121 protein-coding genes (1 of these 121 only partly in view) are annotated in these 115,343 nt (G+C 32.7%); 78 read left to right on the top strand and 43 right to left on the bottom strand.

The genetic code is table 11. The annotated features are described in order from the left end of the window. Positions 1 to 213: 213 nt before the first annotated feature. Together H526_RS28660 and H526_RS0108270 are read left to right on the top strand one after the other, a co-directional pair. Positions 214 to 912, top strand: a complete 699-nt coding sequence (locus H526_RS28660) for a peptidoglycan-binding domain-containing protein (protein WP_051336058.1) — start codon at positions 214 to 216, stop codon at positions 910 to 912. 119 nt (positions 913 to 1,031) lie between these two features. Then, on the top strand, positions 1,032 to 2,384 hold the full coding sequence (locus H526_RS0108270) for a UDP-N-acetylmuramate--L-alanine ligase (RefSeq protein ID WP_027392571.1): 1,353 nt from the start codon (positions 1,032 to 1,034) through the stop codon (positions 2,382 to 2,384). A 1-nt stretch (position 2,385) separates the two neighbouring features. Here H526_RS0108270 and H526_RS0108265 read toward each other — a convergent pair whose 3' ends face one another. From H526_RS0108265 to H526_RS0108255, 3 genes are all read right to left on the bottom strand, one after another. Further along, entirely contained in the window at positions 2,386 to 2,985 is a 600-nt protein-coding gene (locus tag H526_RS0108265) for an FMN-binding negative transcriptional regulator (RefSeq protein WP_027392570.1), read from the bottom strand. Positions 2,986 to 2,988: 3 nt separating this feature from the next. Beyond that, positions 2,989 to 3,432, bottom strand: a complete 444-nt coding sequence (locus tag H526_RS0108260; protein ID WP_027392569.1) for a DUF1569 domain-containing protein — start codon at positions 3,430 to 3,432, stop codon at positions 2,989 to 2,991. A 125-nt stretch (positions 3,433 to 3,557) separates the two neighbouring features. Next, positions 3,558 to 4,004 carry a hypothetical protein gene (locus tag H526_RS0108255; RefSeq protein ID WP_027392568.1) on the bottom strand — a complete coding sequence of 149 codons (447 nt, stop codon included), beginning with the start codon at positions 4,002 to 4,004 and terminating at the stop codon, positions 3,558 to 3,560. Positions 4,005 to 4,232: 228 nt separating this feature from the next. On the opposite strand from H526_RS0108255, the gene radC reads away from it, so the two are divergent. From radC to H526_RS28655, 6 genes are read left to right on the top strand one after another with little or no spacing between them, the layout of a single operon-like run. Beyond that, entirely contained in the window at positions 4,233 to 4,931 is a 699-nt protein-coding gene (gene radC / locus H526_RS0108250) for a RadC family protein (RefSeq protein WP_027392567.1), read from the top strand. 8 nt (positions 4,932 to 4,939) lie between these two features. Continuing rightward, positions 4,940 to 6,250 carry a polysaccharide deacetylase family protein gene (locus H526_RS0108245; protein WP_027392566.1) on the top strand — a complete coding sequence of 437 codons (1,311 nt, stop codon included), beginning with the start codon at positions 4,940 to 4,942 and terminating at the stop codon, positions 6,248 to 6,250. After that, entirely contained in the window at positions 6,231 to 6,920 is a 690-nt protein-coding gene (locus tag H526_RS0108240; protein WP_027392565.1) for a YjjG family noncanonical pyrimidine nucleotidase, read from the top strand. The genes H526_RS0108245 and H526_RS0108240 overlap by 20 nt, the downstream gene beginning before the upstream one ends. 47 nt (positions 6,921 to 6,967) lie before the next feature. After that, positions 6,968 to 7,558 carry a hypothetical protein gene (locus tag H526_RS0108235; RefSeq protein ID WP_027392564.1) on the top strand — a complete coding sequence of 197 codons (591 nt, stop codon included), beginning with the start codon at positions 6,968 to 6,970 and terminating at the stop codon, positions 7,556 to 7,558. Further along, positions 7,555 to 8,955 (top strand): DUF5723 family protein, encoded by a 1,401-nt coding sequence (locus tag H526_RS0108230; RefSeq protein WP_027392563.1) that lies wholly within the window; start codon positions 7,555 to 7,557, stop codon positions 8,953 to 8,955. The genes H526_RS0108235 and H526_RS0108230 overlap by 4 nt, the downstream gene beginning before the upstream one ends. Continuing rightward, positions 8,955 to 9,809 (top strand): hypothetical protein, encoded by an 855-nt coding sequence (locus tag H526_RS28655; protein WP_051336057.1) that lies wholly within the window; start codon positions 8,955 to 8,957, stop codon positions 9,807 to 9,809. Before H526_RS0108230 ends, H526_RS28655 begins: the two co-directional genes overlap by 1 nt. A 2-nt stretch (positions 9,810 to 9,811) precedes the next feature. Here the strand turns inward: H526_RS28655 and H526_RS0108220 are convergent, their stop codons facing one another. Next, complete coding sequence (locus H526_RS0108220; protein ID WP_027392562.1) at positions 9,812 to 11,089, bottom strand: replication-associated recombination protein A; 1,278 nt, start codon at positions 11,087 to 11,089, stop codon at positions 9,812 to 9,814. Positions 11,090 to 11,230: 141 nt separating this feature from the next. Between H526_RS0108220 and H526_RS0108215 the strand changes: the two genes are divergently transcribed. Next, the gene (locus H526_RS0108215; protein ID WP_027392561.1) at positions 11,231 to 11,971 is read left to right on the top strand and encodes a rhomboid family intramembrane serine protease; all 741 of its coding nucleotides are present in this window, start codon (positions 11,231 to 11,233) and stop codon (positions 11,969 to 11,971) included. A gap of 16 nt (positions 11,972 to 11,987) precedes the next feature. Here the strand turns inward: H526_RS0108215 and rlmB are convergent, their stop codons facing one another. The 5 genes from rlmB to H526_RS0108190 form a co-directional block, all read right to left on the bottom strand. Continuing rightward, complete coding sequence (gene rlmB / locus H526_RS0108210) at positions 11,988 to 12,722, bottom strand: 23S rRNA (guanosine(2251)-2'-O)-methyltransferase RlmB (protein ID WP_027392560.1); 735 nt, start codon at positions 12,720 to 12,722, stop codon at positions 11,988 to 11,990. A gap of 89 nt (positions 12,723 to 12,811) precedes the next feature. Next, a complete protein-coding gene (locus H526_RS0108205; RefSeq protein ID WP_027392559.1) occupies positions 12,812 to 13,813 on the bottom strand; it encodes a hypothetical protein in 1,002 nt (333 codons plus the stop codon). A 12-nt stretch (positions 13,814 to 13,825) separates the two neighbouring features. Continuing rightward, a complete protein-coding gene (locus H526_RS0108200; RefSeq protein ID WP_027392558.1) occupies positions 13,826 to 15,523 on the bottom strand; it encodes a SusD/RagB family nutrient-binding outer membrane lipoprotein in 1,698 nt (565 codons plus the stop codon). Between the two features lie 25 nt (positions 15,524 to 15,548). After that, entirely contained in the window at positions 15,549 to 18,752 is a 3,204-nt protein-coding gene (locus tag H526_RS0108195) for a SusC/RagA family TonB-linked outer membrane protein (RefSeq protein ID WP_027392557.1), read from the bottom strand. 433 nt (positions 18,753 to 19,185) lie between these two features. Beyond that, positions 19,186 to 20,880, bottom strand: coding sequence for a ShlB/FhaC/HecB family hemolysin secretion/activation protein (locus tag H526_RS0108190; protein WP_051336056.1), 1,695 nt, complete (start codon positions 20,878 to 20,880; stop codon positions 19,186 to 19,188). A 183-nt stretch (positions 20,881 to 21,063) separates the two neighbouring features. Between H526_RS0108190 and rpsL the strand changes: the two genes are divergently transcribed. The 38 genes from rpsL to H526_RS0108005 all read left to right on the top strand — a co-directional run bounded on the left by rpsL (position 21,064) and on the right by H526_RS0108005 (position 45,109). Beyond that, positions 21,064 to 21,438: a 30S ribosomal protein S12 gene (gene rpsL / locus H526_RS0108185; RefSeq protein WP_024770883.1), complete on the top strand. Its 375-nt coding sequence runs from the start codon at positions 21,064 to 21,066 to the stop codon at positions 21,436 to 21,438. Positions 21,439 to 21,461: 23 nt separating this feature from the next. Further along, the gene (gene rpsG, locus H526_RS0108180) at positions 21,462 to 21,938 is read left to right on the top strand and encodes a 30S ribosomal protein S7 (RefSeq protein ID WP_027392555.1); all 477 of its coding nucleotides are present in this window, start codon (positions 21,462 to 21,464) and stop codon (positions 21,936 to 21,938) included. A gap of 12 nt (positions 21,939 to 21,950) precedes the next feature. Further along, positions 21,951 to 24,077 (top strand): elongation factor G, encoded by a 2,127-nt coding sequence (fusA, locus tag H526_RS0108175; RefSeq protein ID WP_027392554.1) that lies wholly within the window; start codon positions 21,951 to 21,953, stop codon positions 24,075 to 24,077. 10 nt (positions 24,078 to 24,087) lie between these two features. Next, on the top strand, positions 24,088 to 24,393 hold the full coding sequence (gene rpsJ / locus H526_RS0108170) for a 30S ribosomal protein S10 (RefSeq protein ID WP_010181931.1): 306 nt from the start codon (positions 24,088 to 24,090) through the stop codon (positions 24,391 to 24,393). Between the two features lie 149 nt (positions 24,394 to 24,542). Then, positions 24,543 to 25,160, top strand: coding sequence for a 50S ribosomal protein L3 (rplC, locus tag H526_RS0108165; RefSeq protein ID WP_027392553.1), 618 nt, complete (start codon positions 24,543 to 24,545; stop codon positions 25,158 to 25,160). After that, positions 25,160 to 25,789 (top strand): 50S ribosomal protein L4, encoded by a 630-nt coding sequence (gene rplD / locus H526_RS0108160; protein WP_027392552.1) that lies wholly within the window; start codon positions 25,160 to 25,162, stop codon positions 25,787 to 25,789. Before rplC ends, rplD begins: the two co-directional genes overlap by 1 nt. A 5-nt stretch (positions 25,790 to 25,794) precedes the next feature. Further along, a complete protein-coding gene (gene rplW / locus H526_RS0108155) occupies positions 25,795 to 26,085 on the top strand; it encodes a 50S ribosomal protein L23 (protein WP_027392551.1) in 291 nt (96 codons plus the stop codon). A 9-nt stretch (positions 26,086 to 26,094) separates the two neighbouring features. Continuing rightward, positions 26,095 to 26,919: a 50S ribosomal protein L2 gene (gene rplB / locus H526_RS0108150; RefSeq protein WP_027392550.1), complete on the top strand. Its 825-nt coding sequence runs from the start codon at positions 26,095 to 26,097 to the stop codon at positions 26,917 to 26,919. 6 nt (positions 26,920 to 26,925) lie between these two features. Continuing rightward, positions 26,926 to 27,204: a 30S ribosomal protein S19 gene (gene rpsS / locus H526_RS0108145; protein WP_027392549.1), complete on the top strand. Its 279-nt coding sequence runs from the start codon at positions 26,926 to 26,928 to the stop codon at positions 27,202 to 27,204. Positions 27,205 to 27,212: 8 nt separating this feature from the next. Continuing rightward, a complete protein-coding gene (gene rplV / locus H526_RS0108140) occupies positions 27,213 to 27,620 on the top strand; it encodes a 50S ribosomal protein L22 (RefSeq protein ID WP_027392548.1) in 408 nt (135 codons plus the stop codon). 10 nt (positions 27,621 to 27,630) lie between these two features. After that, the gene (rpsC, locus tag H526_RS0108135) at positions 27,631 to 28,359 is read left to right on the top strand and encodes a 30S ribosomal protein S3 (protein ID WP_027392547.1); all 729 of its coding nucleotides are present in this window, start codon (positions 27,631 to 27,633) and stop codon (positions 28,357 to 28,359) included. 20 nt (positions 28,360 to 28,379) lie between these two features. Next, entirely contained in the window at positions 28,380 to 28,799 is a 420-nt protein-coding gene (gene rplP, locus H526_RS0108130; RefSeq protein ID WP_027392546.1) for a 50S ribosomal protein L16, read from the top strand. 15 nt (positions 28,800 to 28,814) lie between these two features. Then, positions 28,815 to 29,009: a 50S ribosomal protein L29 gene (gene rpmC / locus H526_RS0108125; protein ID WP_027392545.1), complete on the top strand. Its 195-nt coding sequence runs from the start codon at positions 28,815 to 28,817 to the stop codon at positions 29,007 to 29,009. A gap of 12 nt (positions 29,010 to 29,021) precedes the next feature. Beyond that, complete coding sequence (gene rpsQ, locus H526_RS0108120; RefSeq protein ID WP_027392544.1) at positions 29,022 to 29,279, top strand: 30S ribosomal protein S17; 258 nt, start codon at positions 29,022 to 29,024, stop codon at positions 29,277 to 29,279. A 2-nt stretch (positions 29,280 to 29,281) separates the two neighbouring features. Beyond that, entirely contained in the window at positions 29,282 to 29,650 is a 369-nt protein-coding gene (rplN, locus tag H526_RS0108115; RefSeq protein ID WP_027392543.1) for a 50S ribosomal protein L14, read from the top strand. Positions 29,651 to 29,663: 13 nt separating this feature from the next. Then, positions 29,664 to 29,975 carry a 50S ribosomal protein L24 gene (rplX, locus tag H526_RS0108110; RefSeq protein ID WP_027392542.1) on the top strand — a complete coding sequence of 104 codons (312 nt, stop codon included), beginning with the start codon at positions 29,664 to 29,666 and terminating at the stop codon, positions 29,973 to 29,975. A gap of 2 nt (positions 29,976 to 29,977) precedes the next feature. Continuing rightward, complete coding sequence (gene rplE / locus H526_RS0108105) at positions 29,978 to 30,529, top strand: 50S ribosomal protein L5 (RefSeq protein ID WP_027392541.1); 552 nt, start codon at positions 29,978 to 29,980, stop codon at positions 30,527 to 30,529. 2 nt (positions 30,530 to 30,531) lie between these two features. Continuing rightward, on the top strand, positions 30,532 to 30,801 hold the full coding sequence (gene rpsN / locus H526_RS0108100) for a 30S ribosomal protein S14 (RefSeq protein ID WP_010181917.1): 270 nt from the start codon (positions 30,532 to 30,534) through the stop codon (positions 30,799 to 30,801). Positions 30,802 to 30,869: 68 nt separating this feature from the next. Then, positions 30,870 to 31,268: a 30S ribosomal protein S8 gene (gene rpsH / locus H526_RS0108095; RefSeq protein ID WP_027392540.1), complete on the top strand. Its 399-nt coding sequence runs from the start codon at positions 30,870 to 30,872 to the stop codon at positions 31,266 to 31,268. A gap of 20 nt (positions 31,269 to 31,288) precedes the next feature. Next, complete coding sequence (rplF, locus tag H526_RS0108090) at positions 31,289 to 31,831, top strand: 50S ribosomal protein L6 (protein WP_027392539.1); 543 nt, start codon at positions 31,289 to 31,291, stop codon at positions 31,829 to 31,831. 10 nt (positions 31,832 to 31,841) lie between these two features. Continuing rightward, the gene (gene rplR / locus H526_RS0108085; RefSeq protein ID WP_027392538.1) at positions 31,842 to 32,198 is read left to right on the top strand and encodes a 50S ribosomal protein L18; all 357 of its coding nucleotides are present in this window, start codon (positions 31,842 to 31,844) and stop codon (positions 32,196 to 32,198) included. A 6-nt stretch (positions 32,199 to 32,204) separates the two neighbouring features. Next, entirely contained in the window at positions 32,205 to 32,729 is a 525-nt protein-coding gene (gene rpsE / locus H526_RS0108080; protein ID WP_027392537.1) for a 30S ribosomal protein S5, read from the top strand. 11 nt (positions 32,730 to 32,740) lie between these two features. After that, positions 32,741 to 32,920: a 50S ribosomal protein L30 gene (rpmD, locus tag H526_RS0108075; RefSeq protein ID WP_027392536.1), complete on the top strand. Its 180-nt coding sequence runs from the start codon at positions 32,741 to 32,743 to the stop codon at positions 32,918 to 32,920. A 9-nt stretch (positions 32,921 to 32,929) separates the two neighbouring features. Further along, positions 32,930 to 33,382 (top strand): 50S ribosomal protein L15, encoded by a 453-nt coding sequence (gene rplO / locus H526_RS0108070; RefSeq protein ID WP_027392535.1) that lies wholly within the window; start codon positions 32,930 to 32,932, stop codon positions 33,380 to 33,382. 10 nt (positions 33,383 to 33,392) lie between these two features. Continuing rightward, positions 33,393 to 34,733 (top strand): preprotein translocase subunit SecY, encoded by a 1,341-nt coding sequence (gene secY, locus H526_RS0108065; protein ID WP_027392534.1) that lies wholly within the window; start codon positions 33,393 to 33,395, stop codon positions 34,731 to 34,733. A 1-nt stretch (position 34,734) separates the two neighbouring features. Further along, positions 34,735 to 34,950: a translation initiation factor IF-1 gene (gene infA / locus H526_RS0108060; protein ID WP_010181908.1), complete on the top strand. Its 216-nt coding sequence runs from the start codon at positions 34,735 to 34,737 to the stop codon at positions 34,948 to 34,950. Positions 34,951 to 35,067: 117 nt separating this feature from the next. Then, on the top strand, positions 35,068 to 35,184 hold the full coding sequence (gene ykgO, locus H526_RS28650) for a type B 50S ribosomal protein L36 (RefSeq protein ID WP_013621733.1): 117 nt from the start codon (positions 35,068 to 35,070) through the stop codon (positions 35,182 to 35,184). Between the two features lie 2 nt (positions 35,185 to 35,186). Next, complete coding sequence (gene rpsM, locus H526_RS0108055; RefSeq protein WP_027392533.1) at positions 35,187 to 35,561, top strand: 30S ribosomal protein S13; 375 nt, start codon at positions 35,187 to 35,189, stop codon at positions 35,559 to 35,561. An 8-nt stretch (positions 35,562 to 35,569) separates the two neighbouring features. Beyond that, positions 35,570 to 35,953: a 30S ribosomal protein S11 gene (rpsK, locus tag H526_RS0108050; protein ID WP_027392532.1), complete on the top strand. Its 384-nt coding sequence runs from the start codon at positions 35,570 to 35,572 to the stop codon at positions 35,951 to 35,953. 136 nt (positions 35,954 to 36,089) lie between these two features. Beyond that, on the top strand, positions 36,090 to 36,695 hold the full coding sequence (rpsD, locus tag H526_RS0108045; RefSeq protein ID WP_027392531.1) for a 30S ribosomal protein S4: 606 nt from the start codon (positions 36,090 to 36,092) through the stop codon (positions 36,693 to 36,695). A 23-nt stretch (positions 36,696 to 36,718) separates the two neighbouring features. Beyond that, positions 36,719 to 37,711, top strand: coding sequence for a DNA-directed RNA polymerase subunit alpha (locus H526_RS0108040; RefSeq protein WP_027392530.1), 993 nt, complete (start codon positions 36,719 to 36,721; stop codon positions 37,709 to 37,711). 63 nt (positions 37,712 to 37,774) lie between these two features. After that, positions 37,775 to 38,242: a 50S ribosomal protein L17 gene (gene rplQ / locus H526_RS0108035; RefSeq protein ID WP_027392529.1), complete on the top strand. Its 468-nt coding sequence runs from the start codon at positions 37,775 to 37,777 to the stop codon at positions 38,240 to 38,242. A 125-nt stretch (positions 38,243 to 38,367) separates the two neighbouring features. Next, positions 38,368 to 39,483, top strand: coding sequence for a glutamine-hydrolyzing carbamoyl-phosphate synthase small subunit (gene carA, locus H526_RS0108030; protein WP_027392528.1), 1,116 nt, complete (start codon positions 38,368 to 38,370; stop codon positions 39,481 to 39,483). A 184-nt stretch (positions 39,484 to 39,667) separates the two neighbouring features. Beyond that, on the top strand, positions 39,668 to 40,960 hold the full coding sequence (eno, locus tag H526_RS0108025; protein ID WP_027392527.1) for a phosphopyruvate hydratase: 1,293 nt from the start codon (positions 39,668 to 39,670) through the stop codon (positions 40,958 to 40,960). Between the two features lie 280 nt (positions 40,961 to 41,240). After that, entirely contained in the window at positions 41,241 to 42,527 is a 1,287-nt protein-coding gene (locus H526_RS0108020; RefSeq protein WP_027392526.1) for a citrate synthase, read from the top strand. Between the two features lie 218 nt (positions 42,528 to 42,745). After that, positions 42,746 to 43,660 (top strand): dimethylarginine dimethylaminohydrolase family protein, encoded by a 915-nt coding sequence (locus H526_RS0108015; RefSeq protein WP_035084912.1) that lies wholly within the window; start codon positions 42,746 to 42,748, stop codon positions 43,658 to 43,660. A 3-nt stretch (positions 43,661 to 43,663) separates the two neighbouring features. Then, on the top strand, positions 43,664 to 44,596 hold the full coding sequence (ctlX, locus tag H526_RS0108010) for a citrulline utilization hydrolase CtlX (RefSeq protein WP_027392524.1): 933 nt from the start codon (positions 43,664 to 43,666) through the stop codon (positions 44,594 to 44,596). 102 nt (positions 44,597 to 44,698) lie between these two features. Beyond that, positions 44,699 to 45,109, top strand: coding sequence for an RrF2 family transcriptional regulator (locus tag H526_RS0108005; protein WP_027392523.1), 411 nt, complete (start codon positions 44,699 to 44,701; stop codon positions 45,107 to 45,109). Between the two features lie 4 nt (positions 45,110 to 45,113). Here H526_RS0108005 and H526_RS32605 read toward each other — a convergent pair whose 3' ends face one another. The 3 genes from H526_RS32605 to H526_RS0107990 form a co-directional block, all read right to left on the bottom strand. Further along, a complete protein-coding gene (locus H526_RS32605) occupies positions 45,114 to 45,641 on the bottom strand; it encodes a chromophore lyase CpcT/CpeT (protein ID WP_425387468.1) in 528 nt (175 codons plus the stop codon). 164 nt (positions 45,642 to 45,805) lie between these two features. Next, positions 45,806 to 47,248, bottom strand: a complete 1,443-nt coding sequence (locus H526_RS0107995; protein WP_027392522.1) for an SDR family oxidoreductase — start codon at positions 47,246 to 47,248, stop codon at positions 45,806 to 45,808. 97 nt (positions 47,249 to 47,345) lie between these two features. After that, entirely contained in the window at positions 47,346 to 47,777 is a 432-nt protein-coding gene (locus H526_RS0107990) for a hypothetical protein (protein ID WP_027392521.1), read from the bottom strand. A 107-nt stretch (positions 47,778 to 47,884) separates the two neighbouring features. On the opposite strand from H526_RS0107990, the gene argS reads away from it, so the two are divergent. Next, entirely contained in the window at positions 47,885 to 49,663 is a 1,779-nt protein-coding gene (argS, locus tag H526_RS0107985) for an arginine--tRNA ligase (protein WP_027392520.1), read from the top strand. Positions 49,664 to 49,668: 5 nt separating this feature from the next. Here the strand turns inward: argS and H526_RS0107980 are convergent, their stop codons facing one another. Beyond that, a complete protein-coding gene (locus tag H526_RS0107980; RefSeq protein WP_027392519.1) occupies positions 49,669 to 51,657 on the bottom strand; it encodes a tetratricopeptide repeat-containing sensor histidine kinase in 1,989 nt (662 codons plus the stop codon). A 152-nt stretch (positions 51,658 to 51,809) separates the two neighbouring features. Between H526_RS0107980 and H526_RS0107975 the strand changes: the two genes are divergently transcribed. After that, entirely contained in the window at positions 51,810 to 52,280 is a 471-nt protein-coding gene (locus tag H526_RS0107975; protein WP_027392518.1) for a GNAT family N-acetyltransferase, read from the top strand. On the opposite strand, the gene H526_RS0107970 is transcribed toward H526_RS0107975, so the two are convergent. The 3 genes from H526_RS0107970 to H526_RS0107960 all read right to left on the bottom strand — a co-directional run bounded on the left by H526_RS0107970 (position 52,277) and on the right by H526_RS0107960 (position 56,253). Further along, positions 52,277 to 54,736 (bottom strand): TonB-dependent receptor plug domain-containing protein, encoded by a 2,460-nt coding sequence (locus tag H526_RS0107970; RefSeq protein WP_051336055.1) that lies wholly within the window; start codon positions 54,734 to 54,736, stop codon positions 52,277 to 52,279. The two genes, H526_RS0107975 and H526_RS0107970, sit on opposite strands and share 4 nt — an antisense overlap. Positions 54,737 to 54,768: 32 nt before the next feature. Then, complete coding sequence (locus H526_RS0107965; RefSeq protein ID WP_027392516.1) at positions 54,769 to 55,671, bottom strand: FecR family protein; 903 nt, start codon at positions 55,669 to 55,671, stop codon at positions 54,769 to 54,771. Positions 55,672 to 55,737: 66 nt separating this feature from the next. Continuing rightward, positions 55,738 to 56,253, bottom strand: a complete 516-nt coding sequence (locus H526_RS0107960) for an RNA polymerase sigma factor (protein ID WP_027392515.1) — start codon at positions 56,251 to 56,253, stop codon at positions 55,738 to 55,740. 79 nt (positions 56,254 to 56,332) lie between these two features. Between H526_RS0107960 and H526_RS0107955 the strand changes: the two genes are divergently transcribed. The 5 genes from H526_RS0107955 to H526_RS0107935 all read left to right on the top strand — a co-directional run bounded on the left by H526_RS0107955 (position 56,333) and on the right by H526_RS0107935 (position 62,947). Then, on the top strand, positions 56,333 to 57,022 hold the full coding sequence (locus H526_RS0107955) for a hypothetical protein (protein WP_027392514.1): 690 nt from the start codon (positions 56,333 to 56,335) through the stop codon (positions 57,020 to 57,022). A 135-nt stretch (positions 57,023 to 57,157) separates the two neighbouring features. Further along, the gene (locus H526_RS0107950; RefSeq protein ID WP_027392513.1) at positions 57,158 to 58,528 is read left to right on the top strand and encodes a fasciclin domain-containing protein; all 1,371 of its coding nucleotides are present in this window, start codon (positions 57,158 to 57,160) and stop codon (positions 58,526 to 58,528) included. Between the two features lie 167 nt (positions 58,529 to 58,695). Continuing rightward, entirely contained in the window at positions 58,696 to 60,483 is a 1,788-nt protein-coding gene (locus tag H526_RS28645) for a fasciclin domain-containing protein (RefSeq protein WP_051336054.1), read from the top strand. A gap of 214 nt (positions 60,484 to 60,697) precedes the next feature. Further along, positions 60,698 to 62,026, top strand: coding sequence for a signal recognition particle protein (gene ffh / locus H526_RS0107940; RefSeq protein WP_027392512.1), 1,329 nt, complete (start codon positions 60,698 to 60,700; stop codon positions 62,024 to 62,026). A 36-nt stretch (positions 62,027 to 62,062) separates the two neighbouring features. Beyond that, positions 62,063 to 62,947 carry a bifunctional 5,10-methylenetetrahydrofolate dehydrogenase/5,10-methenyltetrahydrofolate cyclohydrolase gene (locus H526_RS0107935; RefSeq protein WP_027392511.1) on the top strand — a complete coding sequence of 295 codons (885 nt, stop codon included), beginning with the start codon at positions 62,063 to 62,065 and terminating at the stop codon, positions 62,945 to 62,947. Positions 62,948 to 63,249: 302 nt separating this feature from the next. On the opposite strand, the gene H526_RS30725 is transcribed toward H526_RS0107935, so the two are convergent. From H526_RS30725 to rho, 3 genes are all read right to left on the bottom strand, one after another. Beyond that, on the bottom strand, positions 63,250 to 64,410 hold the full coding sequence (locus H526_RS30725; RefSeq protein WP_147404189.1) for an SH3 domain-containing protein: 1,161 nt from the start codon (positions 64,408 to 64,410) through the stop codon (positions 63,250 to 63,252). An 892-nt stretch (positions 64,411 to 65,302) separates the two neighbouring features. Then, the gene (msrA, locus tag H526_RS0107925; protein ID WP_027392510.1) at positions 65,303 to 65,974 is read right to left on the bottom strand and encodes a peptide-methionine (S)-S-oxide reductase MsrA; all 672 of its coding nucleotides are present in this window, start codon (positions 65,972 to 65,974) and stop codon (positions 65,303 to 65,305) included. Positions 65,975 to 66,142: 168 nt separating this feature from the next. Next, on the bottom strand, positions 66,143 to 67,816 hold the full coding sequence (gene rho / locus H526_RS0107920; protein WP_027392509.1) for a transcription termination factor Rho: 1,674 nt from the start codon (positions 67,814 to 67,816) through the stop codon (positions 66,143 to 66,145). A gap of 200 nt (positions 67,817 to 68,016) precedes the next feature. Between rho and H526_RS0107915 the strand changes: the two genes are divergently transcribed. Next, positions 68,017 to 68,427, top strand: coding sequence for a DUF4293 domain-containing protein (locus H526_RS0107915; RefSeq protein WP_027392508.1), 411 nt, complete (start codon positions 68,017 to 68,019; stop codon positions 68,425 to 68,427). 57 nt (positions 68,428 to 68,484) lie between these two features. On the opposite strand, the gene H526_RS0107910 is transcribed toward H526_RS0107915, so the two are convergent. Next, positions 68,485 to 68,979 carry a metallophosphoesterase family protein gene (locus H526_RS0107910; RefSeq protein WP_027392507.1) on the bottom strand — a complete coding sequence of 165 codons (495 nt, stop codon included), beginning with the start codon at positions 68,977 to 68,979 and terminating at the stop codon, positions 68,485 to 68,487. A 118-nt stretch (positions 68,980 to 69,097) separates the two neighbouring features. Between H526_RS0107910 and truA the strand changes: the two genes are divergently transcribed. Together truA and H526_RS0107900 are read left to right on the top strand one after the other, a co-directional pair. Continuing rightward, on the top strand, positions 69,098 to 69,847 hold the full coding sequence (gene truA / locus H526_RS0107905; protein WP_027392506.1) for a tRNA pseudouridine(38-40) synthase TruA: 750 nt from the start codon (positions 69,098 to 69,100) through the stop codon (positions 69,845 to 69,847). Further along, positions 69,847 to 71,613, top strand: coding sequence for an ABC transporter ATP-binding protein (locus tag H526_RS0107900; protein ID WP_027392505.1), 1,767 nt, complete (start codon positions 69,847 to 69,849; stop codon positions 71,611 to 71,613). Before truA ends, H526_RS0107900 begins: the two co-directional genes overlap by 1 nt. Here the strand turns inward: H526_RS0107900 and H526_RS0107895 are convergent. The 4 genes from H526_RS0107895 to folP all read right to left on the bottom strand — a co-directional run bounded on the left by H526_RS0107895 (position 71,610) and on the right by folP (position 74,898). Beyond that, on the bottom strand, positions 71,610 to 72,386 hold the full coding sequence (locus H526_RS0107895) for a DUF3667 domain-containing protein (protein WP_027392504.1): 777 nt from the start codon (positions 72,384 to 72,386) through the stop codon (positions 71,610 to 71,612). The two genes, H526_RS0107900 and H526_RS0107895, sit on opposite strands and share 4 nt — an antisense overlap. Positions 72,387 to 72,417: 31 nt before the next feature. After that, positions 72,418 to 73,212: a DUF3667 domain-containing protein gene (locus tag H526_RS28630; protein ID WP_051336052.1), complete on the bottom strand. Its 795-nt coding sequence runs from the start codon at positions 73,210 to 73,212 to the stop codon at positions 72,418 to 72,420. Next, the gene (locus H526_RS0107885) at positions 73,212 to 73,988 is read right to left on the bottom strand and encodes a diadenylate cyclase (RefSeq protein ID WP_027392503.1); all 777 of its coding nucleotides are present in this window, start codon (positions 73,986 to 73,988) and stop codon (positions 73,212 to 73,214) included. Before H526_RS0107885 ends, H526_RS28630 begins: the two co-directional genes overlap by 1 nt. Positions 73,989 to 74,067: 79 nt before the next feature. Then, entirely contained in the window at positions 74,068 to 74,898 is an 831-nt protein-coding gene (folP, locus tag H526_RS0107880) for a dihydropteroate synthase (protein ID WP_027392502.1), read from the bottom strand. An 83-nt stretch (positions 74,899 to 74,981) separates the two neighbouring features. Between folP and H526_RS0107875 the strand changes: the two genes are divergently transcribed. The 8 genes from H526_RS0107875 to H526_RS0107840 all read left to right on the top strand — a co-directional run bounded on the left by H526_RS0107875 (position 74,982) and on the right by H526_RS0107840 (position 83,195). After that, entirely contained in the window at positions 74,982 to 75,524 is a 543-nt protein-coding gene (locus H526_RS0107875) for a DUF1599 domain-containing protein (RefSeq protein ID WP_027392501.1), read from the top strand. Between the two features lie 87 nt (positions 75,525 to 75,611). Continuing rightward, positions 75,612 to 77,351 carry a BT_3928 family protein gene (locus H526_RS0107870; protein ID WP_245591192.1) on the top strand — a complete coding sequence of 580 codons (1,740 nt, stop codon included), beginning with the start codon at positions 75,612 to 75,614 and terminating at the stop codon, positions 77,349 to 77,351. 2 nt (positions 77,352 to 77,353) lie between these two features. Then, entirely contained in the window at positions 77,354 to 78,424 is a 1,071-nt protein-coding gene (locus H526_RS0107865) for an ABC transporter permease (protein ID WP_027392499.1), read from the top strand. Between the two features lie 54 nt (positions 78,425 to 78,478). Continuing rightward, positions 78,479 to 79,231 carry a triose-phosphate isomerase gene (gene tpiA, locus H526_RS0107860; RefSeq protein WP_027392498.1) on the top strand — a complete coding sequence of 251 codons (753 nt, stop codon included), beginning with the start codon at positions 78,479 to 78,481 and terminating at the stop codon, positions 79,229 to 79,231. Between the two features lie 94 nt (positions 79,232 to 79,325). Further along, positions 79,326 to 80,165, top strand: a complete 840-nt coding sequence (gene prmA / locus H526_RS0107855; RefSeq protein ID WP_027392497.1) for a 50S ribosomal protein L11 methyltransferase — start codon at positions 79,326 to 79,328, stop codon at positions 80,163 to 80,165. Between the two features lie 57 nt (positions 80,166 to 80,222). Beyond that, entirely contained in the window at positions 80,223 to 80,498 is a 276-nt protein-coding gene (locus H526_RS0107850; protein ID WP_027392496.1) for an ATP-dependent Clp protease adaptor ClpS, read from the top strand. A gap of 609 nt (positions 80,499 to 81,107) precedes the next feature. Then, entirely contained in the window at positions 81,108 to 81,953 is an 846-nt protein-coding gene (locus H526_RS0107845) for a M57 family metalloprotease (RefSeq protein ID WP_027392495.1), read from the top strand. Positions 81,954 to 82,322: 369 nt separating this feature from the next. After that, positions 82,323 to 83,195, top strand: coding sequence for a M57 family metalloprotease (locus H526_RS0107840; protein ID WP_027392494.1), 873 nt, complete (start codon positions 82,323 to 82,325; stop codon positions 83,193 to 83,195). Between the two features lie 80 nt (positions 83,196 to 83,275). Here the strand turns inward: H526_RS0107840 and H526_RS0107835 are convergent, their stop codons facing one another. From H526_RS0107835 to H526_RS0107825, 3 genes are all read right to left on the bottom strand, one after another. Next, complete coding sequence (locus tag H526_RS0107835; RefSeq protein WP_162144482.1) at positions 83,276 to 85,759, bottom strand: TonB-dependent receptor; 2,484 nt, start codon at positions 85,757 to 85,759, stop codon at positions 83,276 to 83,278. Positions 85,760 to 85,870: 111 nt separating this feature from the next. Continuing rightward, complete coding sequence (locus H526_RS28625) at positions 85,871 to 86,782, bottom strand: FecR family protein (protein ID WP_051336050.1); 912 nt, start codon at positions 86,780 to 86,782, stop codon at positions 85,871 to 85,873. A 71-nt stretch (positions 86,783 to 86,853) separates the two neighbouring features. After that, complete coding sequence (locus H526_RS0107825; RefSeq protein ID WP_027392492.1) at positions 86,854 to 87,363, bottom strand: RNA polymerase sigma factor; 510 nt, start codon at positions 87,361 to 87,363, stop codon at positions 86,854 to 86,856. A gap of 269 nt (positions 87,364 to 87,632) precedes the next feature. On the opposite strand from H526_RS0107825, the gene H526_RS0107820 reads away from it, so the two are divergent. Continuing rightward, positions 87,633 to 91,004: a T9SS type A sorting domain-containing protein gene (locus H526_RS0107820; protein WP_027392491.1), complete on the top strand. Its 3,372-nt coding sequence runs from the start codon at positions 87,633 to 87,635 to the stop codon at positions 91,002 to 91,004. A gap of 118 nt (positions 91,005 to 91,122) precedes the next feature. Here H526_RS0107820 and H526_RS0107815 read toward each other — a convergent pair whose 3' ends face one another. Beyond that, complete coding sequence (locus tag H526_RS0107815; RefSeq protein ID WP_027392490.1) at positions 91,123 to 91,737, bottom strand: molybdopterin-dependent oxidoreductase; 615 nt, start codon at positions 91,735 to 91,737, stop codon at positions 91,123 to 91,125. A gap of 878 nt (positions 91,738 to 92,615) precedes the next feature. On the opposite strand from H526_RS0107815, the gene H526_RS0107810 reads away from it, so the two are divergent. The 11 genes from H526_RS0107810 (at position 92,616) to dps (ending at position 102,038) form a co-directional block, all read left to right on the top strand. Next, on the top strand, positions 92,616 to 93,854 hold the full coding sequence (locus H526_RS0107810; RefSeq protein ID WP_162144481.1) for a tyrosine-type recombinase/integrase: 1,239 nt from the start codon (positions 92,616 to 92,618) through the stop codon (positions 93,852 to 93,854). A gap of 5 nt (positions 93,855 to 93,859) precedes the next feature. Then, complete coding sequence (locus tag H526_RS30720; RefSeq protein ID WP_027392488.1) at positions 93,860 to 94,753, top strand: hypothetical protein; 894 nt, start codon at positions 93,860 to 93,862, stop codon at positions 94,751 to 94,753. A gap of 95 nt (positions 94,754 to 94,848) precedes the next feature. Further along, the gene (locus H526_RS0107800) at positions 94,849 to 95,187 is read left to right on the top strand and encodes a helix-turn-helix domain-containing protein (protein WP_027392487.1); all 339 of its coding nucleotides are present in this window, start codon (positions 94,849 to 94,851) and stop codon (positions 95,185 to 95,187) included. Further along, positions 95,184 to 96,143, top strand: a complete 960-nt coding sequence (locus H526_RS30715) for a BT4734/BF3469 family protein (protein WP_051336049.1) — start codon at positions 95,184 to 95,186, stop codon at positions 96,141 to 96,143. Before H526_RS0107800 ends, H526_RS30715 begins: the two co-directional genes overlap by 4 nt. Further along, entirely contained in the window at positions 96,124 to 97,893 is a 1,770-nt protein-coding gene (locus H526_RS0107790) for a DUF3987 domain-containing protein (protein ID WP_035084906.1), read from the top strand. Before H526_RS30715 ends, H526_RS0107790 begins: the two co-directional genes overlap by 20 nt. Positions 97,894 to 98,616: 723 nt before the next feature. Then, on the top strand, positions 98,617 to 99,441 hold the full coding sequence (locus H526_RS0107780) for a mechanosensitive ion channel family protein (protein ID WP_051336048.1): 825 nt from the start codon (positions 98,617 to 98,619) through the stop codon (positions 99,439 to 99,441). A 90-nt stretch (positions 99,442 to 99,531) separates the two neighbouring features. Then, positions 99,532 to 99,816 (top strand): hypothetical protein, encoded by a 285-nt coding sequence (locus tag H526_RS0107775; RefSeq protein WP_027392482.1) that lies wholly within the window; start codon positions 99,532 to 99,534, stop codon positions 99,814 to 99,816. A 74-nt stretch (positions 99,817 to 99,890) separates the two neighbouring features. Continuing rightward, complete coding sequence (locus H526_RS0107770; protein WP_027392481.1) at positions 99,891 to 100,286, top strand: hypothetical protein; 396 nt, start codon at positions 99,891 to 99,893, stop codon at positions 100,284 to 100,286. A 167-nt stretch (positions 100,287 to 100,453) separates the two neighbouring features. Then, complete coding sequence (locus H526_RS0107765) at positions 100,454 to 100,882, top strand: Hsp20/alpha crystallin family protein (RefSeq protein WP_027392480.1); 429 nt, start codon at positions 100,454 to 100,456, stop codon at positions 100,880 to 100,882. A gap of 165 nt (positions 100,883 to 101,047) precedes the next feature. Further along, positions 101,048 to 101,533 carry a hypothetical protein gene (locus H526_RS0107760; RefSeq protein WP_035084903.1) on the top strand — a complete coding sequence of 162 codons (486 nt, stop codon included), beginning with the start codon at positions 101,048 to 101,050 and terminating at the stop codon, positions 101,531 to 101,533. 31 nt (positions 101,534 to 101,564) lie between these two features. Continuing rightward, complete coding sequence (gene dps / locus H526_RS0107755; protein WP_027392478.1) at positions 101,565 to 102,038, top strand: DNA starvation/stationary phase protection protein Dps; 474 nt, start codon at positions 101,565 to 101,567, stop codon at positions 102,036 to 102,038. 41 nt (positions 102,039 to 102,079) lie between these two features. Here the strand turns inward: dps and H526_RS0107750 are convergent, their stop codons facing one another. Next, on the bottom strand, positions 102,080 to 102,955 hold the full coding sequence (locus tag H526_RS0107750; protein WP_027392477.1) for a mechanosensitive ion channel family protein: 876 nt from the start codon (positions 102,953 to 102,955) through the stop codon (positions 102,080 to 102,082). A 61-nt stretch (positions 102,956 to 103,016) separates the two neighbouring features. On the opposite strand from H526_RS0107750, the gene corA reads away from it, so the two are divergent. Further along, complete coding sequence (corA, locus tag H526_RS0107745) at positions 103,017 to 104,105, top strand: magnesium/cobalt transporter CorA (protein WP_155839639.1); 1,089 nt, start codon at positions 103,017 to 103,019, stop codon at positions 104,103 to 104,105. A 55-nt stretch (positions 104,106 to 104,160) separates the two neighbouring features. On the opposite strand, the gene H526_RS0107740 is transcribed toward corA, so the two are convergent. The 14 genes from H526_RS0107740 to H526_RS0107675 all read right to left on the bottom strand — a co-directional run. Further along, complete coding sequence (locus H526_RS0107740; protein WP_027392475.1) at positions 104,161 to 105,303, bottom strand: saccharopine dehydrogenase family protein; 1,143 nt, start codon at positions 105,301 to 105,303, stop codon at positions 104,161 to 104,163. Between the two features lie 56 nt (positions 105,304 to 105,359). After that, entirely contained in the window at positions 105,360 to 105,959 is a 600-nt protein-coding gene (locus tag H526_RS0107735; RefSeq protein ID WP_027392474.1) for a DUF6134 family protein, read from the bottom strand. Between the two features lie 86 nt (positions 105,960 to 106,045). After that, positions 106,046 to 106,438: a TerB family tellurite resistance protein gene (locus tag H526_RS0107730; protein WP_027392473.1), complete on the bottom strand. Its 393-nt coding sequence runs from the start codon at positions 106,436 to 106,438 to the stop codon at positions 106,046 to 106,048. A 12-nt stretch (positions 106,439 to 106,450) separates the two neighbouring features. Next, positions 106,451 to 107,410 (bottom strand): ROK family protein, encoded by a 960-nt coding sequence (locus H526_RS0107725; RefSeq protein WP_027392472.1) that lies wholly within the window; start codon positions 107,408 to 107,410, stop codon positions 106,451 to 106,453. Between the two features lie 81 nt (positions 107,411 to 107,491). Next, complete coding sequence (locus H526_RS0107720; protein ID WP_027392471.1) at positions 107,492 to 108,418, bottom strand: 1-phosphofructokinase family hexose kinase; 927 nt, start codon at positions 108,416 to 108,418, stop codon at positions 107,492 to 107,494. Between the two features lie 122 nt (positions 108,419 to 108,540). Beyond that, positions 108,541 to 109,884: an NADP-specific glutamate dehydrogenase gene (gdhA, locus tag H526_RS0107715; protein WP_027392470.1), complete on the bottom strand. Its 1,344-nt coding sequence runs from the start codon at positions 109,882 to 109,884 to the stop codon at positions 108,541 to 108,543. A gap of 78 nt (positions 109,885 to 109,962) precedes the next feature. Beyond that, positions 109,963 to 110,211, bottom strand: a complete 249-nt coding sequence (locus tag H526_RS0107710) for a hypothetical protein (RefSeq protein ID WP_027392469.1) — start codon at positions 110,209 to 110,211, stop codon at positions 109,963 to 109,965. A gap of 19 nt (positions 110,212 to 110,230) precedes the next feature. Beyond that, on the bottom strand, positions 110,231 to 110,587 hold the full coding sequence (locus H526_RS28615) for a hypothetical protein (protein ID WP_035084897.1): 357 nt from the start codon (positions 110,585 to 110,587) through the stop codon (positions 110,231 to 110,233). A gap of 194 nt (positions 110,588 to 110,781) precedes the next feature. Next, positions 110,782 to 111,036, bottom strand: a complete 255-nt coding sequence (locus H526_RS28610; protein ID WP_051336046.1) for a hypothetical protein — start codon at positions 111,034 to 111,036, stop codon at positions 110,782 to 110,784. A gap of 10 nt (positions 111,037 to 111,046) precedes the next feature. Further along, positions 111,047 to 111,463: an NUDIX hydrolase gene (locus H526_RS0107695; protein ID WP_027392468.1), complete on the bottom strand. Its 417-nt coding sequence runs from the start codon at positions 111,461 to 111,463 to the stop codon at positions 111,047 to 111,049. Between the two features lie 20 nt (positions 111,464 to 111,483). Beyond that, complete coding sequence (locus tag H526_RS0107690) at positions 111,484 to 112,077, bottom strand: SET domain-containing protein (RefSeq protein WP_027392467.1); 594 nt, start codon at positions 112,075 to 112,077, stop codon at positions 111,484 to 111,486. After that, on the bottom strand, positions 112,074 to 113,450 hold the full coding sequence (gene rimK / locus H526_RS0107685; RefSeq protein ID WP_027392466.1) for a 30S ribosomal protein S6--L-glutamate ligase: 1,377 nt from the start codon (positions 113,448 to 113,450) through the stop codon (positions 112,074 to 112,076). The genes H526_RS0107690 and rimK overlap by 4 nt, the downstream gene beginning before the upstream one ends. 20 nt (positions 113,451 to 113,470) lie before the next feature. Next, positions 113,471 to 114,997: a carbon-nitrogen hydrolase family protein gene (locus tag H526_RS0107680; protein WP_027392465.1), complete on the bottom strand. Its 1,527-nt coding sequence runs from the start codon at positions 114,995 to 114,997 to the stop codon at positions 113,471 to 113,473. 32 nt (positions 114,998 to 115,029) lie between these two features. Continuing rightward, on the bottom strand, positions 115,030 to 115,343 hold the 3' portion of the coding sequence (locus tag H526_RS0107675; protein WP_035084895.1) for a VOC family protein. Its footprint extends 103 nt past the window's final position; 314 of the gene's 417 nt are visible here — the last part of the coding sequence; its start codon lies beyond the right edge, outside the window — the gene reads right to left on this strand; it ends in the stop codon at positions 115,030 to 115,032.

Raw genomic sequence — 115,343 nt, 5'->3', positions numbered from 1 at the left:
TGTTGGTGTTAATACTCCATACAGTACATTCTGAAATAATTGAGGGTCGTAGACTTAATAGTTTCTGTTTTTATGACTATATTTATAAGTAATAATAAAAGTTGATTTTTCCCCAAAAAAAAGGTTCGTATCCGTTTCGAGCCAACTATACTCACTGTGCTTATATAAAGCAGATGATCATTTATATTTTTACTATAAACCAAATTTTAAATTATGAAGGGTATTATTATTTTTCTATTAGTTATTATAACATTAGTTATGGGGTATAATCAGTATCACAAATACCAAAGATTTCATCCTAAAAATGTGAATTATGTATCCAAAGATACCGTGGATAATTCCTATTATGATCAAAATGTTGTGATGGATTATTATGAAGCAATTGAGATGTTAAATGGATTTGTTGTATCCCAATGGTCTACAAACCGTATAGATGTTAGAAATCCAAAAAAAGACAATGCCGCGACTCAATATGCTGTAAATGAGTACCAAAAAAAAATAGGGAAAGTGAAGTATTATGAAGCTATTTTGCTTCAATCTACGGCATATAAATCTAAAGGATTATCTAATGAAGAGATTCGATTACTAGAGAATAATCAACGGTCTAGCGAAGATCTTTCGAAACAAAAACAAAAAGATGAGTTTTATAATGTTTTCGAAAAGGTAATTTTACAGAAAACACTACAAATTGGAGACCGAGGACCTTTCGTATATGAGTTGCAAAAACAACTTACTATAGATGGATATGTTATAGCGGTTGATGGGAATTTTAAAATTGAAACACAAACTGCATTAAAGGATTTTGAATTAAAAAATCAATTGTATCCAGATGGAATATTAGATGTTTTAACGCTTCGTGAACTTCTGAAATCTCCAAATGAGAAGACACGACCATTAATTGCTACTCAATAATCTATTCATTTATGATCGTTTATAAATACGAACAAAACCTTTTACTTATTTTAGGTTTTACTTTCTTTTATAATTAAATGTAGATTGTATCTTTACTTTTTTGAATTAAGAATATAATTATGCGTGTACATTTTATTGCTATAGGAGGTAGTGCGATGCACAATCTAGCTATGGCGTTGCATCAAAAAGGAGATGAGGTAACAGGGAGTGATGATGTAATTTTTGAGCCTTCAAAATCTAGATTAGATAGATTTGGACTATTGCCACAAGCTTTCGGTTGGTATCCTGAAAAAATTACTTCTAATATTGATGCGATCATCCTTGGAATGCATGCAAAAGAAGACAATCCAGAGTTGCGTAAAGCGCAAGAGTTAGGATTAACAATATATTCATATCCAGAATTTCTGTATGAACAGTCTAAGAGTAAAACACGAGTGGTGATAGGAGGTTCTCATGGTAAGACTACGATTACTTCTATGATTCTTCATGTATTGCATTATCACGATAAAGAAGTAGATTATATGGTTGGAGCCCAGTTAGAAGGGTTTGATACGATGGTTCATTTAACTGAAGAAAATGATTTTATGGTTTTGGAAGGTGATGAATATCTTTCTTCGCCTATAGATCGAAGACCCAAATTTCATCTATATAAACCTAATATAGCATTGCTTAGTGGTATTGCTTGGGATCATATTAATGTATTTCCAACATTCGAAAATTACGTAGAACAGTTTCAGATTTTTGTGGATAGTATAGTTCGTGGAGGAAGTATAAACTATAATTCTGAGGATCCAGAGGTTGTTAAAGTAGTGGAGAATTCTGAAAACCAAATTCGAAAAATAGCTTACAATACTCCAGAATATAGGGTGGAGAATGGAGAGACTCTTCTGCAAACTCCAGAAGGAGAGATGCCTATAGAAGTTTTTGGGGCTCATAACCTGAGTAATTTGGCTGGTGCAAAATGGATTTGTCAACATATGGGTGTTGATGAGGATGAGTTCTTTGAAGCCATAGCTTCTTTTACGGGAGCTTCTAAAAGGTTAGAAAAAATTGCAGAAAGTGATACTGCAGTTGCTTATAAAGATTTTGCACATAGTCCATCTAAAGTAAGTGCAACTACTAAGGCGGTTAAAGAACAGTATAAAGATAGAAAGGTTGTGGCTTGTTTGGAGTTGCATACGTATAGTAGTCTTAATGCAGAGTTTTTAAAAGAATATGAAGGTGCACTGGATTTTGCAGATGAAGCTGTAGTTTTTTATTCGCCTAATGCAGTAAAAATAAAACAACTGGAAGAAGTATCAGCGGATCAAATAGCAAAAGCATTTAATAGAAAAGATCTTATTATTTATACAAATCCCGAAGAGTTTAAAGCATACTTGCACCAAAAAGATTTTACTAATGCTGCTTTGTTACTGATGAGCAGTGGTAATTATGGCGGGTTAGATTTTGATGAGATAAAAGGAATGATGTAATCTAAAAATGCTTTTTAAATAATTCATTTACAAAATCAGCAACGTTTTTTTGATTGTTTTTAATCAACTCCTGTTTTGCATTTTCGATATCTTCAGGTATTTTGTCCTGGCTTAGTTTAAATTTTCCTTCCCAGTCTTGTACTTCAATTTCGAAAGTATGTATATAAGGAATTAAGCGATCCATTCTGGAATCCTCTATGGATAGTTTGAAATTTTGATCAGGGTTTTCTAAAAAATCAGTCATAATGACCATTGATTTTTTTATTAATTCTGGATCTTTAATTTCTTTAACAATTCCTGTGGCATGTGCAATTATATAATTCCAAGTCGGCAATTGGTTTGTTGTGTATATAGATGGCGAGATATATGTCTGAGGCCCCTGAAAAACTGTTGTGATAGGATAATTATCTTTTAGTAAACTTATATGAGGATTGTTTGCGTCAATATGGCCAACCAGTTTGTCTCCATGAAATATAAGAGGAGCGTGTGTAATAAAAGGTTTTGTTTCTTGAGCTGAGACTAATGTAGCAAAAGGGTAGGTAGTCGCTACGCTTTTGATGTTTTCTAAATTATAGTCTTGATGGTGTTTTGGTGGATACACAGACTATACGTTAAATTGTTGTAAATGATGATCTAAATGCTTGTACTGCATTTTTCCCCATTGATCTTTTGTGAATTTTCCGAACATAGGATGTGGATCCCATTCTGAAACGGTTCTTTTTTCAGAGAATTCATTAACAAGCGCTACAAGATGTTTTTTCTCCTGATCAAAAACTTTAGCGTCTACAACTTTTAATTTGGGATGAGTAGGTAAACTCCTTTTCCAAGGTTTGTCGTTATACAAAGATTTTTTAAAGAATAATTTAGCCAGTAAGCTAGGTTTCATTGATGGATACTCCTTTTTAAGAGCTATTTTAAGAGGAAACTGACAATGATAAAACATTTGAGAAATATCCATTTTACCCCAAGAAGGAGTACTCGTGTTAGATAGCCTATGAATACGTTCTTCTATTTCGTTTTTCGTAGTTTCGTCAAAAAGAGATTTCATATCAATGTAGTTTAGTATTCACTACTCAAAAATAATAGAATTATTTTAAAAATAGTATATAAGAATACTAAGCTATTGCTAAATAACTTCTTAATCAATATTTATGAAATAAAAAAGATTTGGTATTAACCTACTTTCTCGAAAACAAGTTTTAGAATTCCTTCTAAATCTCCATTGGCAGAAATATCTTGAGGTGTTCCGAGATTAATCATTAACGGTTGCTCTTTAATTTTTCCCATTAAGAAATATTGAAAAGTCGTACCTGATTTAAATTTGAAACCTGTTAGTTGAGATCCAAAAGAAGTAAAAGTTACTGCTGTTTTGGAAGTGTTATCAGCTCCAAATGCGTCTATAGTAGCATCAAAAACTGCGGTTAACATATCATCACTGTAATAGTCCCATTTAATAGAGGTTCCATTACAAGCCTGTAGTTCATATTCTGATTGTGCTTGACATCCTCTTGGTACTTGTATGTGGTTTCCTACTAGATTTAGAAAGCTAATACGTTTTCTGTCTTGTCCATAAAAACTAATAGTAGCCAATAATAATACGAAAGTAAAAATGTTCTTCATAAATAGGTTAATTTGAAGTTGTTAAATTCTTTGTTTTTAGATTATGGGTGGTCAAATATAGTAAAACTTTCATTTTCAAACAAATATATGTATGATGAATATTTAAATATCGACAAGATATTCCGTTTTCATTTGTATTTTTTAGGCAATAATATCTTGTATTTGAGATAAATAGTTTATACTTATAGGTTGAAAGTTATAGGGAATAAAACTGCATAAAAAAATTATATGAGTGAGCTTAATTCGTCATTTTCTATTAGGAAATGGAGTGAAAATGATCGACCAAGAGAGAAATTGTTGGTTAAAGGGAAGAATTCGTTAACTGATTCAGAGCTGATAGCAATTTTGATTGGTTCTGGGAACCGTGACGAAAGCGCTGTAGCATTAAGTAAACGAATTTTGGCAAGTGTTGATCATCAAATTAATTCGTTAGGAAAATTATCTATCAAACAGTTGATGAGTTTTAAAGGAATAGGAGAAGCTAAGGCAATATCGATAGTAGCAGGTTTAGAACTAGGGAGAAGAAGAAAGGAAGAAATTGTTCCGGTTATACCCAAGATTAGTACAAGTAAAGATGTTTTTGATATACTAAGTCCTCTTATAGGAGATTTAGAACATGAGGAGTTTTGGGTATTGTATCTTAATAATTCGAATAAAGTATTACAAAAGAAACAAATAAGTGTAGGAGGAAAAACCGGTACATTGGTGGATCCTAGAATTGTATTTAGATATGCGTTAGAATTTAATGCAACTTCGATAATATTAACTCATAATCATCCGAGTGGCTCATTAACCCCGAGTCAGTCTGACAAATCATTAACTCAAAAACTAAAACAAGCCGGACTTAGTTTAGATATTAAATTATTAGACCATTTGATAATAACAGAAAAGGAGTATTTTAGCTTTGCAGATGAAGCAATACTATAATTGAGAATATGTTATTAGTCTATGTTCAAAAAATAACTCCGAGAGTATCTTATACTTTTAAGCATATTTGTAAGCGAATTTTGGGATTGGAAGTAGACTTTACTTCTAAGATAGAATCTTTCATTGCTCATGATGGACCTAAACTTTCTTATGGTAAACAGCCCTTAGGAAAGGAACTTTACTTTCAGAGTGTAGATTTACTTTTCGAACATGGATTTAATGAGGTGGATATTCAAGTGATTCCTTGGGGAGAAACCCAATGTTTCTTTCAGGTTAAACATCCTGATACTGCTTTGCCTTTTGATATTTTTGCAGCTAGTTTTTACTTATTAACCAGATACGAGGAATACCTTCCGCACGTAAAAGATGAGCTTGGTCGATTTACAGCTACAGAAAGTATAGCTTACCAACATGGATTTTTGCAAGAACCGGTGGTTGATATATGGGCGTTTGAATTTAAGAATATTCTAAAAGAAAAGTATTCGGACATAGTATTCCAAGAAAAAGAATTTAGAATACATCCTATATTGTATATCAATCAAACTTTTGCTTATTGGCAAAAAGGAATTTTAAGATCAATTGGTGGTGGTTTACGTGATTTATGGCAGTTAAAAATAAGTGATGTCACGGATAGATTTAAAGTAATGTTAGGGATAAAGAAAGATCCTTATAATACATTTGATTTTATAATTAATTTACAGAAAAATAAAATAAGAGACTGTCTTGTGTTTTTTGGTTTAGGTGATTATACTAACCTTGAAAAAAACATTAGTCATAGTAATCCAGAACACCGAAAAGTTATCAAGCACGTTTCTGATTATGTAAACGTAGGACTTAAAGTGTCGTATGATGCTATCTCGGATTTAGAAATATTAAAAGAAGAAAAAACAAGAATAGAGAATATTGTGAATAGACAGATGCTGTATTCTCTATGTTCATTTTATAAAATAAAACTACCAGAAGCCTATAGAAATTTTATTGAATTAGAGATAAAGGAAGATTTTTCTATGGGTTATCCTGAGCAAGCAGGGTTTAGAGCAGGAACATGTACCCCGTTTATGTTTTATGATTTAGATTACGAGGTGCAAACTCCTTTAGTGATACATTCTTTTTGTTGCACTGCTAAAAGTTTTGATAAGGCAGAAAATGAGTTTACAGTAAAGCAAGAATTACTAGATTATATTAAAAAGATAAAAAAAGTAAACGGATTATTTATTCCTGTTTTTAGCAATGGTTTGTTTAGTGATCTTAATGAGCAGAGTTTTTGGGAATCAATATTTGAGTTTATTTGGAATCAAGATGAAGATAAAAAAGATTGATCATGTGTTTTTTGATTTAGATCATACGCTATGGGATTTTGATAAAAATTCTACTTTGGCTTTTGAGTTGATGTTTACTAAATTCCAAATATCAGTTCCCGTAAATGATTTTTTAGTTGTTTATCAACCTATAAATTTGCACTATTGGAAACTCTATAGAGAAGAACAGGTTACTAAAACAGAACTTAGAAGAGGTCGTTTAATAGAAGCTTTTGCTGCTTTTGAGATGCAATTTCCTTTAGAGATTATCGATGCTTTATCAGATGATTATATTAATTTTTTACCATTGAATAATTACCTTATTGCTGGTGCAAGAGAGCTGTTGACATATTTAATGCCTAAATATCAATTGCATATCATTACCAATGGTTTTAGAGAGGTCCAAAATACAAAGCTTTCTAACTCCGAAATCAATCATTATTTTAACACAGTTACAAATAGTGAAGATGTGGGAGTTAAGAAACCAAATCCAATAATATTTGAACATGCAATTAGGGTTTCTGGCGCGAATATTGTTAATAGTTTAATGATTGGAGATAATTACGAAGCTGATATTGTTGGTGCCGAATCATTGGGAATTAAAGCAATATGTTTTAATTATCATAAAGAAAAGTTACCAGAATCCGCAATACAAGTTTCTGAATTAAATGAAATAAAAAGATATATTTAGTAATAAATATTTGTATATTTTCGTTAATACTAAACAACTCCCCCCAGATGAAAACAAAAAAAGCCAGTTTATTACTGCTACTTTTTAGTGCAGTTTTAACAACAGTTTCCTGCGTAAAGGAACTAGATTTTGAGCAACTCGAAGATGTTGTTCTCACACCTGTAATTGAAGCAGATTTTATTTATTCAGAATTTGATGTGTCCGATTATATACCTGATGGCCTTCCTTCGGATACAGATTTTACAATTCCTCCGGATGTTCTAAGAGATACTATTAATTACGATTTAGTTGGGACTGATTTTGCAATCGATAATTTAGATAGAGTAGAGCTAACTATAGAGGTTCGCAATACAATTCAAAGATCTTTTACGCTTCAGTTTCAGTTTTTAACAGAAGGTGAACAACCATTAGGCCAATTATATAGTGTTCCTGTGCAAGCTGGGATGGGAGAAGGTACAGAGCCCGTAGTGTCGTTCTCTGTTCCTAATCCAATTGTATTGGATAATGCTACGTTAAATCAATTATCATCTGCCCAAAAAATTGCAACAGAGATTATTGTACCAACTCTCAATACCGATTTAAGAGGTGTTTTAAATATAAGGTCTAAAGCTAGTTATTATGTAAATTACGAATTATGAGAATCTTATTATGCCTTTGCTTAGGTTTATTGGGATACTCGGGATATTCTCAGAACAAGGAAACCTTATATGATTTTACAGATTTGCCGCAATCATTAATGCTTAATCCTGGTGCGGATGTAAATTTTAAATACCATGCTGGAGTACCGTTTTTATCGCAAATTCATTTCAATGTTGGATTTAGGGGAACCTCTCTTTATGATGTTTTCGCTGATGATGGTAAGGATATTAATGATAAGATAGAGAATACTATAAATACATTAACAAGTAAAGATTACTTTACATTTACCCAGCAATTGGATATTATTAATTTTGGTTGGAGAAGTAAGCGTAATAAAGATTTATATTACTCTGCTGGTTTATATCAAGAGCTAGACCTGATTGTATATTTTCCTAAAGATTTTGCAGTATTGGCTTATCAAGGAAATCAAGATTTTATAAATGTACCGTTTCGATTTTCTAATGTAAGCGCTACTGGAGAGTTACTCACAGTATATCATTTTGGTTATAATAAAAAAGTAAATAAAAAACTCACTTTCGGTGCAAGAGCAAAATTGTATTCTAGCATATTTAATTTTAGAAGTACCAAAAATAGAGGTACGTTTACTACTATAGAAACTCCACAAGGAAATAATATATACCAACATGTAATTAGTAATGCAGATGTAAGTGTTCAAACGGCGGGATATGCTTCTTTGAGGGATATCGAATCGGAAGATAACTCGGATGGATCAAAACAAGTTCTAAATAAATTTTTGGGTAGAGCATTTCTTGGAGGTAACTTGGGGATTGGTGTCGATGTTGGGTTTACCTATAAGTTAGAAGATCAATGGACCATTACGGGTAGTGCAACTGATTTAGGGATGATTTTTTATACTAAGGATGTTGAAACATATCAGGCAAGAGGTAATTTTGTTTTTGAAGGATTCGAAACTCCAATTACAGATGATAATGGCCAGGATATTTTAGATGAGTTAGAAGAGGCGATTCCAATTGATACTTTAAATACTAGTTATGCTGCTTTACGTCCTCTAAAACTTAATGGTTCTATTAAATATTCTTTTAATAGATATGATGATGGGACTTGTAATTGCTTTATAGAAGGCGAGGATCCTCCTTATCAAGATGCTTTTGGTTTGCAACTGTTTTCTCAATTTAGACCTAAAAGACCGCAATACGCTGCTTCTTTATTTTATTATAAACGCTTATCTAATTTTTTAAAAGCGAAAGTTACTTATACAGTGGACGATTACTCTTATAAAAACGTTGGATTTTTAATGTCTACTCATATTAACAAAATTAATTTCTATATTTCGGCAAATAATCTTTTAGAATATTCTAATCTTGCAGATGCCAGGGGGGCATCTATTCAATTAGGATTTAATGTAATAATGTGATGAATATAATACGTGTTTTATTTTTTGGGCTTTCTTTTTTCTTTACAATTAATTTTTCGGCGCAGAGTACTGTGAATGATTATAAATATGTTATAGTGCCTGAAGGATATGTTTTTTTAAGGGAAAACGATGATTATCAATTAAATTCATTAACCAAATTTTTATTTGAAAAATATGGATTTACAGCATTTATTAGAGGAGAAGATTTGCCAGAAGATTTAAGAATGAATGGTTGTAAAGGGCTAAGAGCAGATGTGAGGAAAAATTCAGGATTATTAAAGACAAAACTTATAGTCGATTTAATTGATTGTAATGGGATTGTCGTATTCAGTACAAAAGAAGGAACTAGTAGAGAGAAAGAGTTTAAAAAATCATACCATGAAGCTCTTAGAGATGCTTTTAAGGATATAGAAGCTCTCAACTATAAGTATAATGGTAAAAAGGAGAATAATCCTGCTAAAAGCGATATTGTTGTTAAAGATAAATTACCTTCTGTTAATCAGACCGTACCTTCTAAAGATGCAATTGCTAAAAATAGTGAGGAGATAATTAAGAAAGCCGAAAGTAAGGTTTCTAAAGGAGATGTGTCCAAGGCTAAATCTTTGTCATATGTTTATAATGAGAGTATATATGCATTTGAGAAAAAAACATATGGTTTTGAATTGTTAAAAAAGAATGCTGATGGATCCGTTTCTATTGGTAAAATATATAAATCTAGTAGAGATAATAATTATATAGTACGAGCAGGAGATTTAAGCGGTGTTGGCTATTTTGATTCGTATGGAAATTTTATTCTTGATCGAGTTAATCCTGCAACTAGTAGGTTGATAACGGATACTTTTGCTCGTCAATAATATTAGTAGTTATATTTTTCTCCCCATCGGGATTTAAGAAAAGATCTAAATGCATTTTCTCGCTGGTTATCTCCAGGTTCATAGAGCTTAGTGTTTTCTATTGACTCAGGAAGAAACTCTTGGTTAATAAAGTTGTTTTCGTGATTGTGCGCGTATTTATAATCTTCTCCATACCCTAATTCTTTCATTAATTTAGTTGGCGCATTTCTTATGTGCAATGGTACGGATAAGTCACCAGTTTGTTTTACTAACTGTTGCGCTTTGTTAATAGCCATATAGGAAGCGTTACTTTTTGCAGAAGTAGCAAGGTACACTGCGCATTGACTTAAAATAATTCTTGCTTCGGGATATCCAACTGTAGTTACTGCCTGAAACGTATTGTTAGCCATTATTAAGGCTGTTGGGTTAGCATTGCCAATATCTTCAGATGCTAATATTATCATTCTACGGGCAAGAAATTTAAGGTCTTCTCCGCCTTCTATCATTCTTGCTAACCAATAAACCGCTGCATTGGGGTCGCTACCACGAACAGATTTAATAAAAGCAGAGATGATGTCATAATGTTGTTCTCCTGTTTTGTCATATCTGACAGTATTTTGCTGTACAAGTTTTAAAACAAGATCATTAGTTATTATAATTTTGTCTTGATCTTGACTAGAGACTATAAGCTCAAAAATATTTAATAGTTTTCTTGCATCTCCACCACTTAATCTTAATAAGGCATCTGTTTCGTTTAGTTTTATGTCTTTGGATGAAAGGTGTTCGTCTTGTTGCATTGCCCGCTCTAGCAATGCTTCTAATTCTTCTTTTCCAAAGGCATTAAGAACATACACTTGGCAACGAGATAACAATGCTGGAATTACTTCGAAACTAGGATTCTCTGTAGTTGCACCAATTAACGTGATCCAACCTTTTTCTACAGCTCCTAGTAGAGAATCCTGCTGAGATTTGCTAAAACGATGAATCTCATCTATAAATAGTATAGGGTTTTTAGAAGTAAATAATCCACCACTTTGTTTAGCTTTGTCAATAACTTCTCTTACTTCTTTTACTCCGCTATTAATTGCACTTAGTGTATAAAACGGTCTATCCGATTCGTTGGCTATAATATTAGCTAAAGTGGTTTTTCCCACACCAGGAGGACCCCAAAGAATCAGAGAAGGTATAATTCCTCTTTTTATTTGTTTAGTCAAAGAACCATTGTCTCCAATTAAATGTTCTTGACTCAAATATTCCTCCAGAGATTTAGGACGTATTCTTTCAGCTAATGGTTTGTTCATATTTACAAAGGTAACAAGTGTTTAATTGAATATCATAATCGTTAACTTTATTCTGCGTTTCATTATTATAAATATTTGTATTACTGACAATTTAACTGTAATTAAATTTTTGGATGGTTTTTTGATTATTATAATAAAATTATGGAAGAAAATAGTGATTTTAGATTTAGTACTGGAGTTGTAGGGTATCCATTATTGTTTGTATTAGCAATTTGGGTGGTTTTTTGGTTTGAGGTTCGTTTTGGTTTTGACTTTAATGGTTTTGGAATATATCCAAGAACCTTGATAGGGGTTAGGGGAGTATTATTTTCTCCTTTTATTCATGGTGATTTATCACATTTGTGGCATAATACTTTGCCACTTTTGATTTTATCTATGGCTCTTTTTTTCTTTTATCCCAAAAACTCTTGGAAAGTATTGCTTTTTGGAGCAATTTTAACAGGTGTTTTAACTTGGTTTTTTGGAAGACCTGCTAATCACATAGGGGTGAGTGGGGTTATTTATATGTTGTTTGGTTTTTTGTTTTTTAAAGGAATACTGGCAAAGCATTTTAGATTAATTGCGCTATCATTTATCGTTGTTTTTATATATGGAAGCATGATATGGTATACGTTACCTGTAGATCCAAAAATTTCTTGGGAAGGGCATTTATCTGGTCTAATTGTAGGAGTATTATTGGCTTTTTGCATAAAAAAAGGTATTGCCAAGCAAAAAAAGTATCACTGGGAAACAAAAGATTTTAATCCAGAAGATGATCCTTTTTTAAAACATTTTGATGAAAATGGGAACTTTATAGAAATTTTACCAGAAGAAGAGTTGAATGATGAAAGTGTTGAAATAATTTATGAGTATAATCCGAGAGATGAAAAAAAAGGTGACTAAAAATAAGTTTTAGATCTTATAATCTTTGGCGGATTGATTCATATAAAATTACACCACAGGCTACAGACACATTAAGAGAAGCTATTTCACCGTACATAGGTAGTTTAGCCGAATGATCCACTATTTTTAAAACAGAGTTGGATATACCTTTACCTTCACTACCCATTACTATTGCAGTTGGATTTGTGAGATCTTGGTCATAAATAGTTGAATTTGCCTTTTCAGTAGCGGCTATTATTTGTATGCCAGAAGCTTGTAAATAAAACATGGCATCTTTAATGTGGTCAACTTTACAAATAGGGATTTTAAAAATTGCTCCTGCTGAAGTTTTTACAGTATCTGCACTTACAGGTGCTCCTCCTTTTTTCTGAATAATAATACCATGAACCCCCGTACATTCTGCTGTTCTTATGATCGCACCAAAGTTACGGACATCGGACAATTGATCTAGGATTAAAAACAAAGGAGTTTCACCAGATTCAATCACATTTAATACTAAGTTTTCCAAGTCTTGAAATTCAATAGGTGCGATATGTGCTACAACTCCTTGATGATTTTTATTAGTTAATCGGTTGAGTTTTTCTACAGGAACATAGGAGATATTAATATTTTCTCTTTTCAGTAAGCTTATTAATTCTTTTGATAAATCACCTTGCAGACCTTTTTGAATAAAAATTTTGTCAATTGTTTTTCCCGAGTTTATGGCCTCTAAAACCGTTCGGATACCAAAAATTTTTGATTCATTTTTCATAGAGAACAAATATAGTGTATAAAAAAACATCCCGATGAAATTTTCATCGGGATGTTCTAGTTAATTTATTGTATTTTAAACTATAAATTTTATATTCTTGTAAAACGAACTTGTACAAGTCCAGCAGCTGGACCACTACAACTAGATGTGTCTTCTGTCATATTGATCTCGAAACTATTGTCATCTGTAAATGTAGTATCAAATTCAGTATTTGTAGTAGCAGTTCCTAAAGCGATTATAGGTCCGCCTGGACACTGTAATCCTGTACTCTGTGCTGCATCCCAAATAATTTTACCACATACTAAAGAGAAACTATAATTTCTGTCTAGACCAAATCCATTCCAGTCTCCATCAAATCTTCTTTTTGTAGGGTCATTTTCATCAACTGTAATTTCTACTGTTTCATCAAATACAGATCCAAATGCACCATTAACTGTAGTTTCTATCATATAAGTACCGGTAAAAAAAGCTGGCTCATCAAATACACAAACAACAGATCCTTGATATTCAAAAGGAGAGTTAAATACAGGTTGGCTAACAATGTTAGTACCGGTATTTGTTGTAGTATAAGAGTTTCCGTCTGTTAAATTAAGCGTAAATCTTACGAAAAAATTATCAGCACCATCAAGATTGTCATTAATCAATCCAAGAGCAGTCAAAACTTCTGGCATAGTAGTTTGATACGTTACCTCAGGCTGGCTATTACTATTCATTGAAAAAGCGGATGACGGGATAGTTTCATAAAGAATTTCGTCTTTACTGTTATCAATGTCATCATCTGGATCCATTGGAGTAGTTGTACCATCTTCATCAACAGTGTTGTCAGTAAATCTTACATATACATCAACATCTTGTATTAAGCTTCCATCATTTAAAGCATCATGCTCTTCTAGAGTTACTTCAAATCCAGATCCATCAATGTCGAATAAATCTACTACGAATGATGAGGATATGGTTTTTAAATAAGCACCATTTGTTTCTACATCAGATGCTTCTAAAGGATTTGGTAGTTTTTCGTCATCAGTACAACTATTAAATAGTAAACCAATTGATAATCCACCTAGAACTAAAAATTTATTTATTAATTTCATTTTCATATGTTTTTAATTGATAAATCCTGCAGGATTCGTGTCCCAAAAGATTTGTTCTGTTCTTTGTCTTTGTGATGCATTAGTGTTAGCATTCACATAATCGCTAGGATATAGAGCAGACCTGTAGAAATCACCAGGAGTTGGAGATAATGAAGGTTGTAAATTTGCAGGATATCCCGTTCTTCTATACATATTATAGGCTTCAATACCATTACCAAATAATGCAAGATAATACTCTTTAGCAACTATTTCTAATCTTTGTTCGTCGTCCATGGATGCTAGATATTCTTGATCAACAAATGATTGATATAAAGCAAGATTTCCAACAGATTCAGCACTACCTGCAAAATTACTTACTTTGCTAAAGCTATCTGCGATACCTTGAGTAAGATATACTTGTGCGTCTCCTGTAGTCCCAAGAGTTAAAGCTGCTTCAGCAAGCATAAAGTTCACAAAAGATGATGTTAAGATTGGTGTAATTCCTGCACCACCAGATCCATCAGCTCCTTCATTTTGTACGGATCCTCCAGAACCATCATCAAATTTACCACCAGCAGGGTATAACCCCATAACTGTTCTCTTATTTGAGTCAGGTGGTAATCCAGCGTTATCTAAGTGATCTCTTCCCCAATATCCTCTGTTTATGTCGGTAACACAGAATGGGACAACAGTATTGTTTCCATCGTATTGAGAAGTCACACCAAAATAATGAGGAGGTGTTGCTGCGGTTGCACATTGTAATGTAAAATTATCTTCATTAGTAGCATCAAGATCCTGTCTGAAAAAGTAAAAAGGTGTTCTTGGATCTTCTAATGGTTTTTCAAATAACATTGTCCACATGTAGTAATTCGAAACATATTGTCCTCCTGGATCATTCTCGTAGAAAGTTGCATAGGCAGGATGTCTATTGTCAGGATTTTGTCTATTACCACCGTAATTTAGTTGCCAATCTTCGTCGGCTGCATCTATTAAATTACCCTCTGCGATCAAAGTGTTAATTTCAGATGCTATATCTGTATTAATAGCAGTACCATTTAATCTTGCAGTTAAATATATTTTTAATTTTAAAGTATTTGCTGCAGTAACCCATTTCGCCTGAGTTGTAGCATCAGTACCATCACCACCTAAACCATAAAATAAATCTAGAGGAGGGAATGAACTTGGTTCAGTATTTAATAACGCAATCGCTAAATCTAATTCATTAAGAGCATCAATGTAAATCTGAGCTTGATCGTCTGCATTAGGATTTAGATTGTCATTTCCTTGTAAAGCCTCACTAAAAGGAACATCTCCGAATAGATCAACTAAAGTAACAATTGTATATGCTTTTATCACTTTAGAAACACCTTGGTGGTATGTTAAGTTAATATCAGCGGCTAATGGTTCTAAAGAAGATATATCTTTTAATACGTCCGCATAAGCAGCTTCCCATACTGCATCAAAACCAAGTGGGCTATATGCTTCAGAATATATAGCTCCTCCTGTTGCAGCGTGCATTCTGGTAAGATCTGATGCAAATGAGGTAAATCCAGCAGCTTGTTCTACGAAATTATAGAATGAAAGTTGGACGTTGTTAAATAAGAAGTCAGGATCAACGTCTTCTTGACCTACTTGATTCGGATTTACTGTTAAATCCAGTTCTGTAGTCTCACAAGATGTAATTATACTTATAATTACAAAGAGACTGAAATATTTAAATATTTTTTTCATAATAAACTTTATTATCTATGTTATCTTAAAAAGTTAACGATAAGTTGAAACCATATCTTTTAGCTGTTGGACCAGTTAAGTAATCAAATCCTTGACCATTACCAACACCTAAACTAGTAACTTCTGGATCAAAGTTAATACCCTTTGGGAAGTTGAACGCTTTATACCACATGTTTTGTGCTATAAAAGATATTGAAACTCTACCAAAAGGAGTTTTATCTAAAAATTTACTAGGAACATTATAGCCTAAAGTAGCTTCTCTTAGTCTTAATGTAGTTGCATCGTAAATACCTCTTTCGTTAATTCCTCCTGCGGAAGCTACACCTATATTGTTAAAGTATAAATCCGTAGCATTTATTTGAACTGTGTTAACCGATCCATCTGTTTGAACTCCATCAAGAACGAAAGTTTGTGTTCTGTCAAAATCAGTATCGGTTGTTAAACCACGAGGAAGTAAAGCACCAGCTGTTGTAGAATAAATATCACCACCATGAGTATATTCCCACTGCATTCCTAAAGTAAATCCTTTATAACTGAAATTGTTTATTAAAGTAGCTCTCCAATCTGCGTTAGGATCACCAATAATCGTTGGTTCAGGGTTAGCTATATAGTTACCGTCAGCACCAACAACTCTATTTCCGTTGTCATCTCTCTGATATGTAGTTCCAAATATAACACCATAAGCTTCTCCCGGAATAGCATAGTTACCGAATCCAATAAATCCAGCGATAACTTCACCTTCAGATTCACCACCTAAACTCTCAACAATATTTTCATTTATTGTATATTGACCAGAAATATCCCATCTAAAATCATCAGGGTCATTTCCTCTTATTGGCGTTAATCCAAATCCAACTTCAAGTCCTTGGTTAGAAACTTCAGCAACATTGTCGGAAGTTACTGTATTACCTGTTGAAGGATCAAGAAATCTATTATTAAGTATTAAATCTTTTGATCGTTTGTCATAAACAGATACATCAAACGAAACTCTATTGTCAAATAACTTAGCTTCAACACCAGCTTCTAATTCAGTGATTAATTCTGGTTTTAAGTTTGCGTTACCAAGTCTGTCTGCTTCGGATAGTGAATTAATTATTGCACCACCATTTGGATCAATAAATGTATTAGCATTACTATCTAATCCAATTACTGTAGCGTAAGGATCAGGGAAACCTGCTGAAGATCCATATCCTAATCTTAATTTTAAATAATTAATAGCTTTACTTCCTCTTAAACCTTCGAAAGCACTAGTTGGTACAAAAGATAAACTTGCAGATGGGTAAAAGATCGATCTGTTTTCTTTCTGTAATGAAGAATACCAATCATTTCTACCAGCAACGTTAAGGAATAAGTAGTCATTGTAATCTACAGTAGCTGATAAATATGCTCCAACGATATTAAATTCTCTTAAATCACTAAAACCAGTAGTTTCTTCAAAGTTTTGGTGATTAATTAAACCGAATACAAATTGTTCAGTACTACTGGTGAAATCTCTTTTTCTTTCTTCTCTCCTTGGGTTAAATCCAAGGTTACCACTTAGTCCCCAAGAATCATTAAGGTCTTTGTCAAAGTTTAAACTTAATGTATGATCCCAAACTGTATTTGAAGTTACAAAAGTTGATAAAAATCCACCGGGTGCTTGAGTACCACCTTTATTTACATATCTATCCTCATCCTGAACATAAGAATCTAGTGATAATCTGTAACTTAAATTAAGCCAATCGTTAAACTCATACAAAGCCGTAAAGTTTCCAAAAAATCTTCTAGTATCTTCAATGTTACGAGCATTTTGTTGAGTCCATCTCGGGTTTTGAATACTATTATCAGTACGATAATAAACACTAGAACCATCAACAGGGTTTTGAAAAGGCAGATTGAATAAATCGATACTTCTCGGGGTATACAAAATGTTTGCAAATAAACTAGCCGCTCCATCATTTGCATTACTTCCAAAACCGGCAGATGTTGGAGGAGTTATTAAATCAGTTAATACGTAGTTAAATGAACTACTAATTGTAAATTTATTAGAAAGTTTAGTACTTCCTCCAGCACTAAAGTTTAGTCGTTGGTATTTGTTACCAATAACAAAACCTTCATCATCTGTTCTACCAACACTGATGTTGTAAGATGAAGTGTCATTACCTGAAGAAACAGATAAAGAAGAAGTTACTACATTACCAGTTCGGAAAAAAGGCTCGATGTTATCGTATGGTCTGTAGTCATATCTCGCTCCTACGAATTCTGGAAAAACTGCATTTAAATCTGAGCGATCGTATGGATGGGCAATAGTTCCATCAGCGGCAACCCCATCACCTGCTATTCTCTGATTAAAATCTGCTCCCCAATTAGAGAATGCTGCCGATGCCGTTTGGTTAAATCCATTTCCATAAGAATCTTGAAAATCAGGTAAATCTGAAATCTCATTTGAAAAATAAGATTGATTAAACGTAATTTCGAATTTTTTATTAGCGCCTCCTTGAGCGGCTCCAGATTTAGTAGTTACTAAAACTACACCGTTTCTACCTGCTTGTCCGTATAGCGTTGTTGCACTTAATCCTTTTAATATAGAAATTTCCTTAATATTATTAGGGTCTATATCAAGAAATCTACTTGAAGCTGAAGCTCCACCTGTAGTAAATCCTTCAGAACTGTTGGTGTCAGAATTGAATGGTACACCATCAACAACAAATAAAGGTTGGTTATTTCCGTTTATAGAAGAATACCCTCTAATAATAATATTAGTACCAGTACCGGATAGTCCAGATGTTTGTGTAATATTCACTCCTGGCGCCTTTCCAGTAAGTGATCTTACTACATCGGTTTGAGGTTGAGATGCAATATCTTCTGATGCAATCGTAGCTACCGCATATCCTAAGGCTTTTTTAGCTTTTCGAATACCTTGCGCAGTAACAACCACTTCTTCCAGTGTCGCTGCATCTTCAGCCAATTGAACATTTACCGTGTCGCCGTCTCCAACAACAACTTCTTTTGTTGTAAATCCAAGGTAGCTAAATGAAAGTACAGCTCCTCTGTTTACTTGAATGGTATAATTACCATCAAAATCAGATTGCGTACCCTTACTAGTACCCTTTACAACGATATTTACCCCTGGCAGAGGTAACCCACTATTGTCGGTTACATTACCTGAGATCGTTTTTTCTTGTGCAAACGTTAGTTGCACTACAAACGCCAGCAATAGCGTTAGAATTCCTCTAAACTTTGTTCTCATTTTATAATTTATTTGAATTAGCCAATGCCAAAAATCATAATAATATCTTAATTAAACAACTTTTATTTAGTTAAAAATTAAATTATTGTTCACGTCTGGTTAATATAATGTGAAATCCTACTATAACGTTGTAGTGGGTGGTTTTTGCTTTTTTGTTAACAGTGTTACGTGATATTTTGGTCCGAAAATTTTGATTTCAAAAATGGAGTGCTTGTTTTTTTCTTAGAGGTTGTAAGGCTTTTGTTTTGAGAGTATTATCTGTTGCTTGGTGTTTTGGTTTTGGGCGGTGGTAATACAGCTTTTTCTGTTTCTAAGTCCTTTGGTACTCTAAGATGAATAAGGTTTTGGTTTAGGGCGAAAGATCTCCGATCTTGAGGGGGTATAGGCTTTTTTTGGTTATTGATTTTTGTGATTTTTTTAAGGAAGATTATTGTTAAAATGATGCATTTAGGCTTAAATGAACCTTTGTGTTGGAGAATTTGAAGTTGGAATCACTGCTTTTTCCGTTTGCGAAAATTATTTTAAATAGGCCAGTTTGTGTGTTTAAGCCAAGGCCTATTCCAAAACTTGTGAGGTTGTCTGATATTTTGTTGGTTTCGTCTTCAAAATAGGAATAATCTATAATCGAATGGATGTACAAGTTCGAAGATAGGATGTATTGATATTCGGTGTTTAAAACATTAAAAAGGGAGGCGTTGATGCTGTTTTCTTCAAATCCTCTAATTGAATTAATACCTCCAAATCTAAAAAGTTCATTTGTAAATAGGTTGTCAGAAAAAATAACGGAAGCAGTGTTTTTTATTAGTACAGAGTTTCTTTGGTTTAATTCGAAAATAGAACCAAGACTAAGGGAACCTTTTGTTTGATTTAAATTAGTGTTATCAGTTCTTCTTGATCCAAATTCAATTTCTATATTATAAAAATTTTTTATTGGGAATAAGTTTTTGTTTTGTCTTCTGGTGTGGTTGAAGCCTATTCCGAAGAATGATGAGTCGTAATCGTTGATATTGAGTGAAGGCAGGGGGTTGTCAAGAAGGTTGTTTGAGGAAACTGAGGAATACCCTAGCCATATTTTATTTTTATCACTGATTAGGTAATTAAGATTGATATTTTGCTCGGTTATCAAAAAGCTGGAATCTTTTTTGAATATTTCTAGGCCTGCTTCAATACCAATTGGTGTTTTAAGGATGTAAGGTAGCGTGATATTAGCTTGAAACCTTTGTTGTTCATTTCCGTCGCTTTTGTAGATTAGATTTAGTCTTTCTCCAAAATTTAAATTATTGACAAGATTTAGATTTAGATATCCGTTTAGTTCCAAGTTTCTGGATTCTGTGTCTGTTGAGAATCCAAGAAAACCATCAAAATTGTTTGCTGATTTTTTTTCTAAATATAAGTATACTTTTGTTGAGTCTTTTTCGAATAGAACTTCTGGTGCCTTGATGTTTTTGGCAAAACCTAGGTTGTCGATTGTTAGAGATTTTTTTAAAATATCATTCTTTTTAAAAATTGCCCCTTTGCGTATTCTGCTATTATATTTTAAGTAAGAAAAAGGGAACTTGCTGTATCCTTTGATTATAATGTCGTCGATTTTTCTTATGTTACTCTTTGAGCTAATCAGTTTTGCGGATATTTCGTTGCCGTGTTTTGTGATTCCTATTAATGATAAATTACTAAATGTATTTCCTTGGTTTACGAGGAAGTTTGTTAGGAATTGAATTGTTTTCTCTGTGTTTTTTAAGGGTATCGAGAAGTGTTTTTCCGTAATTTCTGTGGATATTTGTTCTAGGATATTACGCGGTATAGACTCCTTGTTGTATTGGATTCTTATTTTTTTGTATTTTTTGTTTAGCTCGAAAACACCTCTAAATGTGGAGTCAGATGTTTTTTTTAGTTCTAATAGTTGAGAGTCTAAATATCCTGATTCTAGTAATTTCTTTTGAGTTTTTATTATCTCTTCTTTTAAATCTAGAAAGTTTTTGAAAGTCTTAGTGTATTGGGTGCTGTCTATTTTTTGTGTTTCTAGAGTGTCTTTTCCTTTAATGCTTAGGTTTATAATTGGATTTTGTGCGCTACAAAATGAATGTATACATATAATAAGGACAAGGATGTGTAACGAATGAGTTTTCAAATTTCTTTTTAATACTGCTAAAATAACGGAAAATACAGGGATTTCTTACGGTTAGACAATATGATTTTAAATCTGTTTGAAAATTAATGCGTTAGGATTTGAATTGATAAAAAATATTTCTACCTTTGCAGCCCTCATAAAAGAGGTAATTAAAAATATTTTAATAATAGTGTAAAGCAAATTATGCCAACAATTTCACAATTAGTAAGAAAAGGTAGAGCCAAAATAACTAAGAAGAGTAAATCGGCTGCTTTGGATTCGTGCCCGCAACGCCGCGGTGTTTGTACGCGTGTTTATACTACTACACCAAAGAAACCAAATTCAGCTATGCGTAAAGTAGCTCGTGTTAGGTTAACTAATGGTAAAGAAGTAAACGCATACATCGGTGGTGAAGGTCACAATCTACAGGAGCACTCGATAGTATTAGTTAGAGGTGGAAGGGTAAAAGATTTACCAGGAGTTAGATATCACATTGTACGTGGAGCTTTAGACACCGCTGGTGTAGAAGGAAGAACGCAACGTAGATCTAAGTATGGTGCAAAACGCCCTAAGAAGTAATTAAAAAACTTTAAGAAGAAGACATGAGAAAAAGAAAGGCTAAAAAAAGACCTATTTTGCCGGATCCACGTTTTAACGATCAGTTAGTGACTCGTTTTGTAAACATGATGATGTGGGACGGAAAAAAATCGGTTGCTTTCAAAATTTTCTATGATGCTATTGATATCGTAGAAGAGAAAAAACAGAACGAAGAAAAAACCGCTTTAGAGATGTGGAAAGATGCGTTGTCTAACGTAATGCCACATGTAGAGGTAAGAAGTCGTCGTGTTGGAGGTGCTACCTTCCAAATTCCTAACCCAATTAGACCTGATAGAAAGATATCTACTGCTATGAAGTGGTTGATTCAATTTTCTCGTAAGAGAAATGAAAAGTCTATGGCTCAGAAACTTGCTGCGGAGATAATTGCAGCAGAAAAAGAAGAAGGAGCTGCGGTAAAGAAGAGAGTAGATACTCATAAGATGGCTGAAGCAAATAAAGCATTCTCACACTTTAGATTTTAATCACGAACAGAAATGGCTAGAGATTTAAAATATACAAGAAATATAGGAATTGCTGCGCATATTGACGCAGGAAAAACTACGACTACCGAACGTATTTTGTATTATACTGGGGTGAGTCATAAGATAGGTGAGGTGCACGATGGGGCTGCAACAATGGACTGGATGGAACAGGAGCAAGAAAGAGGTATTACTATTACTTCTGCTGCAACCACTTGTGAGTGGAAGTTTCCTACAGAAAATGGTCAGGCAGTTTCGGATACCAAAGGATATCATTTTAATATTATTGATACTCCAGGGCACGTTGATTTTACGGTAGAAGTAAATCGTTCATTACGTGTTCTTGATGGGTTAGTATTCTTATTTAGTGCTGTAGATGGTGTAGAGCCTCAATCAGAAACTAACTGGAGACTGGCTGATAATTATAAAGTGCCTCGTATTGGATTTGTGAATAAAATGGATCGTCAAGGATCTAACTTTATGGCTGTATGTCAGCAAGTTAAAGATATGTTAGGGTCTAATGCTGTGCCAATTGTAATGAATATTGGTGACGAGGCGGATTTTAAAGGTATTGTAGATTTAGTAAAAAATCGTGCTATCGTTTGGCATGATGAAACACAAGGATCTACTTTTGATGTAATCGATATTCCTGAAGAATTAAAAGAAGAAGCGGCTGAATTAAGAGGTAAGCTTATAGAAGAGGTTGCGGCTTATGATGAGAATCTTCTTGAAAAATTTATGGAAGATGAGGATTCTATTACAGAAGAAGAAGTACACGCTGCACTTAGAGCTGCTGTTATGGATATGTCTATCATTCCTATGATTTGCGGATCTGCATTTAAGAATAAAGGAGTTCAATTTTTATTAGATGCGGTATGTCGTTACTTGCCTTCTCCAACAGATAAAGAAGGTATCGTGGGGGTTAACCCTAATACTGATCAAGAAGAAACACGTAAGCCTGATGTGAAAGAACCTTTCTCAGCTTTAGCTTTTAAGATTGCTACAGATCCTTTTGTAGGTCGTTTAGCATTTTTCCGTGCATATTCGGGTCGTTTAGATGCAGGTTCTTATATATTGAACAACCGTTCTGGTAAAAAAGAGCGTATTTCTCGTATTTATCAAATGCACTCTAATAAGCAGAATGCTATTGATTTTATTGAGGCAGGTGATATTGGTGCTGCTGTAGGGTTTAAAGATATCAAGACTGGTGATACTATGACTGATGAAAAGAATCCTATTGTTTTGGAATCTATGGATTTCCCGGATCCAGTAATTGGTATTGCAGTGGAGCCTAAGACAAAAGCTGATGTAGATAAGTTAGGTATGTCTTTGGCAAAACTTGCTGAAGAAGATCCAACGTTTACAGTAAGAACAGACGAAGCTTCAGGACAGACAATTATTTCTGGAATGGGTGAGCTTCACTTAGATATTATTGTTGATCGTTTAAAGCGTGAATTTAAAGTAGAAGTTAATCAAGGTCAACCACAGGTTGAGTACAAAGAAGCTATTACTCAGGCTGCTGATCACAGAGAGGTTTATAAAAAGCAATCTGGTGGTCGTGGTAAATTCGCAGATATTGTATTTACAATTGAACCAGCTGCTGAAGGTGAAGTAGGTCTTCAGTTTGAATCTACAATTAAAGGTGGTAACGTTCCTAAAGAATTTATACCTTCAATTGAGAAAGGATTCAAAATGGCGATGGCTAATGGTCCTTTAGCTGGGTATGAAGTTGATGCTATGAAAGTAACGTTGAAAGATGGTTCTTATCATGATGTGGATTCTGATCAATTGTCATTCGAATTGGCGGCTAAGTTAGGGTTTAAAAACTCGGCAAAAGCTGCAAAAGCTGTGATAATGGAGCCTATTATGAAATTAGAAGTTATTACTCCAGAAGAAAATATGGGTGATATCGTAGGTGATCTTAACAGACGTAGAGGACAAGTTAGTGATATGGGTGATAGAGCAGGTGCAAAAACTGTAAAAGCTACTGTGCCACTTTCAGAAATGTTTGGTTATGTTACTACGTTAAGAACATTGTCATCTGGTAGAGCAACATCTACTATGGAATTTTCTCACTATGCTGAGACTCCTTCTAATATTTCAGAAGAAGTGATTGCAGCAGCAAAAGGAGTTAACGCTTAATTTTACAGAAATGAGTCAAAAAATTAGAATAAAACTAAAATCTTACGATCATAATTTGGTGGATAAGTCTGCAGAGAAGATTGTTAAGACCGTTAAGAGTACTGGAGCTGTGGTTACAGGCCCGATTCCATTACCAACACATAAAAAGATTTTTACAGTATTACGTTCTCCGCACGTTAATAAGAAATCTAGAGAGCAGTTTCAATTAAGTTCTTATAAAAGACTTTTGGATATTTACAGCTCGTCTTCAAAAACAATTGATGCGTTAATGAAGCTAGAATTACCAAGTGGAGTTGAAGTTGAAATCAAAGTTTGATAAAAACTTCTAAGTAAGAAAATCTTACGATAAATGTCCCAAGCTGCGTGCGAGGGAAAAACGGCAAAAGAATACATTCAGGGTTGAAGTATTTTGACCCTGTTTTTTTGCAAAATAATAAGTGAAATACTAATTAATAATTAATAAATATGTCTGGGTTAATAGGAAAAAAGATCGGTATGACCAGCATCTTCGACGAAAATGGAAAGAATATTCCATGTACAGTTATCGAAGCTGGACCATGCGTGGTTACCCAAGTCAGAACTGAAGAAGTTGATGGTTACAAAGCTGTTCAGCTAGGTTTCGATGACAAAGCAGACAAAAATGCTACAAAAGCGGCTTTAGGTCACTTTAAAAAAGCAGGAACTGTTGCTAAACGTGAAGTTGTCGAATTCCAAGGTTTTGATGAGGAGTACAAATTAGGTGATACGATAACAGTAGAGCACTTCGTAGAAGGAGAGTTTGTAGATGTGTCTGGTACATCAAAAGGTAAAGGTTTTCAGGGAGTTGTTAAGAGACATGGTTTCGGCGGTGTTGGACAGGCTACTCACGGTCAACATAACCGTTTAAGGGCTCCAGGTTCGATTGGAGCGGCATCTTATCCAGCTAGAGTGTTCAAAGGAATGCGAATGGCAGGAAGAATGGGTGGAGATAAAGTAAAAGTTCAAAACTTAAAAGTATTAAAAGTAGTTACTGAAAAGAATCTACTTGTTGTGAAAGGGTGTGTTCCTGGACATAAAAATGCTTATGTAACTATTCAGAAGTAATGAAGGTAGCAGTAATTGATATTAACGGAAAAGAAACAGGTAGAAAGGTAGACCTTTCTGATGCTGTTTTCGGTATAGAACCAAATGATCATGCTGTATACTTAGATGTGAAGCAGTATTTGGCTAATCAACGTCAAGGGACTCACAAGGCTAAGGAACGTGCTGAGATTGTAGGTAGTACAAGAAAGATAAAGAAGCAAAAAGGAACTGGTACAGCGAGAGCAGGTAGTATTAAATCTCCTATCTTCAAAGGTGGGGGTAGAATTTTTGGTCCTAGACCTCGTAACTATTCTTTTAAATTGAATAAGAATTTAAAAAGATTAGCACGTAAATCTGCACTAAGTATTAAGGCTAATGACAAAGCTATTACAGTTGTTGAAGACTTTACATTTGACACAATAAAAACAAAGAATTTTACTTCTGTTTTAAAGTCTTTAGGGCTTGAAGGTAAAAAATCTTTATTTGTGTTGGGAGAGTCAAATAAAAATGTATATTTGTCGTCACGCAATTTAAAAAGTTCTGAAGTTATAACTTCCTCAGAATTAAGTACTTATAAGATACTTAATGCTAAGAATGTTGTGCTTTTAGAAGGTTCTTTGAAAGGAATTGAAACGAATTTAAGTAAATAGAAGCCATGAGTATCTTAATAAAACCTATTATTACGGAAAAGGCTACTGCTGATAGTGAGGTGTATAACCGCTACGGTTTTGTAGTTGATAAAAAAGCGAATAAGGTAGAGATCAAGAAAGCAGTTGAAGCTGCTTATGGAGTATCTGTTACTAAAGTTCGAACTATTAATGTCCGTCCAGACCGTAAAACTCGTTATACAAAAACGGGTATGGTCACTGGTAAAACAAAAGCTATTAAAAAGGCTATTGTACAGGTGGCGGAAGGTGATGTAATTGATTTATATAGTAATCTTTAAGACTAAGAAATGTCAGTAAGAAAATTGAAACCAATTACCCCAGGTCAGCGTTTTAGAGTAGTTAATGGATATGATGCCATTACTACTGATAAGCCGGAAAAAAGCCTATTGGCTCCGAAAAAAAGATCTGGAGGTAGAAACAATCAAGGAAAAATGACCATGCGCTACAAAGGTGGTGGTCATAAGAAAAGGTATCGTATTGTTGATTTTAAACGTGATAAGCAGGGGATTCCTGCTACCGTAGCAACAATAGAGTACGATCCAAACAGAACTGCTTTTATTGCGCTTCTAAATTACCAAGATGGTGAGAAGCGTTATATTATAGCTCAAAACGGTCTACAAGTTGGTCAGAATGTTGTTTCTGGAAGCAATGTTGCTCCAGAAATAGGAAACGCGATGCCGCTTAGTGATATCCCATTAGGTACAATCATATCTTGTATAGAATTACGTCCTGGTCAAGGTGCTGTTATGGCACGTAGTGCTGGTTCGTTTGCTCAGCTTATGGCTAGAGATGGTAAGTTTGCTACTGTAAAATTACCTTCTGGAGAAGTGAGGTTGGTGTTAGTTAATTGTATGGCTTCTATAGGGGCTATCTCTAACAGTGATCATCAGTTAGTTGTAGGTGGTAAAGCAGGTAGAGGAAGATGGTTAGGTCGTCGTCCTCGTACAAGACCAGTAGCTATGAACCCTGTTGATCATCCAATGGGTGGTGGAGAAGGTCGTTCATCTGGAGGTCACCCTCGTTCTAGAAAAGGTCTTCCTGCTAAAGGATTTAGAACCCGTTCTAAGACGAAAGCGAGTAATAAGTATATTGTAGAACGTAGAAAGAAATAATAAGATATGGCACGTTCATTAAAAAAAGGACCTTACATTCACTATAAGTTAGAGAAAAAAGTAGCTGCGAATGTAGAGGCTAATAAAAAGACTGTGATAAAAACTTGGTCAAGAGCATCAATGATATCTCCGGATTTTGTTGGTCAGACGATTGCAGTGCATAATGGTCGCCAATTTGTTCCTGTATATATTACAGAGAATATGGTAGGTCATAAACTAGGAGAATTTTCGCCAACACGTTCTTTCAGAGGGCACGCTGGTGCTAAAAATAAAGGTAAAAAATAATTTAAGCTATGGGAGTTCGTAAAAGAGAAATGGCAGAAAGAATTAAGGAAGAGAAAAAGCAGATTGCTTTTGCTAAGCTTAATAACTGTCCTACTTCACCTCGCAAGATGCGCTTAGTAGCAGATTTGGTACGTGGTGAGAAAGTTGAAAGAGCGCTTCATATTCTTAGATTTAATCCTAAAGAAGCATCTCGTCGTTTAGAAAAGTTATTGCTTTCTGCGATAGCTAACTGGCAAGCGAAGAATGAAGACGCAAACATCGAAGAAGCAGACCTTTTTGTAAAAGAGATTCGTGTAGATGGAGGTAGTATGTTAAAAAGACTACGTCCTGCTCCACAAGGTCGTGCACACAGAATAAGAAAACGCTCTAATCACGTTACAATCGTGGTTGCAGCAAAAAATAATACACAAAGCTAATATAAATAGTATGGGACAGAAGACAAATCCAATCGGAAATCGCCTTGGTATCATCAGAGGATGGGAATCCAACTGGTATGGAGGTAATGACTACGGTGATAAACTTGCCGAAGACGATAAGATTAGAAAGTATGTACACGCACGTTTATCTAAAGCTAGTGTATCTAGAGTAATTATTGAGCGTACGCTTAAACTTGTAACCGTTACTATCACTACTGCTAGACCTGGTATAATTATCGGAAAAGGTGGTCAAGAGGTAGACAAGTTAAAAGAAGAGCTTAAGAAAATTACAGATAAAGAAGTTCAGATCAATATCTTTGAGATTAAGAGACCAGAACTTGATGCATTTCTAGTTGGATCTAGTGTTGCAAGACAAATTGAGAGTCGTATCTCTTACCGTCGAGCAATTAAGATGGCTATTGCGGCTGCAATGAGAATGAATGCAGAAGGTATCAAAATTCAGATTTCAGGACGTTTGAATGGAGCTGAGATGGCACGTTCGGAGTCTTATAAAGATGGTCGTATTCCTTTATCAACATTTAGAGCTGACATAGATTATGCTTTGGTTGAGGCACATACTACTTATGGTAGATTAGGTGTGAAAGTATGGATTATGAAAGGCGAAGTATATGGTAAGAGAGAGCTTTCTCCTTTAGTTGGTCTTTCTAAGAAACAAGGAAAAGGAGGCGATAGAGGAGCCGGACGAGGTGGTAATAATAAATCACGTCGTAGAAAGTAATTTTTTAAAGTAAATTAACAATGTTACAGCCTAAAAGAACAAAATTCCGTAAACAACAAAAAGGACGTATGAAAGGTCTTTCTCAAAGAGGACATACACTTTCCAACGGAACTTTCGGAATCAAATCATTAGATTCAAGTTTTGTTACTGCTAGACAGATAGAAGCAGCACGTATTTCTGCTACTCGTTATATGAAAAGAGAAGGATCTCTGTGGATTAAAATTTTCCCAGACAAGCCTATTACAAAGAAACCTCTTGAAGTACGTATGGGTAAAGGAAAAGGAGCTGTAGAATACTGGGCGGCAGTTGTAAAGCCTGGAAGAATCTTATTTGAGATCAGTGGTGTGCCATATGATGTAGCTAAAGAAGCATTACGCTTAGCTGCACAGAAGCTGCCAGTAAAAACTAAGTTTATTGTGTCAAGAACCTATCAAGGTTAAAATTCAAAAGAGACTATGAAACAATCACAAGTAAAAGAATCGTCTACAGCTGAATTGCAAGAAGAGCTTGGTAAATCTCGTAAAGAGTATTCAGATTTAAAAATGGCTCACGCTATGTCTCCATTAGAGAACCCTTTACAATTACGTAAAGTGAGAAGATCTATTGCAAGAATGGCTACTGAGTTAACTAAAAGAGAATTAAACGGTTAATTCTGCTGAAAGATGGAAAAAAGAAACTTAAGAAAAGAGCGTATAGGTGTAGTTACTAGTAACAAAATGCAAAAATCAATTGTAGTTGCTGAAGTAAAAAAAGTAAAACACCCGATGTACGGAAAGTTCGTGTTAAAAACGAAAAAATACGTTGCACACGACGAGAAAAATGACTGCAATATTGGTGATACTGTAAAGATCATGGAAACAAGACCTATGAGTAGAACCAAATGCTGGAGATTAGTAGAAGTAATTGAAAGAGCGAAGTAATTATGGTACAACAAGAGTCTAGATTAAAAGTAGCAGACAACACAGGTGGTAAAGAAGTTTTAGTTATCCGTGTTTTAGGTGGTACAAAAAGAAGATACGCCTCTGTAGGAGACAAGATCGTTGTCAGTGTTAAAGAAGCAACTCCTAATGGAAACATTAAAAAAGGAGCAGTTTCTACTGCAGTTGTAGTTCGTACCAAAAAAGAAGTGCGCAGACCAGATGGTTCTTATATTCGTTTTGATGATAATGCTTGTGTTCTTTTGAACCCTGCTGGAGAAATGAGAGGAACCCGTGTTTTTGGTCCTGTTGCAAGAGAACTTCGTGACAAACAGTTCATGAAGATTGTATCACTAGCGCCAGAAGTGCTTTAATAGTATAGCAAAGATGACAAAGCTAAAAATTAAATCAGGAGATACTGTAAAAGTTATCGCTGGGGACAACAAAGGTCAACAGGGAACTGTACAGAAGGTATTGAAAGATAAGAACAAGGCAATAGTAGAAGGTGTTAACCTTGTGTCTAAACACCAAAAGCCTAGTGCAGCTAATCCACAAGGTGGTATAGTGAAGCAAGAAGCAGCTATTCATATTTCTAACTTAACATTGTTAACCGCTAATGGGGATGCAACTAGAGTAGGATATAGAGTAGAAGGAGATAAGAAAGTGAGATTTTCTAAAAAATCTAATGAAGTAATATAGTTATGGCTTATATCCCAAGACTAAAACAAGAGTATAAGGACAGAGTAGTGTCTACTCTTACAGAAGAATTCAGTTATGGTAATGTAATGGAAGTGCCTAAGCTTAAAAAAATAGTTTTAAGTAGAGGTGTTGGTGCAGCTGTAGCAGATAAGAAGTTAATTGACTACGCCGTAGATGAATTAACAATGATCACAGGTCAAAAAGCAGTAGCTACAATTTCTAAAAAGGATGTTGCAACTTTTAAGTTACGTAAAGGAATGCCTATTGGTGCTAAGGTTACGTTAAGAGGAGAAAGAATGTATGAGTTTTTAGATCGTTTAATTACTTCAGCTTTGCCACGTGTACGTGACTTTAATGGAATTAATGCTACTGGTTTTGATGGTAGAGGTAATTATTCTTTAGGAATTACTGAACAGATTATTTTTCCGGAAATTGATATCGATAAAGTGAATAAGATTTCAGGAATGAATATTACTTTTGAAACTTCTGCAGGAACAGATAAAGAAGCAAAATCATTGTTAACAGAACTAGGGTTACCTTTTAAAAAGAATTAATTATGGCTAAAGAATCAATGAAAGCCCGTGAGGTGAAGAGAGCAAAAACAGTTGCTAAATATGCTGAAAAACGTAAAGCTTTAAAAGAAGCTGGTGATTATGAAGCATTACAAAAGCTGCCAAAGAATGCTTCTCCAATCCGTATGCATAATCGTTGTAAGTTAACAGGAAGACCAAAAGGATATATGCGTCAGTTTGGAATTTCTCGTGTAACATTCAGAGAGATGGCTAATCAAGGGTTAATTCCAGGAGTAACTAAAGCTAGTTGGTAATAATAAAAAATTAATTGGTCTAAGGTTTGGCTATACTAGCCGAAAACCAAGATCATAAATTATATACAATGAATACAGATCCTATAGCAGATTATTTAACTAGAATACGTAATGCAAATAGTGCTCAACATAGAGTTGTTGAGATCCCTGCATCAAAGGTTAAAAAAGAGATCACTAAAATATTATTCGATCAAGGATATATTTTAAGTTATAAATTTGAAGATAATACGACACAAGGTAGTATTAAGATAGCTCTTAAATACGATAAACTAACCAAAGAACCTGTAATAAAAGAATTACAAAGAATCAGTAAGCCTGGTCTACGTAAATATGCAGGATCTAGCGAGATACCAAGAATTCTTAACGGATTAGGTATTGCGATTGTTTCTACTTCTCACGGTGTAATGACTGGTAAACAGGCTAAGCAGGAGAATGTAGGTGGTGAAGTACTTTGTTACGTATATTAACAGTATAAAAGACAAAAGAAATGTCAAGAATAGGAAAAAATCCAGTAACTATTCCGTCTGGTGTCACTGTAGAAGTGACAGGTAATGTTGTTACTGTTAAAGGAAAATTAGGAGAACTTACACAAGAGATAGATGCTATCAATGTGAAAGTAGAAGAAGGTCAGGTTGTTCTAGAAAGACCTACGGAAGCTAAGGATCATAAAGCAAAGCATGGTTTGTACAGAGCTTTGATTAACAATATGGTACAAGGTGTTTCTGAAGGTTTTACTAAAGAGTTGGAATTGGTTGGAGTAGGTTATAGAGCTTCTAATCAGGGACAAAAATTAGATTTAGCTTTAGGTTTCTCTCACAATATCGTTTTAGATGTTGCTCCAGAAGTGAAAATAGAGACTATATCAGAAAAAGGTAAAAACCCGATCGTAAAATTAACTTCCCATGATAAACAATTGGTGGGACAGGTAGCTGCTAAAATTAGAGGTTTCCGTAAGCCAGAACCTTACAAAGGTAAAGGAGTTAAATTCGTAGGAGAACAATTAAGAAGAAAAGCAGGTAAATCTGCATAATAACGAAGTTATGGCATTCTCAAAAGATTTAAGAAGATTAAAAATCAGAAAGCGAATCCGCGGTAAAGTAAGCGGAACAGAACAACGTCCTAGATTATCTGTTTTTAGAAGTAATAAAGAAATCTATGCGCAAATCATAGATGATGTTACCGGTAAGACTATCGGTTCAGCTTCTTCAAGAGATAAAGATATTGCTGCTGCATCAGGTAATAAAGCAGAAAAGGCAAGCTTGGTAGGTAAAGCCCTTGCTGAAAAAGCTAAGAAAGTTGGTATAGATACTGTATCATTTGATAGAGGTGGATATTTATATCATGGAAGAGTAAAATCATTAGCTGAAGGAGCTAGAGAAGCAGGACTTAAATTCTAAGAAATTATGTATCAAAAATATAAAAACGCAGAATTAGTAAAACCAAGTGGACTTGAATTAAAGGATCGTTTAGTTGGAGTACAACGTGTTACTAAAGTAACTAAGGGTGGTAGAGCATTTGGATTCTCTGCTATTGTTGTTGTAGGAGATGAAAACGGTGTTGTAGGTCACGGTTTAGGTAAGTCTAAAGAAGTTGCTGAAGCTATTGCAAAAGCAGTAGAAGATGCTAAGAAAAATTTAGTTCGTATACCATTAACTAAAGGAACATTACCTCACGAACAAAAAGGTAAGTACGGTGGAGCAAGAGTATTATTAATGCCTGCTGCAACTGGTACAGGAGTAATTGCTGGTGGAGCTATCCGTGCAGTATTAGAATCAGTTGGTGTTCATGATGTACTTTCTAAAAATCAAGGATCGTCTAACCCACACAATGTGGTGAAAGCAACGTTTGATGCTTTATTGCAAATGCGTAGTGCAGAGCAAGTAGCAAAACAACGTGGTGTTTCACTTGAAAAAGTGTTTAAAGGATAAATATAGGAACGATGGCAAAGATTAAAATAACTAAAGTAAAAAGCGCGATTAACCGTACTCAGAGACAAAAAAGAACTCTGGAGGCTTTAGGTCTTAAAAAGATCGGTCAGGTTGTTGAGCATGATGACACTCCTAATATCCTTGGGATGGTAAATAAAGTTAAACATTTAGTTTCTGTAGAAACAAAATAATATAAGCACATGGATTTAAGTAACTTAAAACCTGCTGCAGGTTCAGTAAAAAATAACAGTAAGCGATTAGGTCGTGGTCAGGGTTCCGGAAAAGGTGGAACTGCCGCTCGTGGTCATAAAGGAGCGAAATCTCGTTCTGGATACTCTAGAAAGATAGGATTTGAAGGTGGGCAAATGCCTCTTCAAAGACGTGTACCAAAATTTGGTTTCACTAATATCAACAGAAAAGAGTATCAAGGGATAAACCTAGATACGCTACAGAAGTTAGTTGATGCTGGTAAAATAACTGATACAGTTGATTTAGACGTGTTATTAAATACACGTCTTGCAGGAAAGAATGATTTAGTTAAGATACTGGGAAGAGGTGAGTTAAAGGCTAAATTAAAAGTCACAGCTCATAAATTTACAGCCACTGCAAAAGCAGCTATAGAAGCAGCAGGCGGCGAAGCAGTAACCTTATAAAAGACATTTCATGAAATTTATTGATACAATAAAAAACATTTGGAAAATTGAAGAACTAAAAAATAGAATTCTAGTTACACTGGGATTGCTTTTGGTTTATCGTTTTGGAGCGCAGGTAGTTTTACCTGGAGTTGACGCGGCAGAATTAGCTAATTTGGGTACTCAAACTCAAGATGGTTTATTAGGGTTGCTTAATGCATTCACAGGAGGAGCATTTGCTAATGCTTCTGTATTTGCTTTAGGGATTATGCCTTATATATCCGCTTCTATTGTTGTTCAGTTGATGGGAATAGCTATTCCTTATTTGCAAAAACTACAAAAAGAAGGAGAAAGTGGAAGAAAGAAAATTAATCAGATTACGCGTTGGTTAACAATTGCGATTACCTTGGTTCAAGGTCCTGGTTATATTTATAACTTGTTCGCTACACTACCTCCTGCTGCCTTCAGTACGGAAATAAGCCAAACTGTTTTCGTTGTATCATCTGTAATAATATTAACTACTGGATGTATATTCGCTATGTGGTTGGGTGAGAAGATTACCGACAAAGGTATAGGTAATGGTATTTCATTATTAATAATGGTTGGTATTATCGCTACTTTACCTCAATCGTTTGTTCAGAATTTTATTTCTAGAACATCTGGTGAAGGTGGAGACATTATAATGGTGTTGATAGAACTAGTGATATGGTTTGTAATAATATTGGCATCTGTATTATTGGTAATGGCTGTTCGTCAGATTCCTGTGCAGTATGCTAGAAGAACTGCTAGTGGAGGGTATGAAAAGAACGTTTTTGGTTCAAGACAATATATTCCATTAAAGTTGAATGCTTCAGGAGTAATGCCAATTATATTTGCTCAAGCTATTATGTTTATTCCTGCTGCTGTTGCTGGTCTTTCTGAGTCAGAAACTTCGCAAGGAATAGCTGCTGCTTTTAGCGATATTTTTGGATTATGGTATAATTTATTATTTGGATTATTAATCATAATATTTACATATTTCTATACTGCGATTACCGTTCCAACGAATAAAATGGCTGATGATTTAAAAAGAAGTGGTGGTTTTATACCTGGAATTAGACCAGGTAGTGAGACTGCAGAGTATTTAGATAAGATCATGTCACAAATAACATTACCAGGATCTATTTTCCTAGCGTTAATTGCTGTTTTTCCTGCGATAGCTGTAAAGCTTTTAGGTGTTCAACAAGGTTGGGCATTGTTTTTCGGTGGGACTTCATTATTAATTATGGTTGGAGTTGCTATAGATACAATGCAACAGGTTAATTCATATTTATTGAATAGGCATTATGATGGATTGATGAAAACTGGTAAAAATAGAAAAGCGGTAGCATAAAATGGCAAAACAACCAGCAATAGAACAAGACGGGAGTATAATCGAAGCTTTATCAAATGCAATGTTTCGAGTAGAATTAGAGAATGGTCACGTAGTGACAGCTCATATTTCAGGTAAAATGCGTATGCATTATATTAAATTATTACCAGGAGATAAGGTGAAGTTAGAAATGAGTCCTTATGATTTATCTAAGGCTCGTATAACATACAGATACTAATAATTTTAAGAATATTAGTTAATTAAGATTTTTTACGTACTTTTGCGGGCTGAAAATCTTGTTAACGAGACCTTCTGAAATGCTTACTAAGTATTTTCAGGATTTAAACACAAAGAGATGAAAGTTAGAGCATCAATAAAAAAGAGAAGTGCCGAGTGCAAGATTGTGCGTAGAAAAGGCCGACTTTACGTAATTAATAAAAAGAATCCTAGATTTAAACAAAGACAAGGGTAATTATGGCAAGAATTGCAGGGGTAGATATACCTAAACAAAAGCGAGGAGTTATAGCATTAACCTATATCTTCGGAATTGGTAGAAGTAGAGCTAAAGAAATTTTAGACGTTGCCAAAGTAGATGAAAGTATTAAAGTTTCTGATTGGGATGATGACCAGATTGGTCGTATTCGTGAAGCTGTAGGAGCCTATACCATAGAAGGAGAATTACGTTCTGAAGTACAGTTAAATATCAAACGTCTTATGGATATAGGATGTTACAGAGGTATTCGTCACAGAGCAGGTTTACCACTTAGAGGTCAACGTACTAAGAATAATTCTAGAACGCGTAAAGGAAGAAGAAAAACAGTTGCTAACAAGAAAAAAGCAACTAAATAATAAGTAGTATGGCAAAGTCAACTTCAAAAAAACGTAAAGTAATTGTTGAGTCAGTAGGAGAAGCACACGTAACAGCATCTTTTAACAACATTATTGTTTCGTTAACAAATAAAAAAGGAGACGTAATTTCTTGGTCTTCAGCTGGAAAAATGGGATTCAGAGGTTCTAAAAAGAACACACCTTATGCTGCACAATTAGCTGCGGAAGATGCTGCTAAGGTTGCTATCGAAGCTGGGCTGAAGAAAGTAAAGGTATACGTTAAAGGTCCGGGGAACGGAAGAGAATCTGCAATACGTTCTATTCATAACTCAGGAATTGAAGTTTCAGAAATTATTGATGTAACTCCAATGCCTCATAACGGTTGTCGTCCTCCAAAAAGACGTAGAGTATAAGTAAATGCATCCCGAATATTTTCGGGATCTTTTATGTTTTATATTATAATTAAAGTAAGTCAAATGAGGAACAAAGGATTATCGAAGGAAAGTGACCTTAATTCATATCCTCCTCAACAATTAAATTAATAAGAAAATGGCAAGATATACTGGTCCAAAAACAAAGATCGCTCGTAAGTTTGGAGAAGCGATATTCGGTGATGATAAGTCATTCGACAAGAGAAATTATCCTCCTGGTCAACACGGAAATAACAGACGAAGAGGAAAGAAAAGTGAATATGCAATCCAGTTAATGGAGAAGCAAAAAGCTAAATACACATATGGAGTATTAGAACGTCAGTTCAGAAATATGTTTGAAAAAGCGACAAGATCTACAGGTATTACAGGTGAAGTTTTACTTCAATTATGTGAATCTCGTTTAGATAACGTTGCTTTTAGAATGGGACTTTCAAATTCTCGTAGAGGAGCTAGACAATTAGTTTCTCACAGACATATAACTGTAAATGGAGAATTAGTAAATATTCCTTCTTACCAATTGAAGCCTGGTGATGTTGTTGGGGTAAGAGAAAAATCAAAATCATTAGAAGTTATCCAAAACTCTCTTGCTAACAATAGTAAAGTGTACGAGTGGATTACTTTTAATAATGATACAAAAGAAGGTACTTTCGTATCGGTTCCGGCAAGAATTCAAATTCCGGAAAATATTAATGAACAATTCATCGTCGAATTATATTCGAAGTAATAACTCTTAGAAGAAACAATAATATGGCAATATTAAATTTTCAGAAGCCCGATAAAGTTATCATGATCGACTCTAGTGAGTTTGATGGTAAATTTGAATTTAGACCATTAGAACCTGGGTACGGATTGACAGTTGGTAACGCTTTACGAAGAGTTTTGCTATCTTCTTTAGAGGGATTCGCTATAACTTCTTTAAGAATTGAAGGGGTAGATCACGAATTTTCTACTATTTCTGGAGTTGTAGAAGATGTAACAGAGATTATTCTTAATCTTAAACAGGTACGTTTTAAACGTCAGATTGAAGATATCGATAATGAATCGGTTACAATTTCAATTTCTGGTCAAGAGCAATTAACTGCTGGAGACTTCCAAAAATTTATTTCAGGTTTTCAGGTTCTTAACCCGGATTTGGTTATCTGTAATATGGATAAAAAAGTAGCTCTTAACCTAGAGATTACTATAGAAAAAGGAAGAGGATACGTTCCTGCAGAAGAAAATAAGAAAGCCAATGCTCCGATAGGTACAATCTTCACAGATTCTATATATACACCTATCAAAAATGTTAAGTATAGTATTGAGAATTATCGTGTAGAACAAAAAACTGATTACGAAAAATTGGTTTTTGAAATTGTTACTGATGGTTCAATTCATCCTAAAGATGCATTAACTGAAGCTGCTAAGATTCTTATACACCACTTTATGTTATTCTCTGATGAGCGTATAACATTAGAGGCTGATGAGATAGCACAAACAGAAACATATGATGAGGAATCATTACATATGAGACAATTGTTGAAAACTAAATTGATCGATATGGATCTTTCTGTAAGAGCACTTAATTGTTTAAAGGCTGCAGAAGTAGATACTTTGGGAGATTTGGTATCATACAATAAAAATGATTTAATGAAGTTCCGTAACTTTGGTAAGAAATCTTTAACTGAGCTAGAAGAGCTAGTAAATGTTAAAGGACTTAATTTTGGTATGGATCTTTCTAAATATAAATTAGATAAAGACTAACACATCATATTTTGCTCTCTACACGAGGTAGATCGAGCAAGATGGTGTTTAAATTTTAATGTCATGAGACACGGAAAAAAAGTAAATCACTTAGGTAGAAAAACTGCACATCGTAAAGCTATGCTTGCTAATATGGCTTGTTCTCTTATAGAACATAAGAGAATAAATACTACAGTGGCAAAAGCAAAAGCACTTAAACAGTTTGTAGAACCATTAGTAACTAAGTCTAAAGAAGACACAACGCATAATAGACGTCTTGTTTTTAGTAAGCTTCGTAACAAGTATGCTGTGGCAGAATTGTTTAGAGATGTTGCTGCGAAAGTAGGTGATAGACCTGGAGGTTATACAAGAATTATCAAATTAGGTAATCGTCTTGGTGATAATGCGGATATGGCGATGATAGAATTAGTTGATTACAACGAATTATACAATGCCGGTAAACCTGCTAAAAAGAAATCTACTCGTAGAGGTAGGACTAAAAAAGCAGAAACTGCACCAGTAGTAGAAACTCCAAGTTCGGAAGAAGAATAAATGAAAAATGTGATATACACATAGTTATAAAGGATAAACGTTCATCGTTTATCCTTTTTTTTTGAATTTTTATAAAAAAAGTCTAAGTCCTTGAAAGGGAATTTTAATATTAAAAAAGATAAAGGATGAAATATCAATCTCGAAAGAAAGCAATTGTTTTATTAGCAGACGGCACGATTTTTTATGGCAAAGCTGTAGGAAAAGAAGGAACAGCATTTGGTGAAGTATGTTTTAATACTGGAATGACAGGATATCAAGAGATTTTTACAGACCCATCTTATTTTGGACAATTGATGGTTGCTACTAATGCACATATTGGTAATTATGGAACTAATATTGAAGAGGTGGAATCTGATTCGATAAAAATAGCAGGTTTAATTGTGAAGAATTTTAGTTATGAGTTTTCACGTGATCGAGCCGATAGCTCTTTACAGGATTTTCTTGAAAAAAATAATTTACTTGCTATATCCGATGTTGATACTAGAGCACTAGTTAGTTATATTAGAGATAATGGAGCAATGAATGCATTGATTTCTACAGAAATTGATGATATTGATGCATTGAAAAAGCAATTAGCAGCTGTTCCGGATATGAATGGATTAGAATTAGCTTCTAAAGTTTCTACTAAAGAACCGTATTTTTTTGGTAATCCAGATGCAACTTATAAAATCTCTGCTTTAGATATTGGAGTGAAAAAGAATATACTACGTAATCTTGCAGAAAGAGATGCGTATATAAAAGTATTTCCTTATGATGCTACATTTGATGAAATGAGTGAATGGCAACCTGATGGTTATTTCTTGTCAAATGGTCCTGGTGATCCTGAACCATTATCTCAGGCTATAGAGACTGCAAAAGAAATTATTTCAAAAGATTTACCACTATTTGGAATTTGCTTGGGGCACCAAGTAATTGCATTGGCAAATGGCATTAGTACTTATAAGATGCATCATGGCCATAGAGGTATAAATCATCCTGTTAAAAACTTAATTACAGGTAAGGGAGAGATAACGTCACAGAATCACGGTTTTGCTATTAATAGAGAAGAAGCAGAAAGCAACCCAGATGTAGAAATAACCCATGTACATCTTAATGATAATACTGTGGCTGGTATGAGAATGAAAAGTAAAAATTGTTTTTCAGTTCAATATCATCCAGAAGCTAGTCCCGGTCCAAATGATTCAGTTTATCTATTTGATCAATTTATAAATAATATAAAAAATACAAAGGTAGAAGCTTAGAATTTGAAGTTTATTGTAAATATTCTGTACTCCGAATAATAGGTTGATCTATAACGTTATAGTTGATAACTTGTCGTGTTTACTAGGGTTTAAGCAATAAATTAAGAGATTTTCTGAGGTATTTAAATTTACCGGTTTTGTATATTGCGAAGAATTAAAATTATCCAACAAAAACAAATCAAAAATGAGTGTAATTATAAATATTCACGCCAGACAAATTTTAGATTCACGTGGTAACCCAACAGTAGAAGTTGACGTGATTACCGAAAATGGTGTTTTAGGTAGAGCTGCTGTTCCTTCAGGAGCTTCAACAGGAGAACACGAAGCAGTGGAACTAAGAGATGGTGGTAGTGACTATATGGGTAAAGGGGTTAAAAAAGCGGTTGAAAATGTAAATACTATAATCGCAGAAGAATTATTAGGATATTCTGTGTTTGATCAAAATTTATTGGATCAAACTATGATAGAAATAGATGGAACTCCTAATAAATCTAAATTAGGTGCTAATGCAATATTAGGTGTTTCATTGGCAGCAGCAAAAGCTGCTGCAAATGAATTAAATATGCCATTGTATAGATACGTTGGAGGAGTTAGTGCTAATACACTGCCGGTGCCAATGATGAATATCATTAATGGAGGATCGCATAGTGATGCCCCAATTGCTTTTCAAGAGTTTATGGTAATGCCAGTGAAGGCAAAAGACTTTACTCATGCTATGCAAATGGGTACAGAGATTTTTCATAATTTAAAGAAAGTACTTCACGATAGAGGATTAAGTACCGCAGTTGGAGATGAAGGTGGTTTTGCACCGACATTAGATGGAACAGAAGATGCATTAGATTCTATAGCTTTAGCAGTAGAGAAAGCGGGATATAAGTTTGGAGATGAAGTTATGGTAGCTTTAGATTGTGCAGCTGCTGAGTTTTTTGTAGACGGTAAATACGATTACACAAAATTCGAAGGAAAGACTGGTGTAATAAGAACAAGTGAAGAACAAGCAGATTATCTAGCTGAGTTAGCTTCTAAATACCCTATTATATCTATTGAAGATGGAATGGATGAAAATGATTGGGATGGTTGGAAATACTTGACTGATAAGGTTGGGGATAAGGTACAGTTGGTAGGTGATGATTTATTTGTTACCAATGTAGAAAGATTATCTAGAGGAATTGAAAATGGTATTGCTAATTCAATTTTGATTAAGGTGAATCAAATAGGAACATTAACCGAAACTATTGCAGCTGTGAATATGGCTCATAATGCAGGTTACACTTCTGTGATGTCTCATCGTTCTGGTGAAACTGAAGATAATACAATTGCTGATTTAGCAGTGGCGTTAAATACTGGTCAAATAAAGACAGGTTCAGCTTCTCGTAGTGATAGAATGGCTAAGTACAACCAACTACTTCGTATAGAAGAAGAATTGGGTGTTGTTGCTTATTATCCGAAAGAAAAAGCATTTAAGATTAAAAAGTAAATTAAAGCGTAATAATAGAAACTTTTGGTTTACTAAACTTTTTATTAATGAAAGAACCCTAGATATTACATAATAAGATTATGTTAGTATCTGGTTTGTTCATTTTTTCAAAAAAAACACACGTTTTTAAAAGAGGATTCATAACGAATCCTCTTTTTTTAGCTATAACCATAAAGTGATGTTTCTATTGTAAAATAGATGGTGTGATTAATAATATATTAACACTATATTTTGTAATTTAGCATCCCTTATTATAACAGCAAAATTCTAAATAATCACAATGTCAAAAAAAGCTACTTTAGAAATAGACGGTAACAAATATGAGTTCCCCATAATAGAAGGAACTGAAAAAGAATTAGGAATTGATATCAAGACTCTCAGAGGTGCCACAGGTGGTATAACAACTATTGATCCTGGATTTAAAAATACAGGAAGTTGTGAGAGCGGAATCACTTTTCTAGATGGAGAAAAAGGAATTCTAAGATACCGCGGATATTCTATAGAAGAATTAGCAGAAAAAGCTGATTTTTTAGAAGTGGCTTATTTGTTAATTTTTGGTGAGTTACCAACTGCTGAGCAGTTGGATAAGTTTGATAAAGATATTAAAGAGGAGTCTCATGTAGATGAGGATATGAAGAGAATTCTTGATGGATTCCCTAAAAGTGCTCATCCTATGGGAGTACTTTCATCTTTAACTAGTGCATTGATAGCTTTTAATCCAGGTTCTGTAGACGTAGATTCCGAAGAAGCTATGTATAATGCTATTGTAAAAATAATGGCTAAGTTTCCTGTCCTTGCGGCTTGGACTATGAGAAAGCGTAAAAGTCTTCCTTTAGATTATGGAGATAGTTCGTTAGGCTATGTGGAGAATTTACATAAAATGATGTTCTCTAGGCCAAACAAAACTTATGAAGCAAATAAAATTGTAAATGATGCATTGGATAAGCTTCTAATATTACACGCTGATCATGAGCAAAACTGTTCTACATCTACGGTGCGTATTGTAGGTTCTTCACATGCAGGTCTATTCGCATCGTTATCAGCTGGAATTTCCGCTCTTTGGGGACCATTACATGGAGGTGCAAATCAAGCAGTTATTGAAATGCTTGAAGCTATCAGAGAAGATGGAGGAGATACTGCAAAATATATTGCTAAAGCTAAAGATAAAGAAGATTCGTTCCGTTTAATGGGATTTGGACATAGAGTATATAAAAACTTTGATCCAAGAGCCAAGATCATAAAAGTATCTGCAGAAGAAGTTTTAGGAGATTTAGGAATAGAGGACCCAGTTCTTGATATTGCCAAAGGTCTTGCTAAAGTTGCGTTAGAAGATGAGTATTTCGTAAAGAGAAAGTTATACCCTAATGTAGATTTTTATTCAGGGATTATATACAGAGCTTTAGGTATTCCTACTGAGATGTTTACGGTAATGTTTGCATTAGGAAGATTACCTGGTTGGATAGCACAATGGAGAGAAATGCGCCTTCGCAAAGAACCAATAGGAAGACCTAGACAAATATATACCGGTGAGACTTATAGAGCTTTTAAATCTGTTTCTGAGAGATAAGAAAACCAACAATATAGAAAAGGGATGTAGCACTAGTGTTACATCCCTTTTTTTATGGAATCAATAATTTATTGTTTCCTTAAGGATTGAATTTTAGGATTTGATAAAAAGTTTGTATTTTTTTTAAATAAAATTAGCATCTACATAATACCTCTTCCTATATTTGTTCATATATAAAAGTTAGTTATTAATAATAGTTTTACTTTAAAATCAGGCCATTGAAATTAAATATTAAAAATGAAACTTCTAGACTTAGAGCAGTTGTTTTAGGAACAGCCATTAGTAATGGTCCGATACCTAAAATTGAGGAGGCGTACGATCCAAAGTCAATACAACATATAAAAGCCGGTACCTACCCAAAAGAAGTAGATATGGTTGCTGAAATGGAAGAAGTCGCTAGGGTATTTGAAAAGTATGATGTAAAAGTATATAGACCTGAGATAATAGAAAATTATAATCAAATTTTTGCAAGGGATATCGCATTAGTTATAGATGATACTTTTATAAAATCTAATATACTACCGGATAGAGAAAAAGAAATAAAAGCAATTCAATACGTAATAGATCAGGTGGAACCTGGAAAAGTTCATAAAGCTCCATCAGAGGATATCCATTTTGAAGGAGGTGATATTATTATTCATAATGATCATATTTTTATTGGAACCTATAAAGGGAATGATTATAGCGATTGTATTGTGGCTAGAACTAATATGAAAGGAGTAGCATATATTAAGTCTCTTTTTCCTAATAAAATTGTAAAAGAATTTGATCTTCAAAAATCAATGGAAGATCCTAGAGATAATGCTTTGCATTTAGATTGTTGTTTTCAACCTGTTGGAAAAAATAAAGCTATAATTCATAAAGAAGGATTTAGGAATGTAGAGGATTATAAGTATTTAGTTGACTTTTTTGGCAATGAAAACTTATTTCATATTGATAGAGATGAGATGTATTACATGAACTCTAACGTATTTTCAATATCAGAAGACGTGATAATTTCTGAAAAAGGTTTTACTAGATTGAATGACTGGTTACGTAATTTAAATATAACGGTAGAAGAAGTTCCATATGCGGAAATAGCAAAGCAAGAAGGACTTTTACGTTGTTCTACAATGCCACTGATAAGAGATTAGATAATGAAACAGATAACAAATACTATAGTGATGATTCGTCCAGTTAAGTTTAGGATGAATGAACAAACAGCTGTAAATAACTATTACCAGAACAGTTCAAGTAGTAGTACAGAAGATGTGCATATAAAAGCACAAAATGAATTCGACGGTTTTGTTGAGAAATTGAAATCTATCGGAGTAAATGTAGTGGTTATTGATGACAAGGAAGAAAATGATACTCCAGATTCTATATTTCCAAATAATTGGGTTTCCTTTCATGAAAATGGTGATATAGGATTATATCCTATGTTCGCTGTTAATAGAAGGAGGGAGCGTAGGCCGGAAATTTTAGATATTATAGAAGGCACTGGTTTCGAAATAAAAAACATTGTTGATTACACATCAGCTGAAGAAGATAATGTTTTTCTTGAAGGTACCGGTAGTCTTGTGCTTGATCGAGTGAATAAAAAGGCTTATTGTGCATTATCTCCAAGGGCAGATGAAGAATTACTTATTGAATTTTGTGAGGATTTTGAATACACTCCAGTAATTTTTACAGCATATCAAACAGTAAAAGGTGAACGATTAGCAATTTATCATACAAATGTTATGATGGGTATTGGAGAAACCTTTGCAGTAGTATGCGTAGATTGTGTAGATGATAAAAAAGAGCGTAAGAATCTTTTGAATCACCTAAAAAATGATGGTAAAGAAATCATATCAATTACAGAAGCTCAAGTGAATAATTTTGCAGGGAATATGTTACAAGTTATCGGGGCGGATGATAAAAGATATTTGGTAATGTCTTCTGCAGCATATAACAGTTTAAGTAAAGATCAGATATCAAAAATAAAAAAACATTGTGAGATTGTTCATAGTGACCTGGGAACAATAGAAGAACTTGGAGGTGGAAGCGCCCGATGTATGATGGCAGAAGTTTTTCTTCCCAGAAAATAATAGTTTGTAGATAACTTTTCTGAGTCTTAAAATAGTTAAAAGATATCACTTAAACACTAAGTGATATCTTTTAACTATTTTTGATTATATTCAATTTAAAAAATGCTTTCGAAGAAAACAAAATACGGATTAAAAGCCCTAACGTATATAGCAAGGAAAAAGTGTGAGCACCCTGTTTTAATATCAGAGATTGCTAAAAGCGAAAATATTTCTCAAAAATTCTTAGAAAGTATATTACTGACACTTCGTAAAAACGGTTTTTTAGGCTCCAAAAAAGGAAAAGGAGGAGGTTATTATTTAATTAAAGAACCTAAAGAAATTTCAATGGCTTCGGTGATCAGGGTGTTAGAAGGGCCTATAGCAATGTTACCATGTGTAAGTCTTAATTTTTATGAAAAATGCGATGACTGTCCAGATGAGGATGCTTGTACAGTGCATGAATTGATGATTGAAGTTAGGGATAATACCTTAAAAGTTTTGGAGAATAAGACTTTAGGGGATTTTATGGATTAAGTTTTTATTCTTCTAAAACTCTAAGGAATATATAAGGTCCTTGAATCTTTCCCCAAACCTGTTTCCCTTGATTATCATACCCTCTATCCCAAGAAGAAATTTTATTTCTACTAATTACTATATTACTGGTAGTATAGGATATGGTTTTGCTAAAACTACTAGAGCAGGTTCCTTTTTCTGTTTTTCCCAGATAAATTGTGGAAGTCTTTTTTTTAAAATAAACATCACACCCTTCCCTTATTTTTAAACTGTCTTTTGTTAACCTATCAAAAACAGATACATTTTTCCATGAATTAACATATTTTCTTTGATTCGGTATTACATAGCTTGTTGTGCTTATTGTAACACTGTCTACTCTTTTAATATGTATTATTCTTTGATTGTATACAGAGGTGTTATTTTTTTCATCAAATAGTTCTTGATAAAACCAATACCCAGATCTGTTTTCCCAGATTGGATAATTATAAAGATTAACCGCAGAATAACCTGATTCTTGTTTAGATTGTTCTTTAGAAGAAAAATTCCCCGATATTATTTTTGCAAAATCATCTAGCTCCTGATCGCTACCTTTTTTTGTATTACAACCAAGTGCTACTATTATTAGAAAAAAAATGAGGAAAGGTTTCTGTATTTATTTTTTAGTAAAAATACTAATATTAGATCGAATAAATGCTATTTATCGTATTATTTTGCTTTTTATCTGATTTTTTTAATCTTGTTTGAACCGATATTACGTATCATTCCTCCAAATATAAAGTAATGAAAGGGTACCATCAGATACCAATATAATCGCCCCCAAATGCCTCTTGGTCTAAAGGTAGCAGTTTGATGAAGTATGTTGTTTTTGTCGATGTCAAATTCAAGCCAAGCTTCACCAGGAACCTTCATTTCTGCAAAAAGTAGTAGACGTTTTTCATTCTTATCAGCCACTAAAACTCTCCAAAAATCTAAAGCATCTCCAGAGTTGATTTTATCGGGATTAGTTCTTCCTCTTCGTAAACCAACTCCGCCAAAGAATTTATCAATATGTCCCCTTATTTTCCACATCCAATCTCCATAATACCAACCAGTTTCACCACCTATCGCCCAGATTCTTTCGATTACTCGATTAGGGTTGTCTATATTCATTTTTTTATAATCTCTAAGACATCCCTTTTTTGGAACTTTTACATATTTCTGAATATCTTTATCAAAACGACCACTAACCATAGAATCTTTCCAGCTTGATACCACCTGATTTTGTTCTATTTTAATAAAAGCTAGTTCTAAAGCTTTGGTATATGTCATAGGTTCAATACCTAATATTTTTTGTAATCGATTGTCGTTGGCTATTACAGGAATACTCATACTATCTACTAAATTTAGCGCAAGTTTATACGATGTAGAAGTAACAAAGTATAACCAATAAGAAGAAAGTTTGGGAGTCATTACTGGAAGTGTTAGAATAAGTAAACTGATTCCACGTACTTTAGAATATAACAAAAGCATTTGTTTATAAGTAATGACATTAGGCCCGCTGATATCAAATGATTGATTATAACATTCGGTATTTCCTAATACTCCTGTCATAAAACTTAAGACATCTCTTATAGCAATCGGGTGTGTTTTGGTATTTACCCATTTTGGTGTTAGCATAATAGGTAATTTCTCGCAGAGATCTCGGATTATCTCGAAAGAGGAACTGCCTGACCCAACAATGATTCCTGAACGTAAAACAGTAAGATTAAAATTTCCTTTATACAAGGTTTCTTCAACATTTTTTCTGGACCATAAATGCTTGGATAGGTTTTTTTCGTTTACAATACCGCTTAAATATATTACTTGCTTTATGTTAGTTTGTGCTACATAGAGATTGAAATTTTGCGCAGAAATTTCTTCTTTTTTATCAAAATCAGAAGTAGAAGAACTCATAGAATGAATCAAGTAATATGCTACATCAATATCATGAGGTAGTTTAGAAGTATTTGGGTCTTCTAAAAAGTCTATTTCTACAATAGATACTTTTTCGATCATTTCATGATCTATAGAAAGCCTATCTCTATCTCTTACGCAGCAAATAATATCGTGATCAGCGTCTAGTAATAAAGGGAGTAACCTCATGCCAATATAACCATTAGCACCTGTAAGTAATATTCGCATCTTTTTAGGTATAAGATACGAAGAATTACATTGTGATTTTGTCAAAAAAGTAGATTGCTAAAGTTTTTTTACCACTCAATACTGATGTCAATCCTATTTATAAGTCTTCGATATTCGTAGGACTATTGTCTGCTTTATAATTAAGTACTTTTTTAATGTATTGGTGGATAGCAGTATCCGTATTTTTTACTTTTATTTTAATGTTATAATTATCCTTATAAATGCAATATTCTTCTGCTTTTCCTTTGTAGATCGTTAATTTATAGAAAGGAATAACTAAAAGATACGTTTCTAAACGTACACCAAAACCAATCAAAATACCTTTTGGTCTCAATTCTATATTACAAGTATGTATTCTGTTATCCAGCATTAATAGGTTATTAATTTCTACACTGGACCCTACAATATGAAGTTTTGGAGAACCAATCCCTCCTAATTTTATTCGTTCTATTAAGGTAAATGGTTTTCCAACTTGCTCTATGAGTTTCTCTTTAAGTTCAGGGTCTCTATATGTATTATTAACAAGCATCTTTTTCTTTTATCACAAGATACGAATTGATGTCAATAGAGGTGGTGGAAGATTATATTTCTATTATCTTTGCTGCCTGATTTTTATATCAAAATACAATTCATAAAATGGCATTACAACAAACTATTACAGAACAAGTAAAAGCGGCAATAAAAGAATTATATAGTGCAGATTTAGAATCCGTAGAGTTACAAGGTACTCGTAAGGAGTTTGAAGGAGATATTACGGTTGTTGTTTTTCCGATGTTGCGAGTAGTAAAAGGGAACCCAGTTCAAATAGGAGAAGCTTTAGGAGCTTATTTAATTGAGCATATGAAAGAAATTACTTCTTTTAACGTAGTAAAAGGATTTCTTAATTTAGTAATAGAAGATCAATATTATTTAGATTTTTTTGCTAAAATAAAAGATATTAATAATTATGGTTTTGCTAACCCGTTAAAGGGAGATAAGGCAGTAATGGTTGAATATTCTTCTCCTAATACAAATAAACCATTGCATTTAGGACATATTCGAAATAACTTATTAGGTTATGCCGTAGCCGAAATAATAAAGGCTAGTGGTAAAAAAGTATATAAAACTCAGATTATTAACGATAGAGGAATACATATTTGTAAAAGTATGGTAGCCTGGCAAAAGTTTGGGAATGGAGAAACTCCTGACTCTACAGGTTTAAAAGGAGATAAGTTAGTAGGGAATTATTATGTGCGTTTTGATAAAGAGTATAAAAATCAGATATCAGAATTGGTAGCATCAGGAAGAACGGAAGATGAGGCAAAAAAAGAAGCCCCTATTCTTGTTGAAGCCCAAGAAATGCTTAGAAGCTGGGAAGCAGGAGATGCGGATGTTGTGGACCTGTGGAAGACTATGAATAATTGGGTTTATGCAGGATTTGATCAAACATATAAGACGTTAGGTGTTGATTTTGATAGCTATTATTATGAAAGTAACACATATCTTTTAGGGAAAGATAATATAGAAGAAGGTTTATCGAATGGAGTGTTTTTTAAGAAAGAAGATGGATCTGTTTGGTGTGATCTCACAGATGAAGGTTTAGATGAAAAATTAGTGTTACGTAGTGATGGTACTGCTGTATATATGACACAGGATATAGGTACAGCTATCCAACGTGTAAAAGATAATCCTGATATCGGAGGAATGATTTATACTGTTGGTAACGAACAGGATTATCATTTTAAAGTTCTTTTTCTAATTCTTAAGAAGTTAGGATATGACTGGTCTAAAAATTTACATCATTTAAGTTATGGAATGGTTGATCTTCCAAGCGGTAAAATGAAAAGTAGAGAAGGTACCGTTGTAGATGCGGATGATCTTATTGTCGAAATGGCAGTGACCGCTGGAGAAATTTCAAAAGAATTGGGGAAACTTGATGGCTATTCTGAAGAAGAGAAGAATTCAGTCTATAAAACTATTGGTTTAGGAGCATTAAAATATTTCATTCTTAAAGTAGATCCTAAGAAAAGAATACTATTTGATCCTTCAGAATCAGTAGACTTTCAAGGAAATACCGGTCCTTTTATTCAATATACTTATGCAAGAATTCAGGCTATTTTGCGTAAAGCGGATTTCAATTCGAGTACTTCTGTAAGTGATATAGTATTGGATGGAAAAGAAAAAGAATTGATTAAATTGTTAGAGATGTATCCTGATATTATACAGAGTGCAGCTAAGGATTTAAGCCCTGCAATTGTTGCTAATTACACATATGATTTAGTAAAGGCGTATAATTCGTTTTTTCAGAATGTATCAATATTTGGAGCAGATTCTGAAACCGAGAAAGTTTTTAGAGTTCAACTGTCTGAAATGGTGGGTAAAACTATTAAATCTGCATTTAGTCTACTTGGGATTCAGGTTCCAGAGCGTATGTAATTATTTTAAGAGTTTTGGTTTTTTGGTAGAGTAATACAAAAAGAACTTCCTTTTCCAAGAGTACTTTCAACAGATAGAGTCCCTTGGTTAAGAGCGATCAATTCTTTACAAATATTTAACCCTAATCCAGTACCAGCTTCGTTGTTAGTTCCTTTTGTGGTCAAGGTTTCTTCAGAAAAAATTTTCTTTAGATTTTCTTCAGATATTCCAATTCCGGTGTCATTAAAATAGATTTTTACAACGTTCTCTTCTTCTTTTTTAAATAAGGTTATGGTGTCTCCAGGATTGCAAAATTTTATTGCATTTGCAATCAGGTTCTGGGTTACTATGGTACACATATCTTTATCGGCATATACCTGTGTGGTGTTTTTTAAGCCATTAATGATTTTGATTTCTTTTTGAGAAGCTTTTGATGAAAAAAATATAATTTTTTCTCGTATAATTTCCGAAAAATCGTACGTATTAGGGTTTGCCTTAAGCTCATTCATCTGAGATTTGGACCAGTTTAATAGATTAGTTAATAATAGGGATGTTTGATGGGCACTATTAGAAAGTAAAGGGATTATCTCTTTAAATTCATTTTCAGAAATTACATCATCTCTTAATAAATTAAGAGTGTTATCTAAACCGTGTATTTCATTTTTTAAATCATGAGATACAATAGAAAATAATTTGTTTTTTACTTGATTGGATTCATTTAACTCTTTTATATATTTAGCTCTTTCTAATCTACTTTTTACTATTCCTATTATAAAAATGAAGGCAACAACAAAAGCTGCAATTGCCAAATAGGTATATATTTTCTGTTTGAACAATTCTTCTTTAGCTAATTGTTCACTTTTTTTTTGTTTATCTAAAGTTATTTGTTGCTTTTTTTCATCTTCAACTCTTCTTTTTACAAGTTCTATTTTTTGACTAGTTTCTTTAAGTGTATGAGCATTAAATAAATTATTATATTTTTTTTGCCATTTATATGCGTCTAGATATTTTCCTTGTGCAGAGTCTAGAGTAGAGGATAAATCATAACAGTTGAGAAGTAATGGCGTAGAATTAAGCTTTTGTGATTCAGTAGTAGCTGAAGAGATATAGCTTTCAGCATCTTGAAATTTCTTAGTCTTTATAGCAACTTCGCCAAGAGATAATTTTGTTCTGATTAGTCTTTCTTTATAGGCTACTTTGCCTCCAATAAAAAGTGCAGATTCATAATACTTTTTGGCTTGCTGGTACTCTTTTTTAATAAAAGATATTCTGCCTAGAGCACTATATGCCTCAGCAATTCCATGACTATCATTTTCTCTTTTATTAATTGTTAAAGATTCATTTAGTAATACCAATGCACTATCTAATTTTTTTTCTTTGATATAAATTAGTGCTAAATTATTAAGAGTAGAACCTATAGTTTTCGAGTTTGTATTTCGTTTTAGTGCTAATGATTGATAATAATATTTTTTGGCGGATTCGAGCTCATTAATGTCTCCATAGACGTTTCCAATGTTGTTAATAGTTGTGGATAGACTAGCACTATCTTTTAATTTTTCATAATATTGATTAGCTTCTAAAAGATGTGTAATGCTTTTTTCGGGATTTCCTAGTCGTTGTTCAATAACTGCTTTGTTATTTTGAATTATCGCCAGCCCTCTTGTGTAATTTATTCTTCCGTAGTATAAAGCAGCTTGATCAAAACACTTTAAAGCTTCATATAAATCATCAGTGTGATTATAGATAGCAGCTTTTTCGTTATGTATCTGTCCAACACCTTTATCGTATTTGATCTCTTTAGAAATTCTAATAACGCTATCGCAATATTTTAAACCTTCTTCAAATTTTTCATTTAAATTCAATTCATAGATCAAATCAGCTGCAAGATTAATATTTAAGGAATCCGATATAGATTTTGTAACCTGAATAATGCTATCCAGTTTTTTTTGTTGTGATAACCCAATACTACTAGTAAATAATAGTAGAATGGTAAAGCAATAATAGGTATGTTTCATAAAAATAATTTAGGGCACTTAAAAATTACGATATTTATCGTTGATTTTATGTTTTTTTTAACTAAAAATTTCATTCCTACGGCATTTTTTTTATTTTTATAGGAAATGTTGTTTTACCCCATAATAAAAGAAGTATTCTTCTATCTAACTAAATGAATTATCAAATATCCAAAGCTACTGACAGTGATTTGCCATTAATGCAACGATTATTCTATCAAACAGTTACCATCTATGGTTCTAAGATTTTTACCAAAGAAGAGGTGAAAATATTTTCTAGACTAGCATTAGATAAAAAACACTGGAAAGCAAAGTTTGTGGATGACTATGTATATAATGCTAAACTTAATGGAGAAGTTATTGGTTCATTTTCGCTTAGTAAAAATGGGGAAATAGAATATATTTTTGTTCATCAAAATTATCAAGGAAGAGGAATAGCAAAGAAACTTTACCAGACTTTAGAAGAAGTCGCAAGAGAAGCGAACATGTTAACCTTAAGCACTCAAATTAATTCTAATACAAAAGATTTTTTCAAAAAAAATGATTTTGAGATTATTCAAAATATAGAAAAAGTTGCGGGAGGAGAAGATATTGTTGGGTATAATGGTGTTAAAAAACTTGGTTAGAAACTTAATCTAAAAACAGCATTAGGTGTAATGCCTAAACCAAATTCTTTTATTGTTTCAATTTCACTTTGATTTCTTATGACGAAATATTGATTAAAAATGTTTTCTTGATTTAAAAGATTCCAAATTGAAAACCCAGCTAAACCGTTAATGCTTTTTCCTATTTTAAAAGTATAGGTAGATGAAAGATCGATTCTGGTGTAGCTATTTAATCTATTGCCATTAGGATTTTGGTAATTTATGATATCATTTTCAATGCTATTTGTCGTATTAGGAAATGTAGTTGGTTTTCCACTATGCCAATTTATACCAGCGGATATCTTTAGGTTTTTATTATTATATGCAGCTGCAAAGTTTACGTTATGCCTAATATCAATATTGTTGGCAAAATTGGATGGACTTAAATTAGAGAATGAGTATTCATTATCTGCATACGAATAACTAAGCCAAGTACTAAAGTTTTTAAATCTCTTGTTAATCAAAAAATCAATTCCTAATACTTCGTATGAACCGTGATCATTAGTGAATTCGAATTGATTCTGAAATCCTTGACTTCTAGTAATAATTCCTTTTACATCCTTATAGTATATATCTGTAGTTATAAGCCAATTATTATGATTATAGCTAAGGCCTATAGAAGCTTGTCTACTTTTTAAAACAGGAATGTTTTCATCATTAGATAATACCCATCTTCTATTTTCAATGCCTAGAAAATCATTCTGTAGATCTATAACTTGAGATGTAGATTGACTTTTGATTTCTCCTAAAACCTCAATTGTAAAGTGATTATTAAATCTTTTGTAAAAATTAATTCTTGGTTCGAGAATGTATGTGTCAAACTTTTCTAAGTAATTAAGACGAGCACCTAGGTTTGCATATATAGAACTGCTGTCAGAATTATATTCTATCTCAGAAAATAAACTATGCGTACGAATTACTTCTTTAGTAAGATCTCTAAATGTTGGATTATTTAATTCTTGTAAATATGATATACCAGTTTCATTGAATTGGTATCCATTTTTCAAATTAATATTTGCATCAGTTTTAAGAAATGTATTTAGTTTTAAACCATTTTCTAGAACATCATTGTTTTGTATAAGTCGCTGATTATTTGGTATGTCAGAATTAATTGTTTCTAGGACATAATTTGTGCCATACAATAGTAGTTCACTCTGAAAAAGTTTACTCCAATTTCTTTGATAAAGAATACCACCTACGATGTTGTTTTGTGTAGCACTACTTTCTCTAGAGTTATTAATCTGGGTGTCAGAAGAATTTTCTTGAAAAACTAGGTTGTTTCGCATTAGAAGAGCGTTCACTTTTATAAGATCTTTTGGAGATAATTGATATAGCCATCTCATACTTATATCATAGAAAGAAAATCGCTCTCCAGAATTATTAGTGCTAAATACTTCAGAATTTTGGAATGCTTTGTCAAAGTACTGATTATATGTTGGTGTTTCTAATATATCATTAATAGAATGTCTTACTGCTAATTGAATGGATGATTTTTTATTTATTGGAGTATCTAAATAAGTATCAACACTAATTAAATTTAAACCAATACTTGCGTCTAACTTATTGTTAATTTTGTTAGTCGTATTCATTGTTATTACACTTGAAACACCATCACCATATTTGGCGCTTGAACCATTTTTGTATACCTGAACATTTTTAGTTAAGTAAGGATTAAATGCGGAGATAAGCCCAAAAAAGTGACTAGATTGATACATTTTAATACCATCCCATAGAATTAGGTTTTGATCATTAGTACCTCCCCTTACATTGATATCAGAAACAGTTTCGTTTACACTAAGAACTCCTGGAAGTGCTTGTATAGTTTGTAATAGGTCTGGTTCTGTAAGACCAGGCAAAATACCAAAATCATTATAATCGATTTGAATAGAACCATCAAGTTGTTTATCTATCCCTTTAATTAAATAGTCATTTAGGACGATTTCGTTTATATACTCTAGTTTTTGAATTAATGTTATTTTTTTACAAGGTTTGTTAAAAAAATCAAGTGCAGAAACAGTGACTGGTGAGTAACCTAAAAAACTAATTTTAATTTTTTCATTAGGATAATTCACTTTAAGCGTGAAATTGCCATTAATATCACTAATAGAGGTGTCATCGATTCCTTGAATAGAAGCGTCAGATATATTTCTATTAGTGATGTCAACTAAAACACCACATATTTCTGTAAACTTAAAACTAATAGCAACAGAATTGTTTTTTAGGATCGTATAATCGAATGGAGTGTTATTTCTGAGATATACAATGGTTCGTTCGAAAGAAATAGAATCAGAAGGTTTAATAATATTAATATTTTCCAATTCTTGGTTTACATAAGAAAAATCATACCCAAATTTTTTCTGTATAGTATTTAAAAACGATATAAGTGAAATCGTATCTTTTTCGGTTTGAGAATTTACCTTAAAAAGAAAAAATAACATTAAAAAAATAAAAATGAGGATTTTGGGTTTAATCACTCTTTAGATAAAGTTACTGTTTTGTTATTAATCACATATTTTATACGCATTGGAATCGTAACCGATTTTAATGCATTTTCAATATTTGAATGTACAAAATTACCTGTAAATAGTATAGAAGTATCTATATTTTTTGTTTGTAGCGTAACTCCAAATTGCCATTCCAATTCTTTAAGAACTTTAGAAAAGGGAACTTTGTAAAAAGAACTTTTATTATCGTACCATTTAGGTAGCCGGTCAATAGTTTTCTTATTCAAAATATCATTTGAATCATATTCTAGCACATCTCCAGCTCTCAAATACTTTGTTTCATCACCTATAGCAACACCAACAACTCCTTCGTAACAAATTACTTCAAAAAAGTTTCCTCTTTGCTTAATGTTAAACCTAGTTCCTATAACACTTACGATCCCTGATGGGGTATGGACATCAAATTTTTTACCTTTAGCTACTTTAAAATATGCTTCTCCTTGCAATAATATTTTACGTTCACTTTCCCAGTTTTTTTCATTGTAAGTTAATGAAGAGGTAGCATTAAGTCTTATCATTGAATCATCAGGAAGATTAATTGTAGATTTATCACTTATAGTTTTTATTGTAGTATCATATTGTTTGAAAAAAGAAAAATATAAGCCAATCCCAATTACAAAAATTGCAGCTACAGGAAACAATATTTTAACATAAGATTTTCTTTTTGATATTCGTTTTTTCTTAGATAAATAGTTAGTAAGGTTTTGTAAATTACTTATTGTATCATAATCAGGTGCATTAAATTTTTTAGCCGTTTCTGATATTTTTACATAAGAATCATAGGCGTCCAATTTCTCAAACGCCTCTGATTCCTGCTTAGTGAGTTGATCATTATTCAACCACTTATTAATAAGATTCTCCTTTTTCATAACAAGTTTCTTAATATTATAACAACTGATAGGTGAAAATTCCTACCCAGGTTTTTAAATTATTTTTTAAATTCCTTCAATATCTTTTCTCAACTTTTCTAGAGCACCATAAATTCTTTTTTCTACTGCTTTTCTAGAAATACCTAATAAATCAGCAATTTCTTTGTGCTTTTTGCCTTCTATTCTATTCATCAAAAACGCAACTCTTTGAGATTCTGTTAAGTTAGATAGTGCATTTTGATATTTTAAAAGATATTCTTTTTCCTCCATTATAAATTGAGGACTTTCATTTGTACTACTTTTTGTTTCTGTTAACTTATAATTTAATTTTACTTTATCATGTTTTATCTGATTTAAAGTAAGATTATTAGCTACGGTGAATAAAAAACTCTTTGCTTTTTCTATTGAAACTTTATTACAATTATCCCATAACTTAATAAAAGCTTCCTGAACTTGATCTTTAGGATTTATATGAGAACCATATTTGTAATAAATGAAGTCGTGAAGATTTTTAGAATGTTTTTTAAATAATTCTGAAAACAGTCTTTCCTCGCAAACATCTTTGAAGAGAGTTTTTGGCATTTTGAATTTTTTCCAAAATTAAAAAAAAACTTAAGCTAGTGGGAATTTGAGTACTTAAATTGTTATAATAATGAATTAAATGAAGAAAAGTACTATGGAAAAAATGAGAAATTGTATAATCTTAATACTTGTGAGTTTTACGGTATTAATGATTTCTTGTCAAGAGGAGGAGAGAGAACTTATTGATCCTGAGTTGGATAATGCCATTCGTCAGGATTCGCAACTCGCAGGGTTAATGAGGAATATTGTTACTCACGATGGGTCTTTTGATGATTTAGTTGATGGAGGTAATTGTTATAGTATTAACTTACCATATTCGATACTGCTAAATGGTACAGATGAAATAATCATCAATCAAATTTCAGATTATGATCTTTTTACAGAATCAGATAATATTCAGATCCAATTTCCTATTACCGTTACACAACATAATTATATAGAAGAAATAATCGAAAACGAATCACAATTACAAACATTGGCTAATAGTTGTGAGTTACAGGATGATGATATAGAATGTATTGATTTTATATACCCTTTTAGGTTTGCAACTTATAATACCTCTAACAATATTTTAAATACAATAGAAGTAATTCATGATGCACAAGTGTATGGATTTATGGATAATCTTGATGAAAATACGTTAGTTGCCATTAATTACCCTTTGAGATTATCATTAAGTGATGGGACCAGTATAGAAGTAATACATAATGATCAATTAGTATCTGAGATACTAACATTTGAAACATCTTGTGATGAAAATGACGGATAGTTTTGTTTAATTTTTTTAATAAAATAGTTAAACAAAAAGTTAAAAAAATACTAAAATCATTTTTTGAGGTAGCACTTTTACTTTATCAGTTGTTTCATCAACGAACAATAAATTAAAAAAATAAAAACCAATAACATGAAAAATTTCTTCAAAAAAGCTTTTTTAGCATTCTGTATTATTTCAATTGCTTCTTGTAGTGATGACGACGATACTACATTTATCCCCGATGCAATGACAATAGCTGATTTTGTTGCAGATAATGCGGATTATAGCTCTTTATTAGCTGCATTGGAAAGAACAGATTTAGACGTAACATTAAATGGGAATGGTAATTTTACTGTATTTGCACCTAACAACGCTGCATTTACTGAATTTTTAGATGGAACACCATTAGAAGATGTGCCTGTTGAAACGTTAGAGCAAATTTTATTAAACCACGTTTTAGGAACTACGCAAGCTTCTACTAGTCTAACAACAGGTTATGTGAAGAATTTAGCTACAGAATCTAATTCTAATACTAATATCAGCATGTATATTAATACAGCAAATGGTGTAGTAATAAATGGGGAGTCTACTGTAACAACTCCAGATATAATGACAGATAATGGTATTATACACGCAGTGGATAAAGTAATTCCATTGCCTACGATGCTTACTTTTGTGACAGCTGATAGTAATTTCTCTTCACTTGCTGGAGCAGCAACTACACCTGGTTTTGACACGGATTTTGTAGCTGTATTAAGTGGTGCAGATAGTAATTTAACATTACTGGCGCCTGATAACGATGCATTCACAGATTTAGGAGATATTTCTGGATTATCAACTGCTGCATTAGAGCAGGTCTTATTAAATCACGTAATTGCCGGAACAAATATTTCGACAGCTCTTACTACTAGTTATAATAATACATTAGCTACCTACGGTGATACTATGGATAACTTAAGTATTTATATAAATACTGAAAGTGGAGTTTCTTTTAATGGTATATCCGATGTTAGTGAAGCAGATATTGTTGCTTCTAATGGAGTAATTCATAAGGTGGACGCTGTAATTACGCTACCAACAGTGGTTACTTTTGCTACAGCTGATGCAACTTTTAGTAATCTTGTAGCGGCTCTTACCAGAGATGATCAATTAGATGAAAATTATGTTTCTATATTGAGTACAGAAAATGGAACATCCCCGGCACCTTTTACTGTGTTTGCTCCAACAGATGATGCATTTGCTAGCCTTTTAACAGAACTTGGAGCAGCTTCCTTAGCTGATATAGAAGAAGCTACATTAACGGCTACTTTAAATCTTCATGTTGTAGCAGAAGCAAATGTTAGAGAAGAAAATTTAATGACTGGTACAGTAACTACATTAGGAGGAGATATTACTGCTGATGCAACAAATGCAACATTAACAGATGTTAATGATAGAGTAAGTAATATTATTGTTACCAATGTTCAGGCTGCTAATGGTGTAATCCATGCGATTGATAAGGTAATTCTTCCTGCACTATAAGAAGAAATTAACTAGAACAGTAAACTAAAATATATAGTGCACTGCACCTCTAGATTATAATTCCCCCCGAAAGGGCATTTAGATATTGAATCTCCCTATTAATTCAGGACTAAATGCCCTTTTTTCTCACACATATTTTAAATATTAACTAATTTAAATTCAAACTCATGAAAACGCTAATCAAAAGATTAACGGTACCATTTTTGTGCCTTATTTTAACGAACTTCATTATTTCTTGTCAAAATGATAATAATGAATTAGACCCCGAAAACCCTGATCAAATCGAATTTGGAGAGTCAAAAATTATTAGTTTTGACGAAGTTGAGGAAATGACTCAGAATATTATCGATGGTGAGTTGCTTGAACCCGTAAACGAAGATGAAGCTTTTGGCAGTTCTAAAGATTCTAGATTCGATATCAGTAGAGAACGACGAGTATATGATTTTTCTGCAACAGTTAATAGTGGAACTGGAGCAGGAACAGATATTACAGGTAAACTTCGCTTAAACTTCACCTTATATCACGCTAGCTTTACAATCGTTCGAGGAAATTTGGTATTACCCGATGGGACTAAAGCTAGGACTAGAGGAGCTATTGTAAGTGACGGAATTGTTTATTTAATAATTGACCCTCCTGGTAGAAATTTGATTTTTGCAATTGGAAGAGTAGATGAAGAAGGTGATCTAGAAGGACACTTTAGAATTTTTGGAAATGGGATAGGAAGAGGAGATTGGAATGCTGAACTAGTTAAAACTATTTTCCCTGATAAAACGATTGTGGATTTAATTGTAGAAGATGGTAGATTCACATCTTTAATTGGGGCTTTACAAGCCACAGATTTAGTAGCTCCTTTGTCCGGAGAAGGCCCGTTCACAGTTTTTGCACCTACAGATGAGGCATTTGCAGCATTAGATGAAGTTCCGGAGTTAGAAGTGTTAAAACAGGTGCTGTTGTATCATGTAGCAAGTGGAAGATTTAATACACCAAGATTGTTAAGAGAAGAAATGATAGAAACATTACAAGGTGAAAATGTTAAAGTAAGTCTTGATGAAAACAATGAAATTGTTATAAATGACACTGTTAAGTTGCTTTCTGCAAATATTGGTGGTTCTAATGGAGTAATCCAAATCATAGATGCAGTATTAATACCACCATCTTTTCAGCCTTTACCATCAATTGTAGAGATAGCTGTCGCAACTCCAGAGCTTTCTACTTTAGTAGGAGCATTGCAATCTGCTAATTTAGTAGATACATTAAACGGAGAAGGACCTTTTACAGTATTTGCACCAACTAATGATGCATTTGCTGCTTTAGATGCAATTCCAGGAGGAGAAGCTTTAATAGAGGTGCTTTTGTATCACGTAGCAGCAGGAAGATTTACTGCAGAAGAGTTAATTACCGGGCAAACAGTTACCACAGTACAAGGAGATGAAGTAACCATTGAAATGATCAATGGAGAGGTGTTTTTAAATGGTACTATAAAAGTACTTTTGGCAGATATCGAAGCGTCTAATGGTATTATACACATAATTGATGGAGTATTACTCCCTCCAGCCGATCTTCAATCTATTGTCGAAATCGCGGTTGCAACTCCAGAGCTTTCTACTTTAGTGGGGGCATTACAGGCAGCTAATCTGGTAGATACACTAAATGGAGAGGGACCTTTTACCGTATTTGCACCAACTAATGATGCATTTGCTGCTTTAGATGCAATTCCTGGAGGAGAAGCTTTAACCGAAGTGCTATTGTATCATGTGGCATCCGGTAAATTTACTGCCGATGATTTGCTTACAAGACAAACGGTTACTACTGTTCAAGGAGATGAGGTAACTATTGAAATGATTGATGGACAAGTCTTTCTAAATGAAATTATTAGAGTAGATATTGCAAATATTGAAGCTTCTAATGGTATCGTGCATGTTATTAATGGAGTATTAATTCCTCCATCTTTATAAAGGACATAAAGTTGAATTAGCCTAAGAATAATGTCCGGAAAGCTATTAGAAAGATAACCTTATGTTCTTTCCAATAGCTTTTTTTGTTTCAGTAAAATTTCTTTCTTGATATTTAGAATTCTGTTATTGGCATTCTTTATTAATACACTTCAAATCATTAAATTTGCACCTGTCTACTAAAAAAGTAGATTTTTTCAAAATCTGAAGAAAGCATATGTTTGATAATTTAAGTGATAAGTTAGATAAGGCGTTACATATTCTTAAAGGCCACGGTCAAATTACGGAAGTAAATGTTGCTGAGACACTTAAGGAAGTTCGTAGAGCGTTGGTCGATGCCGATGTTAATTATAAAATCGCCAAAGATTTTACAGCTACTGTAAAGGAAAAAGCGTTAGGTCAGAATGTACTAAAAAGTTTAAAACCTGGTCAATTAATGGTGAAGCTTGTAAAAGACGAGTTAACCGAATTGATGGGAGGAGAAGTAGCAGGTGTTAATCTTTCGGGTAATCCTTCAGTAGTTTTAATGTCTGGATTACAAGGATCTGGTAAAACTACTTTTTCTGGAAAATTAGCAAACTTTCTAAAGAATAAAAAAACTAAAAAACCTCTTTTAGTTGCTTGTGATGTATATCGACCAGCAGCTATTGATCAGTTACATGTAGTTGGAGAACAAATAAATGTAGAGGTTTTTAGTGATAGAGGAAATAATGATCCTGTTGCGATTGCTAAAGCAGGTGTTGCCCATGCTAAAGCGAACGGATTTAATGTAGTTATTATAGATACAGCAGGTCGTTTAGCGGTTGATGAAGTCATGATGACCGAGATTGCTAATATCCATAAAGCGGTTACTCCTAATGAAACATTATTTGTTGTAGATTCAATGACAGGTCAAGATGCCGTTAATACAGCAAAGGCTTTTAATGATGTGTTAAATTTTGATGGTGTTATTCTTACTAAGTTAGATGGTGATACTAGAGGTGGAGCAGCAATTTCTATTAAATCTGTTGTTAATAAACCGATAAAGTTTATTGGTACGGGAGAAAAGATGGAAGCAATTGATGTTTTTTATCCTTCTCGTATGGCAGATCGTATCTTGGGAATGGGAGATGTTGTATCTCTTGTAGAACGAGCTCAAGAGCAATTTGATGAAGAAGAGGCCAGAAAATTACAGAAAAAAATTGCCAAAAATCAATTTGGTTTTGATGACTTCTTAAAACAAATTCAGCAGGTTAAGAAGATGGGTAATATGAAGGATCTGGTTGGAATGATTCCTGGAGCTGGTAAAATGATGAAGAATGTCGATATCGATGATGATGCTTTTAAACACATCGAAGCAATTATTCATTCTATGACCCCTGCAGAACGAACAAAGCCTCAGATCATAAATGCAAGTAGAAAAAAACGCATTGGTAAAGGATCGGGAACTTCTGTACAGCAGGTTAATCAATTGCTTAAGCAGTTTGATCAGATGAGTAAAATGATGAAAATGATGCAAGGTGGAGGCGGAAAGCGAATGATGCAGATGATGGGTAAAATGAAATAATATATAATTAAATTAATAATAGAGTAGGGGCTCAATATGGAAGTTTTAGACGGTAAAAAAGTAAGTAACGATATAAAAAATGAAATTGCTGACGAAGTTCAAAAGATGAAAGATCGTGGCGAGAAAGTTCCGCACTTAGCAGCTGTATTAGTTGGTAATGATGGTGCGAGTCTTACTTATGTTGGTAGTAAGGTAAAGGCATGTGAAAGAATAGGTTTTGAATCTACTTTAGTAAAAATGCCAAGCACTACAAGCGAAGTTGAGCTATTGGCTAAAATTAAAGAACTGAATGAAGATTCTGATATTGATGGATTTATAGTTCAGTTACCACTACCTCCACAAATTGACACTCAAAAAGTATTGTTGGCTGTAGATCCAGATAAAGATGTTGATGGCTTTCATCCAATGAATTTTGGAAAAATGGCTTTGGATATGTCTACTTTTATTCCTGCTACACCATTTGGTATTTTAGAACTTTTAGAACGTTATAATGTTGATACAAAAGGAAAGCATACCGTGGTTATAGGTAGAAGTCATATTGTAGGTAGACCAATGAGTATTTTGATGGGTAGAAAAGGATGGCCTGGTAACTCTACAGTGACATTAACACATAGCCATACAAAAAATATTACTCAAATTATTTCTCAGGCGGATATTGTTATATCGGCTTTAGGTGTTCCTAATTTTCTTAAAGCAGAAATGGTAAAAGACGATGCTGTTATTATTGATGTAGGTATTACTAGGGTAGCTGATGATTCTAGAGAAAGAGGATATAGAATCGTAGGAGATGTGGATTTCGAAAATGTTAGTAAAAAAGCTTCCTTTATTACACCAGTTCCTGGAGGAGTTGGTCCGATGACCATTGCTATGCTTCTTAAAAACACATTGTTGGCTAGAGAGAGACATCGCAATAATGGGTAATGTTTAAAAGATAGTGTTTAAAGGATTTTTTAGATTTATTTATTTTTTAATCTGCAATTAGTTAAATTATTAAAAGCTTTAGGTTTAAAAAAACTTAAAGCTTTTTTATATATGTGGTTTAATTTGATAAACTAATATTTGTTATACTATTGTTTATCATTCTTAATTGTATTTATCTGTAAACATTAAAATAAGTTTTGCGGTATAGCAACAAAAAAAGCGTCCCTAAAAGACGCTTTTTTATCTTACATTTATTATTGGTGATAATAAAATTAATATTTTAAATTATATACCTTCTTGTCTTAGAAAGAATTGAAATCAGACGCTTTGATATTATCTTGATCTTCTGATCCGTTATATAATGTTCCATTATCCATAAGATCTAATGAAAGACTATAATTAGGTACATTTAATCCTGCCTCAGTTTTGATAGTTTTGAAGTCTAAGATGTCCTGTCCTTTTTCATACAAAGCGTTTTTTGTAAACGTTCCTTGACGCTTTCCATTTTTGCTAGGAGACTCTCTCCATTCTTTTCCATAAGCAATAACACAGTAGTATTCCCCTTCTGGTATATTTCTTATAAATTGGGTTTGGCTACTATTGATAAAAACGATTCTCACTGTTTCATCATCTTTCGCAGTTTTACCCATTTTTACTAGTTTAACAACAACGTCCGTATTTTGACCAACCTCTATTTTAAGATAATTATCTAACTTGTATTCATATTTACCTTTAAAGTTAAATGACTTAGGGGTAGCTCCTGATTTATATGCTTTCTTTTCCCAGCTAGAATATTTATTTTCTCTGGTTACCTTAGTAGGAGCAGCAGTTGCTCTTGTTCCAGCATTACTGCCGCCTGAAGCTGTTTTAGATTCAATAGGAGTATACGCAGTTTCTGTAGATCCTAAAGTTCTTTTATTAGCTTCTTCTAGTGCTTTTTGGGTCTCAGCTAATTCAGCCAACCTTCTTCTTTCAGCAGCCGTTTGATTTTGTTTCGCGGCAGCAGCAGCAGCTTCAGCAGCAGCTGCGTCAGCTTCAGCTTGTCTTGTTAATCTTTCTGCTTCAGCAATTGCTTTTCTTGCAGCTTCAGCAGCAGCAATTTTTGCTTGTTCCGCTTTTCTAATTGCTTCTTCTGCTGCAAGTCTAGCAGCATTTCTTCTAGCTTCAGCAGCTTTTGCAGCTCTTTCAGCTTCTGCAATACTACTATCTTCTGCTAGTAATTTTGTTAGTACAAAACCGTTTCCGTTTTTGTATTGAACTGTACTCCAGTCTCCATAACCAGAACTAATAACATATACTTGTGTTCCTTGTGGGATTTCACCAATAATGTCAAAATTTGCTCCTGGTCCAGTTCTTAATTCTAATTTGGCGGTGGACATTAAATAGCGATCCAGCGACTTTATTTGAGCGAAAGTCGAGGAAGTCATCACCAATAGCAAAATAAATGTAAAAATTGATTTCATAATCTTTCTGTGTTTACATAGTTAAAATTCAAAAATAAAGCAGATTAGGGTTCTTTAATCTTAAGACGTTAATCTTTAGTTGCTTTTTTTATACTCTTTTAAAAGTTATTGTTCAAAAATCCGTTCTCAAAAAACATGCCAAACTATTTTTAATGACATTTCTAAATTGTTAACAAAAGTTGCCTTTGTGTTAAATAAAGTAGATTTTTAAAGAACATTTATAAGCTTAAGTTGTTGTTTTTCAGTTAATTAAACATGTTTTCCTTGAGCACAAGTTTAAACTTATTTATTAATCAGCTGAGTTGAAAACTCTTAAACTATAAACAAAAGTAAGTTATTAATATGAAAAACACAACTTGTTTTGACTTTATTTGCATAAAAATCTACTTTTTTTTTAATCAATTTGTGTTTTTCAACGATTATTTTGTGTATTACAACTGATTTACACCGTGTTTATTGGGCTTGAAGTCGGTGAGCGATTTTTTAGTTTTTTTAAAATTTATTTTTACTTTTTTTATCAATGGATTATTAGTGATTGGATTTTGTTTTTTACAATACTTTAACATTTTTAATTATGCATGCATAGTATATTTCTGTATTTTTAAATAGATATTATTCTTCTTGGTGATCTTATCTTTTTGATATTAAGTAGTTTGAGTTTTTTCTTTCTTTGTTTTGTTTTAAATTCTCATATATTTCAGTTTGTTGTATTAGGTATTTTATTTTAAGATTAACATGGCTAATACTCTATTGAAAAATTCACTTATTTACGTTGTTTTTAGATCGAGTTTTGCCTCCGTCAGAAATAGCTGACCGTTTTTGTGGTGTAAGATTTTAGTGAGAATGTGATTATCATTTAAAAGAATTTGTATATGGTCGTTTAGAAAACGATTTAGTGGTTTTCTTTGATTAATTCAGGGAATTTTTTTTGAAAACGTTTTAATCTTGGTATGGATACATTCTGAATATATCTATTATATGGATTTCTTTTTTCGTAATCTTGGTGATAATCTTCTGCTTTCCAAAATTTTTGAAATGGAGTTACTTCTGCTGCGATTTGTCTATTTAAACTTTTGCTAAGAAAGTTTTTCTTTTTTTGAATTATATTTTTTTGTTCATCATTTTGATAAAATATAATTGATCTGTATTGAGACCCGTGATCTGGGCCTTGGCCGTTTATTTGTGTTGGATTTTGGGAACCAAAATAAACGTCAATTAGTGATGAAAAGGAAATTATTTTTGGATCATATAAAACTTCTACAGCTTCTGCGTGCCCCGTGCGTCCAGTATTGCTCGATTCATAGGTGGGATTTTTGGTATGTCCTCCAGAGTATCCAGAGACTACTTCTTGTACGCCAATAACGCTTTCATATACTGCTTCTACGCACCAAAAACATCCGCTGGCGAAATATGCTCGTTCTAATCCATTAATTGGTTCGGTTTGGATAGCTTTTATGTTTTGATTTTGAGCGGTATTACTAATTTGGTTATTATTTTGACTATTACCTTGGCAACTAGTTAGTAAAGTAGAAACGGTGAGTATGCTATATATTAAGGTCTTCATAATTTTTTTTTATAATAGTCTTTGTTTGTTGTTAAACCTTTCAGTGTTTAATCTTTATTGCAAAATTACATAGATGTGCTGATTATGATCCTTAAAAAAACTGTAAATAAAAAAATGGCTGTCATTTTAGTGACAGCCATTTTCTACATTATATATATAAGGTGTGTTTTATCCGTTCATGGAAATCAAGAATTCATCATTGTTTCTTGTTTGTTTAAAACGCTCATTGATAAATTCCATAGCTTCTACAGGATTCATATCCGCTAGGTATTTTCTCATTACCCACATCCTTTGTATTGTGTTTTCGTCTAATAATATGTCATCTCTACGTGTACTTGACGATGTAAGATCAATAGCAGGGAAAATTCTACGATTGGATATTTTACGATCTAATTGTAATTCCATATTACCTGTTCCTTTGAACTCTTCAAAAATAACTTCGTCCATCTTAGAGCCGGTTTCTGTTAAGGCTGTGGCGATAATAGTAAGGGATCCTCCATTTTCTATATTACGTGCTGCTCCAAAGAAACGTTTTGGTTTGTGTAGTGCATTTGCATCAACACCACCACTAAGAATTTTACCAGAAGCAGGTTGTACAGTATTGTATGCTCTTGCTAAACGGGTAATAGAGTCTAGTAGTATTACTACATCATGACCGCATTCTACTAATCTTTTAGCTTTTTCTAAAACTATATTGGCTATTTTCACGTGCTCGTGAGCTTCCTTGTCAAATGTTGATGCTATAACTTCTCCACGAACATTACGCTGCATGTCGGTAACTTCTTCGGGTCTTTCATCGATCAGTAATATCATTTGGTATACTTCGGGATGATTGGCTGCAATTGCATTGGCTACATCCTTTAGTAGCATTGTTTTACCTGTTTTTGGTTGAGAAACGATCATGCCTCGTTGTCCTTTACCAATAGGGGAAAACAAATCCATTATTCGTGTTGATATAGTGCTTTGTCTTTCTGCTAATTTAAATTTCTCTTGTGGAAAAAGTGGTGTTAGGTGTTCAAAAGAAACTCTGTCTCTTACTACTTGAGGATCGAGGCCGTTAATTTTATTTACCTTTATAAGAGGGAAGTATTTTTCACCTTCTTTAGGGGGTCTTACTTGTCCAAGAACTGTATCCCCTGTCTTAAGCCCAAATAGTCTAATTTGTGATTGTGAAACGTATATGTCATCGGGAGAAGAAAGGTAGTTGTAGTCACTAGATCTTAAAAAGCCATAACCATCTTGCATGATGTCAAGTACTCCTTCGCTTTGGATGATTGCATCAAATTCGTAATCTGGTTCTTTATAGCGATTTCTATTGTCTCTATTTCCGTTATCCCTATTTCCGTTATTATCTTTTTTATTATTGTTATTACGGTTTTTGTTTTGGGATTTATCGTTATTTCTATTGCGATTATCTTTCCTGTTATCGTCTTTACGTTCCTCTTTTTTGTCTTCCTGTTTTCTTTGAGGTTTTTTGTTTTCCTTGACCTCTTTCGCAGGTTGGGTGTTCTCCTTAGGCTCTTGTTTAACAGGATTACTTTTTTCTACAGGAGGATTTGTGTCTTTTTTAGCTTGAGGATTTTGAGTGTTTGCGGTTTTACGCGGTCTTCTTTGCCTTGGTGCTTGCTTTGATTGTGGTTTTTCGGTTTTCTTCTCTGTTTTAGTAGAAGAATCTTCTGTGATAACCTCTTTTACCTTGTTAGGGTTTGCTGCCTGGTAATCAAGTATTTGATATACCAAGTCTAACTTTTTCATGGTGCGAAATTTAGGTACATTTAAACTTTTCGCAATTTCCTGTAGCTCAGGAAGCTTTTTTGCTTTTAATTCAGAAATCTCTAACATTTAAATTTGTTATATAATTTAAGGTTCTGGTATTAAATTTTCTAAAGAAGAATTCTAGGAAAATTTTATTTTGAAGGTAAGTAACCTAAATAGAATGGGTTACATAAATTGTGATGCAAGTATACGACTTTATTTTTGATTTTTACACATAATTATGAAAAGAAACTCTTATTTTTGCTTTTCCAAAAGAATAAGGGGGAATGATACAAAGAATTCAATCAGTTTATTTGTTTTTAGTAGTTTTAATATCCGGTGGGTTGTCTACTATTTTGCCTTATGGACTTAATGAAAATGGAGAGGAATTATTACCTCAGGATAATCTTTTGGTTTTGGGAATGTTTGCTGGGTCAGCAATTTTGGCTTTAGTAAGTATTTTTTTATTTAAAAATAGACAGCTTCAATTTGTTTTGGGGCGTATCAATATCTTATTAAACTTTATTTTACTAGGAGTATTTGTTTATTGGTCACTAACATTATCTGGAGAAACCTTGGTTTCGGAGAAAGGTATTGGGATGTTGATTCCTATTATTTCTATCGTTTTATTAGTTGTAGCCAACAAGGCTATAAAAAAGGATGAAAATCTCGTAAAATCTGTAGATCGATTACGATAAACCTAAAATCTTAGTAGTATTAGTGCGTTAGGACCCGGAGTATGCCAACTTCGGGTCTTATTTTTTACCAAGCTCGATTACTTCGAGGTTTTCTATTTTTCCTTTACGTAATGTAAATCGTAACATGGTTCTTACTTTATGAAATCCATGTTTTCCGGCTGCTCCAGGATTCATATGTAATACGCCGTTATTTTTGTCAGGAATCACTTTTAAAATATGTGAATGTCCACATATGAATAATTGCGGTGGGTTTGTTTTTATTTCCTGTATTGTATTGCGATTATATTTTGGTGGATATCCTCCAATATGAGTGATCCAAACAGAAACTTCTTCACAAGAAAATCGCTGATGTAGCGGAAAACAAACTCTGGCTTTGTCATCATCGATATTTCCGTAAACAGCACGAAGTGGTTTAATGGCTTCGATCTTATCGGTTACTTTGAGGTCGCCGATGTCTCCTGCATGCCAAACTTCATCTGCTTCGTTTACATAATGTAAAATACGATCGTCGATATAGCTATGAGTATCGCTAAGTAAGAGTATTTTTTTCAAATTATTGAATAAGAAAGATTTATGATGTAATAAATAAACCGAAGTGTTACTATATAATTCATCTCTATATTATAAAGTATATTTGCGATTAGAACTAGGACAAAAATAGGATAAACCTTTGAGATATTTTTTAGAACTTTCATATAATGGAACTCCATATCATGGATGGCAACGACAACCTAATGCAATTTCTGTACAAGAGGTTTTAGAAAATTCGCTATCATTATTGTTGAAATCTAAGATTGATATTGTTGGTGCTGGTAGAACAGATGCTGGCGTTCATGCAAAACAAATAATGGCTCATTTTGATAATGAGGATGAATTGGACGTTGTTCAATTTCGATATAAGCTTAATTCTCTTCTTCCTAAAGAGATTGCAATAAAAGAAATGAGTTTGGTAAGTGATGATGCGCACGCAAGGTTTGATGCGATAAGTAGGTCTTATGAGTATTTTGTAACACTGTATAAAGACCCTTTTAGCATAGATAGTGCGTATTATCTAAAGAAAGAGTTGGATGTTGACTTGATGAATGAAGCTGCTAAATTACTGTTAAACTATACGAGTTTTAAATGTTTTAGTAAGTCTAAAACCGATGTAAAAACGTATAATTGTACTATTACCCGTGCTGTTTGGGAGATGAATGATAATAAATTAATTTTTAAGATTTCCGCAAATCGTTTTTTAAGAAATATGGTAAGAGCGATTGTTGGAACACTTATAGAAATTGGAGAACATAAATTAGGTTTAGAAGATTTAGAAAGGATAATTAAAAGTGAAAACAGAAGTGAAGCTGGGTATTCTGTGCCAGCTCATGGTTTATATTTGACAGAAGTACAGTACCTAAAAACTATTTATTGTAAAAAATAATGGCTGAAAAAAGCGGAAAGGCATTTGATTTTAAATTATTTAGAAGATTGATTAGTTACACTAATCCTTATCGGTTTACATTTTATTTTGTGGCTTTATCTGCTATCTTATTATCCGCTTTTGCGGTGTTAAGACCTCTCTTATTACAGAAAACAATTGACGAAAGTTTTATTCCTAAGGATGAAAAATTAATAGTTTTTTATATCAGCTTAATATTCGGAGTGTTATTATTGGAGGTTATTTTCCAATTTCTATTTATATATTTTGCTAATTGGTTAGGTCAGGAGGTGATTAGAGATGTTAGAGTGAAGCTCTTTGATCATATGTTAGGTTTTAAGAAACAGTATTATGATAAGTCTGCGGTAGGTAGATTAGTAACTCGTGCAGTGAGTGATATAGAAACGATTGCCAGTATATTTAGTCAAGGACTTTTTATGATCATAAGTGACTTGTTAAAAATGGCGGTTATTCTTTGTTTTATGTTGTACTACAGTTGGCAACTTACCTTAATTGTTTTAGCAATTTTACCTTTTATAATTTTTGCTACTAGGGTTTTTCAAAGAAAAATGAAAACTGCTTTTGAAGAAGTAAGAACTCAAGTTTCTAATTTAAATTCTTTTGTACAGGAACGAATAACTGGAATGAAAATAGTTCAGCTCTTTACTAGAGAGGATATTGAATATGATAGTTTTAAAGAAATAAATGAAAAGCACAAAAAAGGATGGATAAAAACCGTTTGGTATAATTCGATATTTTTTCCTATTGCAGAAATGTCTAGTTCGATCACTATAGGATTAATAGTTTGGTATGGGGGATTAAGAGCTGCGCAGGGTGATGTGATTACCTTAGGTGTTGTAATTGCTTTTATTGAGTTATCTCAAATGCTTTTTAGACCACTGCGACAGATAGCGGATAAGTTTAATACTCTACAAATGGGTATGGTTGCGGCTAATCGAGTATTTGCAGTATTGGATACAAATTCTAAGATAAATGATTTAGGAACGATAGAACTTCAGAATATAGAAGGGAATATTGATTTTAATGATGTTCGTTTTAGTTATATAGAAGGAGAAGAAGTGTTAAAAGGAATCTCGTTTTCTGTTAATTCTGGAGAAACAGTTGCAATTGTAGGGGCCACTGGTGCAGGTAAATCGACAATTATAAATTTGTTAAATAGGTTTTATGAAATCGACGGAGGAGTTATTTCTATTGATAAAAAACCTATTGATACCATTGATTTAAAATCTTTGCGAAGCCATATCGCTGTAGTTTTGCAAGATGTGTTTTTGTTTGCAGATACTATTTTTAATAATATAACGCTAAATAATACGAATATAACAGAGGATCAAGTTGTGAAAGCTGCTAAAGAAATAGGGATTCATGATTTTATAAGTAGCCTTCCTGGCGGTTATCATTATAATGTGAAAGAAAGAGGGGTGATGCTCTCTTCTGGTCAAAGGCAATTGATATCTTTTCTTAGAGCTTACGTTTCTAATCCTGGTGTTTTAGTTTTAGATGAAGCCACATCTTCTATAGATTCTCATAGCGAACAATTGATCCAGGACGCTACCGACAAGATTACAGAAGGTAGAACTTCTATTGTTATTGCTCACCGATTAGCAACCATTAAAAATGCTGATAAAATTATCGTTATGGATAGCGGTAAGATTGTAGAACAAGGAAACCACAATGAGCTGTTGGAGGTTGAAAACGGCTACTACAAAAATCTTTATGATGTGCAATTTTCAGAAGTCCGAGAAGCTTAGTTAAGAAACCCGTATTCTTCAAGAAACTTTGTAGATAGAGCCATCGCAACTGCTAATCCGATAAAGATTAAAAGAATCAATAAGAATCCAATAAGTCCTTTTACGATAACCTTTATGTATTTAATTTTATATAAATTTTTGAATAAAAATGTTGCGTAAATAGCCTGAATCCCTAAAAAAACAAAACTACTTTCTTCTATATAATCACCAAAGCTAAACGAAATTAGATAAGGAATAAAGGTTAATATCGTTAGATGTGCTATTAGGTATGTGTTTATTACGATATGTTCTGTGAAATTATACTTCTTATATTTTCTAAATATAAATTTGGATATAAACGAGTAAAAAGGTATTAATAAAAAATAACCAAGTGTAGGATATTTTTCTGTTACTTCTATAAAAAACTTCAATGTTTCTGATTGGTCATCTAATTTTTCATATTCAGATGCAATGTTAAAAGCTTTTTCCTTTAAGAAGGTTAAGATAGTCGATAATGTAAGTGATAATAGAAAGTATGAAGGTAGATTAAGGTGTTTTTTTCTGACACCATTAATATAATCATCGATTACTAAGTGAGGTTTTATAGTAAGATCTCTAATTGTTTTTATAAAAGTGTTATCTACATTAAGATAGACTTCACTTATTTCTGTAAGTAAGTTTTTAAAAGTAATACGTTTTGTGATTTTTTTAGCACCACAGTTAGAACAGAAATTAACATTTTTTATATTATCTCCACAGTTCTTACAATTATTAACTGCAACAGTTTTATCCATTATATATTACGCTTGTTTTTTTTAATATTAATTAAATAGAAGATGTTGATTCACCGGTCATAACACCTGTTTTCATCATTACAATTGCTACGATTATGCTAAAAATCACAAATAAAACAGACATAATTATAATAAAAAACAAGGTCTTAATTAGCATTTTTTTTAGATTTATCTCATAAAGACTTTTAAGTACGTATGCAATATAAATAATGGAAACGGGGAACTGAACCCATAGAATTAAGTATATGTTTTTAACGGTTAGAAGTAGTGGTAAAGTAATAAAACTTATAACCATAGTAATATGTGAGTACGCATATAAGTAGATTACAAAATGTTCAGTAAGGTTATATTTTTTATAGTTTATAAATACCAGTCGCGATATCAAAGCTAGAATCGGTATGGTTAAAAATGAGATCACAGATTGATATTCAAACGAAAAATCAGAAGCTACTTTTGAGGCTTTAATTTGATTGGCATCTGTAAATACATTCGAGAAGATTACATCTTTATACTTACCGAGAATGAAACTATATAAACTTGATATAGTTAGAGAAATAGCAAAGTAACTAAAAACATTTACATATCTTTTTCTTAGACCATGAATGAATCCGTCAATTACAGTATTCGGTTGGGTGAATAGGTGTATAAATGTTCTTATAAATGAATTGTCAAGATTAAGAAATCGATCACTAAATTCTTGAGTTAAGTTTTTAAATGTGATGCGTTTCGTTATTTTTTTAGCACCACAATCAGGGCAAAAGGAATAGTGATCAATCTGAAAACCACAATTTTTACAATGATTTATATTAGTTGGATAGTTGCTCATTATTGTAAATCCCTTGTTATTTTTTCAATCAATTCTTCAGGAGTTTTAAAAATTACAAACTCTCCATTTTTAACATAAGATATTTGCCCCGTTTCTTCACTTACAATTAATGCTAGTGCATCTGTTTTTTCTGTTATACCTATAGCTGCCCGATGCCTTAATCCAAAACGTAAAGGAATGTTTCTGTCGTTAGTCACAGGGAGAATTACTCGTGTAGCAACAATTCTATTATCTTCTACAATCATAGCACCATCGTGTAATGGACTATTTTTATAAAAAATGCTTTCTATTATTGGTGTCTTTACTAAAATATCAAGTTCATCTCCTGATGTTTTTACAAAATCTAATGATGTATTCCTCTTAATTACTATTAATGCACCAGTGAATGTGTCTCCCATTTTCGTGCAAGCTTTAACAATAGCAGTAACATCCGTAAGACTATCTTCTGGAGTGTCCCTAATAAATTTTAGTTGTCTTAGAAATTTTCTTCGTCTTCCAAAATTTGTAGATCCAATCATTAATAAGAATTTTCTTATTTCTTGCTGAAAAACAACAATTAAAGCAAACATTCCCACCCCAATAAACTCTCCTAAGACACTACTTAGCATTTCCATGGCTAGAAACTGCGTAAGCTTCCAAACCAAGTAAATCATTACGATACCTATAAAAATGTTAATTGCTGCTGTTCCCTTAACCAACTTATAGATATAGTATAGCAAGAGTGCCACGAGTACGATATCTAGGACATCTAATATTCTAAGGTTGATTAAATCCAAATGCGGTCTTTTTGTAAAAATAGAAAAATTAGTGAAACTCTGATTTGAAAAGCTTGAAAAAGCATCGTTTTAAAAAACTTTAAGTCTGTACTTTATATTTGTTCATTAGTGTAATACATTCCATAGCTTCTTTTACATCGTGTACCCTTAAAATCGAAGCACCTTTTAGTAACGCAATAGTGTTTAAGGATGTTGTGCCATTTAAAGATTTAGATGGGTCAATTTTTAATGATTTGTAAATCATTGATTTTCTTGATACGCCTACTAGAATTGGTAATCCTTGAAGGTTGAATAAATCAAGTTTTTTTAGGAGCTCAAAGTTTTGGTCGATATTTTTTGCAAAACCAAAACCAGGGTCGATAATAATATCGTTAATTCCTTCTTTTCTGGCTTCGATTATTTTTTTAGAAAAATAAAGCTGCACGTCCTTAATCAGATTATCATATTGATTTAAAGATTTCATGGTTTGCGGTGTACCTTTCATATGCATCATAATATAAGGGACTTTGAGCTTACCGACAGTTTTAATCATCTCTTTGTCTAGACTACCAGCAGAGATATCATTGATAATTGATGCACCAGCTTCTATACATTGTTTTGCAATTTTACTTCTAAAGGTATCAATCGATAAAATAGTATTAGGAAACTTAGAGAGAAGTAATGTAATTATTGGTAAAATTCTATTCTCTTCTTCTTCGATCGAAATATGATCTGCACCTGGTCTAGATGAATATGCTCCAAGATCTATAAAGGTCGCTCCTTCTTGCAGCATTTTTTCGGTTTGATGTAAAATCTGTGATTCGTCTTTGTATTTTCCTCCATCATAAAAAGAATCTGGTGTTAGATTTAAAATACCCATCACTTTTGGAGTAGAGAGATCGATTAAAGAACCTTTGCAATTAATAGTCATAGAAGAGTTTATACTATATTTTTAATGTTTATTTGGTATAATTGCCATATTAAAGCGAAATTTACGCAAAATTCAACAGTAATATGCAAGATACGTCAACACAATATGACGCGGTAATTAAGAAATGTCGTGATCTCTTCATTAATAAAATGAAAGACTACGGTAGCGCTTGGAGAATTCTAAGATTACCATCCCTTACAGATCAAATTTTTATAAAGGCACAACGAATTAGAGGTTTACAGGAGAATGCTGTAAGAAAGGTAGATGAAGGAGAGGTTTCTGAATTTATTGGAATTATAAATTATAGCCTTATGGCTTTAATACAATTAGAAAATGGAATTGCAGAACAACCGGATTTGTCGACAGATACAGCTACAGAATTGTATGATAGACATATTGATATTACAAAAACATTAATGATGAATAAAAATCATGATTATGGGGAAGCTTGGCGTGATATGAGGGTTAGTTCATTGACTGATTTAATTATTCAAAAATTGTTACGAGTAAAACAAATCGAAGATAATAAAGGTAAAACATTGGTGAGTGAAGGAATCGATGCGAATTATCAAGATATGATTAACTACGCAGTTTTTGCGATGATCCATTTAGGTGAAGCGAAATAATGTAGGTTTTATAAAATACTGTTAAACTAAAAGTAACAAGATGTAAACCTATTATCTTGTTCAAAATAAATTATAATTACTATTCTAATGATGAAAATACTTGTTGGTTTTTCCAGAATATTTGTAGCAGCTCTTTTCTTATTTTCAGGCTTTATTAAACTTAATGATCCTTTAGGATTCTCCTATAAACTACAAGAATATTTTAGTGAAGGCGTATTAAATATGGAGTTCTTGATTCCAATTGCTTTACTTATGGCAGTATTCCTTTGTATTTTTGAGATAATAGTTGGAATTACGTTGCTTTTAGGGTATCTACCCAAGTTTACGGTATGGTCATTATTGGGTATGATTGTCTTTTTTACATTTCTCACCTTTTATTCGGCATACTTTAATAAAGTCACTGATTGCGGATGTTTTGGGGATGCGCTGCCATTAACTCCTTGGGAATCTTTTACTAAAGATGTGATTTTATTAGTGTTTATTTTAATATTATTCTTTGGAAGAAAATATATAACTCCTATTCTCCCGGAAGCTTCTCATAAATGGATTGTGTTTGTTTCTTTTACGGCCTGTTTAGCATTTTCGTATCACGTATTAATGCATTTGCCTTCATTCGATTTTAGAGCTTATAAAATAGGAACAAATATAGAAGAAGGAATGTCAGTTCCGGATGGGGCTCCAGAGGCAGAGTTTAAGTACTCTTGGAAGTTTGACGTAAATGGTAAAGAAGAAATTGTAACGACTAGTGGAGAATATCCACAAGTTGATGGCAAGTATATCGGTGTAGAAACAGAAATGATTAATGAAGGATACATACCACCTATTCATGATTTTGCCATTGAAAAAGATGGAGAAGATTATACCACAGAATTTTTAGAAAAAGAAAATGTTGTGCTTATTGTAATGTATAATTTATCAAAAAGTGAAGGAGAAGGAATGAACAAGATAAAAGGGCTTACTGATAAGGCTATGGCTCAAGGGTATGATGTAATAGGTCTTACAGCATCTTCTCCTCAAGAAGTTTCTCAGAAAAAACAACAGTATAATTTAAGTTTTGATTTTTATAGTACTGATGAAACTGCTCTTAAAACAATATTAAGATCAAATCCTGGAATAGTAAAACTAAATACGGGAACCATTACAGAAAAACTGCACTGGAATGATGCTGATCAGTTAATTTTGGAAAAAGTAGAACCGCCTAAACCTAGAATTAATGTACGATTAAAATCTCAGTTAGATAGTATCGCTAAACTAGACCAAAAGTTTAGAAAATTAATGCAAGCTAAGACAGTAGAGGAGCGAGATAGTATTGCTAAGTTAGTTGGAGCAACAGAAAAGGAAGTAACTACAGATCTATGGCAACAACAGAGTGCAATAGATTCTTCGAATACAGTGTTTATAGAACAAATCTTTAAAAAACATGGATACCCTGGTAAAAGTTTAGTGGGAGAACCGACCAATAAAACCGCTTGGTTTGTGATTCAGCATTCTAATAAAATAAATGAATACCTTCCATTGATTAAAAAAGCTGGAGAAGAAGATGAAATTCCTTTTAGGTTAGTAGCTATGATGGAAGACCGACATCTAATGAGCATTGGTGAAGAACAAGTATATGGTACCCAAGGAACAACATTGAATCATAATACGAATACACCAATCAAGATTATTTGGCCAATTAAAGATGTCGAAAATGTTAATCAACGCCGAAAAGATGCGGGATATAATACTACAATAGAGGAATATGCTAAAAGATTATATGGAGATACTTTTAAATATAAAGTCTATACATTAGAAGAGGTCGAAAAGTTGAAAGAAAAGACAAATTAGTAATGACTAAATACTTCTATAAATTTGGGTATGCATTACTTACTTTATTAGGAGTAATTACTGTTATATTTCTTCTGTTTACTATTCTTCCTGGAGATCCGGCGCAAATGATGATGGGACAGAATGAAAATAAAGAACAATTAGACATTATTAATAAAAAATATGGCTTTGATCTTCCTTTAAGTACGCAATATAGATATTATCTTAATGATCTTTCGCCAGTTTCATTTCATAGTATAGAAGAAAATGACTTTTCATTTTTTGACACCGAAAAATATACAGGCCTTTCATTATTTACAATTGGTAAAACAAAAACAGTTCTTAAGTACCCATATTTAAGAGAGTCCTTTCAGAAGAACGGTAAAAAAGTAAGTCAGGTGATTAAAGAAACCTTACCAAATACAGCAGTACTTGCTGTGTCTGCTATTTTAATAGCTATATTTCTAGGGATTTCTATGGGTATCGTTAGTGCATTAACTAAGGATCAATGGGCAGATCGATTAATTCAATTGATAAGTACTATTGGTATGAGTGTCCCTTCTTTCTTTAGTGCTATTATTTTTGCTTGGTTGTTTGGTTATGTCTTACACGAGTATACCAACCTTAATATGACAGGAAGTTTATATGAAGTAGATGATTTTGGAGAAGGAACTTATATTCAATGGAAAAATTTAATATTGCCTGCAATAGTTTTGGGAGTACGACCATTAGCAGTAGTAACTCAATTAATGAGAAATTCATTATTAGAAGTGATGAGTCAGGATTATATACGTACAGCTAAGGCAAAAGGCTTATCACTGTTTCAGGTAATTAAAAGACATGCATTAAAAAATGCGTTAAATCCTGTAGTGACGGCTATTTCTGGTTGGTTTGCATCCATGTTAGCAGGAGCCGTTTTCGTAGAATATATTTTTGGTTGGAACGGTCTTGGTAAAGAAATAGTAGATGCATTAAATACATCAGACCTTCCTATTATTATGGGAGCTGTAATCGTAATCTCCTCTGTATTTATCTTAATCAATATATTTGTAGATCTTATATACAGGTGGCTAGACCCTAGAATAAGGGTGTAAGTATCTTTTTTAGAATTGTAACCAAATAAAAACCACACACATAAATTAAAATTAATGAGAACAAAAATTGTAGCAGGAAACTGGAAAATGAATAAAAATCTTGCGGAGACAGGAGTTTTACTTTCAGAATTAAAGGCAAAATTTGAAGATTCACCAGAAGCTAAAATAATCGTAGCTCCAACCTTTACAAATCTTTATTATGCTTTCGAAGAACTTAAAGAAGTTGATATCGATGTAGCAGCACAAAATATGCATCAAGAAGAAAGTGGCGCATTTACAGGAGAGATTTCTGCGGATATGTTAAAAAGTGTAGGTGTAGAAACAGTTATACTTGGTCATAGTGAGCGTAGAGCTTATTTTGGGGAAACAGATGAGTTGTTAGAAGAGAAAGTAAATACAGCTTTGAAGCATAAAATGACTATTATCTTTTGTTTTGGAGAAGAACTAGAAGATCGTAAAAGCGGAAACCATTTTAATGTAGTAGAAGGGCAATTAAAAAATGCTTTATTTGAATTAGATAATGATGCTTGGAAGCATATTGTTTTAGCATATGAGCCAGTTTGGGCGATAGGAACAGGAGAAACTGCAAGTCCTGAACAAGCTCAAGAAATGCATGCTTTTATACGTAAAACTATAGGAGACGCCTTTAATGCAGAAATTGCAGAAAATGTTTCTATATTGTATGGAGGAAGTGTAAAACCTACAAATGCTAAAGAGATTTTTGCAAAACCAGATGTAGATGGAGGACTAATAGGAGGAGCTTCATTAGACCCTGATAGTTTTGCAGCTATCGCTAATTCATTTTAAATTATATTTTTGAAAATAAATAAGAGGTATTCGTAGGTGCGAATACCTTTTTTGTTAGTCAAAGTATTAACTTTGCTGCCTAATTTAAATAAAGATGACTAAACCTATATACATAGGCTATTATTTTAATATTTCACCATTGCAGCCCGCTACAGAAATTCTGATAGCAGAATTAGGGAATGCTGGTTTTGAGAGTTTTGTTGAAACAGAAAAGGGGTTAGAGGCCTTTATCCAAAAGGAGGAATGGAAAGAGAGTATTTTAGATGACATTTATATACTAAGCTCCGATGAATTCGAAATTACTTTTTCTACTAAAGAAATAGAACAGGTAAATTGGAACAAGGAGTGGGAGAAGAATTTCACTCCAATCGTAGTCGATGATACTTGTGGTGTAAGAGCACCTTTTCATGAAAAGCCAGAATTACAATATGATATCGTGATAGAACCGAAAATGTCCTTTGGAACAGGTCATCATGAGACAACTCATATGATGATTCAGCACTTACTTAAACAAGATTTACAAGATAAAAAGGTTTTAGATATGGGATGTGGAACTGGTGTTTTGGCAATTTTAGCAGAGATGAAAGGAGCACAACCTATAGATGCAATCGATATTGATAATTGGTGTTATTTAAATACAATTGAAAACGTAGAGCGAAATAATTGTAAACATATTACCGCTTATGAAGGAGATGCTGCGTTATTACTGGGTAAAAAGTATGATGTAGTGATAGCTAATATTAATAGAAATATATTGTTGAAAGATATTTCTACCTATGCCAATACCTTGCGCACAGATGGTGTTCTTTTGTTAAGTGGTTTTTATCAAGAAGATTTAGAACTAATTACGAAGCAATGCAAAGACAATGATTTGGAGTTTGTTGAGTATTTTGATAGAAATAATTGGATAGCAGTTGGTTACAGGTTAAAATAATGTGAGAGACGATAATTTTTTCTTTTCGAAATAGTATATTTGTATAAAATTAATGAGATGAGCACTCAAGAAAAGGTTTTAGAAGAAGTTTTAGAAAAAACAGTAGAACAAAATAATAATGAAATTGTTTTATATAATGATGATGTCAATACGTTTGATCATGTCATTGAAACATTAATATATACATGCGAACACACACCAGTTCAAGCAGAACAATGTGCAATGTTAGTTCATTATAAAGGAAAATGTACGGTAAAGACAGGAGTTTACGAAGAATTAGTGCCTAGATGTTCCAAGTTACTTCAAGCTGGATTAAGTGCCGAAATCGTATAGAAAAGTATATTCATAGGAATAATTGTTCAATAACATTGTTTATTGAACTTTTTTTTGCCCAAAAATTACAATATATATCATGATGATACTAAGTTATTGAGGTTCCATATTTGCCTATTTCTTTAGAAGAATGAAGTTTTATAAGATTAGACCACATATTTTTTTTGAAAAACAAGTGCTAAAGCCGATATTAATTTTTTTTTAACACTTTTTAGTTAAAAATTTATAATATGAAAGAAAAAGACTACATTTTTTATGAAAAATAAAATACTTATGAATTCTATAACATCTCTTACATTATCATAATTTTTTGCTTAATCGCTAAGTTGAGTGCTAATTTTAAATATGCATTTAATCGGTTTTATTGTGTAATTTAAGGATGTGTATTTGTTATTAATTACACTGCTTTATTGAATTAAATATATGTATTTGCCTTATTATTAGAGGATTATTTAAATATTTAACTGATATTTCAAAAAAATTATCATATCTTCAACCCGCTTAAAATTTAAAAAGGTTCAAAGCTTTACTAAATTAAATGCAGGCAAAATAAATTTTGTTGAAGATTTATTTTGTTAATAGTAACTACACAAACTCAACTTTTTAAAAATGAAGAAAATCAAAGTATTAGCGCTTTGCGCTATCGCGGCTGGTGTAATCACATCTTGCCAAAAAGACGAAATTAACAACGAAACACAACCTGAAACTGCAGCATTGACAAAAGCCCATTTGGATGCACTTGCTGATGCTGGACTTAATATTGCGGATGCCGAGTATTTTACAATGGAAGGTCTTCCAGGAGACCCAGCTGTACAAGGTGTTAAAGCTTCTGATGTTTTTATTCCATTAACAGAATTAACTTCTGGTATGCACGCATTAGGTAATGCAGAAGACGGAGTTAATAAGCAATACAGAACTAACAATTTGGTTACTGGTTCCAATCGTAGCTTTAGAGTTGTTGGATATACAGGATCTTGTTGTGCGTTAACGAGCAAAATGAGAACTGCTTTACAATGGGCTGTTAATAATTATAATAGATTAAATACATCTCTTAACTTATCTCTTGTTTTCCAAAGTAACTTTAATAACACCGATATGGTTGTTTATAATAATGGCCGTAGTGGTGGAGGTGGATCTGCTGGATTCCCATCTGGTGGACAAGCATTTAAAAGAGTTCAGATTAATGCTGGTACGGATTCTTTTAGTACAAATGTAGTAGAGCACGTAATGACTCACGAAATCGGTCACTCTGTTGGATTCCGTCACCAAGATTGGAGAACTCGTCAGAGTTGTGGACAAAATACTAATGAAGGAACTGCTGGAGTTGGAGCAATCTTAATTAACGGTACTCCAAGTTCTGATAGAGCGGATTCTATAATGTTAGCTTGTTTTAGTTCTGGAGAAGACGGAGAATTCACAAGTACAGATATTACTGCTTTAAACGCTTTATACTAAAACTAAGTATACAGTATAAAATATATAAGATAAAGGCTTTGAATCTTTTTATAAGACCATCTTGATAAAATTTCAAGATGGTTTTTTTATGAAGGATATTGAAAATAAGATTGTTATAGATTTGTTTTCTTAAATTATGGAATTGGTATTTTCATGCCTTTTTAAGGTTTTTTAATAAATTTATTTTACAGTTTCCCCGTATTTTCAATAAATTATTCAAGGTTTTTGTTGTTTCATTGAAATAAATGTATAACTTGCAGGCTGCAAAAATTTTTAAAAAAGTTCAAAGCTTTCACAAAAATATTTTGCTTACAGAATAGATTTTAAAACGGATCTATTCTGTAATAATACACAAACTCAACAATTTAAATGAAAAAATTAAAATTTTTAGCGCTTTGCGCTATGGCTGCGGGTGTGGTTACATCTTGCCAAAAAGACGAAATCACAAATGATGAACAACCAGTTTCATTAGAATTAAGTAAAGATTTACAAGATAAAATATGGGCTACAGGAGTTAATCCTGGTAATGCTACTATTGAAAAGATTACTCTTCTTAATGGAATAGAAGAGGAATACGTTCTTTCTGGAGATATTATGATGAAACTTTCTGAGATTGAGAAAGGAAGTTATGATTTAGAAGATTCAGAAGATGGTGTTAATAAGCAATACAGAACGAATAATCTAGTTTCTTCTGCTAATAGAACTATTGATATTTTAGGATATACAGGATCTGGTAATGCATTAACGAGTAATATGCAGACAGGTTTACAATGGGCTGTTAATAACTATAACAGAATTAGTACTACTTTAAACTTTAGATTAACTTTTGGGACTAATTTTGAAGCTGCTGATATGGTTGTTTATAACAATAATGGTAGCGGAGCTGGTGGTCAAGCAGAATTTCCAGAAGGAGGAAGACCAGGAAAGTTTATCCAAATCTTAAATGGAACTGGAACTTTCGGTGGAAGTAACGTAAATAATGTTAATGAGCATGTAATCGGACACGAAATAGGTCACGCTCTAGGTTTTAGACATACTGATTATGCTCGTAGAAGATGTGATAACAGTAACGAAGGAACTGCTGGTAGTATCGGAGCAATTAATATTCCTGGTACACCTACTGCAAATCAGTGGGGTCAGAACGGTTTAGATTCAGGTTCTTTAATGATCTCTTGTTTTGATGGTAGTGAAGATGGAGAATTTAGTAGCTTTGACATCGTAGCTTTAGAATATTTATACTAATAATAAATTATAGTATAAAATAAAGCTTTGAACTTTTTATAGACCATTCCAAACTTGTTGTTTGGGATGGTTTTTTTGTTTTAAAAATCTATTCTAAAAGATATATTAGGTGTAATTCCGGCAGAAAAGGTGTTTACTTCTTGCAGTAAATAAGTGTTATTATCAAATCTAACACTATATGTTCGATTTAAAGTATTCTCTCTATCATAAAGATTAAATAACGATAAACCAATTTTGCTTTGCAAAGCATCATCTTTTGATAAATTAAATTTATAAGAAGCAGAAAAATCTAGACGATGGTAAGTATCTAATCGATCACTATTAACTTCTCCATAGTCAATAAGAATAAATTCATTAGTTTCTACAATACCTAAAGCAGGAGTATAAGGTCGACCTGTTCTTGCAGTCCATCCTAATGAAAATTCGAAATTATTCCATTGATAGCTGTGTATCCAAGATAAGTAGTGTTTAATGTCAAAATTACCTCGAAAATATTGGTTGTCATTTACATTTTCAAATCTGAAATCTTGATCTGTATATGAATATCCAACCCAAGTTCTATAATTTTTTATTCTTTTTTTGATTAATACGTCTATTCCAAAAACCTTACTTGATCCTGTTTCTAAGTCTAGAACCCCATTAAAACCATTAGCAAATGAAGTAAGTCCGCTAGTTGATTTATGATATCCTTCAATATCAATATACCAGTCGTTTTTGTTAATAGTAAATCCAGTAGATATTTGATCACTACTAAGCATGGATACAAACTCTGAATCCGCCAATAACCATATTTGATTATCTAGGTTAAAATCATTTGGTAAATAATTAGATATTTGGCTAATTACTTGATTCTTTCTTTCGGCAGCCAATTTTGTTATGATATTTTTTGATAGGTTCACCTCTAAGTTTATTCGAGGTTCCCAGTATGTTTTATTAAGAACAGAGAAATAATTACCTCTAACTCCCGCGCTTATTTTAAGTTTCTCATTAGCATTAAATTTATATTCTCCAAATATGGCGTGGGTAATATTACTATTACTTTCATCAAAAGAAAAATTGTCAAAAGAATAGTCAGCATTATATGCTACATCATTGGTTGAAAAATCATAGCCAGAAGCAAAATTGTGTTTAGTATTTATTGTCCAATTAGTATGAATAGAGGCGCCAGAGTCTCTAATTGTATTCTCTTCTATTATATTATTATCAAAGAACAGAAACCCATCACTACTTGCTCTAGATTCTCTTAATCCGTTATAGTTAAAATCATAATTAGAAAAATAAATATTAGTTGAATGAGAGAAACTATTGTTCCATTTTTTTTCCCATTTTATATTAGCTCCTTGATTTACAAATTCTAAATTGTCTTTTTGGATTTCATCGAATGGTTCACTAAATCCTTGAATGTTTTTAATATTAAGGGTGTAGTTGAGGTTATTATTAGTGAAAATAGAACTAATTATTAATTTTTCATTTTTGTCAATATCAAAAATTCCTTTTACAGTAAGATCAGTAAAATAAAATACATTTTTATTTTCTACAGTTTCTTGATCTAATTTTTGATTGTCTACAAAAAATCTAATACTTTGAAAAGCTCTATCAGAATAGCTGCGAAAAGTTGGTGTTTCTATAAAATCAGTAAATGCTCTTCTAGCCGATATGATAACTCCAAACCCTTCATCAACAGGAGCTTCGAGATAAGCGTCAATATTAGTCATGTTAAAACCAAAACCGAAGCCTAACTCTTTAGGTAGTTTGTTTTTAGATTCGATATCTACAACTCCAGAAATTCTATTTCCATATTTAGCTTCAGTACTGCTTCTATAAAGTTTAATATTTTCGGTTATGTATGGATTGAAAATGGATAATAAATCAAAAAAATGACCTGAACTATACATTTTTATTCCATCCCATAAGATTAAATTATGATCAGGGGTTCCACCTCTAATATGTAATCCAGAAGCGGTTTCGGTAGGGCTTTGAATTCCAGGAAGAAACTGAAGTGTTTGTAATACATCGGGTTCTACTAGTCTGGGTAAAATACCTAGTTTACTGGGATCTATATTTACTGCACTACTAGCTCCTTGTCTTGATATTCCAGAAGTCATATACTCCGTAATTACTACTTCGCCTAATTGGAAATCATCTTCGGATAGTAGTATTTTAATACAATCACTATTTTCTAATTCTTTGGCAATGAATTGTCTTTTTTTGTAGCCTAAAAACTGAATGTTAATAGTGTCATTAGGGCTTGATAAGAATAATTGAAAATAACCTTTATGATTTGATGTTGTAGATTTGGCTTGGCTTTTATTATTAATAAAAGCTTCTGGTAGCGGTTCTTTTGTTAAATTGTCTAATAAATACCCGCAAATTGAAATTTTTCCTTTTTGATTCTTTTTTCTTATTACATAATACCTGTCATTGATTTTTTCAAAAAGAATAGAGGTTTGAGATTCAATCTCTTTAAGAACTTCTTCTAGAGATGTTATTTCAGAAATATTGATTGATTCGTTTTTTACTATTTCAGGATTAAAGGAGAATTTAATTTCATTAGATTTTTCCAAGATTTTTAAAAACTCTTGTAGTGATATATTTTCATATCTTTTGTTGACCGTAGTTTGAGAAAAACAGTTAATATATATAAGTACAAAAAAAGATAAAAAAAAAGATTTCATTTATTCCTTAACGAGAACTATGTGGTTTTCGTTGTTAAAAGTATATGAAATTTCCATAGGAACAAAGATTGTTTTTAAAGCTAGCTCAATATCATTGTGATTGTAGCTACCTGTAAAACGCTTATCTTGATTAATGCTTTTCTTGTCAAAAGAAATTTTAAACTGATTTTCTAAAGATTGTATTACTTGTTTTAGGGGAGTGTTTATGAACGTAGTTTCTCCAGACATCCAGCTAGGCTCTGTTATTTCAGTTTCCCAATTTTCAACTATGTTATCCGAAACTCTAAAGGCTTTTCCTTTGGTAAGAATGACTTCTTTAGTAGTATTATGCCCTATAGCTTTTACCTTACCTTCAGAACATATTACCTCAAAATAATCTTTTTGTGCATTAACATTAAATTGCGTCCCTAATACTCTAACCTCTCCGGATTCAGTTTCTACAACAAAATTAGATCCTTTTTTAACTTTAAAAAAAGCTTCTCCTGCCAGAGTAACTTTTCTTTGGTTTTCCCAATCTGATTTTTTGAATTTTAATTCCGATTTCGAATTTAAAACTACTTCAGATCCATCTAAAAGCTCAATGGTGATTTGTTCTCCGTAATCCGTAGCATGAGTAGTAGTGTTGTCAAAGAAAAAAAACAGTCCAATAAGAGCTAACAAGGCAGCAGCAGCACCATAAGTCCATCTAGTAATAAAAGTTCTTACTTTTGGTTTTTCTTGTAATTCATTTTTAATAGTGTTAAAAACTTCTTTCTTGTTGTAGTTAGGAGATTGTAATTTATCTATTTTATCAATAATAGTGATGTATTTTTGATAATCTTTTGATTTTTCAAATTCCGCTTTCTCCTTATCATTTAGATCGTTATTTAACCACCTTGCTAAAAATGTCTCGTCTGAATATGGATTTTTCATTAATTTTTCTTCTACTTCGTTTAGGCTTCCTTAATTATTAACAGGCTTATACTATATTACCCTACAAATGATTACAAAATATCTCCTAATTTTTGCCTTAAGCTTAATAAAGCATAATGTATTCGCTTTTCTATAGCTTTAACGGAAACTCCTGTAATTTCGGCAATTTCTTTATATGATTTTTTATCAATTCGTGATAATAAAAATGTTTCTCTTTGTTTTTTGGGGAGACTATTTATTGCATCATTAAGTTTAATCATAAATTCTTTCTCTTCAATAATAAACTGAGGATCTTGATTGTTAAGATCTGAATGAGGTCTTTGTTCGTATCTTAACACAACCTTTTTATGAGCTATATGATTTAATAAGTTGTTATTTGCTACTGTGTATAAATAAGATTTAGCTTTGAAAAAAACTACTTTTTTACAGTTCTTCCATAACTTTATAAATGCATCTTGTATTATGTCTTCTGCTAAATCAATATCTCCACATTTATAATAAATAATATTCCGCAGTGACTCAGAACAATCATCAAAGATTGATTCAAAATTTTTTTCATCACAAACAGATTTCTTTTCCATATATTTTTCGAAGATATTTATTTTATTGATATATCAAAACAGAATATAGTTTACTCTCTAAAAAATAGTACTCTATCTTTTAAGAAACACATTTTATGACTTTTAATTTTATGTATTAATGAGAAAATTATGATATTTTAAGTTTGACATTATATTTAATGGAGTATGAGCGTGTTTTCAGTTTGTGATTTTTAAAGGAATTATTGCCAATAAGAAGTAGGGTTTTTATTTTTTTACTTGTTTATTTAAAATAAACTTATACTCAACTAATGAAAAAATATATTACTCTTTTAATCACACTCGTTTTTTTCTCTTATGGATACTCACAGTTTAATTCTGATGCGCCATGGATGAAAAACCTTAATACTAAGAAAAATTCTTCTGAATTAAATGAACCTTTAAAGTTTCAGGAAATTGTTGAAGCATTTAATCAATATTGGAAAGATAAAGATCAAACCAAAAAAGGTTCTGGTTATAAACCATTTAAGCGATGGGAGAATTATTGGAAGCATCTTGTTAAAAACGATGGGACTTTACCTACTCCAGAAGAAATGTTAGAAGTTTTTTATCAAAAACAAGAATTAAAAAACAGTAGAGTAGATGTTAGTAATTGGCAATCATTAGGTCCTTATATTCATACAAATACTGGATCTTGGTCATCTGGTCAAGGACGTGTAAATGTTATTGCAGTCGACCCGAATACACCAACAACTTATTATATTGGAGCTCCAGCAGGAGGTATATGGAGATCTACTGATTCTGGAGCTACTTGGACTCCTCTTTCAGATAATTTATTGCAGATAGGGGTTTCAGCAATAGCAATTGATCCTCGTGATTCTAATGTTATCTATATTGGAACTGGTGATGATGATGCTGGGGATACATATAGTTTAGGTGTTCTTAAGTCAGTCGATGGAGGACAAACCTGGAATTCAACTGGACTTTCTTTTTCTGATACTAGATCGTCAATTAACGAAGTATATATTGATCCAGTTGATAACGATAAGATATTTGTTTCTTCTAACAAAGGATTTTATAAATCTACTGATAAAGGTGTTTCTTTTACTCGAACGCTTAATCAAGATTTGGATGATACTAAACTAAAACCTGGAAATTCTAATATTATTTATGCAGCGACAAGAAACCAGGTGTATAAGTCTAGCAATAATGGTGATTCTTTTACTTTAGCTTCGAGTGGCCTGCCTTCTTCTGGAGGAAGAATAGTATTAGCAGTTACCTCTGATGCTTCTGATAATTTATATGTGTTGAGCGCAGATACTAATTTTGCTTTCCAAGGGGTGTATAGGTCTCAAGATTCTGCTAATAATTTTACTAGACTTGATGATGGGACAGAAGATTTATTTGGAGGATCAACGCAAGCGTGGTATGACCTGGCTTTTGAAGTTTCGGACAATAATAAAAATGATATGTATATAGGCGTGTTAGATGTCTATAAGTCTACTGATGAGGGAGCTAGCTTTTCTCAATGGAATAGTTGGAGTGCTCCTGGAACGGCTACTTATACACATGCTGATATACATATGATCAGAGATATTAACGGTATTATGTTTTTTGGTACTGATGGCGGAATATATAGATCCACTAATGGTACTTCTACAGAAGATCTAACAGAAGGTTTGGCTATTGGTCAATTTTATCGTATTGCGGTTTCTCCACAAACATCAAGTAATATGGTTGGTGGTTTGCAGGATAATGGGGGATATGCTTATAGTGATAACAATTGGAAGAATTATTATGGAGCAGACGGTATGGATACCGCTATTGATCCGAATAACCCCAATAAGTATTATGGGTTTATTCAGAATGGAGGAGGTTTATATTTTTCTAATGACGCAGGAGCAACATTGGGAGGTTCTATTGGAGCTCCTGCTTCCGAGAACGGAAACTGGATCACTCCGCTGAAAATGAGTAAAGAAGGAGAATTGTATGCAGGGTATGGAAGCTTGTATCGATTAGAGGGAGGTAGTTTTAATAAAATTTCTCAATCATTTTCGTCTTCTTTGGATGGAATAGAGATTGATCCATTAGATAATGATATCATTTATACTTTTGTTGGAGGAGAACTTTATAAAAGTGAAGATCGCGGTGTTAATTTTACTAACATAGAAACATTTACTGGTAGTTTTATTACAAGTGTCGCTGTAAATAGCACAAATAATGATATTGTATATTTAACAACTTCAAATAGCGTATTTAAGTCGGTAAATGGTGGAGTTGATTTTGAGAATATATCTTTTAATCTTCCTAGTGATGCTAAATTGATAGTAAAGCATCAAGCTTTTCATCCTAATAATCCAATTTATTTAGGAACAAGTTTAGGAGTTTATAGGCTTGACGATACTGCTAATACTTGGGAGGCATTTCTTAATAATCTTCCCAATGTTGCTGTAAGAGACTTAGAAATTAATGAGAATGATGGAAATATTACTGCTGCGACATATGGAAGAGGAGTATGGCGTTCTAATATTCCAGTTGTTTCTGTAGCAAGTGACCTGCAATTAGAATCTGTTACTGTAGATAATAATAGTCAAATTGTATGTGATAGTGTTTCTCCAAAGATTATTGTAAAAAATAATGGTACGGATGTAGTAACTTCTTTTAATATTCAATTTGTAATAGATGAAGGAAACCCAATAAGTCAATCTTGGACAGGGAATTTAAATTCTGGAAGCACAACGGAAGTAGAGTTTTCAGAAACTGATATCACAGGCTTAGGTGAACATAAGCTTAGTTTTGAAGTTTTGTTATCAGGAGATGTATTTCAAGTAAATAATACCGGTTCGTTATCCATTAGTAAAAATGATAGTGATACAGTAGGTATTAACGAGTTCGAATCGAACAATGATGATTTATTAATTTTAGGGGCATTATGGGAACGAGGAATTCCGACAGGAACATTGCTTAATGACGCGGCATCAGGTCAAAATGTGTATGGTACAAATCTAGCAGGTAATTATGTAGATAGTTCAGTTAGTTATTTGATTTCCAATTGTTATGATTTAAGTTTGATTGAATCTCCGATACTAAAATTTAATATGGCATTTGATATTGAGCTAGATTGGGATTTTGTTAATGTAGAGTATTCTCTTAATGGAGGAGGAAGCTGGAGTATACTCGGTTCGGCAAGTGATGCTAATTGGTATAATAGTAATACTTTACCGAATAATGTAAATTGTAATAACTGTCCTGGAGCTCAATGGACGGGAACTGATAGTGTATTGAAGGAGTATAGTTATGATCTGACTAGTTTTACAAATGAAGAGAGTTTTATCTTTAGATTTAATTTTGTATCCGATCAAGCCGTAAACAGGGAAGGAGTAATAATTGATGATCTTAGTATTGAAGGTAACCTTCTTAGTATTGATGATTTTGAGAATGCTCCCGTGTTAAGTCTTTTTCCAAACCCTTCTAGTGATGTGTTTAATATCCAATGGAGAAATGCTAATAACGTATCATATACGGTTACAGATTTAGCTGGGAAATTAATTGTTTCTAGAAATACGGTTAGTTCTTCTGAAAATGTTGCACAAATTAATTTATCTAGTTTTGCTAAAGGAATGTATTTCCTAAATGTAAATTTAGATGGAGTAGAAGAAACTATGAAGCTTATTAAGAACTAAATATATTAATTATTTAGAAATAAAATTTCTAAAGGCGTTGTAATTTACGAAGGCTACCGGATTTTATTATTTGGTAGCCTTTTTCTTTTGAGCTATTTCTATAGGCTGTTTAATAAAGTCATTCTTTTTTAAAAAGAATGAAATACTGGCAGTCAGGCATATTATTAGTACCAAAAGCTCGTATAAAAAGTCCGTATAAAAAAGCAGCTTCATTACTGGATCTGCCAGAAGTATAGAACACAGCTTCATTAGGGTCATTTAATTCGTGTAGTTGTTCTGCAATTAAGTTAAATGCTTTGTCCCAACTTATAGGTTGATAATGGATGCTGTCTGGGTATAAAACCATTGGTTCTGTAATTCGTCCACTCTTTCCGATTTGATAATCTGTCCATTGCGAAATTTCTTCTACAGAATACTTTGAAAAAAAATTGGCATCAACCTTTTTATTGGTAGCTTCTTCGGCTAATGCTTTTGCGCCATTTTCACAATATTCGCCTACTTTAGAAGGTTTTTCTGGATCCGGCCAGGCACAACCTGGACAATCAAAACCTTCTTTTTGATTCATTTGAGCGAGTCCTGTGAAAGATTTCACTATTCCCATTTCTTTAAAAGCGTGCTTGAGCGCTACTGTAACTGCTTTGGTACCTGCAGCATATGTCGAAGGTTCCTTTAATATTAACTTAGAAAATGCTGTTGATCCAGTTACGGAAATGTCTCTTTTAGAATGACTCATCTAGATTAAAGAAGAAATTAATAAAATTTAATATACAATTATTGATGTAATAAATACAATAGTTCTTGAAAATAAATATTACTAGGAAATGTGTTTACTGAAGTAAGCTTGTAGTTTAAAAGATGAATTAGGCTATGTATGTAATAGTAATGTTCTGGGATGTAGTTTTTTGCTTTCTCAAGTTTTCTAAAGGTAAAAAAGCCTGCAAAAAAATGCAGACCTTTTATCGATGCTCCCCAGGCATCTAGAGTTCAAACTTTTCGATGTACGAATTGTTTGAAATTGAAAAATCGAATTTTATAAATTACTGTCTTGAAAAAAATGAAGTCAATTTTATTTTCTTGTTAAAGTACGAAGTGCGCAACCGTGGTCTTGAGTATGACCGCATTCGCCTGCGTAGTATGTATAGATCATGTTTCCGCCGATGATTTGTTTAAACTCAAGCTTAGAAATGACTTCTTTGTTTAGTTTTAGTTTTTGCAGTTTACTGTTTTTTTTCATCTTTATTAATAGTTTAAAGGATTATTTAATTACCGATAAAACTATGCCTGAAGAGGGGTGAAATGGTGAAGCCTTATAAACTTTTACTTTTAAAATGATAAAACGGTATTTAGGAGAATAAAAAAAGCGGACAAAAAGTTAATTTTAACTTGTTTGTCCGCTTAAAGTGACCTCGGCAGGATTCAAACCTGCAACCTCTTGAGCCGTAATCATAAGTATATATTGTTGTTTATTATTTAGTTATTCATAAAATATTTGATAATCAGGTATTTGTGTATTTTGAGGTTATAGTTGTTTATGGGTTTTATGTGTTTAATTGTTAGTTTTGTGTGCAAATTTTGTGCAAATGAATTATGTTTGCACAAAAGGAATTCAATATGAGTTATAGCATTTCAATCTTTCATGATACCAGACGATCCAAAAAGAGTGGTTTGTATCCAGTTAAACTCCGTGTATATGCTACTACCTTAAAAAAGGTAAAGTTATATCCACTTAGTATAGACCTTTCTGAAAAAGACTTTGAAAAAATATGGGATCGTAATACCAAGGTTAGAGGTACGAATGAAGAGCTGAGAATAGAGTTAAGTAGTATTGAAAACAGGGCTAATGATGAAGCTAAGAAAATTAGCTTTTTCAATTTTGAAGATTTTGAAAGAAAGATGTTTAGAAAATCGACCGATGGAGATAATGTATTGTATCATTTTGATAAAGAAATTAAGCGTAACATTAGAAGAAAAAAAATAAATACGGCTGATGGCTATAAATATACATTGAAGTCATTAACTGATTTTCTGTTAAGTAAAAATAACTCGGTAGGGGATAGGTTTCCTTTTGGAATGATAACCCCAAATTGGTTAGAAGAATACGAGGAGTATATGTTAGAGAAAGGAAAGAGTGTAACAACCATTGCTATTTATTTGCGGAATCTACGAGTGATTTTTAATCACGCCATTGATGATGGAGATATTAATAGGGATATGTATCCGTTCGGGGAGAAGAAGTTTCAGATTTCTGAGGCAGGAAAAGTAAGAAAGGCTCTTAATCAACAACAATTGGCTGCTTTTTTTAATGCAAAACCGAAAACTCCAGAACAAAAAAAAGCAAAAGACTTTTGGTTTTTTAGTTATGCTTGCAATGGAATGAATATGAAAGATATTGCATTACTCAAGTATTCAGATTTTGATGGTAATTCATTTCATTATTATAGAGCCAAAACATTTCAGAAGTCTAAAAGGAAAACGAAGATCAATATCTACTTGAATGATTTTGCCAAAGAAATTATTAAAAAATATGGAAATAAATCTCAGTCAGGATATGTATTTCCAATAGTAGCAGATAGTATGTCAGCTACAGATATTACAAAGCATATCAAAAACTTTAACCGCTTTATTAATCAGCATATCAAAAAAATAGCAAAGAAAAATAAGTTACCAGAAGATATCTCTTTTTATTGGGCACGACATAGCTTTGCTACTAACGCAATAAGAAAAGGGGCAAGCATGGAGTTTATTAGCGAAGCTTTAAACCATAGTGGTTTGGATGTAACTAAAGGATATTTTGCTGGATTTGAGGATGAAGCTAAAAAAGAGTTTGCCAAAAACTTAATGGACTTTTAAAAGATATGTCAGAAACGATTAAAACACTGGAAAATCTAGCTTCTTTGGTTCTGGAAAGCATAAAACAAGAAAAAAATATCTCTCAAAAATTAAAATCACCATTACGTGATCAAATTCTAAAAGGAGAAATCAAAAAGATTACAGATTTAGAAAAAAAAGCGGAACAATTATTAGAGAATGGCGTTATAGATATTTATGCTGAACAGATAGATTCCAAATACATTAGAGAAATTGAATATTTACGAATCAAAGCAAACTATTATCAATCTAACGTTTTACCATCCATTGATGTAGATCAAGAAGTAGTTTATGTGTATGCTACTCACATCTATCTAAAAGATTTTTTAGAAAAAGAACTACAACAATTTACAGGAGATATTCTGGATGTAATAGCATTAGAAAATCTTGAAAAAGAAAAAGAACGCGAACCATTAGTTTCTGATAACGGTAATCATTTAGGGTTGTACGATGATCATGGTTTACCACCATTTAAGGAAAATAGAAAAAAAGGGACACCTGTTTTCAAGCCTTCTATTATTTCCTCTCTTTGTAATATAATAGAACTCTATTTTTCTGAACAAGACTTTTCGTATGTAGGATTACTGCTGGAAACCGCTCAAAATGTACCAAAAAAAGTAGTTTTTCTTTCTGAAGGGAATAAGCTAGCAGATATCTTTTGGCAGTTGTATGAAAACAAACTAGTATTCAATTGTAATAAAATGCAATTAGAACAATGGATAGTAGCCAACTTTCAATATTTGGATAGAAGTAATGCCAAGGATTTCACCTTAAAATACCTAAATAAAATCATTTCTACAGATCATCAAATGTGTAAAAATCCTATTCTGTCTATAAAAAGTGATTCTTCTACAGGAGAAAAACTGTTAAAAATCACTTAAAAATAGGTAGTTTTTAGTGGGGTAACGATTTACCTACTTGTACCCCTACAAAGCAAGCACCTAACATTGCGGTATAATAATTAAAATATACCGTTATGGAAGAACTATCATTTGACAAATTACCAAAAGCCGTTGCAAAACTTAGCAATGAGGTAAACGAGATCAAAAGAATCATATTACAAAACAAAGAAAAGGAACCTGAAAAAGACAAGCTTCTTACAGTAAAGGAGGCAGCAGCGTTTCTGGAATTATCTGTACCAACTATTTACGGATATGTCCAACACAAACAGATTCCTGTGATGAAAAAACACAAACGATTGTATTTTTCTAAACAAGAGCTTATGGACTGGATAAGGGGAGGAAGAAAAAAAACAATATCCGAAATACAAGAAGAAGTAGATAATGCACTAGCCAGTAAAAACAGAAAGTTATGATTACAAAGAAGCATATACTTTCTAAAACGCATTACGGAATCAATGTTTACAGCTATATTCTAAAACAACATTTTCCAGAAGAAAAAATAGTGTTGTCGATAAGCAATCGAGAGTGTAAACCTGTAAACAACCCATTTTTACTGCAATATCGTGGTAGTTTGAAAATTAGTATTGTAAATGGTAATGCTGTTTACCAGGATTTAACAGACGAGAGTTTTAGGGGAGATGTCTTCGATTTTGCGGAATTGCATTTTAAAACTATGACAGAAGATGAGCTGCTCATCCGAATTAATGATGTGCTACATTTAGGACTAGAATCCAAAGTTTCGGATTATGATTCAAGATTAGAAAGAATCAATCAGGCATTGGATGCAATTCCTGATCAAGAGTGGAACCCAAGGTTTAGTTATTTTAAAAGAAACCTTTACAATCTGTACGCTACTAAGAATATTGGTATCTCCGAAGTGTATAAGATGATCACTGATACTGTAAGAAAACATCGTACTGATGATGTCAGAAAATTGACTAGTAAAAAAGAGCAAGCAGCATACAAGAAAAAATATTTTGATTATGTAACCTTTTCAGGAATGTTTACAAAACGGAATAGTACTTCACTTATCAAACACTCAGAATTACTGACAATTGATATAGATGGAATAAGTAGCATGAACAGATTAAAAGAACTAAAGCAAAAATTGCTCAAAGATTCTTATTTCCCAACGGAGCTATTGTTTAGATCTCCTGGAGGGAAAGGACTTAAATGGATCATTAAAATTTCCTTCAAAGAATTTACGCACTCAGAATACTTTCTGGCAATTTCCAATTACATAAAACAAACGTATAACATAGTAGTAGATACTAGTGGCAGCGATGTAAGTAGAGCTTGCCTGTTACCGTATGATCCAGAAGCTTATATAAACCCTAAATACAAATTAGATGAAGAGGAAAAAATTTAAAGTATCGAAGTATCTGAATATGCAAGACAACGCTGCATCATTTGATACAGAAATGAAGTCTAATTTTTTAAATTCAAATACTAATAAAAATACTGTTGAGCAAATCGTTGATTGGATAGAAGCAACAGGAACAGATGTTACATCTGTTTATGGAGATTGGTTAAAAATAGGATTCGCATTGGCGGATGAATTTGGACAAGCAGGGATATCATATTTTCATAGAGTAAGTAGATTCTATCCTAAGTATACCTATAATGAATGTAAAAAAAAGTTTAATGAATGTCTAAAAGGAAAAGGCACTGGAGTAAACATAGCTACGTTTTTTTATTACGCAAGACAGGCAGGTTTTAAATTAGAAGGTAAAAATGAAAGCTCGCTTCATATTGAAGAAAGTATGAAAAAGCCTGTAGTACTCAAAAAAGAATTAATTGAATTCCCTAGTACTGTTTTTGAAGAACTCCCAGATTTTTTAAAAGAGTGCGTTAAACACGCTAACAATTCAAAGGAAAGAGATATTTTATTATTAGGCTCTTTAACTGTATTAAGTTCTTGTTTGCCTAATGTCTATGGTCTTTATGATTTACTAACGGTATATCCCAATCTTTATTTATTTATCACTGCACCTGCTTCGTCAGGAAAAGGAAGAGTAAATCTTTGTAGAAGGCTAGTGGCTCCGATTCACAAGAAGAAAAGAGATGAAACAAGTAACGGTAAAATACAGTATGAAGTAGAACTGGCAGAGTATTCTAGTAAAAAAGGTAAAGATAAAAGTTTGACAAAGCCTATAAAGCCAAAAGAACAAATGCTGTTTATTCCAGCTAATAGCAGTGCAACAGGAGCTTTTGAGCTTTTAAATCAAAACGATGGAGCTGGATTAATATTTGAAACAGAAGGGGATACTTTGACTCAATCTTTTAAAAGTGAGCATGGGAATTATAGTGATGGATTTAGAAAAGCGTTTCATCACGAATCGATAAGTTATTATCGAAGAACGGATAGTGAATATGTGGATATTTCTTATCCTAAGATTTCCACTGTATTGACTGGAACACCAGATCAGGTATTAGCATTAATGCCAGATTCACAAAATGGATTATTTAGTCGTTTCATGTTTTATAAGATGGAACGTCAGAAGGAATGGAGAGATGTATTTGCGAATTCAAAAAGTATAGGTTTAGATGAAGCCTTTGATGCTTTGGGAGTAACATTCGAATCTTATTATCTTACATTATTAAGCCAATCGAGCCGAATCGAATTCAGTTTAAGTCAAGAACAAAGAAGAAAGTTTCACATTTTTTTTAGTAAGCAATATGAAAAATTCCTGTTCTTGCAAAAAGAAGGGCTACAAGCTTCATTGTTTAGACTGGGCTTGATCTTTTTTAGATTGACAATGATTTTAACGGTAGTTAGAGTATTGGAAAAAGAAGTCTTGAAACCTAAACTGAGGTGCGAACCAAGAGATTTTGAAACTGCATTGGCGATGATAAAAGTTTTGTTGCAGCACACTGAAGAGGTGTTTTTGTATCTACCAAAAAAGGAAATGACACTTCCCAGACGAAAAGATAACAAAGAGTTGTTTCTGGAAGAGCTTCCCAAAGAATTCGTATCTAAAGAGTATAGAAATATTGCGAGTAAATTCGGAATGTCTAGACAAAGTGCGGAACGATATATAAAACAATTTGTAGAGAAAGGTTGGATACATAAAAAATCACACGGTCATTATGGTAATATCCTCAAAAGAGATACGTGAGGATATTGAGGTTTTTGATGTTTCTGAGGATATCAAGTATTAAAAACCTCAATAATATCTATATCCTCAAAACCCTCAAAGCACTTTTTGAGGATTTGATGTTTCTTTATCTACTTCTTTTTTTGAATTAAGAACCCCAAATTATGTCAACAAAGGTATATTAATGATTCACAATTTTTTTGACAAGATGAAATGCTTTTAACTAGGTTTTGTAGAATGGAAAACATGTTTTCCAAAAATGTAAACATCATGGGAAACATTTTGAAAACAAATGGTAAACATATAAATAAAAATTTCTCAGTCCAATGTTTTAGGTGGTTAAGAGGGGTTTTTGTTTATGGTGTACCAAATGATGTATCATGTGTTAAACCATTCATTATAGTAAATACTGTAGATAGAGCGGAGATATTTTTTTTTTAACATTTAAATATCTTAATTTTTTTTCATTTTGTCAAGCAGGCTGTTTAGATATCAATAAGAGTAAAAACACTTTACTCTTATTGAAGAAGAAATAGTAGTTTCCAGGAAGGAATTAGTCGGAATGAAGAATGATGGAAATTGGACAAGAATTTGAAACAAGAGATTCTGTTTTTTTTAAATGAACTAATTTACTACAGAAAAAGAATTATACTTGTCCCATTTGGTTTTTGAATAATGTGACTTCCTTTCATAACCTGTGTCTAAAAATTAATAATCAATCAACCTTTAAAGACTATACTTAGAATGGAAAAGATACAGGAAATCTTAAACTATACATTCCACTTCGGAAAGGAGATACAAATCACAGTAAAGGCCCTTTTGTTATTATTGATAATCTTTGTTGTCACCTCTTTAATATTAAGTTTAATAAGAAGATTAGTATCCAGAAAGTTACCTAAAGAGGATAGTGAGAAATTTGTAACTGTTTTTTCTTTTGCTAAATACTTCGTTTTTATTATTGTCTTCTTTTTTGCTCTAGATAACATAGGGATTAATATAACAGCAATTTTTGCAGCTTCTGCTGCTTTACTTATTGGAGTTGGTTTAGCTTTACAAACGCTATTTCAAGATATCTTATGTGGCATTTTTGTGTTACTTGATAAAACGGTGCACGTTAATGATATTATAGAGATAGATAATAAGGTTTTTAAGGTGACAGATATTAACTTAAGAACTACAAAAGGAATTAATTTAGAGAATAAGGTTTTAGTAATACCTAATCATACGTACCTTACCAATACTCTTTACAATTGGACTCAGAATAACAATATTACTAGAGAAAGTATTGATGTAGGTGTTGCTTATGGTTCAGATACCGATTTAGTAAAAGGGTTATTATTAACTGCTACTGATAACACTAAAGGGATTTTGAAAAATCCTGAGCCTACAGTATTTTTTAGAGAGTTTGGCGATAGCTCTCTTAATTTTAGATTGATGTTTACCGTTGGAGATAGTTTTAATGCAGTACACCCCAAAAGTGATTTGCATTTTGAAATAGACAGACTTTTTAGAGCGAACAAGGTAACCATTCCGTTCCCTCAAAGAGATGTGCATATTATAACCAAATAAGATTATTCAAACATCTACATATTATTAGTATTTGTGACTTAAATACAGAAAGTGTGCCCTAACAATTATTAACTTAAAAATAATCGAAATATGAAAAATATATCTGTAGACTATAAGTATCTTACTTTAGATTTAATTAAGGCTATTGCCAAAGAATATCCTAATGGATTTAAAGAAATGGACGTAATTACATTGTCCGAAGTAAATTCCGAACTTCAAGATAGGGTTAGATTGGTTATTAATGATACTTTATTTCTTATTAAAAAAACTGAGCTGGAAGAAGCAATGTCTGATAAGTTTGATGATGAATATTTTGATACGCTAAAGACACAATCCAAAGAAAGTTGTGACGCAGAGTTCTGCGAGGAAGATTAAAAAATGTGACTAATTTATAAAAAGCGTGTCTTAAAAAATGAAACATAATAACTAATCATAATTATATATTTAAAATGAAAAAAATCACTCTTATTTTTATTGCAATAGTATTTACTGGTTCACCTGCAATTCAAGCAAGTACGTATAATACAATTGATCCACTAAAGGTAGAATATAAAGCTAATCAGGTAAAAGCAGAATTTGTGGGTAAGTCTAATAAATCCTTGTATTTCAGAAAAATAGATGATAGTAAGATGTTAGAGTTTACGATAATTAGTATGAATATTCTTTCGAAATATGATTTCAATGATAAGCAGAATATTGGTATGGTATTCAATCTTACCTATGAGGTTCAAAAATTAGAAACTATAGTAAAAGATACTAAAAATCAGGATGCCAAGGTTTCTCAGTTTATTGAACGAAAAATATTAATGAATGTAGAACATTTAGAGGGAATTGCTAAGAACTAGCTTTCTGACATTAAAAACTTCAAAAGCCGCTTGTGTATAAATTACAAGCGGTTTTTTTAGTTTTTTATGAGAAATTGAGGTGACCCCAAAGGCATATATGTGTCTTAATTAAAGAAAGATCATAAACCATCTTTCAAATGATTGTTTAACACTTAAATTAATAAACTATGTCACTTATTAAATGGAAAAAAGAAGATGATTTGTTTCCTTCATTCTTTGATAATTTTTGGGGTCGTGATTTTGTAAGCGGTGTGCAAACAGGAACTTCAGTTCCAGCGGTAAACATTACCGAGACAAAAGACAGTTTTGATATCGAAGTTGCAGTTCCTGGGTTGAAAAAGGATGAGTTTGAAATTAATTTGGAAAATGGAATATTAATCATCTCATCAGAAAAGAAAGAAGAGAGAGAATCCCAAGAAAAGAAAATGACACGTAAAGAATTTAGTTTCACTTCTTTTCAACGCTCTTTCTCTGTACCTGATACAGTATCAACAGATAAAATAAATGCCTCCTATAATGATGGTGTTTTGAGCATAAGATTGCCAAAAAAAGAGGAAGCCAAAAAGCAACCTCCTAAGCTTATAGAGATTGAATAATGATGTTTTTTGATTGATTGATGGTACAATTCTCGTGATTGTGAGTTGTTCGAGCCAGAACGGAAGTTCTGGCTTTTTTGGCTATTACATTAACAAACAGGAGAATAAAGTGACCTTTAAAACATAACAGGGTCTAAATAGTAAAACAATTAATTCAGAGATATAATGAAAAGGAAAATCAAACTTTATTTTTATGAATATAAATATTTTATGATTGGTTTGATAGTAGCAGTTATCGGATATTTTTATAGTTTATATAATAATCTTGACGTATTTGAATATATAGGCAAGTATTTAACACTTACAGAAAAGTACGAATTAGATGAAGCCATATTTATCTGGGCTCTTGTATTTTTATTTTTTGCAATCTTAAACATCATAAGCTTCCTTATTAGGAAAAAGGAATCGCAAAAAAGAAAAGTATACAGATCAATGCTTTATGCTAATAATCATATCATTAAAAATCTTCTTTATCAAATTCAAATACTTCGAATGGAAGCTAAGAAAGATCCCAATTTTGATAATCAAGTGATTAGAATGTTTGATAATAGTATAGAAGAAGCACAAATATTAGTTGATAACTTATCAAAAATTAAAAAAATAGATTCCAAAGATATTTATGATTCTATAAAACCCTTAGCAGCAAAATAAAATTAGAGGTCTTAATTAAAAAAAATAGAAAATGACAAAATATAAAAGTTCGATAAAGCTAGAAAACAAAGATGAAATTGTTTCTATATTAAATCAACAACTGGCTGACACTTTTGACTTATATAGTCAGTTGAAACAGGCTCATTGGAATGTAAAAGGTATGCAGTTTTACGCATTACACAAACTTTTTGATGAACTGGCAAGAGAGGTGTCAGGTTATGTGGATATGATCGCAGAAAGAGCAACTGCATTAGGTGGGGTCGCAAAGGGTACGGTGAGAATGGCTGCAAAAACTTCTAGACTTCCTGTAAGCCCGGATACTTTTGATAATGGAGAATTCACAATAAAGAAGTTAATAGAAAGATATGCAATGGTTTCAGAATCAACAAAAATAGTTATTGATAGTACTGATTCTTTAGGAGATAAGGTAACTGCAGATTTATTTACAGAAGTTTCGAGAGGAATCGATAAAGGGCTTTGGTTCCTGGAGTCTCATTTGCTATAAGCTAATAGAAACAGGATAGTTCCTGAAAAATTATCCTGTTTTTATTTTGGAAAGGCGGTGATTTCAAAAGCTGCAGAAGCAACTTCAATTTTGCCTTCGGAGTTTTTAATAGCTAGTAATATTTTATCAAACAGAATAGATTTAGTAGTTCTTCTAGATTTAAAATCTACTACATAGCGCAAAGTAAATGTGATCCAGTTTTCATCAAAAGACATTGCGACCATAGGTTGTACCTGGGCATTTTCGATGTTATATTTACCGATCATTTTGTCCCAGGATTTTTGAGAAGAGGTCGCAAAATCACCAACCTGATCAATTAAGATTTTTGTGAAAGTCTCTTTGGCATAGATATAATCTCCATTGGTTTTAATAGGTATAGTCATTTCATCCCACAAAAATGGAAAATCCCCAGAATAGTTGTATACAGGTTCTTTAAAGACAAAACTATTGGCGACTCTAACCATTTTACCATTATAAAGATCTCCATTGACCCAGTCGCCAATCTCCATAAGAGTCGTTCTCAACAGACCTATATCAATAACATCACCTTTGGTTCCTCCCAACTTTACACGATCTCCTACTTTATAGAAGTTGCCTGTGAAAACAGCAATGTATCCTGCTATACTTACAATTACTTCTTGTAAAGCAAAAGCAATACCTGCACCAGCGACACCCAATGCCGTGCCAATACCAGAAAGCTTGGTGTTAAAAATCAGCATAACTCCGGAAACAAAAATTATGTATCCTAAAAAATTAATAAGCTTTTTAAATTTATACTTAGAAGTATTGTCTTTAACAAGTTTAAAAGCCCCTCTTTGTAGTAATTTTATAATAATGTATACCACGACAAAAAGTATAAATACCGAAGCTAAATTTACAAAAATTGGCTTGTCAAAAATTGACATAATTTGATCCATAAGGCAGTCATTTTTTATTGGTGATTCTATTGTAAAGATACTTTAAATATGCTACATTGTAATGATAGAAAAACTTTGGAATATGGGAGAAAACACACCATCACCTTCCGAAAAACAATTAGGCTTAGTGCCTGGTACTGTGGTGTATACAGGGGGTAAAACTTCTGGTGATTTGTATATTGAGGTATTTGATTATGATAAGAATACTTTTGAAGAAAAAGAATTAGATAGTATAGAGGAGGCATTCAGTTATTCAGACTCAGAACCTGTCACCTGGATCAATATTAATGGCCTTAATCATACAGAAGCTATAGAAAAAATCGGGGACCACTATAAGCTTCATCCATTAATTTTAGAAGATATCGCAAACACACAGCAAAGACCTAAAATAGATGAGTACGAAGGATATCTTTTCGTAGTACTAAAGATGCTATATTTTGACAAGGATGAGAAGTTATCCATTGAGCATATCAGTTTTGTGCTTGGTAATAATTATGTTATATCTTTTCAAGAATCTGACGGTGATGTATTTGATGCGATAAGAAATCGAATCAGAACTGGAAAAGGTAGAGTACGAAGTATGGGACCTGATTATTTATTATATGCGCTAATGGATGCCGTGGTAGATAATTATTTTAATCTTATCGAAGTAATGGGCGATAAGATTGAGGAGTTAGAAGATGATTTATTCGAAGAGAAACCTAACGATGATATCACCTACGATATCCAAAGCCTTAAAAGAGAAATTCTAAAAATAAGAAGAGCTGTATTTCCTCTTAGAGAGGTAGTAAACCGTATTGAGAAAAGTGAACATATTCTTATTGCAGAAAAGACTCAATTCTATCTTAGAGATTTATACGATCATATTATCCAGGTGTCAGAGAATATAGAAATCTATCGGGATATGATCTGGGGGCTTATGGATATGTATATGACCACTATCAGTAACAAAATGAATGAAGTGATGAAAGTACTTACAATAATGGCTTCTATTTTTATCCCGTTAACGTTTCTAGCAGGAATCTACGGAATGAACTTTGAGAATATTCCAGAACTGAAATTCAAGTATGGGTATTACATTTTATGGGGAGTAATGATTGTAGTATTTCTTGGATTGTTATATTACTTTAAAAAGAAAAAGTGGCTATAGGAATATTGATTTTCGGGTCTGTATAAAGGTTTTAAAAAAATAAATGCGTTCAAGCTTACACTTTTCCATAAACTGGGATTATGTAATCTCCTTCTAAAAATCTATCAGTTTCTATTTGGCTTTGTAATATAACTCCGGAATAAGACGATTCAAGCAACAATTGTGCAGATTGTATCAATGGTACTGCCGTTGTTATTTGAATGGCTCTTAACACGTGCTTACCAACTGTTTTTGGGGTGATTTTTCTGGAAATTTCCCTTCTGCGTAAAACATCATCAGTATCATAACCTTGTACTGCGGCGTATAAAACGATCTGATCATCTTCAATATGCGGTATATGTCTTTCCATTTGTTGTTGCAAAGCTTCAATGGTATCTTTAGTATTTGTAATGATATTAATCTGATTCTTCACCCAGCCATAATGACCAGGATGTCGTAAAGTCTTATAATCCAATGAGCGCACTCTACCAGCTAGTGCATCGGGTAGGTCTGCTGCTCCACCGGATGTTAGATCTTCTTCATAGGTAATACCATCAATAATAATCATAGACCTTTCAGACAGCGAAGGGAGTTCTGTTTTTTTATAATCTCGAATTACAATGGCATCTTTAATATATTCAGTAGCTACTCCAGCTGGGCTCCAGGTAAAACCATAATAATGAGGAGAAACTGCGTGATCCGTAAGGGCACCTACTTTAAACTCCAAACTATCGGCCTTTTCCACATTAAAATCGTTGCAAAAGTCCTGGAAAAGTTTGTTAACAAGTACATCAATGTATCCGGGAGCCAGTCCAGTTTGTAATATAAAGCCAGTTTTAGCATCCTTTGCTAGAGAAATTATCTGATTTGTTTCATTAACATATTCAGTAAGATTAGCATAATGCAGATGATAATCTTTAGCAAAAGTCGCCATTTTTGGTGCCAAAGTTCCAGGAAGACAATCCAATAGGATATCGCACTCTTCAAACATAGCTTTCATTTCTTTGGTAATACCTTTTTCAGCAAGGCGAAATGGTTTAATAGTACAAGGTTTGGTAGCACCTTCTTCTATCCATTTTACTACCTTTTGTGCCTTAGATATGGTTCTGTTTCCAATAAAAATAGTTGGTGTAATCTTACTCCATTCTGCCAAAATAAGTCCGACAGCTTCCGCTATACCACCAGCTCCGGCTATGATGATTTTATGATGTTTGTTCATGCTTTAAGATTTAATTCATTAATTCTAACCAATTTTTAAAAGTCTTGATTCATAACTTATTTCCTTAAAATCAAATCAAAATCAATAAGCGAACTATTAATGTTTGCTTTTACTAATTCACCATTATTGTAGTAATATCTGTTTTTCTTGCCGTTATGTAAAGTGAGTTCGTACGTACTTGTTTGGATTTTCTTTATCATTCCATTAAGAGCGGTATATTCTGAAAAAACTTTTTGGATATTAACAGGCTCATCAAAAAAAAGCCGTATTCCACTATACGCTATCATTTCAGAAAGTGTTTGTTGCTTGCTTTTTTTGGTATTGATAATATAATGTGTATCCATCCATTTAATATCAGATGAGTGATGTGGTTTTCCGTTTACAACATTATCAACACTAGCATATATTAATTGGTTTTCGTTGTAGGTGGCTTCAATAGTATATTTCATATGTATACTAACAAGCAATTTTACTTTCATCTCGATATTGTAGCCATATGTTATGTTTTTTCCCTTCTCTAACTTTGAAACCTTCAATTCTCCCAATGTATCTTTTTTAGCAATTACGTCGTAAATATTAGTTTGGGCGGTAATGGTGTAAGGAAATGCAATCAAACAGTTTAGAAAAGTAATCATCCAAAGAATATTGTTTTGCATTGTATTTGAAATTGAGTTTATGACTCATATTATAAGTATTTCTAATATACGATTATTTTTCTTTGAACAGGTTGAAGAGTGTAATCCTAATTTTCGAATAATAACTTATGAAGTTTGGTAAGGAATACCAGTTCTGATTTATTTCTTTTTGAAGAAGAAGTGGCAATACCATCTGCGGCTTCCATTATTTTTTGGCAAAGGTCTTTTGAAAAATCATTGGATTTAGTTTGATAATACGATTTAAAAACTTCATAAGCATCTTCAGAAGTCATTTGTTTTTTAATCAATTTCCGCATAATCTCATAAATAATCTCTTTTCTTTCTTTTTTATCAAAAGAATGTGACCAGTATTTTTCGACATAAGACACGATCTTACGTTTCTCTTCGACCACCATTTTTTTATCAGCCATTGCGACAGCATAAAAAAGATGAGCTAGTTTTTCATAAAAAATGACCTTATGATCTGATTCCATTGCCATTGTAGCTTGTTTTTAATTGTTAAAATCTTGCCAGATTAAAGCAGCAGCACCTAAAATTGCTGCATTTTTTTCCTTCATACCAGATGGTAGTAGTTTTACTTTTCCTTTGTAGATTTCTAATAAGTTTTTTTCCATATATTTTTTAGTGGGTTCAAAAATCCAGTGTCCACTATTGGCCAAACCACCCATTAAGAAAAAAGCTTCGGGTTGTGTAAAAGCGGTGAAGTTTGCCAAAGCAAAACCTAATATTTTGGCTGTATAATCAAATGCTTTTAAGGCAATAGGATCACCTTCTTCTGCTGCTTTAGTAATATCTTCTCCGTGAAGATCATTAAAAGCGATACCTTTAAACCTACTATCATCCATATACTTACAGAGCATATAAAGAATAGTTCTTTTTAACCCTGTAGAAGACACATAGGCTTCTAATCCACCTCTTACTCCCAATCCTGTCAATCTACCATCGCCAAGAGTAAGATCAATATGTCCTAATTCTCCAGCAAACCCATCGTAACCGTCAATTAATTGACCATTAGCAACAATCCCACTTCCGAAACCTGTTCCTAAAGTAATCACAATAAAATCTTTCATTCCTTGCGCATTACCAAATAACATTTCTCCCAACGCCGCAGCACTTGCATCGTTCATTATTTTTGAAGGAAGATTAATTTTTGCCTTTAATTTGTCAAGAAATGGTACAACACCCTTCCAGATTAGGTTAGGAGCGTGTTCGATGGTTCCTCTTCTGCTCGAAGCATTAGGAGCTCCGACTCCAATTCCTAACAAGGTTGCTGGTTGGGGTAGTTGATTATTTAATTCTTCAATCGAGGTTGTGATTTTCTCTAAAAATGCATCAAGATCAATATAATCTTTGGTCCTGAAGTTTGTTTGAATAAGATTATTTCCTTGGTTATCTACTAAACCTATTTTGGTTTTTGTGCCACCAATATCAATTCCTGCAACGATATCCATTTTGTAGTTTTTGAATTCACCGTAAAAGATCTTAGATTATTTTGAAAGGGCATAAATTTTAATACTAAAATAACGTTATGACTATTTATGCATCATTCCGTTAATTATTTCTATATTTTTTAGACTAGCTAATGCAGTACCATCACTCATAGTCGTTGCTGTGCCACAGGCAACACCCCAACGTAACATTTTCTTTTCATGGAGTTCATTTTGTATTCCATATATAAGACCAGCTAGCATACTGTCGCCAGCTCCTATAGTACTTTTCACCATTACAGAAGGAGTACTTTGATAATGAATTCCTTTTTTAGAAGCTAGAAATGCTCCTCTGGCACCCATGGAAACAACGATGTATTTTATATTTTTGGTTTGTATTAATTCTGTAACAAAAGCTTCCTGTTCAGCGCTAGTTAAAAAATCCTTTCCGGCTAATTTTGCTAATTCATTTTGATTAGGTTTTAGCAAATAAAGATTTTCATCTATTGTTTTTTTCAAGGCTTCTCCAGATGTGTCAAGAATTATTTTTACATTATACTTGCTTACAGACTGAATAATCTGGGCGTAAAAATCAGAAGGTGCATTTTGAGGTAAGCTTCCACTAAGCACAAGAATATAATTATCATCTATGATATGATCTACTGTGGTTTGTATGGCTATCAACTCTTTAGTAAGTAACTCGGCTCCAGGTATACCAAATCTATATTGTAATCCAGTTTGTGTATCTAATACCGAAAGATTTTCCCTTGTTTTTTCAGAAACAGGAATGGTCTTTAGATTTATATCTTCATTTAAGATTAATTCTTCAAGAAAAGAACCTGTTTCCCCACCAGAAGGAAATATACAAGAGGATTCTATACCCAATCTCTTTAAAATTCTGGAAACGTTGATGCCACCGCCACCTGGTTTATATGTGATGGAGTGACAATGTAATTTATTTTCAGGTGTTAAGTTATCAACTTTGGCACTTTTATCTAGTGCTGGATTAAGAGTTAAAGTTACTATTTTCATTGATTTAAGAAAGGGTTTTAGTGATGTGTAATGACCAGAAAGATATGGACTAAACCTTCTGGTCATAAAAATTTTTATTAAACTAAAAAAAATAGAATTTGAAGTCCTATAAATAATGAGCCTTAAACCACCCCTTGAGCAAGCATTGCATCTGCCACTTTTACAAAACCTGCAATGTTTGCACCTTTTACATAATCTACATATCCTGTCTCATCCATCCCGTATTCTAAACAAGAAGCATGTATACTAGACATAATTTGTTGTAGTTTTTTATCTACTTCTTCACGAGTCCAATTAAATCGTAGCGAATTCTGAGTCATTTCGAGACCTGATGTAGCTACACCACCAGCATTGGATGCTTTACCGGGAGCAAACAGAATTTTTGCGTTGTGGAATGCTGTAATCGCTTCTGGAGTACTTGGCATATTTGCTCCTTCACTTACACAAATACAACCGTTTTTAATTAAAGTTTTAGCGTCTTCGCCATTAAGTTCATTTTGTGTTGCACAAGGCAGTGCAATATTACAAGTAATATTCCAAGGTGTATCACCCTCAAAGAATTTAGCTGAAGGATATTTTTTAACATATTCATTGATCCTGCCTCTAAGATCATTTTTAAGATGCATCACATATTTTAGTTTTTCCTGATCGATACCATCTTTATCGTATATGTACCCAGAAGAATCAGATAACGTAACTACTTTTCCACCTAATTGTATTACTTTTTCTGCTGCATATTGTGCAACATTACCCGAACCGGAAATGGAAACTATTTTACCTTTAATAGAATCCTCTCTGGTAGCTAACATACTTGAAGCAAAATATACAGTTCCATATCCTGTCGCTTCTGGTCGAATCAATGAACCTCCCCAGCTGAGCCCTTTTCCGGTTAAAACTCCAGTAAATTCATTTCTAATTTTACGATACATTCCGAATAAGAATCCAATTTCACGACTGCCCACACCAATATCTCCTGCAGGAACATCTGTATTTGACCCTATGTGTCTAAAAAGCTCTGCCATAAAATTGTGGCAAAACCTCATAATTTCTGCATCAGATTTGCCTTTAGGATCAAAGTCAGATCCACCTTTTCCACCACCCATTGGTAGTGTGGTCAAACTGTTTTTGAATACCTGTTCAAAGGCTAAAAATTTCAGTATACTCATATTTACTGTAGGATGAAAACGCAAACCTCCTTTATAAGGTCCAATAGCAGAATTCATTTGAATACGATAGCCTCTGTTTACGTGAATTTCTCCACGATCATCTACCCAAGAAACACGAAAGGTAATCGCTCTCTCCGGCTCTACCATTCTAAGAAGGATATTTTTACCATTGTAAATTTCCTGAGAGGAAATAAATGGAATTACAGTTTCCGCTACTTCCTGCACGGCTTGTAAGAACTCAGGCTCGTAAGTATTTCGAGTTCTTACTTCTGCCATAAATGCTTCTATCTTTTCTTTCATTTGATATTTAGTTAAAATAAATATGAAAAGAGCACCCACATTATTATGCAGGTACTCTAATCCCAAGTTGAGTTTGAATTATTCTTCTACAGAAAGTGTATCTGTTTCTTCTTCAGATTCTTCGATTTCGTTTTCTTCCTCATTGTAATTCTCTTCTGTATCTTCCGTCTCTGTGTTCTCTTCTTCCGTATTTTCTTCATCAGTTATAGAATCCACTTTTTCTGTCTTGATTTCTACTTCTGGTTCTTCCTTTTTTGTATCTCTACAGGAAACTAGGATTAAGGAAAAAAGTAGTATTAAAATCGGAAGTTTTTTTATTGTTGTCATTATCAGTTCTGTTTTATTATTAGTCTAATAGTTCTAAATTCACAATAGTACGCACGGTATACTCTTGTTCATCTCCATCTTCGTCTTCTTCGGTTTCAGTTTCAGAAATGAAAGTAACTTTAAATGTCTTTCCTACTAATTTATCATTACTTAAGTTATATTCCTTAAGTACCTCCGGGTTGGCTTTGGGAAAAAGCATGGTGTCATCATCACCATCTTCTGTGGTATAATTAAAGGTGAAGTTTTCGCCATCGAAACCATCAAATACCCCAGTTATTGTTTCTGTGTCTACATTAATGTTTTCTTGTGCTTTTACTATATTGCTGCAAAGAAATAGAGCTAATATTACGAATAAATAGTTCTTTAAATTTTTCATTGTATTTTGGAATTAAATTTTAAAAATCGTTTAATAATCCAGAAGCTTATCACATCAAGTCTGGTACTTTTAGTAAGTATTCTCTAAGAAACTTACGCGTGATTAGTAGTCTACATAGCTATTGTTTTATCTTAAGATTTTGACACATTATATACTAAAAGGTCACTCTTAATTCAAATAAATATTAATAATTTTTAAGCGAGTTCTAGTTTTTCAATCTTGTACATAACAAAATCCTCATCATCATCTTCAGCATATTCTGAATAGGTAATTTCAAAACTTTTACCTTGAAATTTACTAGTCTTAAGGTCGAACTTGCGACTAGCCAATGATGATATTTCTTCAAATACAAGTGTGTCACCATTATCCATTACAAACTGATAATATCTATCGTAGAATCTTTTGAATACTCCATATTCTACATTTTGATTAATAATAGTACCTCTCATTTATGATCTTTTAGGTTGTAAGTTTACATGGCTTAAAAAGTTCTTTGATCACCTTTTTATCTGATTTGCCCAAAAATTTTAAAGCATCTTTCCAATACACCCATTCAACTTTTGCAAACTTATGAGGCTCTGCTACTGTAAATGGTTTGTTATTGTCTTTACAAACGAAATAGTGTTTAGAAAGTCGCCGTTTATCTCCTAATTCGATAGTTATAGAGCAATGATACTCTAGGTCTTCTTCAGATAGCTTAACAGCAGTCTCCTCATAGGTCTCTCTAACAAGAGCAGTTTCCGGAGATTCTCCGACTTCTAAAAAACCACCAATAAATCCATATTCTAATTCTTCACCTATTTTTTGTAAAACGAGTAACTCATCTCCCTGAGATACAATCAATCTTGATTTTTCTTTATGTTTTTTTATACGCATATAGAACAATTTTTTGATTTTTAGACTGATACTTTATTATAATAATTGTTTAAAATAGAATCCATTTCTTTTTCTCCTTTACCAATTTTTACCGCTAATTGCCATTGCTCTTCATTGAGTAACTGAAGTAAAGGTTGTTTTACTTTTGATATGTATTTGAAAGCTTTTAATAATTTTTTATCCCAGGATTTGTGATATTTCAATAGATCATCTGGATACACAATCTTTCGTTTTGTTCCTTCATCAATTCCTCTAAATGGCTCATCAATGTTAAGATACCCATAATCATCTGTCAATTGTTCTCCTGGTAGAATATCCCGAATAGCCATCTCAAAATTATAGGCAGTAGTAAGACAGTTGGCATTGAAGCTATGATTTACAAACCTTGCGTTATCCCAGCATAGTACTAGATTACCCAAGTTATTTTTGTAAGCATACGTTTCTAATATATTTCTATATACAGGTTCTAATTCACGGTATTGGTTTGGAGTAAATTCTCGATCGAATTTATCCAATACCCAAGTGATCGTTCCCATAGGAATTAATTCTTTAGCAACCACACCATACCCTACTTCTTCGCTGATAAATTTTATTTCGGTTTTAGGATGTATCATCTCTTAAATTTTAGTTTCTTCTCAATAGCTTCTATCATAATATTTGCAATATCCAACCCGGTAGCATTTTCTATTCCTTCTAATCCTGGCGAAGAATTGACCTCTAATAATAAAGGTCCTTTGTTTGATCGAATAATATCAACCCCAGCTACAGGAAGATTCAAAATCTTAGCTGCTTTGATGGCTAATTTTCGTTCTTCGGCAGTGATTTTAATTTTAGATGCCGATCCTCCTTGATGGATGTTAGCTCTAAACTCTCCCTTTGCAGCTTGTCGTTGCATGGAGGCTACTACTTTACCATTCACAACAAAACATCGAATATCTTGTCCGTTAGCTTCTTTAATAAATTCTTGTACCAAAATATTAGTCTGTACACTTTTAAAAGCATTGATCACACTCTCTGCTGCTTTATTGGTTTCTGCTAGTACTACACCTTTACCCTGAGTACTTTCTAAAAGTTTAATGATTAGCGGAGCACCATTTACCATTTTTATTAAGTCTTTGGTATCTAAAGGTGATTTTGCAAATCCGGTAATTGGGATATGAATATCGTGTTTGGCAAAAAGTTGTGTTGCTAATAATTTATCTCTTGATTGTGCAATCGCTTCTGCAGTATTTAAACAGAAAGCACCCATAGAATCAAATTGTCGGATTAATGCACAAGCATAAAACGTCATTGATGGTCGTATCCTTGGGATTATTGCATCAAATTCATCAATAATATTTCCTCCACGGTATCGTATTTCGGGTTCTGAAGCATCCAATTTCATATATGCTTGCTCTACGTTTAGAAATACCATTTCGTGTCCTCTGGCTATACCGGCTTCAACGATGCGTTTGTTGCTGTATAACTCAGGATTACTTGCTAACAGAGCAATTTTTAATCCTGACTTTTCTTTGATAAATGGTTTGTATTTTATTCGAATTTCATCATTTGTGAAGTTTTGTTGCGCAAAACTAATTGATGGATTTACGATATATCGATCCATCAATGCTTCTCGACCCAATAGCATTCTAAACTCCATAGCATCACGATTAGCTAATGTAAGCTCAATATCAAAGCTAGTTCCATTAAGGGATACAGGTGTTTTGATTACAAAACGTTGTTCTGAAATCCCTGATGAGCTTTTCACTGTGCGTTTATCATGAAGTTTGGTCTCACAAGTTATGATGATACTACGGTTATCCTGAATTGGATTGACTTCAAAACGTACCCATTCCTCAGTTCCTTTATGTATGAGTTTAATATTATTTGCTTGTATCGAAGAAGTTTTAGCTCCCGAATCCACACGTGCTTTGATTGCGGGTATTCCAAATTCTTCGAATACACACCATTCTTCACTTCCTATTATTTTTAGATCTTTTACTTCCAATTTAAGTTGTTTATTATAAATTATTTTTTTAGTAGTTCAAATAAATCTGTTCTTCTGTCTTTAAGGTTTCTAACCGCTCCAAACTGATTTAACTCTCTTAATAAATCGATATCCACATCTGCAATTAAAATCATTTCTGTATTAGGAGTTGCTTCTGCTTTAATACCATTAGTGGGAAATGAAAAATCACAAGGGGTAAATACCATAGATTGCGCGAATTGAATATCCATATTATGTACATTGGGTAAATTACCTACACTACCAGCAATAGCTACGTAACATTCATTCTCTATTGCTCGTGCCTGAGCACAGTTTCTTACTCTGGAATATCCGTTTTGTGTATCTGTTAAAAATGGGATAAACAAAATATCCATTCCCTCATCAGCTAATAACCGACTTAGCTCGGGAAATTCTGAATCATAACAAATAAGAATACCTATTTTACCACAATCAGTATCAAAGGCTTTTAATTCGTTACCTCCCTGCATTCCCCAAACTTTAGCTTCATCTGGAGTCACGTGTAATTTTTCATATCGTTCTATTGTTCCATCTCTTTTACATAAATATCCCACATTATATAATCTATCATCTTTAATTTCCGGCATGCTTCCAGAAATGATATTAATATTATATGAGATAGAAAATTCTGAAAACTTCTGAATTATCGCATCTGTATGTTTTGCTAATTCCCTTATGGCATCAGGTTCTGAGAGGTGATTGTTTTCTGCCATTAATGGAGCGTTAAAAAATTCTGGAAATAATGCAAAATCAGAACGGTACCCTGCCACAGCATCAATAAAGTATTCTGCTTGCTGAAGTAGTTCATCAAGATCTTTATAGGGACGCATTTGCCATTGAATTAGGCCTAGTCGAATTACCTTTTTTTTGGTAGCAGCTTTTTTTGAAGGTTTTTGATAATAAATATTATCCCATTCCATTAATACAGCGAACTCATTAGAAGCTTCATCACCTTCTAAGTATCCTTTTAAGATTTTAGTAGGATGAAAATCATTTGAAATCTGAAAATTAAGTACAGAGTCATTAATTTCCTTTCGCTTTACTTTGTCAATATACTCCTTTGGAGTAAGAGAACTAACGTATTTATGATATCCAGGTATTCTTCCTCCAAAAGCAATACTTCGTAAGTTTAATTTTTCACAAAGCTCTTTGCGATAATCGTATAATCTTCTTCCTAATCGTAAACCACGAAATTCAGGTTTGATAAAAACGTCTATTCCATACAGTACATCACCATCATTGGTGTGAGTGCTGAAACTGTAGTCCCCAGTAATATCTTTGTATGTATGGCTATTGTCAAATTGGTCATAATCCAAAATAAGAGAAAGGGCGCAACCAGCAATCTGACCATTTACTTTAATCACAATTTGACCTTCAGGAAATTTATTAATTAAGGATTCAATTTGATGTTCTTTCCAATATGCATTCGGCATAGTAGCATATGCTTGTATCATTGCTTCCTTAAGTTCCTGGTAATCATTAAGGTTCAGGAATTTAAGCTCTATGTTTTCTATATCTTGTATATTCATATACTCTTATTTTGAGATTTCCTTTATTTCTGTTAGACAGAAAATATCTCTCCGTGATCTTTAAAACTTTTAAACTCTACCATATAACCATCAGGATCTTGTACAAAAAATGAAAGGTGTTCTCCTACTTTGTTTTCAAAAAAAGTAACCTCCGTAGTCACTTCAAGATCCATTGAGAATAGCCTAGAATACAACTTACCCCACGTTTCTAAATCTATGATTACTCCAAAATGGAATGATGGCAAGATTTGTTCTCCTAGACGATAATTTTTGAAATTAAAATTAAAGTCTCCTGCTTTGGTAAAGGTGATTTGATTTCCGTATAAATTGATATCGGCCCAGCCAT

The sequence above is a fragment of the Aquimarina latercula DSM 2041 genome (assembly GCF_000430645.1).
Lineage (GTDB): Bacteria > Bacteroidota > Bacteroidia > Flavobacteriales > Flavobacteriaceae > Aquimarina > Aquimarina latercula.
This window is presented reverse-complemented; position numbering and strand designations above follow the sequence as displayed.

Excerpts from the sequence above, each read along its gene's own strand:
- H526_RS0107765 (WP_027392480.1), top strand. The coding sequence starts at position 100,454 with ATGTCACTTATTAAATGGAAAAAAGAAGATGATTTGTTTCCTTCATTC.
- rpsQ (WP_027392544.1), top strand. The coding sequence starts at position 29,022 with ATGGAAAAAAGAAACTTAAGAAAAGAGCGTATAGGTGTAGTTACTAGT.
- radC (WP_027392567.1), top strand. The coding sequence starts at position 4,233 with ATGAGTGAGCTTAATTCGTCATTTTCTATTAGGAAATGGAGTGAAAAT.
- H526_RS0107710 (WP_027392469.1), bottom strand. The coding sequence starts at position 110,211 with ATGACAACAATAAAAAAACTTCCGATTTTAATACTACTTTTTTCCTTA.
- H526_RS0108195 (WP_027392557.1), bottom strand. The coding sequence starts at position 18,752 with ATGAGAACAAAGTTTAGAGGAATTCTAACGCTATTGCTGGCGTTTGTA.
- carA (WP_027392528.1), top strand. The coding sequence starts at position 38,368 with ATGAAATATCAATCTCGAAAGAAAGCAATTGTTTTATTAGCAGACGGC.
- tpiA (WP_027392498.1), top strand. The coding sequence starts at position 78,479 with ATGAGAACAAAAATTGTAGCAGGAAACTGGAAAATGAATAAAAATCTT.
- H526_RS0107870 (WP_245591192.1), top strand. The coding sequence starts at position 75,612 with ATGATGAAAATACTTGTTGGTTTTTCCAGAATATTTGTAGCAGCTCTT.
- H526_RS0107740 (WP_027392475.1), bottom strand. The coding sequence starts at position 105,303 with ATGAACAAACATCATAAAATCATCATAGCCGGAGCTGGTGGTATAGCG.
- rplR (WP_027392538.1), top strand. The coding sequence starts at position 31,842 with ATGGCATTCTCAAAAGATTTAAGAAGATTAAAAATCAGAAAGCGAATC.
- H526_RS0107750 (WP_027392477.1), bottom strand. The coding sequence starts at position 102,955 with ATGGATCAAATTATGTCAATTTTTGACAAGCCAATTTTTGTAAATTTA.
- H526_RS0107815 (WP_027392490.1), bottom strand. The coding sequence starts at position 91,737 with ATGAGTCATTCTAAAAGAGACATTTCCGTAACTGGATCAACAGCATTT.
- rplV (WP_027392548.1), top strand. The coding sequence starts at position 27,213 with ATGGGAGTTCGTAAAAGAGAAATGGCAGAAAGAATTAAGGAAGAGAAA.
- folP (WP_027392502.1), bottom strand. The coding sequence starts at position 74,898 with ATGACTATTAATTGCAAAGGTTCTTTAATCGATCTCTCTACTCCAAAA.
- rpsN (WP_010181917.1), top strand. The coding sequence starts at position 30,532 with ATGGCTAAAGAATCAATGAAAGCCCGTGAGGTGAAGAGAGCAAAAACA.
- H526_RS0108040 (WP_027392530.1), top strand. The coding sequence starts at position 36,719 with ATGGCAATATTAAATTTTCAGAAGCCCGATAAAGTTATCATGATCGAC.
- H526_RS0107695 (WP_027392468.1), bottom strand. The coding sequence starts at position 111,463 with ATGCGTATAAAAAAACATAAAGAAAAATCAAGATTGATTGTATCTCAG.
- rpsG (WP_027392555.1), top strand. The coding sequence starts at position 21,462 with ATGAGAAAAAGAAAGGCTAAAAAAAGACCTATTTTGCCGGATCCACGT.
- rpsM (WP_027392533.1), top strand. The coding sequence starts at position 35,187 with ATGGCAAGAATTGCAGGGGTAGATATACCTAAACAAAAGCGAGGAGTT.
- rplE (WP_027392541.1), top strand. The coding sequence starts at position 29,978 with ATGGCTTATATCCCAAGACTAAAACAAGAGTATAAGGACAGAGTAGTG.
- H526_RS0107935 (WP_027392511.1), top strand. The coding sequence starts at position 62,063 with ATGGAAGTTTTAGACGGTAAAAAAGTAAGTAACGATATAAAAAATGAA.
- H526_RS0107825 (WP_027392492.1), bottom strand. The coding sequence starts at position 87,363 with ATGGAAAAGAAATCTGTTTGTGATGAAAAAAATTTTGAATCAATCTTT.
- H526_RS28645 (WP_051336054.1), top strand. The coding sequence starts at position 58,696 with ATGAAAACGCTAATCAAAAGATTAACGGTACCATTTTTGTGCCTTATT.
- H526_RS0107845 (WP_027392495.1), top strand. The coding sequence starts at position 81,108 with ATGAAGAAAATCAAAGTATTAGCGCTTTGCGCTATCGCGGCTGGTGTA.
- rpsC (WP_027392547.1), top strand. The coding sequence starts at position 27,631 with ATGGGACAGAAGACAAATCCAATCGGAAATCGCCTTGGTATCATCAGA.
- ctlX (WP_027392524.1), top strand. The coding sequence starts at position 43,664 with ATGAAACAGATAACAAATACTATAGTGATGATTCGTCCAGTTAAGTTT.
- H526_RS0107810 (WP_162144481.1), top strand. The coding sequence starts at position 92,616 with ATGAGTTATAGCATTTCAATCTTTCATGATACCAGACGATCCAAAAAG.
- msrA (WP_027392510.1), bottom strand. The coding sequence starts at position 65,974 with ATGAAGACCTTAATATATAGCATACTCACCGTTTCTACTTTACTAACT.
- H526_RS0107790 (WP_035084906.1), top strand. The coding sequence starts at position 96,124 with ATGAAGAGGAAAAAATTTAAAGTATCGAAGTATCTGAATATGCAAGAC.
- H526_RS0108215 (WP_027392561.1), top strand. The coding sequence starts at position 11,231 with ATGGAAGAAAATAGTGATTTTAGATTTAGTACTGGAGTTGTAGGGTAT.
- H526_RS0107800 (WP_027392487.1), top strand. The coding sequence starts at position 94,849 with ATGGAAGAACTATCATTTGACAAATTACCAAAAGCCGTTGCAAAACTT.
- rpsJ (WP_010181931.1), top strand. The coding sequence starts at position 24,088 with ATGAGTCAAAAAATTAGAATAAAACTAAAATCTTACGATCATAATTTG.
- rpsD (WP_027392531.1), top strand. The coding sequence starts at position 36,090 with ATGGCAAGATATACTGGTCCAAAAACAAAGATCGCTCGTAAGTTTGGA.
- fusA (WP_027392554.1), top strand. The coding sequence starts at position 21,951 with ATGGCTAGAGATTTAAAATATACAAGAAATATAGGAATTGCTGCGCAT.
- rpsK (WP_027392532.1), top strand. The coding sequence starts at position 35,570 with ATGGCAAAGTCAACTTCAAAAAAACGTAAAGTAATTGTTGAGTCAGTA.
- rplX (WP_027392542.1), top strand. The coding sequence starts at position 29,664 with ATGACAAAGCTAAAAATTAAATCAGGAGATACTGTAAAAGTTATCGCT.
- H526_RS28615 (WP_035084897.1), bottom strand. The coding sequence starts at position 110,587 with ATGAAAAATTTAAAGAACTATTTATTCGTAATATTAGCTCTATTTCTT.
- infA (WP_010181908.1), top strand. The coding sequence starts at position 34,735 with ATGGCAAAACAACCAGCAATAGAACAAGACGGGAGTATAATCGAAGCT.
- secY (WP_027392534.1), top strand. The coding sequence starts at position 33,393 with ATGAAATTTATTGATACAATAAAAAACATTTGGAAAATTGAAGAACTA.
- rplD (WP_027392552.1), top strand. The coding sequence starts at position 25,160 with ATGAAGGTAGCAGTAATTGATATTAACGGAAAAGAAACAGGTAGAAAG.
- H526_RS0107840 (WP_027392494.1), top strand. The coding sequence starts at position 82,323 with ATGAAAAAATTAAAATTTTTAGCGCTTTGCGCTATGGCTGCGGGTGTG.
- H526_RS0107680 (WP_027392465.1), bottom strand. The coding sequence starts at position 114,997 with ATGAATATACAAGATATAGAAAACATAGAGCTTAAATTCCTGAACCTT.
- rpsH (WP_027392540.1), top strand. The coding sequence starts at position 30,870 with ATGAATACAGATCCTATAGCAGATTATTTAACTAGAATACGTAATGCA.
- H526_RS0107990 (WP_027392521.1), bottom strand. The coding sequence starts at position 47,777 with ATGCTTGTTAATAATACATATAGAGACCCTGAACTTAAAGAGAAACTC.
- rpsE (WP_027392537.1), top strand. The coding sequence starts at position 32,205 with ATGTATCAAAAATATAAAAACGCAGAATTAGTAAAACCAAGTGGACTT.
- rplO (WP_027392535.1), top strand. The coding sequence starts at position 32,930 with ATGGATTTAAGTAACTTAAAACCTGCTGCAGGTTCAGTAAAAAATAAC.
- rpmD (WP_027392536.1), top strand. The coding sequence starts at position 32,741 with ATGGCAAAGATTAAAATAACTAAAGTAAAAAGCGCGATTAACCGTACT.
- prmA (WP_027392497.1), top strand. The coding sequence starts at position 79,326 with ATGACTAAACCTATATACATAGGCTATTATTTTAATATTTCACCATTG.
- H526_RS0108270 (WP_027392571.1), top strand. The coding sequence starts at position 1,032 with ATGCGTGTACATTTTATTGCTATAGGAGGTAGTGCGATGCACAATCTA.
- H526_RS0107775 (WP_027392482.1), top strand. The coding sequence starts at position 99,532 with ATGAAAAATATATCTGTAGACTATAAGTATCTTACTTTAGATTTAATT.
- H526_RS0107725 (WP_027392472.1), bottom strand. The coding sequence starts at position 107,410 with ATGGATATCGTTGCAGGAATTGATATTGGTGGCACAAAAACCAAAATA.
- argS (WP_027392520.1), top strand. The coding sequence starts at position 47,885 with ATGGCATTACAACAAACTATTACAGAACAAGTAAAAGCGGCAATAAAA.
- H526_RS28630 (WP_051336052.1), bottom strand. The coding sequence starts at position 73,212 with ATGAGCAACTATCCAACTAATATAAATCATTGTAAAAATTGTGGTTTT.
- rplW (WP_027392551.1), top strand. The coding sequence starts at position 25,795 with ATGAGTATCTTAATAAAACCTATTATTACGGAAAAGGCTACTGCTGAT.
- H526_RS0107735 (WP_027392474.1), bottom strand. The coding sequence starts at position 105,959 with ATGCAAAACAATATTCTTTGGATGATTACTTTTCTAAACTGTTTGATT.
- rplN (WP_027392543.1), top strand. The coding sequence starts at position 29,282 with ATGGTACAACAAGAGTCTAGATTAAAAGTAGCAGACAACACAGGTGGT.
- H526_RS0107955 (WP_027392514.1), top strand. The coding sequence starts at position 56,333 with ATGAAGAAAAGTACTATGGAAAAAATGAGAAATTGTATAATCTTAATA.
- H526_RS0107760 (WP_035084903.1), top strand. The coding sequence starts at position 101,048 with ATGAAAAGGAAAATCAAACTTTATTTTTATGAATATAAATATTTTATG.
- H526_RS0107730 (WP_027392473.1), bottom strand. The coding sequence starts at position 106,438 with ATGGCAATGGAATCAGATCATAAGGTCATTTTTTATGAAAAACTAGCT.
- rplC (WP_027392553.1), top strand. The coding sequence starts at position 24,543 with ATGTCTGGGTTAATAGGAAAAAAGATCGGTATGACCAGCATCTTCGAC.
- H526_RS0107720 (WP_027392471.1), bottom strand. The coding sequence starts at position 108,418 with ATGAAAATAGTAACTTTAACTCTTAATCCAGCACTAGATAAAAGTGCC.
- H526_RS0107865 (WP_027392499.1), top strand. The coding sequence starts at position 77,354 with ATGACTAAATACTTCTATAAATTTGGGTATGCATTACTTACTTTATTA.
- H526_RS0107965 (WP_027392516.1), bottom strand. The coding sequence starts at position 55,671 with ATGAAAAAGGAGAATCTTATTAATAAGTGGTTGAATAATGATCAACTC.
- H526_RS30725 (WP_147404189.1), bottom strand. The coding sequence starts at position 64,410 with ATGAAATCAATTTTTACATTTATTTTGCTATTGGTGATGACTTCCTCG.
- H526_RS0107960 (WP_027392515.1), bottom strand. The coding sequence starts at position 56,253 with ATGCCAAAAACTCTCTTCAAAGATGTTTGCGAGGAAAGACTGTTTTCA.
- rplF (WP_027392539.1), top strand. The coding sequence starts at position 31,289 with ATGTCAAGAATAGGAAAAAATCCAGTAACTATTCCGTCTGGTGTCACT.
- H526_RS30715 (WP_051336049.1), top strand. The coding sequence starts at position 95,184 with ATGATTACAAAGAAGCATATACTTTCTAAAACGCATTACGGAATCAAT.
- H526_RS0107980 (WP_027392519.1), bottom strand. The coding sequence starts at position 51,657 with ATGAAACATACCTATTATTGCTTTACCATTCTACTATTATTTACTAGT.
- H526_RS0107950 (WP_027392513.1), top strand. The coding sequence starts at position 57,158 with ATGAAAAATTTCTTCAAAAAAGCTTTTTTAGCATTCTGTATTATTTCA.
- H526_RS0108255 (WP_027392568.1), bottom strand. The coding sequence starts at position 4,004 with ATGAAGAACATTTTTACTTTCGTATTATTATTGGCTACTATTAGTTTT.
- H526_RS28660 (WP_051336058.1), top strand. The coding sequence starts at position 214 with ATGAAGGGTATTATTATTTTTCTATTAGTTATTATAACATTAGTTATG.
- eno (WP_027392527.1), top strand. The coding sequence starts at position 39,668 with ATGAGTGTAATTATAAATATTCACGCCAGACAAATTTTAGATTCACGT.
- rpsS (WP_027392549.1), top strand. The coding sequence starts at position 26,926 with ATGGCACGTTCATTAAAAAAAGGACCTTACATTCACTATAAGTTAGAG.
- H526_RS0107690 (WP_027392467.1), bottom strand. The coding sequence starts at position 112,077 with ATGATACATCCTAAAACCGAAATAAAATTTATCAGCGAAGAAGTAGGG.
- H526_RS0107970 (WP_051336055.1), bottom strand. The coding sequence starts at position 54,736 with ATGTTATTTTTTCTTTTTAAGGTAAATTCTCAAACCGAAAAAGATACG.
- H526_RS0108020 (WP_027392526.1), top strand. The coding sequence starts at position 41,241 with ATGTCAAAAAAAGCTACTTTAGAAATAGACGGTAACAAATATGAGTTC.
- rpsL (WP_024770883.1), top strand. The coding sequence starts at position 21,064 with ATGCCAACAATTTCACAATTAGTAAGAAAAGGTAGAGCCAAAATAACT.
- H526_RS0107895 (WP_027392504.1), bottom strand. The coding sequence starts at position 72,386 with ATGGATAAAACTGTTGCAGTTAATAATTGTAAGAACTGTGGAGATAAT.
- H526_RS0108245 (WP_027392566.1), top strand. The coding sequence starts at position 4,940 with ATGTTATTAGTCTATGTTCAAAAAATAACTCCGAGAGTATCTTATACT.
- dps (WP_027392478.1), top strand. The coding sequence starts at position 101,565 with ATGACAAAATATAAAAGTTCGATAAAGCTAGAAAACAAAGATGAAATT.
- H526_RS0107975 (WP_027392518.1), top strand. The coding sequence starts at position 51,810 with ATGAATTATCAAATATCCAAAGCTACTGACAGTGATTTGCCATTAATG.
- rlmB (WP_027392560.1), bottom strand. The coding sequence starts at position 12,722 with ATGAAAAATGAATCAAAAATTTTTGGTATCCGAACGGTTTTAGAGGCC.
- H526_RS0107780 (WP_051336048.1), top strand. The coding sequence starts at position 98,617 with ATGGAAAAGATACAGGAAATCTTAAACTATACATTCCACTTCGGAAAG.
- H526_RS28625 (WP_051336050.1), bottom strand. The coding sequence starts at position 86,782 with ATGAAAAATCCATATTCAGACGAGACATTTTTAGCAAGGTGGTTAAAT.
- H526_RS0107850 (WP_027392496.1), top strand. The coding sequence starts at position 80,223 with ATGAGCACTCAAGAAAAGGTTTTAGAAGAAGTTTTAGAAAAAACAGTA.
- H526_RS0108260 (WP_027392569.1), bottom strand. The coding sequence starts at position 3,432 with ATGAAATCTCTTTTTGACGAAACTACGAAAAACGAAATAGAAGAACGT.
- H526_RS0108200 (WP_027392558.1), bottom strand. The coding sequence starts at position 15,523 with ATGAAAAAAATATTTAAATATTTCAGTCTCTTTGTAATTATAAGTATA.
- ffh (WP_027392512.1), top strand. The coding sequence starts at position 60,698 with ATGTTTGATAATTTAAGTGATAAGTTAGATAAGGCGTTACATATTCTT.
- H526_RS0108230 (WP_027392563.1), top strand. The coding sequence starts at position 7,555 with ATGAGAATCTTATTATGCCTTTGCTTAGGTTTATTGGGATACTCGGGA.
- H526_RS30720 (WP_027392488.1), top strand. The coding sequence starts at position 93,860 with ATGTCAGAAACGATTAAAACACTGGAAAATCTAGCTTCTTTGGTTCTG.
- H526_RS0107820 (WP_027392491.1), top strand. The coding sequence starts at position 87,633 with ATGAAAAAATATATTACTCTTTTAATCACACTCGTTTTTTTCTCTTAT.
- H526_RS0107770 (WP_027392481.1), top strand. The coding sequence starts at position 99,891 with ATGAAAAAAATCACTCTTATTTTTATTGCAATAGTATTTACTGGTTCA.
- gdhA (WP_027392470.1), bottom strand. The coding sequence starts at position 109,884 with ATGAAAGAAAAGATAGAAGCATTTATGGCAGAAGTAAGAACTCGAAAT.
- rho (WP_027392509.1), bottom strand. The coding sequence starts at position 67,816 with ATGTTAGAGATTTCTGAATTAAAAGCAAAAAAGCTTCCTGAGCTACAG.
- H526_RS0107915 (WP_027392508.1), top strand. The coding sequence starts at position 68,017 with ATGATACAAAGAATTCAATCAGTTTATTTGTTTTTAGTAGTTTTAATA.
- H526_RS28655 (WP_051336057.1), top strand. The coding sequence starts at position 8,955 with ATGAATATAATACGTGTTTTATTTTTTGGGCTTTCTTTTTTCTTTACA.
- H526_RS0107875 (WP_027392501.1), top strand. The coding sequence starts at position 74,982 with ATGCAAGATACGTCAACACAATATGACGCGGTAATTAAGAAATGTCGT.
- H526_RS0108205 (WP_027392559.1), bottom strand. The coding sequence starts at position 13,813 with ATGAAATTAATAAATAAATTTTTAGTTCTAGGTGGATTATCAATTGGT.
- rplQ (WP_027392529.1), top strand. The coding sequence starts at position 37,775 with ATGAGACACGGAAAAAAAGTAAATCACTTAGGTAGAAAAACTGCACAT.
- H526_RS0107995 (WP_027392522.1), bottom strand. The coding sequence starts at position 47,248 with ATGCGAATATTACTTACAGGTGCTAATGGTTATATTGGCATGAGGTTA.
- H526_RS28610 (WP_051336046.1), bottom strand. The coding sequence starts at position 111,036 with ATGAGAGGTACTATTATTAATCAAAATGTAGAATATGGAGTATTCAAA.
- rpmC (WP_027392545.1), top strand. The coding sequence starts at position 28,815 with ATGAAACAATCACAAGTAAAAGAATCGTCTACAGCTGAATTGCAAGAA.
- H526_RS0108220 (WP_027392562.1), bottom strand. The coding sequence starts at position 11,089 with ATGAACAAACCATTAGCTGAAAGAATACGTCCTAAATCTCTGGAGGAA.
- H526_RS0107900 (WP_027392505.1), top strand. The coding sequence starts at position 69,847 with ATGGCTGAAAAAAGCGGAAAGGCATTTGATTTTAAATTATTTAGAAGA.
- H526_RS0108240 (WP_027392565.1), top strand. The coding sequence starts at position 6,231 with ATGAAGATAAAAAAGATTGATCATGTGTTTTTTGATTTAGATCATACG.
- rplB (WP_027392550.1), top strand. The coding sequence starts at position 26,095 with ATGTCAGTAAGAAAATTGAAACCAATTACCCCAGGTCAGCGTTTTAGA.
- H526_RS0108005 (WP_027392523.1), top strand. The coding sequence starts at position 44,699 with ATGCTTTCGAAGAAAACAAAATACGGATTAAAAGCCCTAACGTATATA.
- rplP (WP_027392546.1), top strand. The coding sequence starts at position 28,380 with ATGTTACAGCCTAAAAGAACAAAATTCCGTAAACAACAAAAAGGACGT.
- ykgO (WP_013621733.1), top strand. The coding sequence starts at position 35,068 with ATGAAAGTTAGAGCATCAATAAAAAAGAGAAGTGCCGAGTGCAAGATT.
- corA (WP_155839639.1), top strand. The coding sequence starts at position 103,017 with ATGATAGAAAAACTTTGGAATATGGGAGAAAACACACCATCACCTTCC.
- H526_RS0108235 (WP_027392564.1), top strand. The coding sequence starts at position 6,968 with ATGAAAACAAAAAAAGCCAGTTTATTACTGCTACTTTTTAGTGCAGTT.